Origin of the sequence: Leclercia sp. J807 (assembly GCF_009734465.1) — a bacterium.
GTDB lineage: Bacteria > Pseudomonadota > Gammaproteobacteria > Enterobacterales > Enterobacteriaceae > Enterobacter.
The window spans coordinates 690,053-805,395 of record NZ_CP046446.1; the positions used below are offsets into that span (position 1 = coordinate 690,053).

A 115,343-nucleotide genomic window follows, 5' to 3' on the forward strand; every position below is an offset into this window, starting at 1 on the left:
ACCTTCGTTTGCGACGACGAAACCCTTCAGGCGCAGGCGCGCCACTACAAACAACGTTTACTCGACTGGCAGGAGGCGCACCATGGATAGCCATACGCTGATTCAGGCGCTGATCTATTTGGGCGCCGCGGCGCTGATTGTGCCGGTTGCGGTACGTCTGGGGCTGGGGTCGGTGCTGGGCTATCTGATTGCCGGCTGCGTCATTGGCCCGTGGGGATTCCGGCTGGTCACCGATGCCGAGTCGATTCTGCACTTTGCGGAAATTGGCGTGGTGCTGATGCTCTTTGTCATCGGCCTCGAACTGGATCCGCGTCGCCTGTGGAAATTGCGCGCCTCGGTATTTGGCGGCGGGGCATTGCAGATGCTGGCCTGCGGTCTGCTGCTGGGCGGGTTCTGCATCCTGCTGGGCATGGACTGGAAAGTGGCGGAGCTGATCGGCATGACGCTGGCGCTCTCATCCACGGCGATCGCCATGCAGGCCATGAATGAACGCAACCTGACGGTTTCACAGATGGGACGCAGCGCCTTCTCGGTGCTGCTGTTTCAGGATATCGCTGCCATTCCGTTGGTGGCGATGATCCCGCTGCTGGCCGCTTCCGGAGCGTCAACTACCCTGGGCGCCTTTGCTCTTTCGGCCTTGAAAGTGGTCGGGGCGCTGGCGCTGGTAGTGCTGCTTGGGCGTTACGTCAGTCGACCGTTGCTGCGTTTTGTTGCCCGCTCCGGCCTGCGCGAAGTGTTCAGCGCCGTAGCCCTGTTTCTGGTTTTCGGCTTTGGCCTGATGCTGGAAGAGGCCGGGCTCTCCATGGCGATGGGGGCATTTCTGGCGGGTGTTCTGCTGGCGAGCTCTGAGTACCGCCACGCCCTGGAAAGCGATATCGAGCCCTTTAAGGGGCTGCTGCTGGGGCTGTTCTTTATTGGCGTAGGGATGTCCGTTGATTTCGGGACGTTAGTCACCCATCCGCTGCGTATCGCGATCCTGCTGGTGGGCTTCCTGGCCATTAAAATGCTCATGCTCTGGCTGGTGGCTCGCCCGCTGAAGGTTCCTGCGAAACAGCGGCGCTGGTTTGCAGTGCTGCTGGGGCAGGGGAGTGAGTTTGCGTTTGTGGTGTTTGGCGCGGCAAACATGGCGAACGTGCTCGATCCCGAATGGGCGAAGGCGCTGACGCTGGCTGTGGCGCTGTCAATGGCGGTGACTCCGTTGCTGCTGGTGGTGTTGACCCGTCTCGACGCTGCCAACAGTGGTCAACAGCACGAGGCTGATGAAATTGATGAAGAGCAACCGCGGGTCATTATCGCCGGGTTTGGTCGCTTCGGTCAGATTGCGGGCCGTTTGTTGCTCTCCAGTGGGGTAAAAATGGTCATCCTCGATCATGATCCCGATCATATTGAAACCTTGCGTAAGTTTGATATGAAGGTCTTTTACGGCGACGCCACTCGCGTGGACCTGCTGGAATCCGCCGGGGCGCACAAGGCCGAAGTGTTGATCAACGCGATAGACGATCCGAAGAACAGCCTGCAGCTGGTTGAGCTGGCTAAGACCCATTTCCCGCATCTGAAAATCATCTCCCGCGCACGCGATATCGATCACTACATCAAGCTGCGTCAGACGGGTGTCGATGCCCCGGAGCGTGAAACCTTTGAAGGGGCGCTCAAATCCGGACGGCTGGCGCTGGAGAGTCTCGGGCTCGGGGCATATGAAGCCCGGGAGCGGGCCGATCTGTTCCGTCGCTTTAATATTGAGATGCTGGAGGAGATGGCTGAAATGGCGGAAAACGATGCCACATCACGTGCGGCGGTCGTTAAACGCACCAGTGCCATGCTGACCGAGATCATCAATGAGGATCGTAATCACCTCTCGCTGACCCAGCGTCATGGCTGGCAGGGAACGGAAGAGGGTAAGCATACCGGCGATCCGCAGGATGAGCCGGAGAGTAAACCTGTGGCGTGAAGAGGGGTTGCCAGCAAATATAAAAAATTTCCTGTTCTTTACTCTGCCGCCAGTCGACGAAAGATTAAGCTTTCCGTATAGTGGCGGCAATTTTTTGCATCCGGGAAATAATCAATGATCAGTCTGATTGCGGCGCTTGCGGTAGATCGCGTGATTGGTATGGAAAATGCCATGCCGTGGAATCTGCCTGCCGATCTCGCGTGGTTTAAACGTACAACGTTGAACAAGCCGGTAGTAATGGGTCGCCTGACTTGGGAGTCAATCGGGCGCCCGTTGCCGGGCCGTAAAAACATCGTAATAAGCAGCCAGCCCGGCACGGACGATCGTGTTGAGTGGGTTAAATCCATTGACGAAGCCATTGCTGCCTGCGGCGATGCTGAAGAGATTATGGTGATTGGCGGGGGTCGTATCTATGAGCAATTCCTGCCGAAAGCGCAGAAATTATATCTGACCCACATTGATGCTGAAGTGGAAGGGGATACCCATTTCCCGGACTACGATCCTGACGAGTGGGAATCGGTGTTCAGCGAATTCCACGATGCGGATGCGCAAAACTCCCATAGCTACTGCTTCGAGATCCTTGAACGCCGCTAATGTGGTTACTGCACCTTTCCCGCCGGGAGAGGTGCAGTGCTCTTTTACGATGCGACTGCTTCGTTTTCATCTAAATCCAGGTGCCGGTTCGAAGGCTGCATAAACCAGGCTTTATCTTCCCAGCGCAAACAGGTGAGTTCTCCCCCCCAGCAGCACCCCGTATCCAGCCCATAAATGCCTTCAGGCGTGCCTTTCCCTTCCAGCGATGCCCAGTGGCCAAAGACGACACTGTACTGCTCCGTTACCGGGCCAGGGATCGCAAACCACGGCTTGAGCGGCGTCGGCGCGTTTTCTGGCACATCCTTGCAGTACATATCCAGCTGACCATTCGGGAAACAGTAGCGCATGCGGGTGAAGGCGTTCGTGATAAAACGCAGACGCGCAACGCCGCTGAGCTCCATGCTCCAGTTGTTGGGCATGTCGCCATACATCGCATCGAGGAAAAATGGGTAAGAGTCGCTGGCGAGCACCGCTTCGACGTCCCGGGCACACTCTTTGGCGGTTTGCAGATCCCACTGCGGGGTAATGCCCGCGTGCGCCATCACCAGTTTTTTCTCTTCGTCGATCTGCAGCAGCGGCTGGCGACGCAGCCAGTTAATCAGCTCATCGGCGTCGGGCGCATCCAGCAACGGGGTGATCCTGTCTTTCGGTTTATTGCGGCTGATCCCGGCGTAGACCGCCAGCAGATGCAGGTCGTGGTTGCCGAGGACGATCCGCACGCTGTCGCCCAGCGATTTGACATAGCGCAGGACTTCCAGCGAGCCAGGGCCGCGGGCAACGAGATCGCCCGTGAGCCACAGCGTGTCTGTACCTGGGGTAAAATCCACCTGCTTTAGCAAGGCGATCAGTTCATCGTAGCAACCGTGAACGTCGCCAATGAGATATGTAGACATGTTTAGTGAATGAGTGTTGGTACAGCCAGACGGAAAACAGGAATGGCAACGCGGAATGCATTGCCCTCGGTATCGACCATTTCATAATGGCCCTGCATGGTTCCCAGCGGCGTCTCGATCACCGCGCCGCTGGTATACTGATACTCTTCGCCGGGCGCAATGTGCGGCTGTTCACCCACCACACCTTCGCCCTGCACTTCAATTTCACGGCCATTGCCGTTAGTGATAAGCCAGTAACGCCCCAGCAGCTGGACAGGGGTTCGCCCGAGATTGCGAATGGTCACGGTGTAAGCAAAAACAAAACGTTCTTCATCCGGTGTGGATTGAGACTCGATGTAAAGGCTTTGCACCTGAACACATACGCGGGGCGAATTAATCATGGCTTAGCTCTCCTTCGGCGGCGCATTTTCGCTGATGTAGTTAGCCAGCTTGCAGTACTGCTCTACGGAAATGTTCTCCGCGCGCATCGCCGGGTCGATACCCAACTGAGCTAACACTTCAACAGTAAACAGATTGCCAAGGCTGTTACGAATCGTTTTACGACGCTGGTTAAAGGCTTCGGTGGTGATGCGGCTCAGCACGCGCAGATCGTTGACCGGATACGGCTTCGTTTTATGCGGCACCAGGCGCACAACCGCTGAGTCAACTTTTGGCGGCGGCGTAAACGCCGATGGCGGTACTTCGAGTACCGGGATCACGTTACAGTAGTACTGTGCCATCACGCTTAAACGACCATACGCTTTACTGTTCGGCCCTGCAACCAGTCGATTAACGACCTCTTTTTGCAACATGAAGTGCATGTCAGCAATGGCATCAGTATAGCTAAACAGGTGGAACATCAGCGGCGTGGAGATGTTATACGGCAGGTTGCCGAAGACGCGCAGCGGCTGGCCCATTTTCTCCGACAGTTCGCCAAAGTTCATGGTCATAGCATCCTGCTGATAAATAGTCAGTTTCGGCCCGAGGAACGGGTGCGTCTGCAGGCGTGCTGCCAGATCGCGATCCAGTTCGATAACGGTCAGTTGATCCAGACGCTCGCCAACCGGCTCGGTCAATGCAGCCAGACCCGGCCCGATCTCGACCATCGCCTGGCCTTTCTGTGGGTTGATAGCCGAAACAATACTTTCGATCACAAACTGATCGTTTAGGAAGTTTTGCCCGAAACGTTTACGGGCTAAATGGCCCTGGTGGACGCGATTATTCATTGAGTATTAACAATCATTTTGATGGCGAGATTAAGCGCCGTAATAAAACTGCCGACATCTGCTTTTCCCTGGCCTGCTAAATCGAGCGCAGTACCGTGGTCAACAGAAGTGCGAATAAAGGGTAAACCGAGGGTAATATTCACCCCGCGGCCAAATCCCTGGTATTTTAGCACGGGAAGGCCCTGATCGTGGTACATCGCCAGCACGGCGTCTGCATGATCGAGGTATTTCGGTTGAAACAGGGTATCGGCAGGCAGCGGCCCGCTGAGATTCATGCCTTTCGCGCGCATCTCTTCCAGCACCGGAATGATGGTGTCGATCTCTTCCATACCCATATGGCCGCCTTCACCCGCGTGGGGATTCAGGCCGCATACCAGCACGTGCGGATCGGCAATACCGAACTTGGTGCGTAAATCGTGGTGCAGGATGGTAATGACGTCGTGCAGCAGATCCGGCGTAATGGCGTCAGAAATGGCTTTGATGGGCAGGTGCGTGGTCGCCAGCGCAACGCGCAGCTCCTCGGTTGCCAGCATCATCACCACTTTTGCGCTGTGCGAGCGCTCTTCAAAAAACTCGGTATGACCGGTAAAGGCCACGCCGGCATCGTTGATCACCCCTTTATGGACCGGGCCGGTGATCAGCGCGGCAAACTCCCCGCTCAGACAGCCATCGCAGGCGCGCGCCAGCGTCTCCACCACGTAATGGCCATTTTCGGTGCTCAACTGGCTAGGGATAACCGGTGTGCGTAGCGGGACAGGTAGCAGCGTTAAGGTGCCTGCTTGCTGGGGAAGGGGAGCGTTTTCTGCCTGATACGGCAGAAGCGTGAGCGGGAGATTAAGCTGTTTCGCCCGCGCTTCGAGCACGCTGGCATCGGCGCAGATCACCAGTTCGACCGGCCAGCTACGCTGGGCAAGCTGAACGACCAGGTCGGGACCAATCCCGGCGGGTTCGCCGGGAGTGATGACAACACGATGTTGTTTCATTAGTTGCTCAGGACTTTGACGTAGGCGCTGGCGCGTTGTTCCTGCATCCAGGTCGCGGCTTCTTCAGAGAACTTACGGTTGAACAGCATACGGTACGCACGATCTTTTTGCGCCGCATCGGTTTTATCCACATTGCGGGTATCCAGCAGCTCAATGAGGTGCCAGCCGAAGGTGGAATGAACCGGTTCGCTCATCTGACCTTTGTTCATTCTCATCAGCGCATCGCGGAAGGCCGGATCGTAAATATCCGCAGCCGCCCAGCCCAGATCGCCGCCCTGATTCGCGGAACCTGGATCCTGAGAGAACTCTTTCGCGGCGTTGGCGAAGGAGGTTTTACCGCTGCGAATATCGGCGGCGATTTGCTCCAGTTTGGTCCGCGCCTGCGTATCAGACATGATCGGGGAGGTTTTCAGCAGAATGTGACGGGCATGAACTTCCGTCACGGAGATGCTCTTGCTCTGACCGCGCAGATCGTTCACTTTCAGAATATGGAAGCCCACGCCGGAACGGATTGGCCCCACAATATCGCCTTTCTTCGCCGTACTCAGCGCCTGGGCAAAGATAGAAGGCAGCTCCTGAATACGACCCCAGCCCATCTGGCCGCCTTTCAGCGCCTGCTGGTCAGCGGAATAGGTGATCGCCAGTTTACCGAAATCACCACCGTTACGTGCCTGATCGACGATGGAACGTGCCTGGCTTTCCGCCTCGGCCACCTGGTCAGAGGATGGGTTTTCTGACAGTGGGATCAGGATGTGGCTCAGGTTCAGTTCGGTGCTGGCATCGTTCTGATTGCCGACCTGTTTGGCCAGGGCGTCTACTTCCTGCGGCAGGATGGTGACACGGCGACGCACTTCGTTATTGCGCACTTCTGAAATCAGCATCTCTCTACGGATCTGATTACGGTAGGTCGAATAGTTGATGCCGTCATAGGCCAGACGGCTGCGCATCTGGTCCGGGGTCATATTGTTCTGCTTCGCAATGTTGGCGATAGCCTGATCGAGCTGCTCATCAGAGATCTTCACACCCATCTTCTGACCCATCTGCAGAACGATTTGATCCATGATCAAACGCTCCAGGATCTGATGACGCAGCGTGGAATCATCCGGAAGTTGCTGACCTGCCTGACCCGCGTTGAGCTTCACAGACTGCATTAAACCATCAACGTCGCTCTCAAGTACCACACCGTTGTTCACAACGGCAGCGACTTTGTCGACAACCTGTGGGGCCGCGAAGCTGGTATTCGCGACCATAGCGATACCGAGCAGCAGCGTTTTCCAGTTCTTCATACTTTTTCCATATCAATTAACCGCAAAGCGGATTACGTGTTAAATCAAGTACATCACAATGAACTACGGTACGGCAGAATCGGTGAGCGCAGCATCTGCTGAGTACCCAGACCATAGTTGGAACTCAGACCGCGCAGTTCGATGTTAAAGCCGATGACATTATCGTACTCGCTCTGATTTTTGTCTGGATCCCAGCCGTTAAGCTTACGTTCGTATCCAACGCGAATCGCGTAGCAGCAGGAGTTGTACTGCACACCCAGCATCTGATCTGCAGACTTATTCTGGTTGGTATCGAAGTAGTAGGCTCCCACCACCGACCAACGATCGGCAATTGGCCAGCTTGCGATGCCTCCCACCTGCGAAATGCCCTCTTTCGTTTGTTCGGACGTGGCAAAGTTAGGTAACGTCGCCTGGATATATTCCGGGCTGGCGTAACGATAGCTAAGCTGTACCATTCGGTCCGCATCACGACGGTATTCGATTGAACCGCTACCGGTGGCAACATTGTTCAGTCGCGTATCATATTGCACGCCGCTGCGCAGACCCCAACGATCGGTTATGCGCCAGTAAGTATCTCCGGCCCATACCAGCGATCCTTTTTTGTCGTCCTTTTCCCACTGGATATTGTCATCACCGGTACGTGCTTCGGTGAAGTAGTAGATTTGACCCACAGAAGCATTAAAACGTTCAACTGCAGCATCATCATAAATACGCGTTGTGACCCCAGTAGTCACCTGGTTGGCCGATGCAATACGGTCCAGGCCACCGTAAGTACGGTCGCGGAACAGGCCGCTGTAATCAGATTGCAGGAATGAAGAGTCATAGTTCTGGATATTGCTCTGATCGCGGTAAGGCACATAGAGATACTGGGCGCGCGGCTCCAGCGTCTGGGTATAGCCCTCGCTCCAGTTCATGTCGCGCTCGAAGACGAGCTTGCCGTCCACTTTAAACTGCGGCAGCACGCGGTTAACGGAATCTTCCAGACGCGTGCCATGGTTGGCATTGTACGTTTCCAGATTATCCTGCTGATAGTGGGTCGCCATCAGCTTCACTTCGGTATCGAGGCTGGCCCAGTCGTTTGAAACGGGCAGGTTAATCGTTGGCTCAAGGTGCAGACGCGTCGCTTCAGGCATGTCAGAGTCGGTATTGACGAAATGCACCGCCTGGGCGTAGACCCGGGTGTCAAAAGGACCCACATTATTCTGGTACCAGTTAACATCAAGCTGTGGCTCTGCAGCATAGGTGCTTTGCGTTTGGTCGCTAAAGACCTGGAACTGTTTGGTTGAAACGGTCGCGTCAAAATTCCGTACTACATAGCCTGCGCTGAATTTCTGCGTGGCGTAGCCATCGGTACTTGAGCCGTATTTAGACGTAAAGTCGTTAAAATAGCTCGAGTCGCTGACTTTGGTGTAGTCGACATTGAAACGCCACACCTGATCCATTACGCCCGAGTGCTGCCAGTAGTACAACCAGCGATGGCGATTATCCCCGGAGGTATTTCTTGGATCATCCTCATACACTTTATCCGATGGCAGATAGTCCAGCTCCATCAGACCCGAACCCGCCTGCGTCAGGTAGCGGAACTCGTTCTCCCACATGATGTTGCCGCGCTTGTGGATATAGTGCGGCGTGATCGTGGCGTCCATGTTGGGCGCGATGTTCCAGTAGTACGGCAGGTAAAACTCAAAGTAGTTTGAGGTGCTGTACTGGGCGTTCGGGATCAGGAAGCCGGAGCGACGTTTATCGCCCACGGGCAGTTGCAGATAGGGGCTATAGAAGACCGGCACCGGGCCGAGCTTAAAGCGGGCGTTCCAGATCTCCGCAACCTGCTCTTCGCGGTCGTGGATCACTTCGCTACCTACCACGCTCCAGGTATCCGAGCCTGGCAGACAGGAGGTAAAGGTCCCGTTTTCCAGAATGGTGTAGCGGTTTTCACCGCGCTGTTTCATCAGGTCCGCTTTACCGCGACCCTGGCGGCCAACCATCTGGTAATCACCTTCCCAGACGTTAGTGTCTTTGGTATTCAGGTTCGACCAGGCTTTCGGACCTTTCAGGATGACCTGATTATCGTCATAGTGCACATTACCCAGCGCATCGACCGTACGTACCGGTTCGGCTGCGCCTTCTGGCTGTTTCTGGTGCAACTGCACTTCATCGGCCTGCAAGCGGCTGTTGCCCTGGTTAATATCCACATTCCCGCTAAACAGGGCGTCGTCAGGATAATTCCCTTTTGCGTTGTCAGCGGTGATGGTAACCGGTAGCGTGTTCGTATCACCCTGTACCAGCGGGCGATCATAGCTGGGGATACCCAGCATACATTGCGAGGCGAGATCGGCTGCCAGACCCTGTTGACTGTACAGAGCCGTAGCTATCATCGTGGCCAGAAGGGTGGGGATACGTTTTTTCATACGTTTTATTTATTGTTCCGTCATCAGTGGCTTATCGCTGGCAAACGGTCAGAGACTATCTTACTCATCATCACAGTGCCAGCGTTAATCCTGCCCGTAAACGAGCCATGGTGATAGGCTCGTTATTGAATGACGAGTATGATAATGCAAATTATAGGCGATGTCCTTCACTTGACCGTGGCCAGGCCACCGGAATGATGGCGTTGCGCTGGATCAAATCGATCACCATTTGGGGAGTATATGCAGTATTGGGGAAAAATTATCGGCGTAGCGTTCGCTTTACTGATGGGCGCGGGCTTCTGGGGTATCGTTCTGGGGCTGCTTATCGGCCATATGTTTGATAAAGCGCGCAGTCGCAAGATGGCCTGGTTCGCTAACCAGCGTGAACGCCAGGCGCTTTTTTTTGCGACCACCTTCGAGGTAATGGGCCATCTGACCAAGTCGAAAGGGCGTGTCACCGAGGCCGACATCCATGTCGCCAGCCAGTTTATGGATCGCATGAACCTGCACGGTGACTCCCGGGCGGCCGCACAAAACGCATTTCGTATCGGTAAGGCGGATAACTATCCTCTGCGCGAAAAAATGCGTCAGTTTCGCAGCATCTGCTTCGGGCGCTTCGACTTAATTCGGATGTTTCTGGAGATTCAGATCCAGGCGGCGTTTGCCGATGGGTCGCTCCACCCGAACGAACGTGAGGTGCTGTATGTTATCGCCGAAGAGCTGGGCATTTCCCGCACTCAGTTCGATCAGTTCCTGCGCATGATGCAGGGCGGCGCACAGTTTGGCGGCGGCTATCAGCAACAGCAGGCGGGTGGAGGCGGCTGGCAGCAGGCGCAGCGCGGGCCAACCCTGGAAGATGCCTGTAACGTGCTGGGTGTGAAGCCAACCGATGAGCCGACAACCATTAAGCGCGCCTACCGTAAGCTGATGAGCGAGCATCACCCGGATAAGCTGGTGGCGAAAGGTTTACCGCCAGAGATGATGGAGATGGCGAAGCAAAAAGCGCAGGAGATTCAGAAAGCCTACGAGCTTATCAAAGAGCAGAAGGGCTTTAAGTAAGGAAGCGGTTGGCCCGGCGGCAAGGTGCTGCCGGGCAACGGATCAAAAGTCTGCCGGTGCCTTAAAGGTCATCGGCGTACCGTATTCCGGGTGGGTGATGGTGAGCATTTCCGCATGCAGTTGCAGACGCGGCGCCATCGCCCGGGCTTCCGGCGTGGCATAAAAGCGATCCCCCAGAATCGGGTGACCCAGCGCCAGCATATGCACACGCAGCTGGTGCGAGCGACCGGTAATCGGTTTTAACAGCACGCGGGCGCTGTTGTCCTCCGCGTACTCCAGCACTTCATACTCGGTTTGCGCCGCCTTGCCGGTCTCGTAGCAGACCTTCTGCTTCGGGCGGTTAGGCCAGTCGCAGATCAGCGGCAGGTCAACCAGCCCTTCAGCCGGTTGTGGATGTCCCCAGACGCGCGCCAGGTACTGCTTCTTCGGCTCACGCTCACGAAACTGACGTTTCAGCTCGCGCTCTGCCGCCTTGGTCAGCGCCACTACAATCACTCCGCTGGTGGCCATGTCCAGACGGTGGACGGACTCCGCCTGCGGATAATCGCGCTGAACGCGCGTCATCACACTGTCTTTGTGCTCATCCAGCCTGCCCGGCACGGACAACAGGCCGCTTGGCTTGTTGACCACCATAATATGCTCATCCTGATAGAGAATGACCAGCCACGGATCCTGCGGCGGATTGTAGGGTTCCATCAACATGTTTCGCTCCGCTTACTGATGCGTCACAACGATAAGGCGCAGCGCATCCAGACGCCATCCCGCCTGGTTCAGGCTCTCAAGCACCTGCTGACGATTGGTTTCAATCGCCGCCAGTTCATCGTCACGAATATTCGGGTTCACCGCACGCAGGGCCTCGAGACGAGAGAGCTCCGCAGACAGTTTTTCATCCGCCTCGCTGCGCGCCGCGTCAATCAGGGCGCGCGCTGCTTTCTCAACCTGAGACTCACCCTGCTGGAGGATGGCGTAGACATCCTGCTGCACCGCATTCACCAGCTTGCTGCCGGTATGGCGATTCACCGCGCTCAGCTGGCGGTTAAAGCTCTCAAACTCGACCTGCGCCGCCAGATTGGTGCCATTTTTATCCAGCAATAGACGCACCGGCGTGGCCGGCAGGAAGCGGTTGAGTTGCAGCTGTTTCGGTGCCTGGGCCTCCACCACGTAGATCAGCTCCAGCAGCAGGGTACCCACCGGCAGCGCCTTATTCTTCAGCAGCGAGATGGTGCTGCTGCCGGTGTCGCCGGAGAGGATCAGATCCAGACCGTTGCGGATCAGCGGGTGTTCCCAGGTGATGAACTGCGCATCCTCGCGGGACAGCGCCACATCACGCTCGAAGGTGATGGTGCAGCCATCTTCCGGCAGGCCCGGGAAGTCCGGCACCAGCATGTGATCGGACGGGGTCAGCACAATCAGGTTCTCGCCGCGATCGTCCTGATTGATACCGACGATATCAAACAGGTTCATGGCGAAGCTGATCAGGCTGGTATCGTCATCCTGCTCTTCAATGCTCTCTGCCAGCCGCTGGGCTTTCTCGCCGCCGTTGGAGTGGATCTCCAGCAGGCGGTCGCGGCCCTGCTCCAGCTGCGCTTTCAGGGCGTCATGCTGTTCACGGCAGGTTTTGATCAGCTCGTCAAAGCCCTCGGTGTTTTCCGGCGCCGCCAGATAGCCCGTCAGCTCGTTATGCACGCTATCGTAAATGGTACGACCGGTCGGGCAGGTATGTTCAAACGCATCCAGCCCTTCGTGGAACCAGCGCACCAGCACAGACTGGGCGGTTTTTTCCAGATACGGAACGTGGATCTGAATGTCGTGCGCCTGACCAATACGGTCCAGACGACCAATACGCTGCTCCAGCAGGTCCGGGTTGAACGGCAGATCGAACATCACCAGACGGCTGGCGAACTGGAAGTTACGCCCCTCGGAGCCGATCTCAGAGCAGAGCAGCACCTGGGCGCCGCTGTCCTCTTCGGAGAACCACGCCGCGGCGCGGTCGCGCTCGATAATGGACATGCCTTCATGAAACACCGCCGCGCGAATACCTTCCCGCTCGCGCAGAACCTGCTCAAGCTGCAGCGCGGTGGTGGCTTTGGCGCAGATGACCAGCACTTTCTGGGAACGGTTGGCGGTCAGATAACCCATCAGCCATTCAACGCGCGGGTCGAAGTTCCACCAGGTGCCAGTATCGCCTTCAAACTCCTGATAAATCTGTTCCGGATAGAGCATGTCCCGGGCGCGCTCTTCCGCTGTTTTGCGTGCGCCCATGATGCCGGAGACCTTGATCGCCGTCTGATACTGGGTGGGCAGCGGCAGACGAACGGTATGCAGCTCGCGTTTCGGGAAGCCTTTCACCCCGTTACGGGTGTTACGGAACAGCACGCGGCTGGTGCCGTGCCTGTCCATCAGCATGGAGACCAGCTCCTGGCGTGCGGCGTCGGCGCCTTCACGATCGCTGTTGGCCGCCTGGAGTAACGGCTCGATATCCTGTTCGCCAATCAGATCGCTCAGGGTGTTGAGCTCGTCGTTGGAGAGGTGCTTGCCCGCCAGCAGCAGGGCAACAGCATCCGCCACCGGGCGATAATTTTTCTGCTCTTCGACAAAGAGGTCAAAGTCATGGAAACGGTTTGGATCCAGCAGGCGCAGACGCGCAAAGTGGCTCTCCAGACCCAGCTGTTCCGGCGTAGCGGTGAGCAGCAGTACGCCAGGTACGCGCTCGGCCAGCTGTTCAATCGCCATATATTCACGGCTCGGCGCGTCGACATTCCACACCAGATGGTGCGCTTCATCAACCACCATGATGTCCCACTCGGCATCACAGAGGTGTTCAAGACGCTGCTTGCTGCGGCGCACGAAGTCCAGGGAGCAGATCACCAGCTGTTCGGTTTCGAACGGGTTATCGGCGTCGTGCTGGGCTTCGGCGTAGCGCTCGTCGTCAAACAGGGAGAAACGCAGGTTGAAGCGACGCAGCATCTCCACCAGCCACTGGTGCTGCAGGGTTTCTGGCACCACAATCAGCACGCGCTCGGCCGCGCCGGAGAGCAGCTGCTGGTGCAGGATCATGCCCGCTTCGATGGTTTTACCTAAACCGACTTCATCCGCCAGCAGGACGCGCGGCGCATGGCGGCGGCCAACGTCATGGGCGATGTTGAGCTGATGGGGAATCAGGCTGGTGCGCTGGCCGCGCAGACCGCTCCACGGCATGCGGTACTGCTCGCTCTGGAACTTGCGCGCACGGTAGCGCAGCGAGAAGCGATCCATGCGGTCGATCTGACCGGCGAACAGGCGATCCTGCGGCTTGCTGAAGACCAGTTTGCTGTCGAGCAGCACTTCGCGCAGCATGACGCCCGTCTCTTCGGTATCCAGTCGGGTTCCGATATAGGCGAGCAGTCCATTCTCTTCTTTTACGTCTTCAATCTTCAGCTGCCAGCCTTCATGGCTGGTAACGGTGTCGCCCGGGTTAAACATCACGCGGGTAACAGGGGAATCATTGCGAGCATACAGACGGTTTTCACCGGTGGCGGGGAAGAGGAGAGTGACCATACGCGCATCCAGCGCCACTACCGTTCCTAATCCAAGTTCGCTTTCTGTGTCGCTGATCCAGCGTTGACCAAGTGTAAAAGGCATATTTGTTCGGCTCTAATCTTTAATTGCAGGCAATAGTTCAACCACCGATCAGAAATGACGGTAATCGAATAATGGGTCCGGGAATGGAAAGGGCGCTATGGTACTGGATGGCAGCGATTTCGTCACCTGTCAAAATAGCCCCAACTGACCTGTCATCAGTGTAGCAAAGTCGTCGTCCATGAACGGTAAAATTCCCTCGGCGACGGGCTGTAGCTGGCGGGTGAGGTAGTGCTCATAGTCAAGGGGCGAACGCTGATAATCCACCGGCTCCGGGCCGCTGATGGTCCAGACATACTTGATGGTGCCTCGGTTCTGGTACTGCGGCGCGCGCCCAAGACGGACGTTCTCTTCATCGGCAAGCCGGGCGGCACGAACGTGGGGTGGCACGTTGCGCTGATACTCCGCCAGCGGGCGACGCAGGCGCTTGCGGTAGACCAGCTGATCATCCAGCTCGCCCGCCATCAGGCTGGCGATGGTCTCGCGCACAAATTCCTGATAGGGTTCGCGCCGAAAAATTTTCAGATAAAGCTCCTGCTGGAAACGCTGCGCCAGCGGGGTCCAGTCGGTACGGACGGTTTCCAGCCCTTTAAATACCATCCGCTGCTTTTCCCCCTCCTGGATAAGCCCGGCATAGCGTTTCTTGCTGCCCTGATCGGTTCCCCGGATGGTGGGCATTAAAAAGCGGCAGAAGTGGGTCTCATACTCCAGCTCCAGGGCGCTGGTTAAGCCAGCCTGTTGCAGATGCGTTCGCCACCAGTCGTTCACGTAAGCCACCAGCGCCTGGCCGATGGCGGTCGCCTCTGCTTCGCTTTTCGCCCCCCTGAGCCAGACGAAGGTCGAGTCGGTATCGCCATAGATCACGTCATAGCCCTGGGATTCCACCAGCACTTTGGTCTGGCGCATGATCTCGTGGCCGCGCATGGTAATGGACGAGGCCAGGCGCGGGTCGAAGAAACGGCAGGCGCTGGTGCCGAGTACGCCATAAAAGGCATTCATGATGATCTTCAGCGCCTGGGAAAGCGGCTTATTGCCGTGGCGCTTGGCCTCTTCGCGCCCGTACCAGATCTGGCTGACAATCTCCGGCAGGCAGTGTTTTTCCCGGGAGAAACGCGCCCCGAGGAAGCCCTCGGTGCTGTGCTGCTCATCCGGCTGGGCGAGCCCTTCCACCAGTCCAACCGGATCGATCAGAAAGGTGCGAATGATTGACGGATAGAGGCTTTTGTAATCCAGCACCAGCACCGAGTCGTACAGGCCGGGGCGGGAGTCCATCACATAGCCGCCGGGGCTGGCCTGGGGCGGCACGTCACCGAGATTGGGGGCTACATAGCCCGCCCGGTGCATGCGCGGAAAATAGAGATGGCTAAAGGCGGCCACGGAGCCGCCGTGCCGGTCGGCCGCCAGGCCATTGACCGTGGCGCGCTCCAGCAGAAACGGCATGATCTCGGTTTTGTGGAAAATCCGCGTCACCAGCTCGCAATCTTTCAGGTTATAGGTCGCCAGGGCCGGTTTATCTTCGGCGAAGCGGCGGTCAATTTCGTCCATCCTGTCCCAGGGATTGTCGATGGATTTACCTTCCCCGAGCAGCTCCTGCGACACCGATTCCAGCGAAAATGATGAGAAACTCCAGAAGGCGGATTTCAGCGCCTCGATGCCGTCGATGATTAAGCGCCCGTTCGCCTGGGCAAAGAAGACGCCGTTTTTAAAGCCGTGCTCGCGCCACTCCAGCTCGCTGTTGCCGCGGCCGAGCAGCAGGGGGATGCGGTAACGCTCGGCATGTTTTTGCAGAATGCGCAAATCAAACTGCACTACGTTCCAGCCGATGATGACGTCTGGGTCGTGCCGGGCGAACCAGGCATTCAGTTTCTCGATCAGCTGCGGGCGACTGTTCACATACTCCAGCTGGAAATCGAGCCCCGAGGCGTCGCCGTTGGCCGGGCCCAGCATATAGACAACTCGCTGGCCGCAGCCTTCGATGCCGATGCAGTACAGCTCCCCGTGACGGGTGGTTTCAATGTCCACCGACGCCCATTTCAGGGGCGGACGATAGTGCGGGTTAGGTTTGAGGCGGGCATTGATCAGCCGTTCGCCCTGGGGCGTACCGTCCACCCAGACCGGCGCGGTGATAAAGCGCTCCATCAGAAAGCGCTCCGGGGGGCGAACATCGGCCTCAAAGAGGGTCACGCCCGCCTCGCGCAACAGTTTTTCATAAAGCATCAGCTGACGGTGGGCACGGCAGTAAAGGCCGTAAACCGGACGACGGTGGAAATCTTTCAGCTCAAGGGGCGTCAGCCGCCAGCCATTTTCACCCTGCAGCAGCTGGCGGGCTTTTTCGACGTCAGGCTCGGGAATAAAGGCAACGGACTCCTGGACAGGCAGGGTGACGTTTAGCGGGCCGGTATCTGTCGCCAGCCAGAATTCAACTTCGGTACCCTGGGGCGTATCCCGCCAGTGCCGGGTGAGTAAAAAGCCTTGTTGCGCCTGCGCCACGCCGTTCTCTCATAAAACAAAACCAGGCCTGATTATAGCCTGGTTAAGGTTGTTTTGCTGGGGTTTTATACAGGTGTGCTTTGCCGGATGGCGCTGCGCTTATCCGGCCTGGGAGACCTGTAGGCCCGGTAAGCGTAGCGCCACCGGGCGGGTTTTACTGCCCGTAATAGGCTTTCGCGCCGTGCTTACGCAGATAGTGTTTATCCAGCAACGTCTGCTGCATATCCGGCAGCTGCGGCGCCAGCTGGCGGCAGAAGATGCCCATATAGGCCACCTCTTCCAGCACAATAGCGTTATGCACCGCATCTTCGGCATTTTTACCCCACGCAAACGGGCCGTGAGAGTGAACCAGCACCCCCGGCATCTGTGCGGCGTCGATACCCTGTTTCTCGAAGGTTTCAACAATCACGTTGCCGGTCTCCCACTCATACTCGCCGTTGATCTCGGCATCGGTCATCTTGCGGGTGCAGGGGATGGTGCCATAGAAATAGTCGGCGTGGGTGGTGCCGGTCGCCGGGATCGGCTGGCCTGCCTGCGCCCAGATAGTGGCGTGACGGGAGTGGGTGTGGACGATGCCGCCGATAGACGGGAAGGCCTGATAGAGCAGGCGATGCGTTGGCGTATCGGAAGAAGGCTTTTTCTTCCCTTCAACCACTTCACCGGTGGCGATGCTCACTACCACCATATCCTCGGCGGTCATCACCCGGTAGTCGACGCCGGACGGTTTAATGACGAACACGCCTGTTTCGCGGTCCACGGCACTGACGTTGCCCCAGGTCAGGGTAACGAGATTATGTTCCGGCAGGGCGAGGTTGGCTTCAAGCACCTGACGTTTGAGATCTTCCAGCATGTATCCTCCAGGAAAAAAGGCCCGCCCTGCGGCAGGCCAAAGGTTCCCCTGTTAACGTTTTGAACCGTAGTAGACTTCGTTCCAGCGCAGCGCATCTTTAAAGGCTGGCAGACGGGTGTCGTTATCAATGACCGTCAGTTCGATGTCGTGCAGTTCCGCGAACTGACGCATGTCGTTGAGATCCAGCGCATGGCTGAAGACGGTATGGTGCGCGCCACCTGCTACGATCCAGGCTTCGGAAGCAGTTGCCAGATCCGGCTGGGCTTTCCACAGGGCATTCGCCACCGGCAGTTTTGGCAGGGCGTGAGGCGTTTCAACGGCGTCGACGCAGTTCACCAGCAGGCGGAAACGATCGCCCAGATCGATCAGGCTGGCGTTAATGGCCGGGCCGGTACGGGTGTTGAAGATCAGACGCGCTGGATCGGCTTTGCCGCCGATGCCGAGATGCTGAACGTCGAGGATCGGTTTTTCATCCACGGCGATAGACGGGCAGACTTCCAGCATGTGCGAACCCAGCACCAGATCGTTACCGTTCTCGAAGTGGTAGGTGTAATCCTCCATAAAGGAGGTGCCGCCCTGCAGACCGGTCGACATCACTTTCATGATGCGTAGCAGAGCGGCAGTTTTCCAGTCGCCTTCACCGGCAAAGCCGTAGCCCTGCTGCATCAGACGTTGTACCGCCAGGCCCGGAAGCTGCTTCAGGCCGTGAAGATCTTCAAAGGTGGTGGTAAAGGCATGGAAGCCGCCCTGTTCCAGGAAGCGTTTCATGCCCAGCTCGATACGGGCTGCATCCAGCACGTTCTGGCGCTTATCACCATTCACCTGTGCCGCCGCCGTCAGGCGATAGCTGCTTTCGTACTCATCCACCAGCGCATTGACGTCGCCATCGCTGATTTCATTGACGACCTGCACCAGATCGCCCACCGCCCAGGTGTTGACGGAAAAACCAAACTTGATCTGCGCGGCCACTTTATCGCCGTCCGTTACCGCCACTTCACGCATGTTGTCACCGAAGCGCACCACTTTCAGCTGACGGGTATCCTGCTTCGATACGGCCTGGCGCATCCAGGAACCAATCCGCTGGTGCGCCTGCTTGTCCTGCCAGTGGCCAGTGACGACAGCATGCTGCTGGCGCATACGCGCGCCGATGAAGCCGAACTCACGGCCGCCGTGCGCGGTCTGGTTCAGGTTCATAAAGTCCATATCAATGCTGTCCCATGGCAGCGCCGCGTTGAACTGCGTATGGAACTGCAACAGCGGTTTGTTGAGGATGGAGAGGCCGTTGATCCACATCTTGGCCGGAGAGAAGGTGTGCAGCCACACCACCAGACCCGCGCATTTATCGTCGTAGTTAGCATCGCGACAGATATGGGTAATTTCATCCGGGGAGGTGCCCAGCGGCTTCAGCACCAGCTTGCACGGCAATTTTGCTTCCGCATTCAGGGCGTTTACGACATGTTCTGCGTGTTGAGTCACCTGGCGCAGGGCTTCCGGCCCATAAAGATGCTGGCTACCAATCACAAACCACACTTCATAATTATTAAAAATCGTCATTATCGTGTCCTTAATGTGTCAGGGTTGCCGTAGATTCCGGGATGTTCTTAACCGGGGCGGCGACAGGGAGATAGTGCTGCTCAGCGCTCTTCGCCCACTGCTGGTAGCGCTGATAAAGCTGTTCAAAACGTTGCGCCTGCTGCGTGCGCGGCTGCAGGGTGCTTTCCACCTTGCTCGCCATATGCTGCTGCGCTGTCGGGATGTCGGTGTGTACGCCCGCCGCCACCGCCGCGAAGATCGCCGCGCCCAGGGCACAGCACTGATCCGAGGCGACAATTTGCAGCGGACGGTTCAGCACGTCGCAGCAGGCCTGCATGATCACCGGGTTCTTACGGGCGATACCGCCCAGCGCCATCACCTCATTGACGGCGATCCCCTGTTCGGTAAAGCACTCCATAATGGCGCGCGCGCCAAAGGCGGTAGCCGCTACCAGCCCGCCAAACAGCGCCGGGGCGTCGGTGGCGAGATTCAGATCGGTAATCACCCCTTTCAGACGCTGGTTGGCATTTGGCGTACGGCGGCCGTTAAACCAGTCGAGAACGACCGGAAGATGATCGAGGGAAGGATTCTTCGCCCAGGCGTCGGTCAACTGCGGCAGCAGCTGTTTTTTGCTCTCTGTGATCTGGGTTTTCAGTTCCGGATGGGCGGCGGCCAGCTGATCCAGCGGCCAGCCCAGCACGCGGCCAAACCAGGCGTAGATGTCGCCAAAGGCGGACTGACCCGCTTCCAGCCCGATAAAGTCAGGTACCACGCTGCCGTCAACCTGGCCGCAGATGCCTTTCACGGCGCGATCGCCGACGCTGGCTTTATCCGCGGTCAGGATGTCGCAGGTGGAGGTGCCGATCACTTTCACCAGCGTGTTGGGCTGTGCGCCCGCGCCGACCGCGCCCATATGGCAGTCAAAAGCGCCGCCGGAAATGGCCACCGTCTGAGGCAGGCCCAGGCGTTCCGCCCACTCGGCGCAGAGCGTGCCGACCGGGATATCAGCGGTCCAGGTATCGGTAAAGAGCGGGTAGTCGAGGTTCTGGTTGATGATGGGGTCGAGTTCGTCAAAGAAGGCGGCAGGCGGCAGGCCACCCCAGCTTTCATGCCAGAGGGATTTGTGCCCGGCGCTACAGCGACCGCGACGGATATCCTGCGGACGAGTGGTGCCGGAGAGCAGGGCCGGAACCCAGTCACACAGCTCAATCCAGGAGACTGCCGCTTTTGCCACCTGCGGATCCTGACGGGTAACGTGCAGGATCTTCGCCCAGAACCACTCGCTGGAGTAAATGCCGCCGATGTAGCGGGAGTAGTCGTTTTTGCCTGGCTGATGGCACAAACGGGTGATGGCTTCGGCTTCTTCCACCGCGGTATGGTCTTTCCACAGCACAAACATGGCGTTCGGGTTATCGGCGAACGCCGGATGCAGCGCCAGAACGTGACCATCGGCGTCAATTGGCGCCGGGGTAGAGCCGGTGCTGTCCACGCCAATCCCGACGATCTGAGCGCGCTGCGCCTCGCTTAACTCCGCCAGTACGGTTTTGATTGCCGCTTCCATCGACTCGATATAGTCACGTGGATGATGGCGGAACTGATTGTTTGGCGCATCGCAATAGCGCCCCTCTTGCCAGCGCGGATACCACTCGACGCTGGTTGCTATCTCCTGACCCGTAGTGCATTCCACTGCCAGGGCGCGTACTGAGTCACTGCCAAAATCGAGGCCAATCGCAATTGCCATGGTGTTGCTCCATCAAAAAACAGATATGAATGAACATTAGAGAGTGAGGGGGAAAATCGTCAGGCGGGATCCGCTAATCTTATGGATGATTTTGCTGTGACATGGGAAAGTGTGACGCCGAGCAAATAATCCATGTGGACATTTCTGCCGTGGTTATAGACACTTTTGTTACCGCCGACCCGCTCGATGTTACGGATAAATCGCAACGGAAGCGTTATGATGGCGGATCTGAAAGCGGGCTGATACCTTTTCGATCTTTGTGTAGCCCGTTTTTATGCCGCTTTTGATGATATGGACAAATGGTTTCCTTCAGGACTGCCAGGAGGACTGAAAATATGGCTGAAACGCAAAGCGATCCGCTGCTGCCGGGCTACTCGTTTAACGCGCATCTGGTGGCGGGACTGACGCCCATTGAGGCTGACGGCTATCTCGATTTTTACGTTGATCGACCGCTGGGGATGAAGGGCTATATCCTCAACCTGACCGTGCGCGGAGAGGGGGTGATCAAGAATGGCGATCAGACCTTCGTCTGCCGTCCGGGCGATATTCTGCTCTTCCCGCCGGGTGAAATTCATCACTATGGCCGTCATCCCGATGCCCGGGAGTGGTATCACCAGTGGGTCTACTTCCGTCCGCGCGCTTACTGGCAGGAGTGGCTGGCCTGGCCGTCGATGTTTGCCCATACCGGCTTTTATCGCCCGGATGAAGCGCATCAGCCGCAGTTTCGGGAACTGTTTGCCCAGATCATCGAGGCCGGACAGGGCGGGGGACGCTATGCCGAGCTGCTGGCTATCAACCTGCTGGAACAGCTGCTGCTGCGCCGGATGGAGGCGATCAATGAATCGCTCAACCCGCCGCTGGATCACCGGGTGCGCGAAGCCTGTCAGTACATCAGCGACCATCTGGCGGACAGCCAGTTTGATATCGCCAGCGTCGCCCAGCATGTCTGCCTGTCGCCGTCGCGTCTGTCGCACCTGTTCCGCCAGCAGCTGGGGGTGAGCGTGCTGAGCTGGCGCGAGGATCAGCGCATCAGCCAGGCCAAGCTGCTGCTCAGCACCACCCGCATGCCGATTGCCACCGTCGGGCGCAACGTCGGCTTTGAGGATCAGCTCTACTTTTCCCGGGTCTTTAAAAAATGCACTGGCGCCAGCCCCAGCGAATTTCGCGCAGGGTGTGAATAGAAAGTAAATAAAACTAAACAAGTTCGCTGAATGTCGTTCACACCCGGTAAACTATTCAGACAATTGTTGTCTTGACGCAGCAGGGCGCTCTTCGCAGAATCCCTGCTTCGCCACCTGACCGGAACTGTTATGCAGGCATTGCTGGAACATTTTATTACCCAGTCCGTTACCTATTCGCTCGTCGCCGTCGCGCTCGTGGCCTTCCTGGAATCTCTGGCGCTGGTTGGACTGATCCTGCCCGGCACGGTGATGATGACCGGGCTCGGCGCGCTGATTGGCAGTGGCGAGGTTAACTTCTGGCAGGCGTGGCTGGCGGGGATCGTCGGCTGTCTGCTGGGCGACTGGATCTCATTCTGGCTGGGCTGGCGCTTTAAAAAGCCGCTGCACCGCTGGTCATTCATGAAAAAGAACAAAGCCCTGCTCGATAAAACCAAGCATGCCCTGCATCAACACAGCATGTTTACCATTCTGGTGGGACGCTTTGTTGGCCCGACGCGCCCGCTGGTGCCGATGGTGGCGGGGATGCTGGATCTGCCGGTGGCGAAATTTATCGTGCCGAACCTGATTGGCTGCCTGTTCTGGCCGCCCATCTACTTCCTGCCGGGTATCCTGGCCGGCGCGGCAATCGATATCCCTGCTGGTGTGCAGAGCGGCGGCTTCCGTTGGCTGCTGCTGGCGACCGCGCTGCTGCTGTGGCTGGCGGCCTGGCTCTGCTGGCGGCTGTGGCGCAGCGGGAAAGCCTCCTCGGATCGCCTCAGCCGCTATCTGCCGCGTGGACGCTTATTCTGGCTGGCCCCCGTCACCCTGGGCGTGGCGCTGGTGGCACTGGTGATGCTGGTACGTCACCCGCTGATGCCGGTGTATGGTGAGATCCTGCTTAAGGTTGTCAGCCGCTGATCGGCGTCAGTGGATCCCCAGCAGGCGCGACGCGCTCGCGTTTCCGCTTGCCAGCTGTTCCGTATCGCCATCCCAGGCGATACGGCCATCGGCAATTACCACCGACCGGGGGGCGATTCTGAGCGCATCTTCCACGCTGTGCGACACCATCAGCATCGTCAGGTTCTGACGTTCACATACCTCTTTAACCAGCAGCAACATCTCCTGACGTAAGGCGGGATCGAGTGCCGAAAAGGGCTCGTCCAGCAGCAGGACAGGCTGTTCACGCACCAGACAGCGCGCCAGCGCGACGCGCTGGCGCTGACCGCCCGACAGCTCACCCGGCAGCCGTTCCAGCAGATCGCCGATCCCCATCTGCAGCGCGATGTCGCTTAGCTTCTGCTGTTGCACAGCATTCAGTCTGAGACCGGGATGCATGCCCAGACCAATGTTCTGGCGCACGTTCAGGTGAGTGAAGAGATTGTTTTCCTGAAACAGCATCGACACCGGGCGCGCAGCAGGCGGCGTACGGGTGTGATCGTGACCGTTAAGGGTGATGCTGCCGTTTGCCGGTTGCAGAAAACCGGCGATCAGATTGAGAAGGGTGCTTTTCCCGGCGCCGCTGGGGCCGAGTACGGCGATAAGTTCGCCCCGGCGCACGGACAAGGTGAAGCGCATCGGCAGGTGCTGATAAAGCCAGGTTACATCAGTCAGTTTTAACATCACGCCCCGGTAGTTTTTCGATAACGGTAAATAACGCAAAGCAGAGCAGCAGCAGCAGCAGCGCCGTGACGGCCCCGTCCTGGCTGCGATACGAGCCGATCTGCTGATAGAGCCAGAACGGCAGGGTGCGGAAATCATCATTGCCAAACAGCGCCACCACCCCGAAATCGCCGATCGACAGTACGCAGGCAAAGGCCAGCGCCTGGGCCAGCGGGCGCTTCAGGGCGCGCAGCTCTACCACCTTCAGCCGCTGCCAGCCGTGCATTCCCAGCGAGTCGCAAAGCAGGGTATAGCGGGCGCTGAGGTCGCGCATCGGATTTTCCAGCACTTTCAGCGCATACGGAATCGCCATCAGGGCGTTGGTGAAGATGACAATGCCATCGGCCGATTCGGGCAGGCCAACGGTGCTGTTGAACAGCAGGAAAAAGCCGCTCGCCAGCACGATACCGGGCATCGCCAGGATCAGCATGCCGCTGAGATCCAGCGCCTGCGCGGCCACCGTCGCCTGCCGGGCATAGAGCTCCCGGCTGCTCCACAGCAGCATCATGGTCAGCAGAACGCAGAGCAGCCCGGCGCCCAGCGCAATGCGCAGCGAAGTGCCCAGCGCCTGCCACAGTACCGGCTGTTGCAGCACCGACAGCAAATTCAGGTTCAGGCCATCGACCACGACCGCCAGCAGCGGTGGGATCAACAGCAGCAGCGCCAGGGTAATAAGCAGGCCATCGGTCAGGCGGCTGCGCAGGCTATCCTGCGGATCGCGCCAGCCAGCAAGCTGGCTGGTGCCGACGGGGATAGCTTTCCCCAGCCGCTGGCTCAGCATCACCAGCCCCAGGCAGCAGACCATCTGCACCATCGCCAGCAGGGCTGCCCGGCCCGGATCGTAGTCGTAGCTCAGGGCCTGATAGATAGCGAGCTCGATGGTGGTGGCCTGCGGCCCGCCGCCGAGCGAGAGCACGGTGGCGAAGCTGGCAAAGCAGAGCATAAAGATCAGCGCGGCGACGGGCGGGATCTGGCGGCGCAGCCACGGCCACTCGACGAAGCGGAAAAATGACCCGCCGCGCATCCCGAGCTGGGCGGCAAGCTGACGCTGTTCGCCGGGGATATTCTCCAGCGCCTGTAAGAGCAGGCGCGTTGCCATCGGCATGTTGAAAAAAACGTGCGCCAGCAGGATCCCCTGCAGGCCATAGGGCGAGAAGCTCCACTCCAGCCCGAGCGCCTGGAATAGCGCGGCCAGCCACCCCTGACGCCCGTAAACGCTGAGAATGCCAAATACCGCCACCAGCACCGGCAGGATCAGGGTCATGGCGCACAGGCGCAGCAGCGCCTGCCTGCCCGGGAAGCGACGCCGGTAGAGCGCGCGGGCAAGAAATATCGCGGGCACGACGGAGAGCAGGGCGGAGAGAAACGCCTGCCAGAACGAGAAGCGGATGACGTGCCACAGATAGCTGTCGTGCAGCAGCGCCGCGACATCGGTGGCTGGCGCGTTAAACCACAGCGCCAGAAATGCGCCCAGGGCGACCGCCACCATCAGCGTGGCGGCCAGCAGCCCCGGCAGCAACCAGCCGGCGATTAACGGCTGACGGCGCGTTGCCATTCATTGATCCATGCTGCACGTTTCCCGGCCACTTCTTGCGGGGTAAATTCCAGCGTGGTTTGCGGTTTCACCAGAGTGTCAAAACCTGCCGGTAACGTCACATTGGTCACCGGGTACATCCAGTTGCCAGTCGGGATGGCATTCTGGAACGACGGCGAGACCATAAATTTCAGGAACTTCTCAGCCAGCTCCGGCTGTTTGCTGGCTGCGGTCCGGGCGGCGACCTCAACCTGCAGATAGTGGCCTTCAGCAAAGTCAGCGGCGGCGTAGTTCTCTTTTTTCTCGGCAATGATGTGGTACGCCGGGGAGGTGGTGTAGCTCAGCACCAGATCGCTCTCCCCTTTCAGGAACAGGCCATAGGCTTCGCTCCAGCCTTTGGTCACGGTGACCGTTTTGGCGGCCAGTTTCTGCCAGGCTTCCGGGGTCTTGTCGCCGTAGACCTTTTGCATCCACAGCAGCAGACCCAGCCCCGGGGTGCTGGTGCGCGGATCTTCGTAGATCACACGCCATTTCTGGTCGCTTTCAACCAGCTCTTTCAGGCTCTTTGGCGGATTTTTCAGCTTGTTTTTGTCGTAGACGAAGGCGAAATAGCCGTAATCGAAAGGCACAAAGGTGTCGTTCTTCCAGCCGCCTGGGACGTTAACCGCATCGGTCGGCACGCCGCTTTTAGCGAACAACCCGGTCTGGGTGGCCGCTTCCAGCAGATTGTTATCCAGCCCCAGCACCACGTCGGCTTTGCTGTTTTTGCCTTCCATGCGCAGGCGGTTCAGCAGCGAGACGCCATCCTCCAGCGCCACGAACTTCAGCTCGCACTTGCAGTCGGCTTCAAAGGCTTTTTTGACCGCCGGGCCCGGGCCCCAGTCGGCAGCGAAAGAGTCGTAGGTGTAGACCGTCAGGACAGGACTGGCCACGGCAGGCAGCGCAACCAGCGCCAACAGGGGAAGAACAGTTTTGAACACTTTGCACCTCATTGTTTGAGAGTGGCAAAGGATTTTGAGTAACAGCCTCAAATCCCTTCGCCGGCGTTATCCGGATCAGGTTCGACGGGTATTTTCTCAGCACACGCTTTCGCGCAGCACCCCGTTGAGAACGGCGGTATTGTAATGATTTGGTGAATATTACGAAAGTGTTATGGTTCCGGTGGCGCAAACCACGCCGATTTAAAATCAAACCACCCCAGCGTATTCATGCGCAAGCCGCGCATACTGCGCTGGCCCTGGATCATCAGCCAGTGGTGGATCAGCGGGACGATCGCCTGCTGGGCGAGCAACTGCTGGCACCAGACCGCAAGATTCATCTCACCCGCGCGCCACTCGGCGGCGTCCTGTTGCCAGTCGCGCTCAATACAGTTTTGCAGAAGCGGCACCTCATAGAGATGTGAGAACAGCGAGAAATCCAGCGGCAGGGTGAAGTTAACGCTGTTGAGCCAGATGTCGCTCACGATCTCTCCGCGATGCCACTCCTCATAGCTGACCTCCTGAATGTTCAGCGTTACCTGCTCGGCGGCCAGCAGTTCGCTCATCATCCTGGCGATCACCCGGTGTTCAATATGCTCGCGGTAGAAGGTCAGGGTGAGGCTCTCCAGCCCGGCTGGTTTATCGCCGCGTCCCGGACGGGCATGGTGCCAGCGCGGCAGCAGGCCATACGCCGGGAACCAGTAGGACTGATACACTTCCTCAGCCTGGTAGATCAGGTTCGCCGGGGAGAGGATCCGGCTTACCCACTGGCGGACCTCTGCGCTGGCCCCGCGGTGAGAGCGGGCGTCAAACAGCAGATAATAACAGCCCTCTTCAAGCCGACTTTCCACCGCCTTTTCTCCCTCGGTGGGCCCTTCCAGGGTCAGGCCGACGCTCAGCTCTTCGTTAATATCCGGCAACACCCAGACGTTCACCTCGTCAATCAGCGCCCGGTAGCCGAAGTAATCGTCGAAGGCGCGGATCTTCAGCTGGTTGTTGTTATTACGGGAAACGGCATATGGCCCGGTACCTACCGGCAGGCTGGCAAAGTTGTGCATCGTTTCCCACTCCCGCGGCAGGATCATCGACGGCACATACCCCAGCAGCCACGGCAGCCAGCGGTCGGGCTGCGTAAGCTGAATATCGAGCGTCCAGGCGGTGGGTGACTGGACCTGGCTGATGTGTGAATAGAGGGGCAATTCGCGGGCACGCTGCAGGGTGGCAATGACGTCGGCCATCTCCAGCTCGCGTCCATGGTGGAAATGGATGCCAGGCCGCAAGAAAAAGCGCCAGTGCAACGGGGAAAGTTGCTGCCAGTGGTGGGCAATGTCAGCTTCCAGTTCCCCATTTTCCTCATTTATGCGCGTCAGCCCGCTAAAGATCTGGCGCGCCATATGGGTTTCGGAGCGCCGTAATGCGCTGCCCGGCAACAGGTTTTTCATCGGGCGATAATAGAGTACCCGCAGGATGTGCTTGCCCTGGCGGAAGCTGCGGCCCAGGTGGGAAACCAGCATCTGACGCACCGCGGCTTTATCGCCGACCAGCTGCACCAGCTGTTCGATGCGGTCCTGTTCCAGCAGATCCTCCGCCCGCTGCTGCTGTAGCGCAAGGCCGGTATACAAAAAGGTGAGACGCGAGCGCTTGCCGCGCCCGGCCTCCGCTTCCCAGCTCAGCCAGCCCTGCTGCTGCATGGTATTAAGCAGGGTACGCATATGACGGCGCGAACAGTTGAGCAAGTCGGCCAGTTCGCTGAGCGTGGTCTCCCGGGTCTGGCCGTCACAGCACTGCCACAGGCGGATAAATTGTTGTTGCAGACGACCAGAGGGCATAAAAGGGGAACTCCTGACAAAAAATCAGCAATTTATTAATCCCTATATTAAGCCAATAATTCACTTCGATGAAGCGAGGAGGTAAATATGAAGAGGTCTGCCACAAATCAGTTTTACCAACAGTACTTCTCAGCGACAAAGGGAGTGTCCTGGCTGGCCCGCCGGTGTGCAGAGCAGCGGCTGAAAATACTGGAAGAGCTGATGCAGTGGGAGGTGACAACGTCGACCTCGGAACGCTGAATTGCTTCGATCATGTGTGACTGAGTATTGGTGCGAATCACCACGCCAGCAGGTATCATCTGCTGGCTTTTTTCGTTTTCTCGTGCGCTAAAGGAACAGTGAATGCTCTGGTTAATGACGATGGGACGCCGTCTAAACGGTGTGTATGCCGCTTTTTTGATGGTGGCTTTTATGATGGGCGTAGCCGGAGCACTGCAGGCGCCGACCCTGAGTCTGTTCCTGAGCCGCGAGGTGGGCGCCCAACCGTTCTGGGTGGGGCTGTTCTATACCGTCAACGCCGTCGCCGGGATCCTGGTCAGCCTGGGGCTGGCGAAGCGTTCGGACAGCCAGGGCGATCGCCGCAAGCTGATCCTTTTTTGCTGCGCGATGGCGATTGGCAACGCGCTGCTGTTTGCCTTTAACCGCCACTACCTGACCTTATTAACCTGCGGTGTGCTGTTGGCCTCAATTGCCAACACCGCCATGCCGCAGCTGTTTGCTCTGGCGCGGGAATATGCCGACAGCTCTGCGCGTGAGGTGGTGATGTTTAGCTCGGTGATGCGTGCGCAGCTTTCGCTGGCATGGGTCATCGGTCCGCCGCTGGCGTTTATGCTGGCGCTTAACTACGGCTTTACCACCATGTTCTCTATTGCGGCGGCCATTTTTGCCATCAGCCTGGCGCTGATCGCCTTCGCGCTGCCTTCTGTGGCCAGGGTGGAATCGGTGACCGCTGTTCCGGTGACGGAGGTAAGCGGCTGGAAAGACAAAAATGTCCGCAGGCTGTTTATCGCGTCCACGCTAATGTGGACCTGTAACACCATGTATATCATCGACATGCCGTTGTGGATCAGCAGCGATCTGGGGCTGCCAGACAAGCTGGCCGGGATCTTAATGGGGACTGCCGCCGGGCTGGAAATTCCGGCAATGATCCTTGCAGGTTATTACGTCAAACACGTCGGTAAACGGCGGATGATGGTGATCGCGGTGGCGGCGGGCGTGCTCTTTTATCTGGGCCTGATCCTCTTTCACAGCCGCGAGGCCTTGCTTGGCCTGCAACTCTTTAACGCGATCTTTATTGGCATCATCGCCGGGATTGGCATGCTCTGGTTCCAGGATCTGATGCCGGGCAGGGCGGGGTCGGCAACCACGCTGTTTACCAACAGTATCTCTACCGGCGTGATTCTGGCGGGGGTGATTCAGGGCGCGCTGGCGCAAAGCTACGGCCACTCTGTGGTTTACATGGTTATAGCAGGGATTTCGCTGGTGACGCTGGTGCTCACCTGGCGGGTAAAAGATGTCTGAATAAAAAAGAGTCCATTGACTGTGCAATGGACTCTTTAGCGTGAGGGCTAAGCGATTAGCCCATAAATGCTGGCTGCTTACTCTCGTAGGCAGCGATGGCCTCTTCGTGTTGCAGGGTCAGTCCGATGCTGTCCAGACCGTTAATCATGCAGTGACGGCGGAACGCGTCGATATTAAAGCTGTAGGTTTTATCCCCGGCTTTTACGACCTGCGCTTCCAGATCCACTTCAAAGGTCATGCCCGGGTTGCCCTGCACCAGCGTAAACAGTTCGTCGACCTGTTCATCACTCAACGTGACCGGCAGCAGCTGGTTGTTGAAGCTGTTGCCGTAGAAGATGTCGGCAAAGCTCGGGGCAATTACCACTTTGAAACCGTAATCGGTCAGCGCCCACGGCGCATGCTCGCGCGATGAGCCACAGCCGAAGTTTTCCCGCGCCAGCAGGATAGATGCGCCTTTGTACTCAGGAAAGTTCAGCACGAACTCCGGATTTGGCACTTCGCCTTTGTCGTCCAGAAAACGCCAGTCGTTAAACAGGTGCGCGCCAAAACCGGTGCGGGTTACCTTCTGCAAAAACTGCTTTGGAATGATGGCGTCGGTATCGACGTTAGCCGCGTCCAGAGGGACCACCAGGCCAGTATGTTGGGTAAATTTCTCTGCCATGATGGTCTCCTTATTTCAGGCTGCGAATATCGGCGAAGTGGCCAGTCACTGCGGCTGCCGCGGCCATCGCCGGGCTGACCAGATGCGTGCGCCCACCGCGCCCCTGACGACCTTCAAAGTTACGGTTGCTGGTGGAAGCGCAGCGCTCGCCAGGGTTCAGGCGGTCGTTATTCATCGCCAGACACATGGAGCAACCCGGCAGACGCCATTCAAAGCCTGCTTCAATGAAAATCTTATCCAGACCTTCAGCTTCCGCCTGCGCTTTGACCGGGCCGGAGCCTGGAACCACCAGCGCCTGCACGCCCGGCGCCACTTTACGGCCTTTCGCCACTTCTGCCGCGGCGCGCAGATCTTCGATGCGCGAGTTGGTGCAGGAGCCAATAAACACTTTATCAATGCTCACGTCGGTCAGCGGTACGCCCGGTTTCAGCCCCATATAGGCCAGCGCTTTCTCTGCGCTGGCGCGCTCAACCGGATCGGCGAACGAGGCCGGATCGGGAACGCTGTCGTTAACAGAGATAACCTGCCCCGGATTAGTGCCCCAGGTGACCTGCGGCGCAATCGCTTCGGCCTGCAGAGTGACCACGGTGTCGAATACCGCACCCTCGTCGGTTTTCAGGGTTTTCCAGTACGCGACCGCGTCGTCAAAATCCTGGCCTTTCGGCGCGTGCAAACGCCCCTTCACATAGTTAAAGGTCGTTTCGTCAGGCGCAACCAGACCGGCTTTCGCACCCATCTCAATGGCCATGTTGCACAGGGTCATACGGCCTTCCATGCTCAGGGCCTGGATTGCGCTGCCGCAGAACTCCACCACATGTCCGGTGCCGCCTGCGCTACCGGTTTTACCGATGATTGCCAGCACGATGTCTTTGGCAGTGATGCCCGGTGCGGCCTCGCCGGTGACCTCAATTTTCATGGTCTTCGCGCGACCCTGTTTCAGGGTCTGGGTCGCCAGCACATGTTCCACTTCGGAGGTGCCGATACCGAAGGCCAGCGCACCAAACGCGCCGTGGGTCGCGGTATGGGAGTCGCCGCAAACGATGGTCATGCCCGGCAGGGTGATACCTTGCTCAGGGCCCATCACGTGGACGATGCCCTGGTAAGGGTGGTTCAGATCGTACAGCTCAACGCCAAACTCGTTGCAGTTCTTGATCAGCTCCTGCATCTGAATGCGCGCCATCTCACCGGAGGCGTTGATGTCTTTAGTCTGGGTTGAAACGTTATGGTCCATCGTGGCGAAGGTTTTGCCCGGCTGACGCACCGGACGCTTGTGCGCGCGCAGGCCATCGAACGCCTGTGGCGAGGTCACTTCGTGCACCAGATGGCGATCGATATAGAGCAGCGGGGTTTCGTTCTGCGCTTCATAGACCACGTGAGCATCATAAATTTTTTCGTACAACGTCTTCGCCATGATTACACCCCTTCAGCGACATAGCGGGCAATGATATCGCCCATTTCTTCAGTACTGACCGCCGCGTTGCCGCGGGCTAAATCGCCGGTGCGCACACCCTCTTCCAGGGCGCGGTTGATGGCGTTTTCGATCGCGGTAGCCGCCTCGTTAGCATCCAGGCTGTAGCGCAAAAGCAGCGCCAGAGAGAGGATCTGCGCGATCGGGTTGGCGATGTTTTTACCCGCGATATCCGGTGCGGATCCGCCAGCCGGTTCGTACAGACCAAAACCTTCTTCGTTCAGGCTGGCGGATGGCAGCATTCCCATGGAGCCGGTGATCATCGCGCACTCGTCAGAGAGAATGTCCCCGAACAGGTTGGAACAGAGCAGGACGTCAAACTGGGACGGATCTTTAATCAGCTGCATGGTGGCATTGTCGATGTACATATGTGCCAGCTGAACGTCCGGGTACTCCTGAGCAATCTCGTTAACGATTTCGCGCCACAGGATGGAGGATTGCAGCACGTTAGCTTTATCAATAGAGGTCACTTTATGGCCGCGTTTGCGGGCAGATTCGAACGCGATACGGGCGATACGTTCGATCTCAAAACGGTGATACACCTCAGTATCAAACGCTTTTTCGTGCTGACCGCTGCCTTCGCGGCCTTTCGGCTGACCAAAGTAGATGCCGCCGGTCAACTCACGGACGCACAGAATGTCGAAGCCGTTGGCGGCGATATCGGCGCGCAGCGGGCAAAATTCTTCCAGCCCCTGGTACAGTTTGGCCGGGCGCAGGTTGCTGAAGAGCTTGAAATGTTTACGCAGTGGCAGCAGCGCCCCGCGCTCTGGCTGCTCGGCTGGTGGCAGGTGTTCCCATTTCGGGCCACCTACGGATCCGAACAGAACCGCGTCGGCATTCTCACAGCCGGTCACGGTTGCCTGCGGCAACGGCGTACCGTGGTTATCGATCGCGATACCGCCCACATCGTAGTGGCTGGTGGTAATTTTCATCGCAAAACGGGTGCGAACAGCGTCCAGCACCTTCAGCGCCTGTGCCATAACTTCGGGACCAATTCCGTCGCCCGGTAACACAGCAATATGGTAATTCTTCGACATTACACGGTTTCCTTATTGTTCTCTTTATTCTGAGCTTTGCGTTGCAACTCTTTTTCTACTTCTGCGGCGCGCCAGATATTGTTCAGGACGTGAACCATGGCTTTGGCGGAGGATTCGACGATATCGGTCGCCAGGCCCACGCCATGGAAGCGGCGGCCGTTATAGTTGACCACGATGTCTACCTGGCCCAGCGCGTTTTTGCCCTGGCCTTTCGCCGTCAGGTCATATTTGACCAGCTCAACGTCATATTCAGTGACGCGGTTAATGGCCTGGTAGATGGCATCGACCGGACCGTTGCCGTTGGCGGCTTCGGCTTTAACTTCTTCACCGCAGGCCAGCTTGACGGAGGCGGTCGCGATGTCGCTTGAACCCGACTGCACGCTGAAGTAGTCCAGACGGAAATGCTCTGGCTCTTCCTGCTGCTTGTTGATAAACGCCAGCGCTTCCAGGTCGTAGTCAAATACCTGGCCTTTTTTATCGGCCAGCTTCAGGAAGGCGTCGTACAGATGATCCATGTTGTAGTCGGTCTCTTTATAGCCCATCTCTTCCATGCGGTGTTTAACCGCCGCACGGCCAGAGCGGGAGGTCAGGTTCAGCTGCACCTGATTCAGACCGATCGATTCCGGCGTCATGATCTCGTAGTTTTCGCGGTTCTTCAGCACGCCGTCCTGGTGAATACCGGAGGAGTGAGCGAAGGCGCCAGTGCCCACAATCGCTTTGTTCGCCGGGATCGGCATGTTGCAGATCTGGCTGACGGTCTGGCTGGTGCGCCAGATCTCCTGGTGATTGATGCGGGTATGCACATTCATGATGTCCTTGCGCACCTTGATCGCCATGATCACCTCTTCCAGCGAACAGTTGCCCGCGCGCTCACCGATACCGTTCATGGCACCTTCAACCTGACGCGCCCCGGCGTGGACCGCGGCAATGGCATTGCCGACAGCCAGGCCTAAATCGTCGTGGGTGTGAACGGAGATAATCGCTTTATCAATATTCGGCACACGCTCATACAGCCCGGTAATGATATTGGAGAACTCAAACGGCATGGTGTAGCCGACGGTGTCCGGGATGTTGATGGTGGTGGCACCGGCACGGATGGCCGCTTCAACCACACGAGCCAAATCTTCAATTGGCGTACGGCCTGCGTCCTCACAGGAGAATTCAACGTCGTCGGTATAGTTGCGGGCGCGTTTCACCATATAGATGGAGCGCTCGATCACCTCATCCAGGGTGCTGCGCAGCTTGGTGGCGATATGCATCGGCGAGGTAGCAATAAAGGTGTGAATACGGAAGGCTTCGGCGACCTTCAGCGACTCGGCGGCCACGTCGATATCTTTCTCAACGCAGCGCGCCAGGGCGCACACACGGCTGTTTTTGACGGTGCGGGCGATAGTCTGAACAGATTCAAAATCACCTGGAGAAGAGACCGGGAAGCCCACTTCCATGACGTCTACGCCCATACGTTCAAGGGCCAGAGCAATCTGCAATTTCTCTTTAACGCTCAGGCTTGCCTGTAATGCCTGTTCACCGTCACGTAAGGTCGTATCGAAAATAATGACTTGCTGGCTCATGGGTTAGGTCCTTGTCTGAATTTGGGCGCCTTGCTACGAGCATAAAAAAACCCGCGCAGTGGCGCGGGTTTTTTGTCTTAACCAGAGAACGATTCAACGCTGAATTTCGCCCGCCAGTCTACCGCGCACAGTGGATGCGTTTAGTAGTAGTAGACCGGTGAAACGAATGCTGCGAATCATGAATCAGCTCCAGATAAATAAGATATGCTTTTAGTGGTACTGGATACGCGGATTGATGTCAACCCCTGCCAGGCGAAAACCCCCATTCACCCGCAAGACCCGGGTGGAAACAATTAGCTTATTGTGCTGGTTTTTCCCTTTTCTGCCATTTTCTTATTCTGAATTATGTGTGCGAATTTATCAGTTGAATCGTTTGCATATACTTTATTGCAATTGCTTAAAATCCAGGAACAATAAGTCATCATTTTGAATCCTTTAACTTTCATTAAGTTATCATGATAATTGCGTTGTTACAGGTTGTAAGGTGATTGGCCTGATAATGAATTGTTAAATAATTTAATTAAGTTGCTGTTAATATTTCATTAAAACTTAAATGAGCCTTAACGAGAAGCCATATTGTTTATTTGCGTGATCTATGGTTTCATTCGCAACATAAACTAATTAGTATGTTTTATTGTTTTTTAAACATGTTTTCTTATCTTATGTCTGAGTCCTGTCACGGCTGGCGGGTATTTATATATTCCTAATTTGTAACATTTCTCTTTAGCTTGTTTTATATGCGTGATAAATCATATTTTCAAAATTTATTGTTACACACGAGGAAAGGAGTTCAGCGTGACAATGGAGCAGGATATGTGTGAAGAAAGTAGCGAAAAATCGCCTGTATCAGAGGGGGCAAAACCACAGCTCCGTACGGTGGACCTGAATCTTTTAACGGTTTTCGATGCGGTCATGCAGGAACAAAATATTACGCGTGCCGCCCAGTCGCTGGGGATGTCTCAGCCGGCTGTCAGCAATGCCGTTGCAAGACTCAAGGTTATGTTTAATGACGAATTATTCGTTCGTTATGGCCGTGGCATTCAGCCTACAGCCCGTGCCTATCAGTTGTTTGCATCGGTACGGCAGGCGCTTCAGCTTGTGCAGAATGAACTACCGGGTTCCGGGTTCGACTCGCGCAGCAGCGAGCGTGTTTTCCATCTGTGCGTTTGCAGCCCTCTGGATAATTATCTGACCTCACTTATTTACAATAAGGTGGAGGAAGTTGCACCCAATATTCAGCTGGTTTTTAAGTCATCCCTTAACCAGAATACGGAACATCAGCTGCGGTATCAGGAAACGGAGTTTGTTATTGGCTACGAAGAATTTCGTCGCCCCGAATTTTCTTGCGTACCGTTATTCAAGGATGAAATGGTACTGGTTACCAGCAAAACGCATCCGCGCCTTAATGGTATGCTGCAGGAGAGCGATATTTATCGCGAACAGCATGCGGTTGTTGCGCTCGATCGCTACGCCTCTTTTAGCCAGCCATGGTATGACACGCCAGATAAGCAGGCCTGTGTAGCTTACCAGGGGATGGCGATGGTCAGCGTATTAAATATCGTCTCGCAAACTCACCTGGTTGCCATCGCCCCGCGCTGGCTGGCTGAAGAGTTTGCCGAGCCGCTGAGCCTGCGGATTATGCCGTTGCCGCTGAACCTTAACTCACGCACCTGCTATCTCTCATGGCATGAAGCGGCCGGTCGCGATAAAGGTCATCAGTGGATGGAAGAGCTGTTGGTTAGCGTCTGCCGTCGATAAATGTGGTCAGGATAAATTTCAGTATTATTGTTATTTATCCTGACTTTTTTTTCGTTTCTGAAATTTTATTCTGTTGAGGATATTTTCACTGCCCTTTGCTGGCCGTAAAAATGCATGAATTACTGTGCCGCCCCCATTTTAAATGATGAACGCTCACTCACCTTCGTTCTCGTAGTCGATTTATCCATAACAAATATTAATACCTCGTTTTTCTTCTTTTGTGATCCTGCGCCAGCCGGGGTTTGCTAATTGCCTGCCTTCCGGCGAGCGGTTATGGTAACTGTCACTCTGCACAATAAAAATCGCCAGGGGTAACCCTGACAAAAAAGACGGCGCAGTGCATATTTCTCCTGTCCGTCTGAAACGATAAGCCTGGAGGCAAATCATGGAGATGTTGTCTGGCGCCGAAATGGTCGTCCGATCGTTAATCGATCAGGGCGTGAAGCAAGTGTTCGGTTACCCTGGAGGCGCGGTCCTCGATATTTACGACGCACTACATACCGTTGGCGGTATCGATCACGTCCTGGTGCGTCATGAGCAAGCCGCCGTACATATGGCTGATGGACTGGCACGTGCGACAGGTGAAGTGGGGGTCGTGCTGGTGACATCGGGTCCTGGCGCGACGAACGCCATTACGGGTATCGCTACCGCCTATATGGATTCCATTCCGATGGTGGTGCTCTCCGGTCAGGTTGCAACCTCGCTGATTGGCTATGATGCCTTTCAGGAGTGCGACATGGTCGGCATCTCCCGTCCGGTGGTGAAACACAGTTTCCTGGTCAAGCAGACGGAAGATATTCCGGGCGTGCTGAAAAAGGCCTTCTGGCTGGCGGCCAGCGGGCGTCCGGGGCCGGTGGTGGTGGACCTTCCGAAAGATATTCTCAACCCGGCCAATAAATTGCCTTATGTCTGGCCGGAGTCGGTCAGCATGCGTTCGTATAACCCTACTACCCAGGGTCATAAGGGGCAGATTAAGCGTGCCCTGCAAACCCTGATAGCGGCCAAAAAGCCGGTGGTCTATGTTGGCGGCGGGGCGGTGAACGCCCAGTGCGAAACGCAGCTGCGTGCGCTTATCGAAAAGCTGAACCTGCCGGTGGCCTCCTCATTAATGGGGCTCGGGGCGTTCCCGGCTTCCCATCGTCAGGCGCTCGGCATGCTCGGTATGCACGGCACTTACGAAGCCAATATGACGATGCACAACTCCGACGTTATTTTTGCCGTTGGGGTGCGCTTTGACGATCGCACCACCAATAACCTGGCGAAATATTGTCCTGATGCCACGGTGCTGCACATTGACATCGATCCCACCTCGATTTCCAAAACCGTGCCGGCGGATGTGCCAATTGTGGGCGATGCGCGTCAGGTGCTGGATCAGATGCTGGAGCTGCTGGCGCAGGAAAATTATGCCCAGCCGCTCGACGATATTCGTGACTGGTGGCTGCAGATTGAGCAGTGGCGTGCGCGTCAGTGCCTGAAATACGATACCCAAAGCGAGAACATCAAGCCGCAGGCGGTGATTGAAACTATCTGGCGTCTGACCAAAGGCGACGCTTACGTGACCTCGGACGTCGGCCAGCACCAGATGTTTGCCGCCCTCTATTACCCGTTTGATAAGCCACGTCGTTGGATCAACTCCGGCGGTCTGGGCACCATGGGCTTTGGCCTGCCCGCCGCGCTGGGCGTAAAGCTGGCATTACCGGAAGAGACGGTGGTCTGCGTGACCGGTGATGGCAGTATCCAGATGAACATTCAGGAGCTCTCCACCGCGCTGCAGTACGAGCTGCCGGTGCTGGTGCTCAATCTGAACAACGGCTATCTGGGGATGGTGAAGCAGTGGCAGGATATGATCTATTCCGGTCGCCATTCGCAGTCCTATATGAATTCATTGCCGGATTTTGTTCGTCTGGCAGAGGCTTACGGCCACATTGGTATGCGTATCAGTCATCCGACAGAGCTGGAAGCGAAGCTCAGTGAAGCCCTTGAGCACGTTAAAAATAACCGTCTGGTCTTTGTCGATGTGGTTGTGGATGGCACCGAGCATGTTTATCCGATGCATATTCGCGGCGGCGGTATGGATGAAATGTGGTTAAGCAAAACGGAGAGAACCTGATGCGCCGGATATTATCTGTATTACTGGAAAACGAGTCCGGTGCGCTGTCGCGCGTGATTGGGCTCTTTGCACAGCGTGGCTACAATATTGAAAGCCTGACGGTAGCGCCGACAGACGATCCCACGCTTTCCCGCATGACCATCCAGACGGTGGGCGATGCCAAGGTGCTGGAGCAGATCGAAAAGCAGCTGCACAAACTGGTGGATGTGTTACGCGTCAGCGAGTTGGGGCAGGGGGCCTACGTTGAACGTGAAATCATGCTGGTGAAAATTCAGGCCACCGGTTACGGACGTGAAGAGGTGAAACGCAATGCGGATATCTTCCGCGGGCAGATCATCGATGTCACACCGTCTATCTACACCGTTCAGCTTGCCGGCACCAGCGATAAGCTGGATGCTTTTCTCGCTTCGGTGCGGGATGTGGCAAAAATTGTCGAAGTGGCGCGTTCAGGCGTTGTGGGACTTTCCCGCGGCGACAAAGTGATGCGTTAAGGATAAAAAGTTCGCCTCTCTATTGCCCGGTGCGATTAACCGGGCTTTTTTTTGCGCACCGATGCCGGTGTCGCGACAAAAGCGGTTGCCGCACAGACTATTCTGCGTTTAGATGTTACAAGATTTAGCCATAACCCTGACGAGGTCATGGACTCTTTTCTTTTTTTTAAGGGGTAATTGTGAAACTGGATGAAATCGCCAGGCTCGCCGGTGTGTCGCGAACGACGGCAAGCTATGTGATTAACGGTAAAGCGAAGCAGTATCGTGTCAGCGACAAGACCGTTGAGAAAGTCATGGCAGTGGTTCGTGAACATAACTACCATCCGAATGCTGTCGCAGCAGGTCTGCGTGCCGGGCGTACCCGTTCGATCGGCCTGGTGATCCCGGATCTGGAGAACACCAGTTACACCCGGATCGCCAACTATCTTGAGCGTCAGGCGCGTCAGCGCGGCTATCAACTGTTGATCGCCTGCTCAGAAGATCAGCCCGATAACGAAATGCGTTGCATCGAGCATCTCCTCCAGCGCCAGGTCGATGCCATTATCGTTTCAACCTCGTTACCTCCGGAGCATCCTTTCTATCAGCGTTGGGCTAATGATTCCTTCCCGATTGTCGCCCTCGACCGTGCATTAGATCGCGAACATTTCACCAGCGTGGTGGGTGCCGATCAGGACGATGCTGAAATGCTGGCGGCAGAGCTGCGTACCTTCCCGGCGGAAAATGTCCTCTACCTGGGGGCGTTGCCGGAACTCTCCGTGAGCTTTCTGCGCGAGCAGGGTTTCCGCACCGCCTGGAAAGACGATCCCCGTAAAGTGGATTTCCTCTATGCCAACAGTTACGAGCGCGAAGCCTCGGCGCAGCTGTTCGAGAAGTGGCTGGAAACCCATCCGATGCCACAGGCGCTGTTCACCACCTCTTTTGCCCTGTTGCAAGGGGTGATGGACGTGACGCTGCGCCGCGAAGGTAAGCTGCCGTCCGATCTGGCGATTGCGACCTTTGGCGATCACGAACTGCTCGATTTCCTGCAGTGCCCGGTGCTGGCAGTCGCCCAGCGTCATCGTGACGTGGCAGAACGGGTGCTGGAGATTGTGCTGGCGAGTCTCGATGAGCCGCGTAAGCCTAAACCGGGCCTGACGCGCATCCGTCGTAACCTCTATCGTCGCGGCATATTGAGCCGGTCATAAGAGATACAGGGCAGTGGAAACTGCCCTGAATTTATTGCTATTAATCCGTTCAGGAATGCCCTTATTCTTTTTAAGATAATTCTATAAAAAACATCGGCTCACAGCCTTTTTATTTCACTTTGCTATTTAAAACTTCTTTTCATGTTTATTTAAAAGCCATTAATGACATTATTTGTATTATTTTGTTACACAACCGATCATCATTGCTGAATTATCAACCGTTTTTGCCCCCTGAATTTTCCGCCATCCGCTTATCAGCGTTCGACGCGGCGGCAGCGTTGAATCTGGCGCTGTTCACCCCTGACGATATGGCTTAAAATGCCGCCCGCGTCGCAAACTGACACTTTATATTTGGTTGCGACGAAATGAGTGATTTTTAACGCTGCTCTGCATATTGGAGTTTTTTCTCACAAATATTCATCACGTTAATTTTGCCTCGCCAGTTGTACGGTTAATAGCCTGATTAACTTCCGTTCGTAAATCAGTAACATTTAGACTGATGTCGCGGAAGTCCTGGCTTGACAAGCTTTTCCATCGCTCCGTAAACTCCCTTAAGTGGGAATTTGTGGGTAAAAGTGGTGAGGAGGGGTGAGACTGGCATGTTCCGTGGAGCGACGTTAGTCAATCTCGACAGCAAAGGGCGTTTGTCGGTACCAACCCGATATCGCGACCAGCTGAACGAGAGCGCTTCTGGTCAAATGGTCTGCACCATTGACATCAACCACGCCTGCCTGTTGCTTTACCCCTTGCCTGAATGGGAAATCATTGAGCAAAAGCTGTCTCGACTGTCGAGCATGAACCCGCAGGAACGCCGCGTGCAGCGGTTGTTATTGGGTCATGCCAGTGAATGTCAGATGGATAGTGCGGGGCGTTTATTGATTGCGCCAGTGCTGCGGCAGCATGCGGGTCTGACAAAAGAAGTGATGCTGGTCGGACAGTTCAATAAGTTTGAACTGTGGGATGAAACGGCCTGGTATCAACGGGTCAAGGAAGATATCGACGCTGAGCAGTCTGATTCCGCGACATTGTCGGAACGATTGCAGGATTTGTCTCTATAAATATGATGGAAAATTATAAACATACGACGGTGCTACTGGATGAGGCCGTCAATGGCCTGAATATTCGTCCTGATGGCATCTATATTGATGGCACTTTTGGCCGGGGTGGCCACTCACGTTTAATCCTCTCCCAACTGGGCGCGGAAGGCCGTTTGCTGGCGATCGATCGCGATCCGCAGGCCATTGCCGTGGCAAAAACCATTGATGATCCACGCTTTTCTATTGTTCATGGTCCTTTCTCTGCGCTGGCTGATTACGTCAGCGAGCGCGATTTAACCGGCAAGATCGACGGCATTCTTCTCGATCTTGGCGTCTCCTCACCGCAGCTTGATGACGCTGAACGTGGCTTCTCCTTTATGCGCGACGGTCCGCTGGACATGCGTATGGATCCAACGCGCGGCCAGTCCGCCGCCGAGTGGCTGCAAACGGCTGATGAAGCGGATATCGCCTGGGTGATCAAAACCTTTGGCGAAGAGCGTTTTGGCAAGCGTATCGCACGCGCCATCGTTGAGCGCAACCGCATTGAGCCGATGACCCGCACCAAAGAGCTGGCAGAAGTCATTGCGGCGGCAACGCCAGTGAAGGATAAGTACAAACATCCCGCCACCCGTACTTTCCAGGCGATTCGCATCTGGGTGAACAGCGAGCTCGAGGAGATCGAGCAGGCGCTGAAAAGTTCGCTTGGCGTACTCGCGCCGGGTGGTCGCCTGTCGATTATCAGCTTCCACTCGCTGGAAGATCGCATCGTGAAGCGTTTTATGCGCGAGCAAAGCCGCGGTCCGCAGGTGCCAGCCGGTTTACCGATGACGGAAGAGCAGCTTAAAAAGCTGGGTGGCCGTCAGCTGCGCGCATTGGGCAAGTTAATGCCGGGCGAGGCAGAAGTGGAAGAGAATCCACGCGCCCGTAGTTCAGTGCTGCGTATTGCAGAAAGGACGAGTGCATGATCGGCAAAGTGGCAGGCACCTTAAGCAAGGTCAAAGAGACGTTAGGCAGCAACGAGCGTCATGCGTTGCCGGGCGTGATCTGGGACGATCTGTTGCGTTTCGGCAAGCTGCCACTGTGCCTGTTTATTTGCATCATTGTGTCGGCGATCACCGTCGTGACCACCGCGCACCATACCCGTTTGTTAACGGCGCAGCGCGAACAGCTGGTGCTGGAGCGTGATGCGCTGGATATCGAGTGGCGAAATCTGATCCTTGAAGAAAATGCGCTCGGCGATCACAGCCGGGTGGAACGGATCGCAACGGAAAAGCTGCAGATGCAGCATGTTGATCCCTCTCAGGAAAATATCGTAGTACAAAAATAAGGAAAAACGCGACGCATGAAATCCGCGGCGAAGGCGCTAAAACCAAAACGTCAGGAAGAACAGGCCAGCTTTATCAGCTGGCGTTTTGCGTTGCTGTGCGGCTGCATTTTACTGGCGCTGGGTTTCCTGCTGGGACGCGTGGCGTGGCTGCAGATCATTGCCCCCGACATGCTGGTGCGCCAGGGCGATATGCGCTCCCTGCGCGTTCAGGAAGTCTCGACATCGCGTGGCCTGATCACCGACCGTTCTGGCCGCCCGCTGGCGGTCAGCGTACCGGTGAAAGCGATCTGGGCGGATCCAAAAGAGCTGCATGACGCTGGCGGGATCTCCCTGGATAACCGCTGGAAGGCACTCTCTGACGCGCTGAAAATGCCACTCGATCAGCTGGCTGCTCGCGTCAATGCTAACCCGAAAGGGCGCTTTATCTATCTGGCACGTCAGGTAAACCCTGACATGGCCGACTACATCAAAAAATTGAAGCTGCCCGGCATTCACCTGCGTGAAGAGTCGCGTCGCTACTACCCGTCCGGAGAAGTGACCGCCCACCTGATTGGCTTTACCAACGTCGACAGTCAGGGGATTGAAGGCGTTGAGAAGAGTTTCGATAAGTGGCTGACCGGTCAGCCGGGCGAGCGCGTGGTGCGTAAAGACCGCTATGGTCGCGTGATTGAAGATATTTCTTCCACGGACAGCCAGGCGGCGCACAACCTGGCGTTGAGTATTGACGAGCGTTTACAGGCGCTGGTCTACCGTGAGCTGAATAACGCCGTTGCCTTTAACAAAGCGGAATCCGGCAGCGCCGTGCTGGTGGATGTCAGCACCGGTGAAGTGCTGGCGATGGCCAACAGCCCCTCTTACAACCCGAACAATTTTACCGGCACGGCCAAAGACGCCATGCGTAACCGCGCCATTACCGACGTCTTCGAGCCGGGTTCAACGGTGAAACCGATGGTGGTGATGACCGCCCTGCAGCGCGGTATCGTCAATGAAAACACCGTGTTGAATACCGTGCCTTACCGCATCAACGGTCACGAGATCAAAGACGTGGCGCGTTACAGCGAATTGACCCTCACCGGGGTTTTACAGAAGTCGAGTAACGTTGGCGTTTCTAAGCTGGCGTTAGCGATGCCGTCCTCAGCGTTGGTAGAAACTTACTCACGTTTTGGGCTGGGAAAGGCGACCAATTTGGGGTTGGTCGGAGAACGCAGTGGCTTATATCCTCAAAAACAACGGTGGTCTGACATAGAGAGGGCCACCTTCTCTTTCGGCTACGGGCTAATGGTAACGCCGTTACAGTTGGCGCGTGTCTATGCAACGATTGGCAGCTATGGCGTCTATCGCCCGCTCTCAATTACCAAAGTTGATCCCCCGGTTCCCGGTGAGCGTATCTTCCCGGAATCGATCGTCCGTACCGTCGTTCACATGATGGAAAGCGTGGCGCTGCCCGGCGGCGGCGGCGTGAAGGCGGCGATCAAAGGCTATCGCATCGCGATCAAAACCGGTACGGCGAAAAAAGTCGGGCCAGATGGCCGCTACATCAATAAATACATTGCATATACCGCAGGCGTTGCGCCTGCGAGTAATCCGCGTTTTGCGCTGGTGGTCGTCATCAACGATCCACAGGCGGGTAAATACTACGGTGGCGCCGTTTCCGCGCCGGTCTTCGGTGCCATCATGGGCGGCGTACTGCGCACCATGAACATCGAGCCGGATGCGCTGGCAACGGGCGAGAAAAGTGAATTTGTAATTAATCAAGGCGAGGGAACAGGTGGCAGATCGTAATTTGCGCGACCTTCTTGCTCCGTGGGTAACAGGCTTACCTGCGAGAGAACTGCGAGAGATGGTACTCGACAGCCGTGTGGCTGCCTCGGGCGATCTTTTTGTGGCAGTCGTAGGTCATCAGGCGGACGGGCGTCGGTATATCCCGCAGGCGATAGCGCAAGGTGTTGCTGCCATTATTGCTGAGGCAAAAGATGAGGCCACTGACGGTGAAGTCCGTGAAATGCATGGCGTGCCGGTCATCTATCTCAGCCAGCTGAATGAACGTCTCTCTGCGCTGGCGGGACGTTTTTATAACGAACCCTCAGACCGGTTGCGTCTGGTTGGCGTAACCGGCACCAACGGTAAAACCACCACCACGCAGCTGATGGCGCAGTGGGCGCAACTGCTGGGTGAAACCAGCGCGGTGATGGGGACCGTGGGTAATGGTCTGTTGGGCAAAGTGAACCCAACGGAAAATACCACCGGCTCTGCCGTTGACGTACAGCACGTGCTCGCCGGTCTGGCAGGGCAGGGCGCGACCTTCGCGGCGATGGAAGTCTCTTCTCACGGGCTGGTACAGCACCGTGTCGCGGCGCTGAAATTTGCCGCCTCTGTGTTCACTAACCTGAGCCGGGATCACCTCGATTACCATGGCGACATGGAAAACTACGAAGCGGCGAAATGGCAGCTGTATGCCACGCATCACTGCGGTCAGGCGATCATCAACGCCGATGACGACGTCGGCCGCCGCTGGCTGGCTAAACTGCCGGATGCCGTTGCGGTCTCCATGGCCGATCATATCAATCCGAACTGCCACGGCCGCTGGCTGAAGGCCACCGACGTGACCTATCACGATAGCGGTGCGACCATTCGCTTTGCTTCGAGCTGGGGTGAGGGGGAAATCGAGAGTCGCCTGATGGGGGCATTCAACGTCAGCAACCTGCTGCTGGCTCTCGCGACCCTGCTGGCGCTGGGTTATCCGCTGGCGGAACTGCTCCGTACCTCCGCGCGCCTGCAGCCGGTTTGCGGACGCATGGAAGTCTTCACCGCCCCAGGCAAACCGACGGTGGTGGTGGATTATGCCCACACGCCGGATGCGCTGGAGAAAGCGCTGGAAGCCGCGCGCCTGCACTGTGCCGGTAAACTGTGGTGCGTCTTTGGCTGCGGCGGCGATCGTGATAAAGGCAAACGTCCGCTGATGGGTGCCATTGCTGAACAATTCGCGGATATCGCGGTCGTGACCGATGACAACCCGCGCACCGAAGAGCCGCGCGCCATCATCAACGACATTCTGGCCGGTATGCTGGATGCGGGCCGTGCCCGCGTGGTGGAAGGCCGCGCAGAAGCGGTGACTAACGCCATCATGCAGGCTAACGAGAACGATGTGGTGCTGCTGGCCGGTAAAGGCCACGAAGATTATCAGATTGTCGGCACCAACCGTCTGGATTACTCCGACCGTGTAACCGCGGCGCGTCTGCTGGGAGTAATGGCATGATCAGCGTAACGCTAAGCCAGCTTGCGACGATCCTGCGCGCAGACGTCAGCGGCGATGAGATGAGTTTCGATGCGGTGACCACCGACACGCGTAAAATCACCCCCGGCTGCCTGTTTGTGGCGCTTAAGGGTGAGCGTTTCGATGCGCACGATTTTGCTGAGCAGGCGAAAGCCGCGGGCGCAGGTGCGCTGCTGGTCAGCCGTAAACTGGATATCGACCTGCCGCAGGCGGTGGTAAAAGATACCCGTCTGGCGTTTGGTGAACTGGCGGCATGGGTTCGCCAGCAGGTTCCGACGCACGTTGTGGCGCTGACCGGCTCCTCTGGTAAAACGTCCGTTAAAGAGATGACGGCCGCCATCCTCACCCAGTGTGGCAATACTCTCTATACCGCAGGCAATCTGAACAACGATATTGGCGTACCGATGACGCTGCTGCGTCTGACCCGCGAGCATGAGTTTGCGGTAATCGAACTCGGTGCCAATCACCAGGGTGAAATCGCCTGGACCGTTAGCCTGACGCAACCGGAAGCGGCGCTGGTGAATAACCTGGCGGCGGCACATCTGGAAGGCTTCGGCTCGCTCGAAGGCGTGGCAAAAGCGAAGGGCGAGATCTATACCGGCCTGCCAGCCAACGGCATCGCCATTATGAATGCCGACAACAACGACTGGCTGAACTGGCAAAGCGTTATCGGGGATCGCAAAACCTGGCGCTTCTCGCCTAATGCTGCGAACAGCGACTTCACCGCCAACAACATTCATGTGACCTCTCACGGCACCGAATTTACGTTGCAGACCCCAACGGGGAATGTGGACGTACTGCTGCCGCTGCCGGGCCGCCACAACATCGCCAACGCTCTGGCGGCGAGTGCGCTGGCGATGGCCGTCGGCGCGCCGCTGTCTGCTATCAAAAGCGGGCTGGCAAACCTCAAAGCCGTTCCCGGACGCCTGTTCCCGATCCCGCTGGCGGAAAACAAACTGCTGCTGGATGACTCCTACAACGCCAACGTCGGCTCCATGACTGCCGCCGTACAGGTGCTGTCTGAGATGCCTGGCTATCGCGTGATGGTCGTCGGCGATATGGCCGAGCTGGGCGATGAAAGCGAAACCTGCCATCAGCAAGTGGGCGAGGCGGCAAAAGCCTCCGGTATCGATCGCGTATTAAGCGCCGGTCATCTCAGCAAATTTATCAGCCAGGCCAGCGGCGTCGGTGAGCACTTTGCCGATAAAGCGGCGTTGATCGCTCGCCTTAAGGCACTGGTTGCAGAACAACAAATTGTGACAGTTTTAGTGAAAGGTTCACGCAGTGCTGCCATGGAAGAGGTTGTGCACGCTTTACAGGAGAATGGGACATGTTAGTTTGGCTGGCCGAGCATTTGGTCAAATATTATTCCGGCTTTAACGTCTTTTCCTATCTGACGTTTCGCGCCATCGTCAGCCTGCTGACTGCGCTGTTCATCTCATTGTGGATGGGTCCGCGCATGATTGCCCGTCTGCAAAAACTCTCTTTCGGCCAGGTAGTACGTAACGACGGCCCGGAATCACACTTCAGTAAACGCGGTACGCCGACCATGGGCGGCATTATGATCCTCACCGCGATTGTGGTGTCGGTGCTGCTGTGGGCTTACCCGTCAAACCCGTACGTCTGGTGCGTGCTGGTGGTGCTGATCGGATACGGGATTATCGGTTTTGTCGATGACTACCGCAAAGTAGTACGTAAAGACACCAAAGGTCTGATCGCCCGCTGGAAGTATTTCTGGATGTCGGTGATTGCCCTGGGCGTGGCCTTCGCGCTCTATCTGGCAGGAAAAGACACCCCCGCTACCGAGCTGGTGGTGCCGTTCTTTAAAGATGTGATGCCGCAGCTGGGCCTGTTCTACATTCTGCTGGCCTACTTTGTGATTGTCGGTACCGGCAACGCGGTAAACCTGACCGACGGTCTTGATGGCCTGGCCATTATGCCAACGGTCTTCGTCGCGGCGGGCTTTGCCCTGGTGGCGTGGGCGAGCGGCAACATGAACTTCGCCAGCTATCTGCATATTCCTTATCTGCGCCACGCCGGTGAGCTGGTGATCGTCTGCACGGCGATTGTCGGCGCAGGTTTAGGCTTCCTGTGGTTCAACACCTACCCGGCGCAGGTCTTTATGGGCGACGTCGGTTCTCTGGCACTGGGCGGCGCGCTGGGCATTATTGCCGTGCTGCTGCGCCAGGAGTTCCTGCTGGTGATCATGGGCGGTGTGTTCGTGGTTGAAACCCTGTCGGTGATCCTGCAGGTAGGCTCTTTCAAGCTGCGCGGTCAGCGCATCTTCCGGATGGCGCCTATCCATCACCACTATGAACTGAAAGGCTGGCCGGAACCGCGCGTCATTGTGCGCTTCTGGATTATTTCGCTGATGCTGGTGCTGATTGGCCTGGCAACGCTGAAGGTACGTTAATCATGGCAGATTACCAGGGTAAAAAAGTCGTTATCATCGGGTTAGGCTTAACCGGCCTCTCCTGCGTGGACTTTTTCCTCGCGCGGGGCGTCACGCCGCGCGTGATGGATACGCGTGTCTCTCCGCCTGGTCTGGATAAACTGCCGGAACAGGTTGAACGCCACCTTGGTGGTCTGAATGATGACTGGCTGCTGGCAGCCGATCTGATTGTGGCCAGCCCCGGTATGGCGCTGGCGCACCCTTCACTGAGCGCCGCGGCCGATGCAGGCGTTGAGATTGTCGGTGATATCGAGTTGTTCTGCCGCGAAGCGCAGGCGCCAGTTATCGCCATTACCGGTTCTAACGGAAAAAGCACCGTCACCACCCTGGTGGGGGAGATGGCGAAAGCGGCGGGCAAAAATGTCGGCGTTGGCGGCAATATTGGTTTGCCGGCGCTGATGCTGCTGGACAAAGGCTGTGACTTGTACGTGCTGGAACTCTCCAGCTTCCAGCTGGAAACCACCTCCAGCCTGCATGCGGCCGCGGCCACGATCCTGAACGTGACGGAAGATCATATGGACAGGTATCCGTTTGGTCTGCAGCAGTATCGCGCTGCCAAACTGCGTATTTATGAAAATGCGAAAGTCTGCGTCGTTAACGCCGATGATGCCCTGACCATGCCAGTACGCGGCGCTGATGACCGCTGCATCAGCTTTGGTATCACCATGGGTGATTATCATCTGAACCGTCAACTGGGTGAAACCTGGCTGCGGGTGAAAGGTGAGAAAGTGCTGAACGTGAAGGAGATGAAGCTTTCCGGTCAGCATAACTACACCAATGCGCTGGCGGCGCTGGCGCTGGCGGATGCCATCGGTCTTCCACGTTCCTCCAGCTTGCAGGCGTTAACCACCTTTACCGGACTGGCGCACCGTTTCCAGCTGGCGCTGGAGCATAACGGCGTGCGCTGGATCAATGATTCAAAAGCCACCAACGTCGGCAGCACCGAAGCGGCGCTGAACGGCCTGCACGTCGACGGCACTCTGCATCTGCTGCTGGGGGGTGACGGTAAATCCGCCGATTTCACCTCTCTGAAGCAGTATCTCTCCGGCGATAACATCCGTCTCTACTGCTTTGGTCGTGACGGCAGTGAACTGGCTGAACTGCGTCCTGAGATTGCCGAGCAGACCGAAACCATGGAACAGGCAATGCGCCTGATTGCCCCTCGCGTGAAGCCGGGCGATATGGTGCTGCTCTCTCCGGCCTGCGCCAGCCTCGATCAGTTTAAGAATTTCGAACAGCGGGGGGATCTCTTTACCCGCCTGGCGAAGGAGTTAGGCTGATGCGTTTCTCTCTCCCTCGCCCAAAAATGCCGCGCCTGCCAGGATTTGGCATCCTGGTCTGGATCTCGTCGGCATTAAAAGGCTGGGTCATGGGCTCCCGGGATAAAGACTCCGATAGCCTGGTGATGTACGACCGCATGCTGCTCTGGCTCACGCTGGGGCTGGCGGCGATTGGTTTTATTATGGTGACCTCGGCATCGATGCCTGTTGGGCAACGACTGGCGAACGATCCTTTCCTGTTTGCCAAGCGTGACGGGCTCTACATCATCCTGGCGTTCTGTCTGGCGATGGTGACGTTACGCCTGCCGATGGCATTCTGGCAGCGCCACAGTACCGCCATGCTCATCGCCTCGATCGTGATGCTGCTGATTGTGCTGGTGGTCGGGAGCTCGGTGAACGGGGCATCGCGCTGGATTGCTTTTGGCCCGCTGCGTATTCAGCCGGCGGAATTTACTAAGCTCTCGCTCTTCTGCTATCTCGCCAACTACCTGGTGCGTAAAGTGGATGAGGTGCGTAACAACCTGCGCGGTTTCTTAAAACCGATGGGCGTGATTCTGGTGCTGGCGGTACTGCTGCTGGCCCAGCCGGACCTCGGGACCGTGGTGGTACTGTTCGTCACCACGCTGGCGATGCTGTTCCTGGCGGGGGCGAAACTCTGGCAGTTCATCGCCATCATCGGGATGGGGATCTCCGCGGTCGTGCTGCTGATCCTCGCCGAGCCGTATCGTATCCGCCGCGTGACCTCTTTCTGGAATCCCTGGGAAGATCCGTTCGGCAGCGGTTATCAGCTGACCCAGTCGTTGATGGCCTTTGGCCGCGGTGAAATGTGGGGCCAGGGGCTGGGGAACTCGGTCCAGAAACTGGAATATTTACCCGAGGCGCATACCGACTTCATCTTCTCCATTATTGGGGAAGAACTGGGTTATATCGGTGTGGTATTGGCGCTATTAATGGTATTCTTCGTCGCTTTCCGTGCGATGTCGATTGGCCGAAAAGCGCTGGTTATCGATCACCGTTTTTCAGGCTTTTTAGCCTGCTCAATCGGGATCTGGTTTAGCTTCCAGGCGTTGGTTAACGTAGGTGCTGCAGCAGGTATGCTGCCAACCAAAGGTCTGACATTGCCGTTAATCAGTTATGGTGGTTCGAGTCTGTTGATCATGTCGACCGCCATTATGTTCTTGTTACGCATAGATTATGAAACGCGTCTGGAAAATGCCCAGGCGTTTACACGAGGTTCACGATGAATCAACCGAAGCGGTTAATGGTGATGGCGGGCGGTACTGGCGGACATGTGTTCCCCGGGCTCGCGGTTGCGCACCATTTAATGGATCAGGGCTGGCAGGTACGCTGGCTGGGAACCGCCGACCGCATGGAGGCCGATCTGGTGCCGAAGCACGGGATTGAGATCGACTTTATTCGTATCTCCGGGCTGCGCGGCAAGGGGATCAAAGCGTTGCTGCTGGCGCCTGTGCGTATTTTCAACGCCTGGCGTCAGGCGCGGGCGATCATGAAGCGTTTTAAGCCGGACGTAGTGCTGGGGATGGGCGGTTATGTCTCCGGTCCTGGCGGACTGGCGGCGTGGTCGCTGGGTATTCCGGTTGTGCTCCACGAGCAGAACGGTATCGCGGGCCTCACCAATAAATGGCTGGCGAAAATTGCCAGCAAAGTGATGCAGGCTTTTCCAGGGGCATTCCCGAAAGCCGACGTGGTAGGCAACCCGGTGCGTGTTGACGTGCTGGCCCTGCCGTTGCCGCAGGAGCGACTCGTTGGCCGTGAAGGGCCGGTGCGGGTGCTGGTTGTGGGCGGCTCTCAGGGCGCGCGGGTGCTGAACCAGACGCTGCCGCAGGTGGCGGCGAAGCTCGGCAGCGCTGTGACCATCTGGCATCAAAGCGGAAAAGGCGCGCAGCAAACGGTAGAGCAAGCCTATGCCGAAGCCGGACAGCCGCAGCATAAAGTGACTGAATTTATCGACGACATGGCGGCGGCATATGCCTGGGCCGATGTCGTGGTCTGCCGCTCCGGCGCGCTGACGGTGAGCGAGATCGCCGCCGCTGGTCTGCCGGCGCTGTTTGTGCCGTTCCAGCACAAAGACCGTCAGCAGTACTGGAATGCGCTGCCGCTTGAGAAAGCCGGCGCCGCGAAAATTTTTGAACAGCCGCAGTTTACCGCCGACGCGGTCGCCACCACCCTGGCGGGCTGGGACCGGGAGACATTACTGGCGATGGCGCAGCACGCACGTGCCGCCGCGATCCCGGATGCAACGGAGCGGGTGGCGAAAGAAGTGAGCCTGGCAGCCCAGGCGTAACCCTCGCAGCGCGTGTTGCGCTGCACGATTTTTTTGAAGTAGTCGATGGCGTTTAGAGAATGAATACACAACAACTGGCGAAACTGCGTTCAATCGTGCCCGAGATGCGTCGCGTCCGGCACATTCACTTTGTTGGCATCGGCGGCGCCGGTATGGGCGGTATTGCCGAGGTGCTGGCAAATGAAGGCTACCAGATCAGCGGGTCCGATCTGGCGCCGAACCCTGTTACGCAACAGTTGGCGTCGCTGGGTGCGACCATCTATTTTAATCACCGCCCGGAAAACGTGCTTGATGCGAGCGTGGTCGTGGTCTCCAGCGCCATTCCCGCCGATAACCCGGAAATCGTTGCCGCACATGAAGCGCGTATCCCGGTGATCCGCCGCGCGGAAATGCTGGCCGAGCTGATGCGTTTTCGTCACGGCATCGCCATTGCCGGTACGCACGGTAAAACCACCACTACGGCGATGGTCTCCAGTATTTATGCCGAAGCGGGTCTCGATCCGACCTTCGTTAACGGCGGCCTGGTCAAAGCGGCGGGCGTACATGCTCGCTTGGGGCACAGCCGTTATCTCATCGCGGAAGCGGATGAGAGCGACGCCTCGTTCCTGCATTTGCAGCCGATGGTGGCGATTGTGACCAACATCGAAGCCGACCATATGGATACCTACCAGGGCGACTTCGAAAATTTAAAGCAAACCTTTATAAACTTTTTGCACAACCTGCCGTTTTATGGACGTGCGGTCATGTGCGTTGATGATCCGGTGATCCGCGAGCTGCTTCCGCGTGTCGGACGTCAGATCACCACATACGGTTTCAGCGAAGATGCTGATGTCCGCATAGAGAGTTTCAAACAGATTGGTGCGCAGGGGCATTTCACCCTGGCGCGTCAGGATAAAGAGCTGCTGCAGGTGACGCTTAACGCGCCAGGGCGCCATAACGCCCTTAACGCTGCGGCAGCCGTTGCGGTCGCCACAGAGGAAGGCATTGACGACGAGGCGATTCTGCGGGCGCTGGAAAGCTTCCAGGGAACCGGGCGCCGTTTTGATTTCCTCGGCGAGTTTCCGCTGGATGGGGTTAACGGCAAAAGCGGCACCGCAATGCTGGTGGATGACTACGGACACCACCCGACAGAAGTGGATGCCACGATCAAAGCGGCGCGCGCGGGCTGGCCGGACAAAAATCTGGTTATGCTGTTCCAGCCACACCGTTACACCCGTACCCGTGACTTATACGACGATTTCGCTAATGTGCTCTCACAGGTTGATACGTTGCTGATGCTGGAAGTGTACTCAGCGGGTGAGACGGCCATTCCGGGTGCCGACAGCCGTTCGCTGTGCCGTACCATTCGTGGGCGCGGCAAGGTCGACCCGATTCTGGTCTCCGATCATGCCCAGGCGGCAGCCATGCTTGCCCCGGTATTGACCGGCAATGATTTGATTCTGGTGCAGGGGGCAGGAAATATCGGCAAAATCGCCCGTACACTGGCCGAAATCAAACTTAAGCCGCAAATTTCGGAGGAAGAGCGCCATGGCTGATAAGATTGCGGTCCTCGCTGGCGGCACCTCGGCTGAGCGCGAGGTCTCCCTGAATTCTGGTGCCGCGGTGCTGGCAGGGCTGCGGGAAGGTGACGTTGATGCGCACCTGGTCGATCCGAAAGAGACTGACGTGACGCGCCTGAAAGAGATGGGTTTTGACAAAGTGTTTATCGCGCTGCACGGTCGCGGCGGGGAAGATGGCACGTTGCAGGGCTTGCTGGATATCATCGGCCTGCCTTATACCGGCAGCGGCGTGATGGCGTCGGCCATCTCTATGGACAAACTGCGCAGCAAACTGCTCTGGCAGGGCGCTGGCTTACCGGTTGCGCCGTGGGTGGCATTGACCCGTCGTGAATTTGAGCAGGGCCTTGCCGAAAGCGTGAGCGAGCGTATTGCTGCCTTGGGTTTACCGGTGATCGTTAAGCCCAGCCGTGAAGGCTCAAGCGTAGGAATGTCTAAAGTAGACAAAGCTGACGATATATCATCTGCATTAGCGCTGGCATTTCAACATGATGAAGAAGTTCTGGTGGAAAAATGGCTAAGCGGACCGGAATTTACCGTTGCGATGCTTGGTGAAGAAATTTTACCGTCAATTCGTATCCAACCTGCCGGAACCTTCTATGATTATGAGGCGAAGTATCTCTCTGATGAGACGCAATATTTCTGCCCAAGTGGTCTGGAAGCGGAGCGTGAAGCCATTTTAAATGCTCTGGTGCTGAAAGCCTGGCATGTACTTGGCTGTCGTGGCTGGGGACGAATTGACGTGATGCAGGATAGCGACGGGCAGTTTTATCTGCTGGAAGCCAATACCTCACCGGGTATGACAAGCCACAGTCTGGTGCCGATGGCGGCTCGCCAGGCGGGAATGAGCTTCTCGCAGCTGGTGGTTCGCATTCTGGATCAGGCGGGCTGATATGTCTCAGGCTGCGCTGAACACGCGAAACCGCGACGAGGAAGAAGAATATACTTCCCGGCGGAGTAATGGAACGCGTCTTGCAGGGATCACCTTCCTGCTCGCCGTGCTGTGTACTGTGTTTGTTAGCGGCTGGATGGTGCTCGGCTGGATGGAGGATGCACAACGTCTGCCTCTGTCGAAACTGGTAGTAACGGGTGACCGTCACTACACGCGTAATGATGATATTCGTCAGTCGATCCTGGCATTAGGATCGCCCGGCACCTTCATGACGCAGGATGTAAACATTATTCAGAGTCAGATTGAGCGCCTGCCATGGATTAAACAGGCAAGCGTCAGAAAGCAATGGCCTGATGAATTGAAGATTCATCTGGTTGAATATGTACCCATTGCGCGTTGGAATGATCAGCATATGGTTGACGTAGAGGGAGTTTCTTTCAGCGTCCCGGCCGATCGTGTCAGCAAGCAAAATTTACCTATGTTGTATGGGCCGGAAGGCAGCGAAAATGAAGTGCTGGAAGGTTTTCGTAGCATGGGGAAAGTGCTGGCTAAGGATCGTTTTACCCTGAAACAGGCTGCAATGACAGCGCGTCGTTCCTGGCAGTTGACGCTGACGAACGATATTAAGCTGAACCTGGGGCGGGGTGACACGATGAAGCGTCTGGAACGTTTTGTAGAACTCTATCCCGTTCTGCAGCAGCAGGCGCAGGCTGAAGGCAAAAGGATTAGCTACGTTGATTTGCGCTATGACTCAGGCGCATCGGTCGGGTGGACCCCGGCCCCGGTTGAGGAACCTAATCAGCAACAGAATCAGGCTCAGGTACAGGCAGAATAACAATGATCAAGGCGACGGACAGAAAACTGGTAGTAGGACTGGAGATTGGCACTGCGAAGGTTGCTGCTTTAGTAGGGGAAGTTCTGCCCGACGGTATGGTCAATATCATTGGCGTGGGCAGCTGCCCCTCCCGTGGTATGGATAAAGGTGGGGTAAACGACCTCGAGTCGGTGGTGAAATGCGTACAGCGCGCTATCGATCAGGCCGAACTGATGGCAGATTGCCAGATTTCCTCCGTGTATCTGGCACTCTCTGGCAAACATATCAGCTGCCAGAACGAGATCGGTATGGTGCCGATCTCAGAAGAAGAAGTCTCGCAGGAAGACGTCGAGAACGTAGTGCATACTGCGAAGTCGGTGCGTGTCCGCGATGAGCATCGCGTACTGCATGTGATCCCGCAGGAATACGCCATCGACTATCAGGAAGGCATTAAAAATCCGGTAGGACTTTCAGGCGTGCGTATGCAGGCAAAAGTGCACTTGATCACATGTCACAACGATATGGCGAAGAACATTGTTAAAGCCGTGGAACGTTGTGGCCTGAAAGTTGACCAACTTATTTTCGCCGGTCTGGCGGCAAGTTATTCGGTGCTGACCGAAGACGAACGTGAGCTGGGCGTCTGTGTCGTCGATATCGGCGGTGGTACTATGGACATGGCCGTCTATACCGGCGGTGCGCTGCGCCACACTAAAGTTATCCCTTATGCAGGGAATGTGGTCACCAGCGATATCGCGTATGCCTTTGGTACGCCACCGAGCGATGCTGAGGCGATTAAAGTGCGCCACGGGTGTGCGCTGGGCTCTATCGTTGGCAAAGATGAGAGCGTCGAAGTGCCGAGCGTCGGTGGTCGTCCGCCGCGCAGCCTGCAGCGCCAGACGTTGGCCGAGGTCATTGAGCCGCGTTATACCGAGCTGCTCAACCTCGTGAACGAAGAGATTTTGCAATTACAGGAACAGCTTCGCCAGCAGGGGGTTAAACATCATCTTGCGGCGGGGATTGTATTAACCGGCGGCGCGGCGCAAATTGAAGGTCTTGCGGCTTGCGCTCAGCGCGTGTTCCATACGCAGGTGCGCATTGGGGCACCGCTGAACATCACCGGTCTGACGGATTATGCTCAGGAGCCGTATTACTCAACGGCAGTGGGCTTGCTTCATTACGGGAAGGAAACCCATCTTAGTGGCGAAGCAGAAGTAGAAAAACGCACGTCGGTGGGTTCGTGGTTTAAACGAATCAACACCTGGCTGCGAAAAGAGTTTTAATTTTTGTAAGAGACCGGAGAGAATTAACGGTTTCAGGCGACAGGCACAAAACGGAGAGAAACTATGTTTGAACCTATGGAACTGACCAACGACGCGGTGATTAAAGTCATCGGCGTCGGTGGTGGCGGCGGTAATGCTGTAGAGCACATGGTGCGCGAGCGCATCGAAGGTGTTGAATTCTTCGCGGTGAACACCGATGCGCAGGCACTGCGTAAAACGGCTGTTGGCCAGACAATTCAGATCGGCGGCGGCATCACCAAAGGGCTGGGCGCTGGGGCAAACCCGGAAGTCGGCCGTAACGCTGCAGAAGAAGATCGTGAAGCACTGCGTGCGGCACTGGATGGTGCAGACATGGTGTTTATTGCCGCAGGCATGGGCGGTGGTACCGGAACCGGTGCTGCGCCAGTTGTTGCGGAAGTGGCTAAAGATTTAGGTATCCTGACTGTTGCCGTTGTGACCAAGCCTTTTAACTTTGAAGGCAAGAAGCGTATGGCGTTTGCAGAGCAGGGTATCACCGAGCTGTCCAAGCATGTGGACTCGCTGATCACTATTCCAAACGACAAACTGCTGAAAGTGCTGGGTCGTGGCATCTCTCTGCTGGACGCTTTTGGCGCGGCGAACGATGTCCTGAAAGGCGCAGTCCAGGGTATTGCCGAGCTGATCACCCGTCCAGGCCTGATGAACGTCGACTTTGCTGACGTGCGCACCGTGATGTCCGAAATGGGCTACGCGATGATGGGCTCCGGCGTGGCGAAAGGTGAAGACCGTGCAGAAGAAGCCGCTGAAATGGCGATCTCTTCTCCGCTGCTGGAAGATATCGATCTCTCTGGCGCGCGCGGCGTGCTGGTTAACATCACTGCGGGCTTCGACCTGCGTCTGGATGAGTTCGAAACCGTGGGTAACACCATCCGTGCGTTCGCGTCTGACAACGCAACCGTGGTAATCGGTACTTCCCTTGATCCGGAAATGAACGATGAGCTGCGCGTAACGGTTGTTGCGACCGGTATCGGCATGGACAAACGTCCTGAGATCACTCTGGTGACCAACAAAACTGCACAGCAGCCGGTGATGGATCGCTACCAGCCGCACGGCATGGCACCATTGACCCAGGAGCAGAAACCTGCCGCTAAGGTGGTGAATGACAATACGCCACAAACGCAGAAAGAGCCGGATTATCTGGACATTCCAGCATTCCTGCGTAAACAAGCTGATTAAGAATTAGCTGGAATTAGGGAATTTACGCTCTTTGTGCTAAACTGGCCGCCCGATAGTGATGTACACTCTCGGTTGGATAAGTAACTTGGCGAGATTATACGATGATCAAACAAAGGACATTAAAACGTATCGTTCAGGCGACAGGTGTCGGTTTACATACCGGCAAGAAAGTCACCCTGACGTTGCGCCCTGCGCCGGCCAATACCGGGGTCATCTATCGTCGCACCGACTTGAATCCACCGGTAGATTTCCCGGCTGATGCCAAATCTGTGCGTGATACCATGCTCTGTACTTGCCTGGTGAATGAGCATGACGTGCGGATCTCTACCGTAGAGCACCTGAATGCCGCCCTGGCGGGTCTGGGTATCGACAACATTATTGTTGAAGTCGATGCGCCGGAAATCCCGATTATGGATGGCAGTGCTGCACCGTTCGTCTACCTGTTGTTGGACGCCGGCATCGAAGAATTGAACAGTGCGAAGAAATTCGTACGTATCAAAGAGACCGTTCGTGTCCAGGATGGCGACAAATGGGCTGAATTCAAGCCGTTTAATGGTTTTTCGTTGGATTTCACCATCGACTTCAACCATCCGGCGATTGATTCCAGCACCCAGCGCTATGCGATGAACTTCTCTGCTGATGCGTTTATGCGTCAGATCAGTCGAGCGCGTACGTTTGGTTTCATGCGTGATATCGAATATCTGCAGTCCCGCGGCCTGTGCCTGGGCGGCAGCTTCGATTGTGCCATCGTTGTTGACGATTATCGCGTACTGAACGAAGACGGCCTGCGTTTTGAAGACGAATTCGTTCGTCACAAAATGCTGGATGCAATCGGCGACCTGTTCATGTGTGGTCACAACATCATTGGTGCGTTTACCGCGTATAAATCCGGTCACGCGCTGAACAACAAATTGTTGCAGGCTGTTCTGGCAAAACAGGAAGCCTGGGAATATGTGACCTTCGAAGACGAAGCTGAACTGCCATTGGCATTCAAAGCACCGAGCACGGTTCTGGCGTAACGGTAAATTCCGTTATGTAAATTCGACTGGTTGACCTGGCACTCTCTCCGGCCAGGGAGACCAGTCGTTTTTGTTTTTATCTTCCCCGTATCGCTGTAGTCAATGGCGCGTTTGCTGATTTCATCACCATTTTTAACCTCCTCTGTGGCGCAATACTGCTGCTGCAACCCGGCTTTAGTGTTACTATCTTTGCGCGAAAATATAAAAATCATACGGTGAGCCGAAGGTTCATTTACTTGTGGTGGGGCAATTGAGCGGAATTCTGACGCGCTGGCGACAATTTGGCAGACGTTACTTCTGGCCGCATCTCCTTCTGGGGATGGTCGCGGCGAGTCTTGGCCTGCCCGCGCTCAGCAGTAACACCGAAACCGCAAATCCGGCAAAGACCACTACCACCCGCCACGATCTGAGCTCGCGGGTCAATTTCACGAATCTCGCCCTGCTGGAAGCGAACCGCCGACCCAACTTCACGGTAGATTACTGGCATCAGCATGCGATTCGTACCGTCATCCGGCATCTCTCCTTTGCCATGGCGCCACAGGCGTTACCCGTAGTTGATGAGCCTCTCCCGGTACAGGCGCATCATCTGGCGCTGCTCGATACACTCACAACGCTGCTTACGCAGCAAAGCAAGCCGCCGGTTATTGTCCGTCAGGTCGCGCTTGCCGCATTTTATCCACAGACCGCTTTCTCCGTCTCCGCCTGGATTAGCCAGGTGCAGGGCATCCGCGCCGGACCTCAACGCCTCAGCTAAATTAACCCTTGTTCACTATCTTAATTTAACTGCCCATCATGGGGTGTTTGAGAATTTATTATGTTAATCAAATTACTAACTAAAGTTTTCGGTAGTCGTAACGATCGTACCCTGCGCCGCATGCGCAAAGCCGTCGGTGTTATCAATGGCCTTGAGCCAGCGATGGAAAAACTCTCTGATGAAGAGCTGAAAGCCAAAACCGCTGAATTCCGTGCCCGCCTTGCAAAAGGTGAAACCGTTGAAAGCCTGATCCCGGAAGCGTTCGCCGTTGTGCGTGAAGCGAGTAAGCGCGTGTTTGGCATGCGTCATTTCGACGTGCAGCTGCTGGGCGGGATGGTGCTGAACGACCGCTGCATCGCCGAGATGCGTACCGGTGAAGGTAAAACCCTGACCGCGACACTGCCTGCCTACGTCAACGCCCTGTCGGGTAAAGGCGTGCACGTGGTGACCGTCAACGACTATCTGGCGCAGCGTGACGCCGAAAACAACCGTCCACTGTTCGAATTCCTCGGTATGACCGTCGGGATCAACATGTCTGGTTTGCCGGCGCCTGCGAAACGCGAAGCCTATAACGCCGACATCACCTACGGTACCAACAACGAATACGGCTTTGACTACCTGCGTGACAACATGGCCTTCAGCCCGGAAGAGCGCGTCCAGCGTAAGCTGCACTATGCGCTGGTGGATGAGGTGGACTCCATTCTGATCGACGAAGCGCGTACGCCGCTGATCATCTCTGGCCCGGCTGAAGACAGCTCCGAGATGTATCGTAAAGTCGATAAAATCATTCCGCACCTGATCCGTCAGGAGAAAGAGGACTCCGACACCTTCCAGGGTGAAGGTCACTTCTCCGTTGACGAAAAAGCCCGTCAGGTGAACCTGACCGAGCGCGGTCTGGTGCAGATCGAAGAGTTGCTGGTTGCCCAGGGCATTATGGAAGAGGGCGAGTCACTCTACTCCCCAGGCAACATCATGCTGATGCACCACGTGACCGCGGCGCTGCGTGCGCACGTGCTCTTTACCCGTGACGTGGACTACATCGTTAAAGATGGCGAAGTCATTATCGTCGATGAACACACCGGTCGTACCATGCAGGGTCGCCGCTGGTCCGACGGTCTGCATCAGGCCGTTGAAGCCAAAGAAGGTGTCGATATCCAGAACGAAAACCAGACCCTGGCATCCATTACCTTCCAGAACTACTTCCGTCTGTACGAGAAGCTGGCAGGGATGACCGGTACGGCGGATACCGAAGCCTTTGAATTCAGCTCCATCTATAAGCTGGATACCGTAGTCGTTCCAACCAACCGTCCAATGATCCGTAAGGATATGCCGGACCTGGTCTACATGACCGAAGCGGAAAAAATTCAGGCCATCATTGAAGATATCCGCGATCGCACCGCTGCAGGCCAGCCGGTGCTGGTGGGGACTATCTCCATTGAAAAATCGGAAGTGGTCTCCAATGAGCTGACCAAAGCCGGTATCAAACACAACGTGCTGAACGCCAAGTTCCACGCTAAAGAGGCCGATATCGTTGCCCAGGCGGGCTATCCGGCAGCTGTGACCATCGCCACCAACATGGCGGGTCGTGGTACCGACATTATGCTGGGCGGTAGCTGGCAGGCTGAAGTGGCTGCGCTGGAAAACCCAACCCCGGAACAGATTGCGCAGATCAAAGCCGACTGGCAGGTTCGTCACGATGCGGTTCTGGCTGCGGGCGGTCTGCACATCATCGGTACTGAGCGTCACGAATCTCGTCGTATTGACAACCAGCTGCGTGGCCGTGCGGGTCGTCAGGGTGATGCCGGTTCTTCACGCTTCTATCTGTCGATGGAAGATGCGTTGATGCGTATCTTCGCCTCTGACCGTGTGTCGGGCATGATGCGTAAACTGGGTATGAAGCCGGGCGAAGCGATTGAACACCCGTGGGTGACCAAAGCCATCGCCAACGCCCAGCGTAAAGTGGAAAGCCGTAACTTCGATATTCGTAAGCAGCTGCTTGAGTACGATGATGTGGCCAACGACCAGCGTCGCGCTATCTACACCCAGCGTAACGAACTGCTGGACGTTTCCGACGTGAGTGAAACCATCAACAGCATTCGCGAAGATGTCTTCAAAGCGACTATCGATAACCATATTCCACCGCAATCTCTGGAAGAGATGTGGGATGTTGAAGGTCTGCAGGCGCGTCTGAAAAACGACTTCGACCTGGATCTGCCGATTCAGGAGTGGCTGGATAAAGAGCCGGAGCTGCATGAAGAGACCCTGCGCGAGCGTATTTTCGCTAACGCCCTGGAAGTCTATAAGCGTAAAGAAGAAGTGGTTGGCGCCGAGATGATGCGTCATTTCGAAAAAGGCGTGATGCTGCAAACCCTGGACTCCCTGTGGAAAGAGCACCTGGCGGCGATGGATTATCTGCGTCAGGGTATTCACCTGCGTGGCTATGCGCAAAAAGATCCGAAGCAGGAGTACAAGCGCGAATCCTTTGCCATGTTTGCCTCTATGCTTGAATCCCTGAAGTACGAAGTGATCAGCACCCTGAGCAAGGTCCAGGTGCGCATGCCGGAAGAAGTGGAAGAGATGGAACAGCAGCGTCGTGAAGAAGCCGAACGTCTGGCTCAGATGCAGCAGCTCAGCCATCAGGACGACGAAGAAGCCGCCGCTGCCGCGATTGCCGCGCAGTCCGGTGAGCGTAAGGTCGGTCGTAACGATCCGTGCCCGTGCGGTTCCGGTAAAAAATACAAACAGTGCCATGGCCGTCTGAGCTAAGCATTAAACCAACTGAAAAGGCGCAGATATCTGCGCCTTTTTTATGGATGTAAGCCAATGAAAATACTGCAAATCGCTGTCGGGATCATTCGTAATTCCGATAACCAAATTTTTATTACCCAGCGTGCGGCCGATGCGCATATGGCGAATAAGTGGGAGTTTCCTGGCGGTAAGATTGAGTCCGGCGAGACCCCCGAACAGGCGCTGATCCGCGAACTTCAGGAAGAGGTGGGCATCACGCCGCGCGGTGCGACCCTGTTCGACAAACTGGAATATACCTTTCCCGATCGCCATATCACGCTGTGGTTCTGGCTGGTGGAAAACTGGGAAGGCGAACCCTGGGGCAAAGAGGGACAGCCTGGAAACTGGGTGACGCTGAACGCGCTGGATGCCGATAAATTCCCACCGGCAAATGCGCCTGTCATCGCGCGTTTAGTGGCGGACTGACTGGCCTGCGAGCGAGGTGCCGGCAGGCCATGGTGATGTTACTGCTGCTCTTCGCTCCAGTCATCGCTGTCAGACATATCGCCTGAGCTGGGAATACGTTTCTCTTCCGCAGCCCACTCGCCCAGATCGATTAGCTGGCAGCGCTTGCTGCAAAAAGGGCGGAACGGACTCTGTTCGCCCCAGACAACGGGCTTGCCACAGGTGGGGCAGTTCACGGTGGTGACATCAGACATCTTAACTCCTTAGCAGCACGCCAGTTCAAAGTCGAGGCGTTCCGGCACCAGACCATGTTCACTGTCGAGCGGCATGAAACGGATCGCAAAGCGGCTCTTATGGCCTGAAATTTGCGGGTAAAGCTGATCGGCAAGGGAGAGCTGCAGGCGCAGGAGATCCGCATCTTCCCCGTTATCCTGATAAAAACCATTCAGGCTGGTTTGCTTGCGGAATGGCGCTGAATTGCGGATCAAATCCAGGATCAGCGACAGCGCCTGGTTTAACGGCTCAAGGCTGTTCAGCCAGCTTTGCACCTGGATGTCGCGCTGCTCCTGGGGCATATGCAGCCAGATGTGCAAGGTCGGTAAATCGAAACTGCAGCAGCCGCCGGGAATGCTCAGACGCTGACGCACCAGTGCGACCAGGCGGTCTTCACGCAAAAACTGGCCGATACGCGGCGCTGCCATTAATATGCCGCTGCTGTTTTTCAGCTGCTGGCGCAGGCTGTCGATACGGCTGTTATCCACCCCCGGCACTTCCGCCCAGGCCTGCAGTTTACGCTGCTGACGTTCCAGCTCTTTCAGCAATTCTGTGCGGACTTCGCCACGCTCTAACACGTCCAGCAGATCGCTCACGTTGCGGAAAAAGTGCAGTGCCGAGGTGTGGTCATGAATCGGAAGCAGGCCAGAAAGCTGCTGGATCAAAAATTCGATACGCAACCAGGTGCGCATTTTTTCGTTGAGGGGATGCTCGAAAAGAACATGGGTGTGCATTAGGCTTTTTCCTGTAAAACGGCCTGCGCCAGATATTGCTGATGCAGGCGAGCCACATCCGATGCAATGGCATCCGGTGAGCCGTTATTATCAATCACATCATCCGCGACGGCCAGGCGCGCTTCACGCGTGGCCTGCGCGGCAAGAATTTTTTCCGCATGTTCACGCCCGACGTTATCACGGGCGATGGTGCGCTGAATTTGTGTTGCCGGAGAGACGTCAACAACCAGTACCCGATCCGCTTTGTCATGGAGATTATTTTCCACAAGAAGCGGGACAACCCAGAGCACGTAGGGGGAAGTGGCGCGTGCTATCTGTTTCTGCGTCTCCTGCTGGATAAGCGGATGAAGCAGGGCGTTAAGCCAGGCTTTCTCTTCAGGATGCGTGAAAATGCGTTCGCGCAGCATTCGACGATTAAGGGTGCCGTCAGGCTCGATAATGTCGCTGCCAAAATGGTCTGCAATAGCGCGTAGTGCGGGTGTACCTGGCTCTACCACCTGGCGGGCAAGAATGTCGGCATCAATTATCGTGATACCCAGACGAGAGAAGGCTTCAGCCACAGTGCTTTTGCCACTGCCAATGCCTCCCGTTAATGCAACGATGTACCCCATTAAATAAAATCCTGGGAAATATTCATTATTGATATCAATTGCTTAAGATTTAATCTTTTATCAGCAAAGAGTAAGCTCTGCTTACGTACTTTTTACCAGGTAAATTTATAGGATTGTAGCGTAAAAAAAGTGATTTTCGCAGTCTTGCGCAACAGGTATTAGTGCGTATGATAGCGTCACTGGAGTTGTGTGTTACGTTTTTCGACATTTACCCCAGTACCCCAGGAATCCGCAAATGCGTATCGAAGAAGATTTGAAGTTAGGTTTCAAAGACGTTCTTATCCGCCCTAAACGTTCTACTCTGAAAAGTCGCTCCGACGTTGAACTTGAACGTCAATTCACCTTTAAGCATTCCGGTCAGACCTGGTCTGGCGTACCCGTTATCGCCGCTAACATGGATACCGTTGGGACGTTTGCGATGGCAAAAGCGCTGGCTTCCTTCGATATTCTGACCGCTGTACACAAGCACTACAGCGTGGAAGAGTGGAATGCGTTTGCAGGCTCCGTATCTGAAAACGTGCTGAAGCATGTGATGGTATCTACCGGCACCTCTGATGCCGATTTCGAAAAAACGAAACAGATCCTGATTGCTAACCCAAACCTGAACTTCGTCTGTATTGATGTTGCGAATGGCTATTCTGAGCACTTCGTTCAGTTCGTCAGCAAGGCGCGCCAGGCCTGGCCGACCAAAACCATTATCGCGGGTAACGTGGTTACCGGTGAAATGTGTGAAGAGCTGATCCTCTCCGGGGCAGATATCGTGAAAGTGGGCATTGGCCCCGGTTCTGTCTGCACAACCCGTGTGAAAACCGGCGTTGGCTATCCGCAGCTGTCAGCAGTCATCGAGTGTGCTGACGCAGCCCACGGTCTGGGTGGCCAGATCATCAGTGACGGTGGATGCACCATGCCGGGCGACGTGGCAAAAGCATTCGGCGGCGGCGCAGACTTCGTGATGCTGGGCGGTATGCTGGCGGGCCACGACGAGAGCGGCGGTACCGTTGTTGAAGAAAACGGTGAAAAGTTCATGCTGTTCTACGGCATGAGCTCAGAATCGGCCATGAACCGCCACGTAGGTGGTGTTGCGCAGTATCGTGCCGCGGAAGGTAAAACCGTTAAGCTGCCTCTGCGCGGCCCGGTTGAGAATACCGCGCGTGATATCCTGGGTGGCCTGCGTTCAGCATGTACCTACGTGGGGGCATCCCGCCTGAAAGAGCTGACCAAGCGCACGACCTTTATCCGCGTTCAGGAGCAGGAAAACCGCGTTTTCAACAGCCTGTAATGCTTCTCGCTGGCGCGTTTTCGCGCCAGCGTTATCCCGCACTCATCGCATCCCCCAGATGGAAAATCGGCAGATACATCGCGACCACCAGCATGCCGATAATCAACCCCGTCACAATTAACAGTACTGGCTCCAGCAGTGAGGCTAAATTGTCCGCCTGCTGAAAGGTCTGCTCATTATGATGCTGCGCCAGATTGCTCAGCATGGTATCCAGCGCGCCCGATGCTTCGCCTGTGCGTACCAATTGAATGCAGAGTGGCGTAAAAATTTCTGCCTCATTCAGGGCTGACCAGATGGGCATCCCCTGCATGATGCGATGCCGTATCGCCTGTAATTTCTCCTGCCAGAAGGGGCACTCCAGCGTCTCCTCCGTACTTTCCAGCCCTTGTATAAAGGCGATGCCCGCCTGCTGCGTGAGCGAGAGAACGGTGAATATCTGGCTGAGCTTTTGCCCCCGTACCAGCGGGCCAATTACCGGGCTGTTCAGCAGCAGACGCTGGGTGACGTATCGCCACCGTCGTTTGCGGCGAAGAAACAGCAGGCCGGATGTTATCGCCAACAGGCTGCACAGCAGCGCCACCCCCTGTCGCTGGAGCACGTTTGCCAGCCCCATCACTGCCCGGGTCAGGGCAGGTAATGGGGTGTTAAAGGTTTTATAGATAGCGGCAAACTCCGGCAGCACCAGCGTGACCATCGCCAGCACTACGGCGAAAGCCAGGCCGAGAATGATCACCGGATAACGCAGCGCTTTTTTTACCTTTGCGCTGAGTTGCTGCTGGGTTTTTTGCTGCTGCGCGAGCTGGCGACAACATTCATCCAGCTTGCCGGTCAGCTCCCCGGTTTTGATCATCGAAACATAAAGCGGCGGAAAAACATGCGGCCATTTTTTCAGGGCGTCAGAGAAGGCGCACCCGGCACTGAGGTCGTCGGCGACGCTTTGCAACAACGCCTGCCATTGCCTGGCCGGGTGCTGCTGCGCCAGAAGCGCCAGCCCTGCCGACAGGGTTAACCCCGCCTGCAGCAGTGTCGCCAGCTGGTGGATAATGTCGTAGCGATGCTGCGCCTGCCACCGTGTCTGTTGCGCGCATCGCCTGAGTTCCAGGGGAACGAGCGCTTTGCCATGCAGGATAGCCCATGCCGTTTGTTTGTCGGGTGCCCAAAGCGCGCCCGCCTGCTGCTCCCCCTGCGGGCTGAGTGCCCGCCAGCGCCAGAGCTGATTACCTGCCATCCGGCGCACCCAGCATCTGCACCAGCTCTTCGAGGGTGGTGTGCCCCTGTTCTACCGCCATGCAGCCATGCTCAAACAGCGTGGTCATGCCCGTCTGGCGGGCCAGCTTTTCGATCTCTTCCACCGGCGCTCCGTTGGCAATGGCGGTGCGCAGCTCGCGGGTGATCACCATCACCTCGAAGATTGCCACCCGGCCATAAAAACCGTGGTAGCAGCGGTCGCAACCCACCGGCTGCCAGTGTGGCAACGGGCGAGGCCACAACGCCTGGGGCAGAGGGGTATCCCGGCGGGCCTCCTGACGACAGTGCGGGCACAGCCGACGTACCAGCCGCTGGGCGATCACCAGAGACAATGCCGAAGAGATCATCCAGCGCGCCACCCCCATTTGCTGCAGGCGAACCAGCGTTTCGGCGGTAGAGTTGGTATGCAGCGTCGACAGCACCAGATGGCCGGTCTGGGCGGCATTGATGGCGATCTCGGCCGTTTCGCCATCGCGTATTTCGCCCACCATGATGATGTCTGGATCCTGGCGTAAAAATGCGCGCAATACGCTCTGGAAGGTTAACCCCGCCCGGGGGTTTATGGGGGTCTGGTTTAGCCCCTCGAGCGGGATTTCAACAGGATCTTCTACGCTGCAGATGTTCACAGCGGGCGTGTTCCGGGCCTGTAAGGCGCTGTAAAGGGTAACGGTTTTACCACTGCCGGTGGGGCCGGTCACCAGAATCAGCCCCTGGGATTTATGCAGCGCTTCGGCGAATAATCGCTGCTGGATGGTGCTCATGCCCAGCTGATCCAGCAGGAGCGCCTGTTGCTCCTGCTGCAAAAGCCGCAGCACGATTTTTTCCCCGTTGCGACAGGGGAGGGTGGCAATACGAAACGAGACGGGGGCGCCGGATAGCTCAACCGTAAATTGTCCATCCTGGGGTAAGCGCCGCTCGGCGATATCCAGATTGCCCAGCACCTTCAGCCTGGCGATAAGCGTAGTGCCCAACTCGGACGAAAGAGGCTGTTGCGGATACAACACGCCGTCGATGCGTAACCGGATCTGCCAGCTCTCGTCGGCGGGCTCGATGTGAATATCCGATGCCCGCTGGCTCATCGCCTGCATCAGGGTGCGGTTAAGGATCTCAATGGCGGAGCGGGTGGAGATGGCGGCCACAGGCAGATGCGAGTCTGACGCGGTTTGCCGGTGCTTTTCCATTCTCTCGCTGGTCCAGCATTCGATATCTATCCTTTTCTGCGTCGCGAAACGTAACGCCTCCAGCAGCTCAGCAGGCGGGTTACCGACCACTGCAATCGTGACTCTGTCCGGGGCGCTGGTCAGCAACAAGGCGTTGTGACGCTGACACAGCGCGGTGAGCTGGTCAGAATTCATTGCACGTTCTCCTCGCCAGCCGTAAACCGGAACACCTCTTCACAGGCCTGCTTCAGCGCGCTGTCGTTGGCAATGGTGCAAACGCGCGTCCAGCCGGTGATGCCGTTGCCATTATTCCATTGCGGCGTCATCACGACCTCCAGACCGTTCAGGCTCTCCTGACCCGTCAGGGTAACGGTACCCTTGGCAATGCTCATGGCTGAGACATAGCGGGAGGTGGCAGGGGAGGGAACGCCGTTGACGCCCGCGTCGCAGCTTTCTGTCCCGCCATGATCGAGCGCGCAAAGTTCAACGGCGGTACGGTAGGGCAGGAAGGTTTGCAGCATATCGGTGAGAGCGGCTTTTCGCAGGTAGTTCTGATAGGCCGGAATGCCGATGGCGCTGAGTATGGCGACAATGCCGATGACGACCATTAGCTCGATGAGGGTAAATCCTTTTTGTCTTTCCATGAGTCTCTCCTTATGTGAACTAGCACTACTGTGGCAGTACGGCAAAACAGGAGCGAGCGGCAAAAATCATTTCGGGAAGCAGGATTCAGCGAGGAGTGTTGACGTTACAGCGTGGTGCAGCGGGTTTGCGAGAGGGGTCGTAAATCGGGCGAGCCCGGCCCTGGCAGACCGGGCAGAAGTCAGCTAGCGAAAGCGCATCGACAGATCGAGGGCGCGAATGTGTTTAGTCAGTGCGCCAACGGAGATGAAGTCGACGCCGGTTTCGGCAAATTCACGTAAGGTTTCACGCGTCACGTTGCCAGAGACCTCCAGGCGGGCCTGACCATTGGTACGCTTCACGGCTTCACGCATCTGCTCAGTTTCGAAGTTATCCAGCATGATGATGTCGGCACCCGCTTTCAGCGCGTCTTCCAGCTCCTGCAGGCTTTCCACTTCCACTTCGACCGGCACATCCGGATGCAGCCAGAAGGCTTTTTCCACCGCCTGGCGAACGGAGCCGGAGGCGATAATGTGGTTCTCTTTAATCAGGAAGGCATCGGACAACCCCAGGCGGTGGTTGGCGCCGCCGCCGCACAGCACGGCATATTTCAGCGCGGTACGCAGGCCGGGCAGGGTTTTGCGCGTATCCAGCAGTTGGGTATTTGTGCCTTCCAGCAGGTTGACGTAGCTGCGCACTTCGCTTGCCACGCCCGAGAGCGTCTGGACAAAGTTCAGCGCGGTGCGTTCACCGGTGAGCAGGACGCGCGACGGCCCTTCAAGTTCAAAGAGCGGCTGGTTAGCCACAATGCTGTCGCCATCTTCGACATGCCACGTCACCTGAACGCCGTCCCCGGCCAGTTGCGTAAAGACCTCTTCCACCCAACGTTTGCCACAGAAAACGCCATCTTCACGGGTGATGACAACCGCATGGGAACGGGCATCTTCCGCCAGCAGCTGGGCGGTAATGTCGTTGTCAGCATTGACGTCTCCACCCAGATCTTCGCGCAGCGCATTGGCGACGCTTGCTGGAATATCCATATTTATACGTTCCAGCAGTACGTTACGTCTGTGGTCGGGGTTGTAGCGGCGTGGCGGCATGTTAAAACTCCAAATTGGTAACGAATCATAAGATTGAAACATGCTACTCTGAACCGGGAATCAGCACCATATATAAGGAGATCCTGCATGCACTCAGAACATGGCTGGCTGGTGGAGGCTCGGCGTGTTCCTTCGCCACACCACGATTGCCGCCCAGAGGATGAAATTCCGTCGCTGCTGGTTGTACATAACATCAGCCTGCCGCCCGGCGAGTTCGGCGGCCCGTGGATTGACGCGTTATTCACCGGGACAATCGATCCCGATGCTCACCCCTTTTTCGCAGAAATTGCCCACCTGCGCGTTTCTGCCCATTGTCTGATTCGTCGTGACGGCGAGATCGTCCAGTATGTTCCTTTCGATAAACGCGCCTGGCATGCGGGCGTTTCTCAGTATCAGGGGCGTGAACGCTGCAACGATTTTTCCATCGGTATTGAGCTCGAAGGGACAGATACGCTGCCCTACACCGATGTCCAATATCAGCAACTGGCTGCGGTAACGCGCACGCTGATTTCACTCTACCCGGCTATCGCCCACAACGTGACCGGACACAGCGATATTGCGCCGCAGCGCAAGACCGATCCCGGCCCGGCGTTTGACTGGGAACGATTCAAAACCCTGCTTACCGCCCTGTCAGAAAAGGAGATGACATGACGTTATTTACCATGCTGCTGGTGTTGATTGCCGAGCGTTTGTTTAAGCTGGGCGAGCACTGGCATCTGGACCATCGGATGGAAGTGCTGTTTCGTCGCATCCGCCACTTTTCCATGCTTCGCACACTGCTGATGACGGCGGGCGTGATGGTGGTGGTATTCCTGCTGCTGCGGTCGCTATATGGCCTCTTCTTCAACGTGCCGCTGCTGGTGATGTGGATCCTGCTCGGCGTGCTCTGTATTGGCGCAGGTAAGGTTCGTCTGCACTACCATGCCTACCTGAAGGCGGCCACTAACGGTGACGTGCATGCTCGTGGGGCGATGGCCAGCGAGCTGACCTTAATCCACGGCGTACCGCCGGAGTGCGATGAGCGCGAGTTTTTACGCGAACTGCAGAATGCGCTGCTGTGGATTAACTTCCGCTTCTATCTGGCGCCATTGTTCTGGTTTGTGGTGGGCGGCGCGTGGGGCCCGGTTCTGCTGATGGGCTATGCGTTTTTACGCGCCTGGCAGAGCTGGCTGGCACGTTATCTGACCCCGCACGAGCGGTTGCAGTCCGGTATCGATGCGATCCTTCACGTGGTGGACTGGCTGCCGGTGCGGCTGTTCGGCGTGGTGTATGCCCTGATCGGCCACGGCGAGAAAGCCCTGCCGGCATGGTTCGCCTCGCTGGGCGATCGCCACACCTCGCAATATCTGGTGTTAACACGTCTGGCTCAGTTCTCCCTGGCCCGCGAGCCGCACACGGATAAGATCGCAACGCCGAAAGCGGCCGTTTCGATGGCCAAGAAAACCTCTTTTGTGGTGGTGGTGATTGTGGCGCTGCTGACCATTTACGGCACGCTGATCTAAACCAGCGCGCCGCAGGCTTCAGACTGTATCAGCTGACGGGATGCCGAAATCGGGCATCCCGTTTTCGTTCCAGCGTACGGTTTTCAGGCGGGTGTGGCGGTTTGGATCGTACAGCGGATCGCCTTCGATTTCGGTGTAGTTGCGTGCATGGTAAACCAGCACGTCTTCCCCCTCCGGCGTTTGGGTAAAGCTGTTGTGTCCCGGTCCATACTGGCGATTCTCGTAGCTGGTGGTGAACACCGGCTGCGGGGATTTATGCCAGTTCGCCGGGTTACGTGGGTCAGCATTGAGGTCGATCCAGAGCAGTCCCATGCAGTAGTTTTCATCGGTGGCGCTGGCGGAGTAGCTGATAAACAGCCGATCGCCGTGGAACAGCACCGCCGGACCTTCGTTGACCCAAAAACCGCGGCACTCCCAGTCATATTCCGGTTTGCTGAGCATCACCGGATCGCCTTTGAGCGTCCATGGGTTTTCCATTTCGCACAGATAAAGGTTCGAGTTACCGGTGATATCCGGGGCTTTTTGCGCCCAGAGATACCAGCGTTTACCCTGATGGACAAAGGTGGTGGCATCCAGCGCAAAAGTGTCAAAGTGCGTTTTGATCTGCCCCTTCTCTACCCACTTGCCGGTGAGCGGGTCGCTGTCGGTGCACTCCAGGGCATACATCCGGTGCTGGAACATGCCCAGCTCGTCCAGCGCCTGGGTGTGGGCAGCCGCGAAGTAGATGTACCATTTGCCGTCGATAGCGTGCAGTTCCGGTGCCCAGATCAGATTACCCATCGGGCCGCTGTCGGGTTTGCGCCAGACCACGACCTCTTCCGCGCTGCGCAGGCCTTCCAGCGAGTCGGCGCGGCGGATCGCCAGCCTGTCATACTCCGGAACCGAGGCGATAAAGTAGTACTGTCCTTCATGATGAAGAATGTACGGGTCAGCGCGTTGTTCAATAAACGGGTTTGGCCAGGTTTGCATTCGGCTTTCCTTATTCAGCGGCTTTGAGTTCCTGATAGTCATTCAGCTCGCGGTAGTTATTGCGACGCTTCTCCAAATCTTCCTGGATCCGCTTCATCGTCTCACGGTCAACTTTCAGCAGACGCACCACGCCTGCGGTAATGAGGTATCCGATGCCAGGGATAACGGTGAAGAGCAGGACGATACCATTGATGGCGTCAGCGCTTTGCGCTTTTGCGCCGGCATCATAACCGTACCAGGAGAGCAGGAAGCCCACCATGGCACCGGCAATGGCCAGCCCCAGCTTGAGGAAGAAGATGTTGCCGGAGAAGCTGATCCCGGTGATGCGTTTACCGGTTTTCCATTCGCCGTAGTCATCCACGTCGGCCATCAGGGACCAGTGCAGCGGGGACGGGATCTGGTGCAGGATGTTCAGCAGGAAGTAGAGCACCACAATGGTCACGGTGGCTTTTGGATCGAAGAAATAGAAGGCGCAGGAGAAGATCGCCAGCGCGATGTTGGTCCAGAAGAAGACCTTCAGTTTACACCAGCGGTCGGTCAGCACTTTTGCCATAACGCTGCCAAGCATCATGCCCACCACACCCAGGCTGATAAACAGGGTCGCGAAGTGGGTGCTTTGGCCCATCACCCAGGTGACGTAATACATGGTGGCCGCCATGCGGATAAAGCCAGGGCAGACGTTACATAGGGTCAGCAGCAGGATGCGCACCCACTGGTCGTTCTTCCAGACATCTTTCAGATCGTTTTTCAGTTCGTCATGGGTCTGTACCGCCGGGCGCACACGCTCGCGCACCGTGGCGAAGCAGAACAGGAACATGCAGGTGCCAATCAGCGCCAGCACGGTCATGGCCATCTGATAACCTTTGGCTTTGTCCTCGCCGCCGAACCAGTCGGCCATCGGCAGCAGCGTCAGCGACAGCAGCAGCGTGGCAATACCTACCAGCACAAAGCGGTAGGACTGGCAGGCAACACGCTCTTTAGGATCGTTGGTGATCACCCCGCCCAACGAGCAGTAGGGAATATTAATCGCCGTATAGGTCAGAGAGAGCAGGAAGTAGGTAACGAAGGCATAGATAACTTTGCTGTTGTAGGTCCAGTCCGGGGTGGTGAACATCAGGATGCTGAAGAGCGCATAGGGGAAGGCGATCCACAGCAGCCATGGACGAAATCGCCCATACTTACTGCGGGTACGGTCGGCAATAGCACCCATAATCGGGTCGGTAACGGCATCAATGACGCGTACCGAGAGCAGCAGTACGCCCACCAGGGCGGGTGCCAGGCCAAAGATATCCGTATAAAAATAATTCACAAACAACATGATGGCGCCAAAGATGATGTTGCACCCGGCATCACCCATCCCATAGCCGATCTTTTCTTTCACTGATAATTTATTGTTATCCATCGACGTTTCTCCGAGTAGCGGTATGGAGAGAATTATTCGCTGGCAAAGGAAAATATGCGTTGCAGTATAACGTCGCTGATATGGATAAAATTGCTGTTGACGGGAAAGTGTGAGGAAGGTAACAACCCTCTGCGTCCGGGAGGACACAGAAGGAAGAGGATTAGTGCGCTTTTACCGTTTTAGCATTTTTCTGCTTACACATGTAGCCCACCCCGAGGATCACAATCCATACCGGGATTAGGTAGACCGAAATGGCCATGCCTGGGGTCATCAGCATGATAACCAGTACGGCGGCCATGAACAGCAGGCAAATCCAGTTACCCAGCGGGTAGAGCAGGGCAGGGAAACGCGTTTTCACGCCTTGCTGCTGCTTGGTACGACGGAACTTCATGTGCGCCAGGCTAATCATCGCCCAGTTGATCACCAGGGCAGAGACCACCAGCGCCATCAGCAGGCCGAAGGCCGATTCCGGTGCCAGGTAGTTAATCAGCACACACAGGGCCGTCACAATAGCCGACACGATAATGGTGTTTACCGGTACGCCACGTTTATCAACAGAAAGCAGCGCTTTCGGAGCGTTACCCTGCTGGGCCAGGCCGAACAGCATACGGCTGTTGCAGTAGACGCAGCTGTTGTAAACCGACAGCGCCGCGGTCAGTACTACTACGTTCAGCGCGTTCGCCACGAAAGTGTCGCCCAGCTCGTGGAAGATGAGGACAAACGGGCTGGTATCTGCGGTGACGCGGGTCCATGGCAGCAGGGAGAGCAGTACGGCCAGCGAGCCCACATAGAAGATCAGGATACGGTAGATAACCTGGTTGGTCGCTTTCGGGATGCTCTGCTCCGGGTTGTCTGCTTCCGCGGCGGTGATACCCACCAGCTCCAGCCCCCCGAAGGAGAACATGATGATCGCCATCATCATCACCAGCCCGGTCATGCCGTGCGGCAGGAAGCCGCCCTGATCCCACAGGTTGCTGACGCTTGCCTGCGGGCCGCCATTGCCGCTGAAGAGCAGCCAGCCGCCGAACAGAATCATCGCCACAACGGCGATAACTTTAATAATGGCGAACCAGAACTCCATCTCGCCGAACACTTTCACGTTGGTCAGGTTAATGGCGTTGATCACCACAAAGAAGACCGCCGCTGAGGCCCAGGTTGGGATTTCAGGCCACCAGAACTGGATATATTTACCGACCGCAGTCAGTTCCGCCATCGCGACAAGAACATAGAGTACCCAGTAGTTCCAGCCGGAGGCGAAGCCGGCAAAACTGCCCCAGTATTTGTAGGCAAAATGGCTGAAGGAACCGGCTACCGGCTCTTCGACCACCATCTCACCTAACTGACGCATAATAAGGAATGCGATAAAACCGGCAATGGCGTAGCCCAGAATAATACCCGGCCCGGCAGACTGAATAACCGATGCGCTACCCAGAAACAGGCCGGTACCGATCGCACCACCGAGGGCAATAAGCTGGATATGGCGGTTTTTAAGGCCGCGCTTTAGCTGATCGCCGTGCTGTTGACCTTCCATTATAAAACCTCGTGTGTGGTTGTTATGTTCACGCTCTGGCGTGTGTAATTATGAAATTCCATTTCATGTATTTATTAGTTTACGGTTCAATTGGCTGAAATAACCGGCTGTGTCTTCCGTATTCGGAAGAATAGTGGTAAGCGACGGCGAATGCACCTGCTTTATGCGAGGAGAAAGCGAGTTCGAATAAAAAGAAAGCATTTGTAAATCGTCCCGTTTAAGTCCCTTTATCAACCTATAGAATAAAAATGCGCCATAAGCGGGCAGATTTTCATTTTTTACTCCGCTAAATCGGTTCAGATCGCACTTTTCACCGTTTCAATAAAGTTAAAACTGCCTCTTTCGGGGTAATCAATTCATTTGTGCAGAGTTACACTTTTGAAACGTTATTTCTGTAAGGTTGTTAAAATAAGCAGGGTTTAATGATTTCAATCAAAACCAATATGGACACAAGGTGAATACTTTGTTACTTTAGCGATACGAACATGAAATTGGTAAGACCAATTGACTCCGGGCAAAAAGGCGTAAGACAGGGAATATGGCCTACAGCAAAATTCGCCAACCAAAATTATCCGATGTGATTGAGCAGCAGCTGGAGTTTTTGATCCTTGAGGGGACCCTGCGCCCCGGTGAAAAACTACCACCTGAACGCGAACTGGCTAAACAGTTCGACGTTTCCCGTCCCTCGCTGCGTGAGGCGATCCAACGCCTTGAAGCCAAGGGCCTGCTGCTTCGTCGCCAGGGTGGCGGAACCTTTGTGCAAAACAGCCTGTGGCAGAGTTTCAGCGACCCGTTAGTGGAGCTGCTCTCCGACCACCCAGAATCCCAGTTTGATCTGCTTGAGACCCGTCACGCGCTTGAAGGCATCGCGGCTTATTACGCGGCGCTGCGCAGCAATGATGCCGATCGCGAGCGCATCCGCGAACTGCATCAGGCCATCGAACGGGCTCAGGAATCCGGCGATCTCGACGCCGAGTCCGACGCCGTCGTCCAGTATCAAATCGCCGTCACTGAAGCGGCCCACAACGTGGTGCTCCTCCATCTGCTACGCTGCATGGAGCCAATGCTTGCCCAGAACGTTCGTCAGAATTTTGAATTGTTGTATGCCCGCCGGGAGATGCTTCCGCTGGTCAGCAACCATCGCACCCGAATATTCGAGGCGATAATGGCCGGGGAGCCGGAGCAGGCGCGTGAAGCGTCGCACCGTCACCTGGCTTTCATTGAGGAAATCTTGCTGGACCGCAGCCGTGAACAGTCGCGTCGCGAACGTTCATTACGCCGCATACAGCAACGAAAGGATTAAGCGCCAGTTTTTTAGAGCGCGGCAACTAAACGCAGAACCTGTCTTATTGCGTTTTCTGGCGAAAATGCAATGGGACAGGTTCCAGACAAATCAACGTATTAGATAGATAAGGAATACCCCCATGTCAGAACGTCTCCAAAATGACGTGGATCCGATCGAAACCCGCGACTGGCAACAGGCGATCGAATCGGTCATCCGTGAAGAAGGTGTTGAGCGCGCTCAGTATCTGATTGAACAGATGCTTTCTGAAGCCCGCAAAGGCGGCGTGAAAGTAGCTGCAGGTGCAGGGGCTAACAACTACGTAAACACGATTGCCGTTGAAGACGAACCGGAATACCCGGGCAATCTGGATCTGGAACGCCGTATCCGTTCTGCAATCCGCTGGAACGCCATCATGACCGTTCTGCGCGCATCCAAAAAAGATCTGGAGCTGGGTGGCCACATGGCATCCTTCCAGTCCTCTGCAACCGTTTATGAAGTGTGCTTTAACCACTTCTTCCGCGCGCGCACTGAAAAAGATGGCGGCGACCTGGTTTACTTCCAGGGTCACATCTCTCCGGGCGTCTACGCACGTGCGTTCCTGGAAGGTCGTCTGACTGAAGAGCAGATGAACAACTTCCGTCAGGAAGTTCACGGTAAAGGTCTCTCTTCTTATCCGCACCCGAAACTGATGCCAGAATTCTGGCAGTTCCCGACCGTTTCCATGGGTCTGGGCCCAATCGGTGCGATCTACCAGGCTAAATTCCTGAAATATCTGGAACACCGTGGCCTGAAAGATACCTCTCAGCAGACCGTTTACGCCTTCCTGGGCGACGGCGAGATGGATGAGCCAGAATCCAAAGGCGCGATCACCATCGCGACCCGTGAGAAGCTGGACAACCTCTGCTTCATCATCAACTGTAACCTGCAGCGTCTGGATGGTCCGGTAACCGGTAACGGCAAGATCATCAACGAACTGGAAGGCATCTTCGCAGGTGCTGGCTGGAACGTTATCAAAGTGATGTGGGGCGGTCGTTGGGACGAGCTGCTGCGTAAAGATACCAGCGGTAAGCTGATCCAGCTGATGAACGAAACCGTTGACGGTGACTACCAGACCTTCAAATCCAAAGATGGTGCCTATGTTCGTGAGCACTTCTTCGGTAAATATCCTGAGACCGCGGCTCTGGTTGCAGACTGGACTGACGAGCAGATCTGGGCCCTGAACCGTGGTGGTCACGATCCGAAGAAAGTCTACGCTGCACTGAAAAAAGCGCAGGAAACCAAAGGCAAAGCAACCGTAATCCTGGCTCATACCGTTAAAGGTTATGGCATGGGTGACACTGCCGAAGGTAAAAACATCGCGCACCAGGTTAAGAAAATGAACATGGACGGCGTGCGTTATATCCGCGACCGTTTCAACGTTCCAGTGACCGACGAGCAGGTTGAAAACCTCTCCTACATCACCTTCCCGGAAGGTTCTGAAGAGCACACCTATCTGCACGCGCAGCGTCAGAAACTGAACGGCTACCTGCCGTCCCGTCAGGTGAACTTCACTGAGAAACTGGAACTGCCAGCGCTGGAAGACTTCTCTCAGCTGCTGGAAGAGCAGAACAAAGAGATCTCTACCACTATCGCCTTCGTGCGTGCCCTGAACGTGATGCTGAAGAACAAGTCGATCAAAGATCGTCTGGTGCCAATCATCGCGGACGAAGCGCGTACCTTCGGTATGGAAGGTCTGTTCCGTCAGATCGGTATCTACAGCCCGAACGGCCAGCAGTACACCCCGCAGGACCGTGAGCAGGTTGCATACTACAAAGAAGACGAGAAAGGCCAGATCCTGCAGGAAGGTATCAACGAGCTGGGCGCAGGCGCATCCTGGCTGGCTGCTGCGACCTCTTACAGCACCAACAACCTGCCGATGATCCCGTTCTACATCTACTACTCCATGTTCGGGTTCCAGCGTATCGGCGACCTGTGCTGGCAGGCAGGCGACCAGCAGGCTCGCGGCTTCCTGATCGGTGGTACTTCCGGTCGTACGACCCTGAACGGCGAAGGTCTGCAGCACGAAGATGGTCACAGCCACATTCAGTCTCTGACTATCCCGAACTGTATCTCTTACGATCCGTCTTACGCGTACGAAGTGGCAGTCATCATGCATGACGGTCTGCAGCGCATGTACGGTGAAGCGCAAGAGAACATTTACTACTACATCACCACCCTGAACGAAAACTACCACATGCCGGCCATGCCGGAAGGCGCCGAGGAAGGTATCCGTAAAGGTATCTACAAACTCGAAACCGTTGAAGGTAGCAAAGGTAAAGTTCAGCTGCTGGGCTCCGGTTCTATCCTGCGTCACGTTCGTGAAGCAGCGCAGATCCTGGCGAAAGACTACGGTGTGGGCTCCGACGTGTACAGCGTGACCTCCTTCACTGAACTGGCGCGTGATGGCCAGGATTGTGAGCGCTGGAACATGCTGCACCCGCTGGAAACTCCGCGCGTTCCGTACATCGCTCAGGTGATGAACGACGCTCCGGCCGTAGCATCTACTGACTACATGAAACTGTTCGCAGAGCAGGTTCGTACTTACGTACCAGCTGATGATTATCGCGTTCTGGGTACTGACGGCTTCGGTCGTTCTGACAGCCGCGAAAACCTGCGCCACCACTTCGAAGTTGATGCTTCTTACGTGGTTGTAGCAGCCCTGGGCGAACTGGCTAAACGTGGCGAAATCGATAAGAAAGTGGTTGCGGACGCAATCACCAAATTCAACATCGATGCAGAAAAAGTTAACCCGCGTCTGGCGTAAGAGGTAAAAGAATAATGGCTATCGAAATCAATGTACCGGACATCGGGGCTGATGAAGTTGAAATCACCGAGATCCTGGTCAAAGTGGGCGACAAAGTTGAAGCTGAACAGTCGCTGATCACCGTAGAAGGCGACAAAGCCTCTATGGAAGTTCCGTCTCCTCAGGCTGGCATCGTTAAAGAGATCAAAGTCTCTGTTGGCGATAAAACCGAGACGGGCAAACTGATCATGATTTTCGATTCCGCCGACGGTGCAGCAGCAGCTGCACCTGCGCAGGAAGAGAAGAAAGAAGCCGCTCCGGCCGCCGCTGCTCCAGCAGCTGCCGCGGCAGCGAAAGAAGTGAACGTGCCTGACATCGGCGGTGACGAAGTTGAAGTCACTGAGATCCTGGTGAAAGTGGGCGATACCGTTGCGGCTGAGCAGTCCCTGATCACCGTAGAAGGCGACAAAGCCTCTATGGAAGTTCCGGCGCCGTTCGCCGGTACCGTTAAAGAAATCAAGATCAACACCGGTGACAAAGTCTCTACTGGCTCCCTGATCATGGTCTTCGAAGTGGCAGGCGCCGCGCCTGCTGCCGCACCAGCTCAGGCTGCTGCTCCGGCACCTGCGGCTGCTCCAGCTGCGGCTGGCGGTGCGAAAGAGGTTAACGTACCGGACATCGGTGGTGACGAAGTTGAAGTCACCGAAGTGATGGTGAAAGTGGGCGACAAAGTTGCCGCTGAACAGTCACTGATCACCGTTGAAGGCGACAAGGCTTCTATGGAAGTGCCTGCGCCGTTCGCCGGTACCGTTAAAGAGATCAAAATCAGCACCGGCGACAAAGTTTCTACCGGTTCCCTGATCATGGTCTTCGAAGTGGAAGGCGCTGCGCCTGCTGCTGCTCCGGCTGCCGCTGCTGCGCCAGTACCTGCTGCTGCTCCGGCTCAGGCGGCTAAACCGGCTGCGGCTCCGGCTGCTAAAGCGGAAGGCAAATCTGAGTTCGCTGAGAACGACGCTTATGTCCACGCGACTCCGCTGATTCGTCGCCTGGCGCGCGAATTCGGTGTGAACCTGGCGAAAGTGAAAGGAACTGGCCGTAAAGGTCGTATCCTGCGCGAAGACGTTCAGGCTTACGTGAAAGAGGCGGTTAAACGCGCTGAAGCGGCACCTGCTGCTGCCACCGGTGGCGGTATCCCGGGCATGCTGCCTTGGCCGAAAGTGGACTTCAGCAAGTTCGGCGAAATCGAAGAAGTGGAACTGGGCCGTATCCAGAAAATCTCTGGTGCTAACCTGAGCCGTAACTGGGTGATGATCCCGCACGTTACCCACTTCGACAAAACCGATATCACCGATCTGGAAGCGTTCCGTAAACAGCAGAACGCCGAAGCTGAGAAGCGTAAACTGGACGTGAAATTCACCCCAGTGGTCTTCATCATGAAGGCGGTTGCTGCGGCTCTGGAACAGATGCCACGCTTCAACAGCTCCCTGTCCGAAGATGGCCAGAAGCTGACGCTGAAGAAATACATCAACATCGGTGTTGCGGTTGATACGCCAAACGGCCTGGTTGTTCCGGTCTTTAAAGACGTGAACAAGAAGAGCGTTACCGAGCTGTCCCGTGAACTGACCACCATCTCCAAGAAAGCGCGTGATGGTAAGCTGACTGCTGGCGAAATGCAGGGCGGCTGCTTCACCATCTCCAGCATCGGCGGCCTGGGTACCACCCACTTCGCGCCGATCGTGAACGCGCCGGAAGTGGCGATCCTGGGTGTCTCCAAGTCCGCAATGGAGCCGGTGTGGAATGGCAAAGAGTTTGTGCCGCGTCTGATGATGCCAATCTCTCTCTCCTTCGACCACCGCGTGATCGACGGTGCTGATGGTGCGCGCTTTATCACCATCATCAACAACATGCTGAGCGACATTCGCCGCCTGGTGATGTAAGTAAAAAAGCCGGCCTGACGGCCGGCTTTTTTCTGTTAATCTCATGCAGTTCGTGAGGTTATTGGCGAAAGCGGAAATTCGTGAGCCGTTTGTTGTTTCAAAATTGTTAACAATTTTGTAAACTGCGGGCGGATAGAACGTCCCGGTGGATGAAGGGCGACAAAGTACCTGGACCGCCGGAAATCAATAAGAGGTCATGATGAGTACTGAAATCAAAACTCAGGTCGTGGTACTTGGGGCAGGCCCGGCAGGTTATTCTGCTGCCTTCCGTTGCGCTGATTTAGGTCTGGAAACCGTCATCGTAGAACGCTACAACACCCTGGGTGGTGTTTGTCTGAACGTCGGCTGTATCCCTTCTAAAGCGCTGCTGCACGTAGCGAAAGTTATCGAAGAAGCTAAAGCGCTGGCTGAACACGGTATCGTCTTCGGCGAGCCGAAAACCGATATCGACAAAATCCGTACCTGGAAAGAGAAAGTCATCAATCAGCTGACCGGCGGTCTGGCGGGTATGGCTAAAGGCCGTAAAGTGAAAGTGGTTAACGGTCTGGGTAAATTCACCGGGGCCAACACCCTGGAAGTGGAAGGCGAGAACGGCAAAACCGTGATCAACTTCGACAACGCGATCATCGCGGCGGGCTCCCGTCCGATCGAACTGCCATTCATTCCACATGAAGATCCGCGCGTGTGGGACTCCACCGATGCGCTGGAGCTGAAAGAAGTACCAAAACGCCTGCTGGTTATGGGCGGTGGTATCATCGGTCTGGAAATGGGTACCGTTTACCATGCGCTGGGTTCAGATATTGACGTGGTTGAAATGTTCGACCAGGTTATCCCGGCTGCTGACAAAGACATCGTTAAAGTCTTCACCAAACGCATCAGCAAGAAATTCAACCTGATGCTGGAAACCAAAGTGACTGCCGTTGAAGCGAAAGAAGACGGTATTTACGTTTCCATGGAAGGCAAAAAAGCCCCTGCTGAAGCGCAGCGTTACGACGCGGTGCTGGTGGCGATCGGTCGTGTGCCGAACGGTAAAAACCTCAATGCAGGTGCAGCGGGCGTAGAAGTTGACGACCGTGGTTTCATCCGCGTTGACAAGCAGCTGCGCACTAACGTGCCGCACATCTTTGCTATCGGCGATATCGTCGGTCAGCCAATGCTGGCGCACAAAGGTGTTCACGAAGGTCACGTTGCCGCAGAAGTTATCGCCGGTATGAAGCACTACTTCGACCCGAAAGTGATCCCATCTATCGCCTACACCGAGCCAGAAGTGGCATGGGTCGGTCTGACCGAGAAAGAAGCGAAAGAGAAAGGCATCAGCTACGAAACCGCCACCTTCCCGTGGGCTGCTTCTGGCCGTGCTATCGCTTCCGACTGCGCAGACGGTATGACCAAACTGATCTTCGACAAAGAGACTCACCGTGTGATCGGTGGTGCGATTGTTGGCACCAACGGCGGCGAGCTGCTGGGTGAGATCGGTCTGGCGATCGAGATGGGCTGTGACGCTGAAGACATCGCGCTGACCATCCACGCTCACCCGACTCTGCACGAGTCTGTTGGCCTGGCGGCAGAAGTGTTTGAAGGCAGCATCACCGACCTGCCAAACGCGAAAGCGAAGAAGAAATAATTTTCTTCCGGCATGAAAAAAGCGGCTCCTGAGCCGCTTTTTTTTATTCTGAAAACTTACTGCGCGATCTGCTGCCAGCGATCGTCCGGGTTATACGTCGGGATCGCTTTCGCTTCCTCCGCTGACTTCTCGCCCAGATTCGCCTGCCAGACCCGATCGTCGCCGTTGATCATAAAGCTCATTACCCCGGTCTCGCCGTAGCTCACTGGCCAGGCGATCATCGCAAAGCCTGATTGACTGTCCGGCAGAATGCGGAAGCGATAGCCGTGATACCCCTGACCAGGCTCTTTCGGGCTGAAGGCCGGGCCGAGCGGGCTGGGCGCTTCGCCAGGCTGCACAGGCCAGTAGAGGCCATCTTTTTTGCCCTCGCTGCTGGCAATCTTCTGCGCATAGTGCGTGGTAAGGGCGTAATAGCGCTCCTGCGCATCCACATAGGCATGCAGCGCTTCGATGGCGGCCAACTCGTTGCGTCCAATCTCACGGGTCAGGATCGCTTCGGCCCCCTCCTTGATGTCGAATTGCCAGCCAGCAGCGGTTTTGACAACCGGGATCGGCAGCTGCCAGTCGCTGTTTCCGACCACAAGATGTGCCGTATCGCCCTCGATGATCGTATTGTGCCGGACTTTCCAGTCACGCAGGAAGCGATCGACGGCATCAGGCTCGACCCCTTCAGGTGGCAGAAAATCGCGCCAGTTATCCCCCAGCAGATTATTCATTGCGCTTTCATTTTGCTCCCGGATGGCGCTTGCCAGGGCATCGGTCGCCAGGTCTGGCGTGTTGAAGGATTGCTGCGCCATCGTTGTGGCTGAAACCATGAACAACACCATTCCACAGAGTAGTTTGCTTTTCATGTCGGCTCCCTTAACGATGACGGAATTCACGGTGTTCAACCCGCCCGGCAGGCATCTGCCGTAGCTGCTGATGTTGGGCTGCTATCTGTCTGCTCTGCGCCCCGCGCTGCTGTTGCGCTTGCCAGCTGGCGGAACGGCTGTCGTTGCCGCTTAGCGCATTTGCGCGGGTGGGCAGGGCATGTACGCTGCGCTGTTGCGCAGGGTGCGTTACCCGTTTCTCTTGTCCCTGGGTTGTTATCTGATGCCGCATGGTTGCTCTGTGTGTGGTGTGCGGCTGGGTATCGTAGCCACGGAAATTGTTGCGTTGAGATAGCTGTTTTAACTGTTGATTCGAGACCTGACGCTGCGTATCTCTGTTTCCGGAATGGACTGTCTGTGGGAAGGTTTTGCCCGTCGACTTCTCCATTTGGCTCAGGGCAGCCTGACGCTGGCTATCGCGATTGACCGGTTTTTGTTGTGTGGAACTGAGCCCCGTTACCGTATTTGTGGCGTGAAAACGGTTGTTAAGCGGGTTCGTCGGATAGGGCACGTTCTCACGGTAGGCCGGGTTATGCTGCCAGGTGCGGTTAGCGTCAGTCAGATGCTCGCCACTTATCTTATTGAAATTATTTACATTGATATTGATATTATTATCACCGTTACGGTTATAGCCGCCGTGATGATCCCAGTCATCATCGTGGTGATGGTGATCCCAGTCGTCGTCGTCCCAGTCAATATTGCTGAAGATGGCGTAGGTTGTTGCTACCCCCAGGCTAAAGCCTAACCCTTTAACCAGGCTGTTGGTAAATTGCTCGCCGGGAGAAGGAGGCAAATAGACTGGCGGATAGGCGGTGTTCGGCCAGGTGCCGTACACGGTATTAGGGTTATAGGTGGGGACGTAAACCACCTGCGGATCGGCCGATTCTATCTTGATCACCGTTGGGTTTGCCGGGGGTGTATATGTGTCCGACTCGCGGCTGGTGGTTTTAGCGGGCGCAGGTTTTGTCACGGTGGTGACAGTCTGCTGGGGCGTCGATTGTAATGCCCCGGTTTGCTGCGCCAGCAAGCGCAGACGTTGAACGGAGTCCATCACATCCTTCGGCTGAGCGAGGAACGCATCGCCCAGGTTTTGTACCCACGGCGGATTTTCGCCCATCAGCGACATCAACTGCGGGAAGGCGACCAGCGATTTTACGCTGGGATCCCAGGGTTGCCCTGCAACGGCCTGTATCGCGGCATCTCCCTGCATACGTGGGTTGTCACGGGACCACTGGGCCGCCTGTATCACGTTCGTCGGATAGGTCGCCGCCATTAGAATCTGCGACAGCAGGGTGTCGGGATAGAGGGCGATGGGCGCCACCCACTGGTCGATTTGCGCGGCGGTATAGACCACCGGGGCTGGCTGCGCGGAAGCAGGCACCGGTGCAGCTTGCGCTGTCGGCGCGGGCTGTGGTGGCTGAGTGACAGTCTCCGGCGCGCGGCTATTTACGTAGACGACGCCAGATGCGGCTAACAGCCCGGCGCTACACAGGAGAACAAGCAGATGTGGCTTAAAGGGCAACTTCATAATAAGACTCCGACGAAAGCGAGGCCGTGAGGCATTTACGTTGTCGCGAGTATATGCACCCGGGGATGACTTTTTTGACTTAAACTGGGAACCGCGCCGAATGACCGGATAAAGAGTGTGAGCAGTTATTACACAGATTATACCGGATAGCGAAAAACGCGCCGGGGTTTCAAATGGCCGCTCTTGCGAGCGGCCAGCAGCTAGTTGCCGAGGTTAATGACAAACAGCACTGTGATGTCGGATATGCTCCAGCCACCGTGCAGCGCGGTAAGCAGTAAACCGGTCACAACGATCAGCGCATAGATTCGCATCTCCATTGCGTGCGTTCCTTTGCAGGCTACGCGGGTTCATTCTCCACCGGGAAAGGCAGAACCAGGCAAATTGAGGTTTTGCCGCGTAGGTTATGGAACTGCTCCCGGGCCCGGTGACTGGTTGCTACACCAGCGAAGCAGGCCAGTGAAAAGATTAATAAAATCAGGTCAAATAAATAAGTGAAAAGACGGGCTTACATAGGTTTTCATCCGAAACAGGAAAACGCTACGCAAAATCAGAATATTGGCTTGCAAGGCAGAGGGGCGTGATGCAAAATTCGACTCGTTGGGGTTTTGCCGCAAATCTGCCAACCCGGTGTGCTACCACCGCAAGGCAACAAACTAACCGCCTCAGGGCGGTTTTTTTGTGCCCGAAATTCGTCCCGCCTCGCTGCTATACCATGCTTAACGATTCAGCAAACAATTTAATGTTGCTTTTTTGTAAACAGATTAACACTGTCTGAAAATCCTGCTATGCTGCCCGACGCGGTATCGGGCATATACCCTACAAACTGCTGTCTCACAGGAGCGTGAAGAGAACGCCCGCCGCATATGACAATGAGAGCGAGGAGAACCGTCGTGCTAGAAGAATACCGTAAGCACGTAGCAGAACGTGCCGCCGAGGGGATTGTACCCAAACCGTTAGATGCAACCCAAATGGCCGCGCTCGTCGAGCTGCTGAAGAATCCGCCAAAAGGCGAAGAAGAATTCCTGTTAGATCTGTTGATCAACCGCGTACCGCCAGGCGTAGATGAAGCTGCCTACGTAAAAGCCGGTTTCCTTGCTGCGATTGCCAAAGGCGAAGCAACGTCCCCACTGGTTACTCCTGAAAAAGCCATTGAACTGCTCGGCACCATGCAGGGTGGTTATAACATTCATCCGCTGATTGATGCCCTGGACAGCGACACGCTGGCGCCTGGCGCCGCCAAAGCCCTGTCCCACACGCTGCTGATGTTCGATAACTTCTACGACGTAGAAGAGAAAGCCAAAGCGGGCAACAGCTACGCGAAGCAGGTGATGCAGTCCTGGGCCGATGCCGAGTGGTTCCTGAGCCGCCCTGCGCTGGCGGAAAAAATGACCGTTACCGTCTTCAAGGTGACTGGCGAAACCAACACCGATGACCTCTCTCCGGCGCCGGATGCGTGGTCACGCCCGGATATCCCACTGCACGCTTTGGCGATGCTGAAAAACGCCCGCGAAGGCATTGAGCCGGATCAGCCAGGCGTTGTCGGCCCGATCAAACAGATCGAAGCCCTGCAGAAAAAAGGCTTCCCGCTGGCGTACGTGGGTGACGTAGTCGGTACCGGCTCTTCCCGTAAGTCCGCGACCAACTCCGTGCTGTGGTTCATGGGTGATGATATCCCACACGTGCCGAACAAGCGCGGTGGTGGCCTGTGTCTCGGCGGCAAAATTGCGCCAATCTTCTTCAACACCATGGAAGATGCGGGCGCACTGCCAATTGAAGTGGATGTCTCTAACCTGAACATGGGCGACGTGATTGACGTTTACCCGTTCAAAGGCGAAGTGCGTAACCACGAAACCAACGAGCTGCTGGCGAGCTTCGAGCTGAAAACCGACGTGCTGATCGACGAAGTGCGTGCTGGTGGCCGTATCCCGCTGATCATCGGTCGTGGCCTGACCACCAAAGCGCGTGAAGCGCTGGGTCTGCCGCACTCAGACGTGTTCCGTCAGGCGAAAGACGTGGCGGAAAGCAACCGTGGTTACTCTCTGGCGCAGAAAATGGTTGGTCGCGCGTGCGGCGTAGCCGGTATCCGTCCGGGTGCGTACTGCGAGCCGAAGATGACCTCCGTGGGCTCTCAGGACACCACCGGTCCAATGACCCGTGACGAACTGAAAGACCTGGCGTGCCTGGGCTTCTCGTCTGACCTGGTGATGCAGTCCTTCTGCCACACCGCGGCCTATCCGAAGCCGGTTGACGTGACCACCCACCACACGCTGCCAGACTTCATCATGAACCGTGGCGGTGTCTCCCTGCGTCCGGGTGACGGCGTGATCCACTCCTGGCTGAACCGTATGCTGCTGCCGGATACCGTCGGTACCGGTGGTGACTCCCACACCCGCTTCCCGATTGGGATCTCCTTCCCGGCGGGCTCCGGTCTGGTGGCCTTTGCTGCCGCGACCGGCGTGATGCCGCTGGATATGCCGGAATCCGTTCTGGTGCGTTTCAAAGGCAAAATGCAGCCGGGCATCACCCTGCGCGACCTGGTGCATGCGATCCCGCTGTACGCCATCAAACAGGGCCTGCTGACCGTTGAGAAGAAAGGCAAAAAGAACATCTTCTCTGGCCGCATTCTGGAGATCGAAGGTCTGCCGGATCTGAAAGTGGAGCAGGCGTTCGAGCTGACCGATGCTTCCGCCGAGCGTTCCGCTGCGGGCTGTACCATCAAGCTCAACAAAGAGCCGATTATCGAGTACCTGACCTCCAACATCGTGCTGCTCAAGTGGATGATTGCTGAAGGCTACGGTGACCGCCGTACCCTGGAGCGTCGTATTCAGGGCATGGAGAAATGGCTGGCAGATCCACAGCTGCTGGAAGCCGACGCCGATGCAGAATATGCCGCGGTGATCGAGATCGACCTGGCTGACATCAAAGAGCCAATCCTCTGTGCGCCGAACGACCCGGACGATGCACGTCTGCTCTCTGACGTTCAGGGCGACAAGATCGACGAAGTGTTCATCGGCTCCTGCATGACCAACATCGGTCACTTCCGTGCTGCCGGTAAACTGCTGGATACCCATAAAGGCCAGCTGCCAACCCGTCTGTGGGTGGCGCCGCCAACCCGTATGGATGCGGCTCAGCTGACGGAAGAGGGCTACTACAGCGTGTTTGGTAAGAGCGGGGCGCGTATCGAAATCCCTGGCTGTTCCCTCTGTATGGGTAACCAGGCGCGTGTGGCTGACGGCGCGACGGTGGTTTCCACCTCTACCCGTAACTTCCCGAACCGTTTAGGTACCGGTGCAAACGTCTACCTGGCCTCTGCGGAGCTGGCGGCGGTTGCAGCGCTGATTGGTAAACTGCCAACGCCGGAAGAGTACCAGACCTTCGTGTCGCAGGTAGATAAGACCGCGGTGGATACCTATCGCTATCTGAACTTCGACCAGCTCTCTCAGTACACCGAGAAAGCGGACGGGGTGATCTTCCAGACGGCGGTGTAATCAACGCCTCATTGCCCGGTGGCTCGACGCTTACCGGGCCTGTCAAACCCATCGCCCACGCGGTGGGTTTTTTATTTTCATTCCTTCCACCCGTTCGGCTTTTTTTCTTCCCCGCTGCTGCGATAATTACTGCAAGAGCTTTGCAGAGGAAAATACTATGGATTACGAATTTCTGCGTGATATCACCGGCGTGGTGAAAGTGCGGATGTCGATGGGCCACGAGGTGGTCGGTCACTGGTTCAACGAAGAAGTGAAAGAGAATCTGGGCCTGCTCGATGAAGTCGAACAGGCTGCGCGCACGGTCAAAGGCAGTGAACGATCCTGGCAACGCGCCGGGCATGAATACACGCTGTGGATGGATGGCGAAGAGGTCATGGTTCGCGCCAATCAGCTGGAGTTTTCCGGTGACGAGATGGAAGAGGGGATGAGCTACTACGATGAAGAGAGTCTGTCGCTGTGCGGCGTAGAGGATTTCTTGCAGGTGGTGGCGGCCTACCGCGAGTTTGTGAAGCAGAAATAGTATCAGGAGCATCCCTGCTCCTGACGCATCTTATACGGTCGCGATATTGCGGCCGTAGTAAATTTCGCGCATCTCTTTCCACAGCAGGTCAGTAATGACCTTGCGCTCATCTTCGCTTAAATCTTCCGGCCGGGTATGGAACATGTAGTGCTTCAGGTCGAACTCCTTCAGCAGCATCTTGGTATGGAAGATATTCTCCTGATAAACATTCACATCCATCATGTCATACAGCGCTTTCATGTCTTCGGACATGAAGTTCTGTATGGAATTAATTTCATGGTCGATAAAGTGCTTCATGCCGTTGATATCACGGGTAAAACCGCGCACGCGGTAGTCAATGGTCACGATATCGGACTCAAGCTGATGAATTAAATAATTCAGCGCGTTAAGCGGGGAGATCACGCCGCAGGTCGACACTTCAATATCGGCGCGGAAAGTACACAGCCCGCCTTCAGGGTGGCTCTCCGGGTAGGTATGTACGCAGATATGGCTTTTATCGAGATGGGCAACCACCGCTTCCGGCAGCGGACCGGGATGCTCCGTATGGTCGATAAGGGTGGGATCGACAGGCTCCTCGCTGACCAGAATGGTGACGCTGGCGCCCTGGGGTTCATAATCCTGACGCGCAATGTTCAGGATATTGGCGCCAATGATAGAGCAGGTTTCTGACAGGATCTCGGTCAGTCGGTTGGCGTTATAGAGTTCATCGATATAGGCGATATAACCATCGCGCTCTTCCGCCGTTTTTACATAGCAGATATCGTAAATACAAAAACTCAGGCTTTTGGTCAGGTTGTTAAAGCCATGCAGTTTCAGCTTTTTCAATTCGTTCACCCCCTCAGAGCATCGTGCAAATATTGCGGTAAGGCAAAGGCTGCGGTATGGACGGCCGGATTGTAATAGCGGCAGGTCAGATTCGCCTGCTGGAAGCGCGCCTGAATGATGCCGGTGGAGAGATGGCGCAGGGCATCGTTGTCCGTCGCCCAGGCAAAGGTCATGACACCGCCGTAATAGGTCGGGATCGCCGCCTGGTAGAAGCTGACGTCGGTAAAGTAGTGGCTCAGCTTGCGGTGGCTGTCGATGGCCTCGTCCTGCTGCAGGAAGCAGACGCCGTTCTGGGCAACGAAGATACCGCCAGGGTTCAGGCAGCGTTTGCAGCCTTCATAGAACGCCGAGGTAAAGAGGCTCTCGCCGGGACCAATCGGATCGGTGCAATCGGAGATGATCACATCGAAGGTCTGCGTCGTCTGGTTAACAAAATTGACGCCGTCGTCGATCACAAGCGTAAAGCGCGGATCGTCGTAGCTGCCAGCATTGTGGTTCGGCAGGTACTGGCGGCAGAAACTGACCACGCCCGCGTCAATCTCGACCATGGTGATGCTTTCAATGGATTTATGGCGGGAGACTTCGCGCAGCATAGCGCCGTCGCCGCCGCCGATGATCAGCACATGTTTCGCATTGCCGTGTGCCAGCAGCGGGACGTGGGTCATCATTTCATGATAGATAAACTCGTCACGCTCGGTGGTTTGCACCACGCCATCCAGCGCCATCACCCGGCCAAAGGCCGCGTTTTCGAAAATGATCAGATCCTGATGATCGGTTTTCTCATGATAGAGCACGTTATCAATGGCAAAGTACTGTCCAAAATGGTCATGCAGCGTTTCATGCCACATATTTTTTTCGGCCATGGGATGATACCTCCTTTGTTAACACCCGCATAAAACGGGGGCAACATCATAGCTAACTATGACCGTGGTTGCACGGTCATAAATTCAGCAAAGGGGCATCGGGTAGGGATTTACTTAACGTAGGCAAGGAGGCTCAGCGAGTCGCGAGCCAGGGCTTTACATTTCTTTGCTGTGGGAATGCCGATGCCGCTGAGATCGCGGTAGCTGTCTTCACCGAGGGTTTTCATGTCAAAACTGTCGTAGTTGCTCAGATCCCACTGGTTCTGTTGAGCAAAAAAGACCAGGGCGCGGCGAATCTGACCGTTGGGTAAATTCTGGTAGCCGCAGTCGTTTTTCAGGAATACGAACACCGCCGTTAAATCCGCCATATCTTCGGCTTCATTTTCACTCAGCGCATAGCTGTTTGCGCAACTAATCATCAGGGTGCTGAACAGAATTGTTCGGAAAAACGTCTTCATTGCTTCTACCAATACGTCACGGAAATTCAACGTTAGCACACTTCCCGTCGGCACGACGATCTTTATTATTGCGGCTTTTCTTGACCTTCCGGCAAGGGGAGGGTTTATGCTCAGGCGATTGACTGCTGCGAATAAGGAGATGAACATGCAACGCCGTGATTTTTTAAAATATTCTGCCGCACTGGGCGTCGCCAGTGCGCTGCCCCTCTGGAGCCGCGCGGCCTTTGCCGCCGAGCGGCCCGTTTTGCCGATCCCGAATTTACTCGCTCCCGATGCACGCAATCAGGTGAATCTGGTGGTGCAGGCGGGGAAAACCGCCTTTGGTGGGCACAACGCCACCACCTGGGGTTACAACGGCAACCTGCTCGGCCCGGCCATTCAGCTACGCAAGGGAAAAGCGCTGACCGTTAACATCCACAATACCCTGAACGAAGAGACCACCGTCCACTGGCACGGTCTGGAAGTGCCGGGCGAGGTAGACGGCGGACCGCACGGCATCATTAAGCCCGGCGGCCAGCGGACGGTGACCTTTACTCCGGATCAGCGAGCGGCGACCTGCTGGTTTCATCCCCATCAGCACGGCAAAACCGGCCATCAGGTGGCGATGGGGTTAGCCGGTCTGGTACTGATTGAGGATGATGAGAGTCGTCTGCTGCGCCTGCCAAAGCAGTGGGGCATCGACGATGTTCCGGTGATTGTGCAGGACAAGAAATTTACCGCCGACGGGCAAATTGATTATCAGCTGGATGTGATGAGCGCCGCGGTGGGCTGGTTTGGCGACACGCTGCTGACCAACGGGGCCATCTACCCGCAGCACAATGCCCCGAAAGGGTGGCTACGCCTGCGCCTGCTCAACGGCTGTAACGCCCGCTCGCTCAATTTCGCCGCCAGCGATAAGCGTCCACTCTATGTCGTCGCCAGCGACGGCGGGCTGCTGGCTGAACCGGTAAAAGTGACCGAGCTGCCAATGCTGATGGGGGAGCGTTTTGAGGTGCTGGTGGACATCAGCGACGGCAAGCCCTTTGACCTGATAACCCTGCCGGTAAGCCAGATGGGGATGGCGGTGGCGCCGTTCGATAAACCGCAGCCGGTGCTGCGCATTCAGCCGCTGCTGGTGACCGCGTCGGGCGTATTGCCGGACACCCTGACCACGCTGCCCGCTCTGCCGTCGCTGGAGGGGCTGACCCAGCGCAAACTCCAGCTCTCCATGGACCCGATGCTCGACATGATGGGCATGCAGGCGTTAATGAAGAAGTATGGCGACCAGGCGATGGCGGGGATGCATCACGGCCAGATGAAGGGCCATATGAATCATGGTCAGATGGGGGGAATGGATCACGGCATGCATGGGTTCGATTTCCATAACGGCAACCGGATCAACGGCAAAGCCTTCGATATGCACACGCCACAGTTTGCCGCCGCGAAAGGGCAGTATGAACGTTGGACGATCTCCGGGGAAGGGGACATGATGCTGCATCCGTTCCATATTCACGGCACCCAGTTCCGCATCCTCACGGAAAACGGCAAAGCGCCAGCGGTGCATCGCGCGGGCTGGAAGGATACGGTGCGCGTCGAGGGCGGGGTAAGCGAGGTGCTAGTGAAGTTCGATCATGACGCGCCGAAAGAGTATGCCTATATGGCGCACTGCCATCTGTTAGAGCATGAAGATACCGGGATGATGCTCGGATTCACGGTATAAAAAAGCCGGGTGGCGGCGTCGCCTTACCCGGCCTGGATAGCGTACCCATAGGCCCGGTAAGCGCAGCGCCACCGGGCTTTTTAGTTACTTACTTTCGTCAGGTAACGCATACGCGACAATATAGTCGCCCATCTTCGTCCCAAACGAACCATGACCCCCCGCAGAGATGACAACGTACTGCTTGCCATTCACTTCATAGGTCATCGGTGTGGCCTGTCCACCCGCAGGCAGACGGCCCTGCCACAGTTTTTCACCGTTGCTCATGTTGTAAGCGCGCAGATAGTTATCGGCGGTGGCCGCGATAAAGAGCACGTTACCGGCGGTGGAGATTGGACCACCCAGCATCGGCATACCCATATTGAACGGCACCGGGATCGGCATCGGGAACGGCATGCTGTCCTGTGGCGTACCAATACGTTTTTTCCAGACGACCTGGTTGGTTTTCAGATCCAGCGCAGAGATATAACCCCATGCAGGCTGTTTACACGGCAGGCCAAACGGAGAGAGGAACGGATTCAGCGTCACGCCATACGGCACGCCGTACTGCGGCTGAATACCGGATTCCGTACCGGTGCCCTGGGCATCTTTCGGCTGCTCCATCGGGTTGCCCGGGCCGCGTGGGATCAGTTTAGAGACAAACGGCAGCGCCATCGGGTTGGCAATCGCCACCTGACGGTTCGGGTCAACGGAGATACCGCCCCATTCGAACATCCCCAGGTTACCCGGGAACACCAGCGTGCCCTGCTCGGATGGTGGGGTAAAGATGCCTTCATAGCGCAGCTGGTGGAACATCACGCGGCACACCAGCTGGTCGAACATGGTGGCGCCCCACATGTCCGCGCCGCTGAGATCTTTCTTCGGACGGAAGCTCAGATCGGAGAACGGCTGGGTTTTGGTGACATAATCGCCTTTCGCCGCGCCCTGCGGAACCGGTTTTTCCGGTGCCGGCACGACCAGCTCGCCGTTACGACGATCCAGCACAAAGATATTACCTGTCTTCGCCGGGGCGTAGATCACCGGTACGGTTTTACCGTTGACGGTAATGTCTGCCAGCGTCGGCTGGGACGGCATGTCCATATCCCACAGATCGTGGTGGACGGTCTGGTAGCTCCAGGCCAGTTTACCGGTGGTCGCATTCAGCGCCAGGACAGAGCTGGCATAACGCTCCTGCTCTGGCGTGCGGTTGCCACCCCAGATATCTGGCGTGGTCACGCCCATCGGCAGGTAAACCAGGTCCAGCTTCGCGTCATAGGCGGCTGGCGCCCAGGAGTTTGGTGAGTTAAAGGTAAAGGTGTGTTCATCCGACGGGATAGCGTTTGGATCTTTCGCACCCGGATCGAAGGCCCACAGCAGTTTACCGGTGTTAACGTCAAAACCGCGGATCACGCCGGAGGTTTCGCGAACGGAGAAGTTATCCGTTACCGAACCGGCAATCACGATGGTTTTATCGGTGATGATTGGCGGTGAAGTAGGTTCATACAGACCCGGAGTCTGATCCGGCATGTTGGTCTGCAGGTTCAGCACACCTTTGTTGGCAAAGGTTTCGCACAGCTTGCCGGTTTCGGCGTTAATGGCGAACAGACGACCGTCGTTTACTGGCAGCATGATGCGGCGCGGACAGTCGGCAATCACCTCCGGGCTGGCGTTATCGGCACGCGCTTCGTGGTAAGAGACGCCACGGCAGGTCACGTGCTGGAACTGGTTGTTGGTTTTAAGCTGCGGATCGAAGTGCCATTTCTCTTTACCGGTGGCCGCGTCAAGCGCGAACAGACGCTGGTGCGCCGTACACAGGTAGAGCATGTTGCCCACTTTAATTGGGGTCACTTCGTTGGTCAGTTCACCCGGATCGTTCGGCATCTTGAGATCGCCGGTACGGAATACCCAGGCTTCTTTCAGGTTTTTCACGTTGTCCGCGTTGATCTGCTTCAGCGGGGAGTAACGCTGACCTTCCTGGTTACGGCCATAGGCAGGCCAGTCACCATCTGCCACGTCGGAGATCGCCGCCACAGGCGTAGATTCCGCATTCAGGGTACCTTTCACCTCCTGCGGATCGTTAAAGCCAGCCCAGGTCAGAATGCCACCGCTAATCAGCAGCGCCACGACCAGAGCGGCAACCGCACCGCTGGAGCGCACAAGCAGGCGACGCCAGACGAAAGGCAGGATCAGCCAGATACCGAAGAAGACCAGGATATCGCTACGCGGGGTCAGGGCCCAGAAGTCGAAGCCGACCTCCCATACGCCCCAGATCATCGTAGCCAGCAGCAGGGCCGCGTAGAGCCACAGTGCCGATTGTTTACTGCGCCAGAGAAGCAGGGTGACGCCGAGCATAACCACACCTGCTACCGGGTAGTACCAGGAGCCGCCAATGGCTACCAGCCAGACCCCGCCGATTAACAGATACAGTCCGCAAAATGCAGCGAACAGGGCTGTTAGCCTCACGAGTAAACGTGAATGTTGATTTTTTGTTTCCGCCATAAAAGACACTCGATAAGTTTGTTAATTATTTAGTAGCAATTAATTATAGGACTTAACAAGTGTGATCGGAATCACAAATATGGCTTTTGTGAACTCATGCGCCAGGAGGATCCATTTGCTGGTATACTTCAGGGCTTATGAAGCGATGCCGGACGCGAATCCAAAGGCATTGAGAAATTCGTTATAAAAACATACGGTTAGTAAAATGAAACATACTGTTGAAGTGATGATCCCTGAAGCGGAGATCAAAACGCGTATCGCCGAACTTGGTCGTCAGATCACCGAACATTATAAAGACAGCGGCAGTGAGATGGTGCTGGTGGGTCTGTTACGCGGTTCCTTCATGTTTATGGCCGATCTCTGCCGCGAAGTGCAGGTCTCCCATGAAGTCGATTTTATGACCGCCTCCAGCTATGGCAGCGGCATGTCGACCACCCGTGATGTTAAAATTCTCAAAGATCTGGATGAAGACATTCGCGGCAAAGATGTTCTGATTGTGGAAGACATCATCGATTCCGGTAACACCCTGTCAAAAGTACGCGAAATTCTCAGCCTGCGCGGCCCTAAATCGCTGGCGATTTGTACCCTGCTGGATAAACCGACCCGCCGCGAAGTGGATGTTCCCGTAGAGTTTGTCGGTTTCTCGATCCCGGACGAATTTGTGGTGGGCTACGGGATTGACTACGCGCAGCGCTATCGCCATCTGCCGTATGTCGGCAAAGTGGTGCTGCTGGACGAGTAAGGCGGGTATTGCCCGGTGGCGCTACGCTTAACGGGCCTACGGACTAAAAACGGCAACTTGCGTTGCCGTTTTGCGTTTACTTGTGGTTAACGTGCTTCTGGGTCAGGTTAGAGACACCCTGACGGTAGCGTTGCTCCAGAGTTTCCCGGTTGGTGGCGGTCACTTCCAGATCGCGCAGCAGGCCATCATGAATGCCATACGCCCAGCCGTGGATCGTCACTTTTTGCCCGCGTTTCCACGCCGACTGCATAATGGTGGAGTGGCCGAGGTTGTAGACCTGTTCCATCACGTTCAGCTCGCACAGGGTGTCCAGGCGGCGCTCCTGCGGCATTTGCCCCAGCAGTGAGCTATGTTTGAACCAGATATCACGAATGTGCAGTAGCCAGTTGTCGATAAGGCCTAGCTCCGGATTTTCAACCGCCGCCTGCACGCCGCCGCAGCCGTAGTGACCACAAATGATGATGTGTTCGACTTCCAGAACATCCACCGCATACTGCACCACGGAGAGACAGTTCAGGTCGGTGTGGATCACCAGGTTCGCAACGTTGCGGTGAACGAAGAGTTCGCCAGGTTCAAGGCCGGTAAGACGTTCAGCCGGAACGCGGCTGTCGGAGCATCCAATCCAGAGAAAGCGTGGTTTCTGCGACTGAGACAGTTTCTCAAAAAATCCGGAATCTTCTTCCAGCAGCATCTTTGACCATAGTGCGTTATTGCTGATGAGTGTATCTATGTCATTCATGGAGGCTAACGGCCTGTAACCGAGTGATTGCGTTGCGCTACTATAGGGTAACCCGACTTTTAATGAAACCACACAACGTGTGTCAGAACTATAGGTAAGTTTATTTCATGGCGATTGCACTTGAGCTTGAGCAACTTAAAAAAACCTATCCGGGCGGCGTCCAGGCGCTGCGCGGGATAGATCTCAAAGTAGAAGCCGGTGATTTTTATGCGCTTCTGGGGCCTAACGGGGCAGGTAAATCCACCACCATTGGTATCATCAGCTCGCTGGTGAACAAATCCTCCGGCCGGGTGAGCGTGTTTGGCTATGACCTGGAGAAAGATGTGGTCAACGCCAAACGCCAGCTGGGGCTGGTGCCGCAGGAGTTTAACTTCAATCCGTTTGAGACCGTACAACAGATTGTGGTGAACCAGGCGGGTTACTATGGCGTGGAGCGCAAAGAGGCGGTCGCGCGCAGCGAAAAGTATCTTAAGCAGCTCGATCTGTGGGAGAAACGCAACGAACGTGCGCGGATGTTGTCTGGCGGCATGAAGCGTCGTCTGATGATTGCCCGCGCCCTGATGCACGAGCCAAAGCTGCTGATCCTCGATGAGCCCACCGCCGGGGTGGATATCGAGCTTCGCCGCTCAATGTGGAGCTTTTTGAAGGATTTAAACGACAAAGGCACCACCATTATCCTCACCACCCACTATCTGGAAGAGGCTGAGATGCTCTGTCGCAATATCGGCATCATTCAGCACGGCGAGCTGGTGGAAAACACCTCAATGAAAGATCTGCTCTCCAAGCTGAAATCAGAGACGTTCATTCTCGACCTGGCGGCAAAAAGTCCGCTGCCGAAGCTGGTAGGCTATCAGTACCGTCTGGTGGATACCTCCACGCTTGAAGTGGAAGTGCTGCGCGAGCAGGGGATCAACAGCGTCTTCAGCCAGCTGAGCGAGCAGGGGATTCAGGTATTAAGTATGCGTAACAAAGCAAACCGACTGGAAGAGCTGTTCGTCTCGCTGGTCCATGAGAAACAAGGAGATCGCGCATGATGCAGCTTTACTGGGTGGCGCTGAAAAGTATCTGGGCCAAAGAGATCAACCGTTTCATGCGTATCTGGATCCAGACCCTGGTTCCGCCGGTGATCACCATGACCCTCTACTTTATTATCTTCGGCAACCTGATTGGCTCGCGCATCGGCGAGATGCACGGCTTTACCTATATGCAGTTTATCGTGCCGGGCCTGATCATGATGGCGGTCATCACCAACGCCTACGCCAACGTGGCGTCGTCGTTCTTCAGCGCCAAGTTCCAGCGCAACATTGAAGAGCTGCTGGTGGCGCCGGTGCCTACCCACGTCATCATCGCCGGTTACGTCGGGGGCGGGGTAGCGCGCGGCCTGTGCGTGGGCATTCTGGTCACCGCCGTTTCGCTGTTCTTTGTGCCGTTCCAGGTGCACTCCTGGCTGTTTGTCGGCCTGACGTTGCTGCTGACGGCGATACTGTTCTCCCTGGCGGGGCTGCTGAACGCGGTATTCGCCAAAACCTTTGACGATATCAGCCTGATCCCGACCTTCGTCCTGACGCCGCTCACCTACCTCGGCGGGGTCTTCTACTCCCTGACGCTGCTGCCGCCGTTCTGGCAGGGGCTGTCACACCTGAACCCCATCGTCTATATGATCAGCGGCTTCCGCTTTGGTTTCCTCGGCATTTCCGACGTGCCGCTGGTGACCACCGTTGGCGTGCTGGTGATCTTTATCGTTGCCTTCTATCTGCTGTGCTGGAACTTGATCCAGCGTGGACGCGGGCTGCGTAGCTAACCATCAGGCCCGGCGGCGTTCTGCTGCCGGGCCGCTTTATTGACCACCGTCACCCCCATACCTTATCTCTCCCGCTACACTACCCCTTTCTGATGAGAGGTGACGATGCTGGGTTGGGTAATCACGTGCCATGACGAACATGCACAGGAGATAGCGGAGAAGCTCGCCGTCCGGTTTGGGCCGCTGGTGCAGTGCCAGGTGGTCAATTTCTGGCGCGGCTTAAGCTGCAATATGCTCAGCCGTATGTTATGTGATGCCCAGCACCATGCCGACAGCGGTGATGGGGTGATCTTCCTGACCGACATCTCCGGCGCTGCGCCCTATCGCGCAGCAGCGCTGCTCAGCCATAAGCATGAGAATTGCGAAGTGATCTCCGGGATAAGCTATCCGCTGCTGGAGATGATGTACCCCCTGCGTGAAACGACCGACAGCGCCAGCTTTCGTAACACCATCGTGGCCCACGGCGCGCCGGACGTCAGCAGCCTTTGGCACCAGCAGCAGAAAAACCCGCCCTTCGTTCTGCTGCATGGATCGGAGAAATATTAAGCATTGGTATTGCTGGCGCTTTTGCTACAATGTCGTCCGATTTTCGTACTGAATAACTCTCTATGTTCTCGCGTATTTTTCTTCTGCTTCTGCTGCTGGTTTCCGGCGGCGCTTCTGCCAGTCTGCTAAGCCAGCAAGGGGCTCCGGCCCGTTATATGCAAACCACCGAAGATGCCACCATCTGGGCGCAGGTAGGTAACCGCGTCGTGACCGTCGGCAATGTGCGCGCCGGGCAGATCATCGCCGTTTCTCCCACCCCGGCCGATTACTATGAATTCCGGTTTGGCTTTGGCACCGGTTTTATCGACAAAGGGCATCTGGGCGAAGTGCAGGGCAAACAGCGGGTGGAGGATAGCCTGGGCGATCTGAACAAGCCGCTCAGCAACCAGAATTTAATTACGTGGAAGGATACGCCGGTCTACAACGCCCCCAGCGCCGGTAGCGCCCCGTTCGGTACGCTGGCAGATAATCTGCGCTATCCGATCCTCAATAAACTCAAGGATCGCCTGAATCAGACGTGGTATCAGATCCGCATCGCTAACCGCCTGGCCTGGGTCAGCAGCCTGGATGCGCAGGAGGATAATGGCCTGCCGGTGTTAACCTATCACCATATCCTGCGCGATGAAGAGAACACCCGTTTCCGCCATACCTCAACCACCACCAGCGTACGCGCCTTCAATAACCAGATGACCTGGCTGCGCGACCAGGGCTACACCACGCTGACGATGTATCAGCTCGAAGGTTATGTGCGTAACAAAATGAACCTGCCCGCCAGGGCAGTGGTGATCACCTTTGACGACGGCCTGAAATCGGTCAGCCGCTACGCCTGGCCAATCCTCAGGCAGTACGGCTTTCACGCCACGGCGTTTATCATCTCCTCGCGGATCAAAGCGCATCCGCTGAAGTGGGATCCAAAGACGCTGCAGTTTATGAGCATTTCCGAGCTGCGGGAGATACAGGATGTTTTTGACGTGCAGTCGCATACCCATTTCCTGCACCGGGTGGACAATAACCGCCATCCGATCCTGCTCAGCCGCAGTTACCATAATATCCTGATGGATTTCAAACACTCCCGCCGCGCGCTGGCGCAGTTTAACCCGCACGTACTGTATCTCTCCTACCCGTTTGGCGGTTACAACGATAACGCGGTGAAAGCGGCGAATGATGCAGGATTTCACCTGGCGGTGACAACGGTGAAAGGGAAGGTAAAACCGGGGGATAATCCATTCCTGCTGAAGCGTTTATACGTTCTCAGAACGGACTCTTTAGAGACCATGTCGCGGCTGATCAGTAATCAGCCGCAAGGATAACGATCAGGCGACCTGAACCGGGATCGCTTTCGCGGTGCGTTTCATGTCGTTGTCGCCCTCGAAGTAGGCCACTTTTGGCTGCCAGCGGCGGGCTTCCTCGTCGGACATCATAACGAAGCTGGCGATAATGACGATATCACCCACGTTGGCACAGTGCGCGGCCGCACCGTTCACGGAGATGATTTTAGAACCCCGTTCAGCCGCGATAGCATAGGTTGAGAAACGATTGCCGTTACTCACGTTCCAGATATCAATGGCTTCGTTTTCAAGAATACCCGCCGCGTCGAGAAAATCCTGATCGATCGCGCAGGAGCCTTCATAGTGCAGATCGGCCTGAGTGACCTTCACACGGTGAAGCTTACCTTGCAACATTTTGCGAATCATGGTGTTACCTTTACTCTTCTTCGTAACCCACTTGCCTGCAAGTGGGAAGGGAAACTAATCCATTAGCTATCTATCAGCCCAGTCATTACTGAGCCAGTTCAACGACACTGTTGTCAATGAGGCGTGCCTGACCGAGCCATGCAGCAACCAGGATCACCGCGCGTTTGCTGGTGGCAGAGAGTTCCAGCAGCGTATCGGCATCGCGGATCTGAATATCATCAGCCCGGAAACCTTTGTCATTCAGCTCCTGTTCGGCAATGGCGATAATCTCTTCGCTGCTCAGCGCTTTCTGCTGCAGCTTTTCAACCATCGCGCTCATCACCTTATACAGGCCCGGCGCGATTTTGCGCTGGTCAGCAGTGAGGTAGCCGTTGCGGGAACTCAGCGCCAGGCCATCTTTGGCACGCACAATCGGCACGCCAACGATGTCGATATCGTAGCCCATGTCGTCCACCATCTTGCGGATCAGTGCCAGCTGCTGGAAATCTTTCTCGCCGAAGCAGGCGATATCTGGCTGCACAAGGTTAAAGAGCTTGCTGACGATGGTGGAGACGCCGCGGAAATGACCCGGACGGCTGGCGCCCTCCAGCATGGTGGAGATGCCCGGTACGTCCACATAGGTCGTCTCTTCCGTACCCTTCGGATAGACATCATTCGGTGCCGGGGCGAAGACGAAATCGACCTGATGCTTTTTCAGCTTCTCGCAGTCTTCCTGCAGCGTGCGCGGGTAGCGGGCCAGGTCGTCGGCGCGGTCAAACTGCATCGGGTTAACGAAAATGCTCACCACCACCACATCGGCGCGGGCTTTGGCTTCGTCCACCAGCTTCATGTGGCCTTCATGCAGATTGCCCATGGTGGGAACCAGCGCGATACGTTTACCTTCCTGGCGCAGGCGACGAATGTGCTGGCGCAGCAGCGGCAGAGTTTCAATGATTAGCACAACAAGACTCCTTACTGGAAACTGTGTTCTTCACCCGGGTAAACACCCGATTCAACGTCGGCAATATACTGCCTGACTGCGCCGCGCATGTCGCCTGCGTCGATAAGGAAATTCTTCGCAAATTTCGGGATATGCCCGCCGGTAATGCCAAAGGCATCGTGCATTACCAGGATCTGGCCGTCGGTGACATTACCGGCACCAATGCCAATCACCGGAATAGAGAGCGCCTCGGTAATACGTTTCGCCAGTGCAACCGGCATGCACTCCAGCACCAACAGCTGTGCGCCCGCTGCTTCAATTGCCAGCGCATCATCAAACAGCGTCTGGGCGGCGTCACCGCGCCCTTGCACCTTATAGCCGCCAAAGATATTGACCGACTGCGGGGTTAATCCCAGATGGCCGCAGACCGGTACCGCGCGCTCGGTGAGCATACGCACGGTCTCAACCAGCCAGGCACCGCCTTCTACTTTGACCATGTTGGCGCCGGCGCGCATCACCGTGGCGGCACTTTCAAACGCCTGCTCAGGCGTGGCGTAGGCCATAAACGGCAGATCGGCGAGCAGCAGACAGGCTGGCGCACCGCGGCGAACTGCCCGGGTATGATAAGCAATATCCTCGACCGTTACCGGCAGAGTGGAGTCATGTCCCTGGACCGTCATCCCTAACGAGTCGCCGACCAGCATGACGTTAATGCCCTCTTCGGCAAAGAGTTTGGCGAAGCTGTAGTCATAGGCGGTAATGGTGGCGAAGCGCTGCTTGTCCTGTTTGCATTTCTGCAGGGTGGCGATGGTGGTTGGTTTCATACTGTTTCCTGATAGCCCAAAGCGAATCTTTGCGCATTCTAACAGTAACATTCGGGGGAACAATGATTTTAGGCAACCGATTAACCACAAATATTTCGTGGTTAATCAACTAAAATTTGCTGTTACCAGTTGGCCGGTTTTTCGGCGTTAAGCTGCGTCAGCAGGGCGCTGAGACTTTCGCCGTCAGGGAAGATCAGATCGGGGGCGATTTCGAACAGTGGCCAGAGCATAAAGCCGCGGCGTTTCATGTCGTAATGCGGCACGGTCAGGCGTTCGGTGTTAATCACCGCATCACCAAACAGCATGATATCTAAATCGAGGGTGCGCGGTCCCCAGCGCTCTTCTTTACGCACGCGCCCCTGCTGCAACTCAATACGCTGGGTGTTGTCCAACAGCGCCTCAGCGCTAAGGGCGGTTTCCAGCGCAATGGCGGCGTTAAGGTAGTCGGGCTGATCCTGCGGGCCCAGGGGAGGCGTACGATAGAAAGAGGAGAGGGCGACAACGCGGGTCTGCGGAATGTCGCCCAGCGCCTGGACGGCAGCATTGACCTGCTCCAGCGGAGAGGCCAGATTACTGCCGATGGCGATATAGGCCAGCGTCATGCGGCGCCTTCGCGGCGTGGAGCACGCTTACGTGGACGACGATGGCGGCGACGCGGCGCCGGCTCTTCATCGAGACCGGTCAGCATGTCCTTCTGTGCCGGTGGCGCAGAAACCTGGAACTCACCCCACCACTGCACCAGCGCCTGCAGCTCGCGGTTGTTCTCCGCTTCGGCACGCAGGGCCATCAGATCGTAAGCCGCACGGAATTTTGGATGCTCCATTAGCTTCCATGCGCGTTTACCCTGACGACGGGACATCCGTAGCTGAAGCTGCCAGATATCACGCACCAGCGTGGTGATGCGTTTCGGGATCGCCAGCGAACGGCAGGCTTCATCCAGCACATCGTTGGCAGCCAGGGCGAAGGCATCGTAGTAGGCCAGACCGCTCTCCTGAGCAATCTTCTGCGCCGTCTCCAGCAGCGGATACCAGAACATTGCCGCAAAGAGGAATGCCGGGTTAACGCGCATATCGTTCTGAATGCGGTTATCGGTATTCTTCAGCACCTGGTCGATGATACGTTCCATCGCGCTGTCACCTTTTTCGGTGAAGTTGCGCGTAATGGTTGGGAACAGGGGCTGGAACAGGCTGTATTCACGCAGCAGCTGATAGGTGGCAAAACCGTGACCAGCCTGCAGCAGCTTCAGCGCCTCTTCAAACAGACGCGCCGGGGGCACATCGTTGATCAGCGTCGCCAGGCGCGGGATCGGCTCGGCGGTTTCCGGGCTGATGCGCATACCCAGCTTGGCGGCAAAACGCACGGCACGCAGCATCCGCACCGGATCTTCGCGGTATCGGGTTTCCGGGTTGCCGATCAGGCGAATCAGACCCGCTTTCAGGTCCGGCACCCCACCCACAAAATCGCGGACGGTAAAGTCAGCCACGCTGTAATAAAGGCTGTTAATCGTGAAATCGCGACGCTGGGCATCTTCTTCGATAGAGCCGAAGATATTGTCACGCAGCAGCATACCGTTCTGGCCGCGCTGGGACGTGGTGCGATCGGTTGGCGTGCCTTCGTGATGACCACGGAAGGTGGCCACTTCGATGATCTCCGGCCCAAACATCACGTGAGCAAGACGGAAGCGGCGGCCAACCAGACGGCAGTTGCGGAATAATTTACGCACCTGCTCAGGCGTGGCGCTGGTGGTCACGTCAAAATCTTTCGGCTTTTTGCCCAGCAACAGGTCACGCACCCCGCCACCAACGAGATACGCCTCATAGCCAGCTTTATTCAGGCGATAAAGCACCTTAAGGGCGTTTTCACTGATATCTTTGCGGGAAATAGCATGCTGTTCGCGCGGAATAACCGACATCGTATTTTGAACAATGACGTCATCCGCCATGCTCTCATCGCGGCTCAGCACCTTACGGCAAAAATTAGCGACTCGGGTAAAAATAGTACACCTCGGTAGTGTGTGTTTCAGAATTCAGGACAAAAAATAGCGGCTAATCATAGCTCAGCGAGACGCATTTGAGAATGCTGGATTTTCGGCACGCGAATGAGCGACCAGTTGGCCACCGCTTTTTCCAGCAATTCTTCGGTGCGCAGATCCTGCCATTCATTTGTTACATCCTGGTTTAGAAATTGTAAAGCATTGATAAGAACAGGGCGAGGATCGCCGGTTGGTAATGCGGGGGCATGATTCTGTTTCGAGAGTTTCATCCCTTTTTCATTCACCACCAGCGGCAGGTGAATGTAGTCCGGAACCGGCCAGCCAAACAGCCGGTAGAGCGAAATCTGCCGGACGGTAGGTTCAATCAGGTCGGCCCCGCGCACAATTTCGCTCACGCCCTGGAAATGGTCATCCACCACCACCGCCAGGTTATAAGCAAACAGTCCGTCCCGCCGATGGATAATGAAATCCTCGCCCGCCAGGCGCGCATCGGCGTGGAGCTCTCCCTGTAACCGGTCGGTAAAGCAGGTGACGGGATGCTGTTGCATCACGCGCACCGCCGCATTTTCCGGGCCGTGATGCAGGGTGCGGCAGTGGCCGTCATAGACGCCGCCGACGCTCTGAATGCGGGCGCGGGTGCAGGTGCAGTAATAGGAAAGGCCCTGGGCGTGCAGCCAGGCCAGGCGTTCGCGGTAGGCCTCGTGGCGTTGGGATTGCCAGAGAACGTCGCCGTCCCAGTGCAGGCCGTAATGTTCCAGCTGTCGCAGAATGGACTCTGCTGCACCGGGAACTTCACGCGGAGGGTCGATATCTTCAATCCGCACGCGCCAGATACCCTGTCGGGCACGGGCTTGCAGATAGCTGCCAAGGGCGGCAATAAGCGAGCCGAAATGCAGTTCGCCAGAGGGGGATGGCGCGAAGCGCCCAATATAGTCAGCAGGCATAATTACACGGCGCAGAAAGTAATCAGGCGGGAGAGAACTCCCGCCTGTGGTAGCGTCATAACAGGGCTGGCATTAACCGGCCATCTGTTTTTCGCGGATTTCTGCCAGCGTTTTACAGTCGATGCACAGGTCGGCTGTCGGACGGGCTTCCAGACGACGAATGCCGATTTCGACACCGCAGGACTCGCAGAAGCCGAAATCTTCGTCTTCGACTTTTTTCAGCGTTTTCTCAATCTTTTTGATCAGCTTACGCTCGCGGTCACGGTTACGCAGTTCGAGGCTGAACTCTTCTTCCTGGGCGGCACGGTCTACCGGATCCGGGAAGTTAGCCGCTTCGTCCTGCATATGTGTAACGGTGCGATCCACTTCATCCCGGAGTTGATTACGCCATGCTTCAAGGATTCGCTTGAAGTGTGATAGCTGGGCTTCATTCATATACTCTTCGCCCGGCTTCTCTTGATACGGCTCCACCCCAGCGATGGCGAGAATACTCAGGGACGATGTTTTACGGTTTTGCCCTTCTTGCATGTTGCTTCTCCTTAACACGCACTATCGATCCCCGTGTTGGGGGAAAAATCAGGCCGCTATAAATAGCAGATGCTTTTCCGTATGGCAATTATCTAAACGTAACACTTGACAAGCCTGTGAGGAAAAGCGTATTTGCGCACACGACCAGAATACTTATTAGCCAACGCTCAACCCTTTCATAACGTGGCGGGGAGAGCGGATCTCAGAGTGATATTATCGGCAGAAAGTTCAGCTTTATACACCAAAACCTCTACCCCCTGCTTTTGTGCCTCATTCAACAGTTGCGCGTACTTAAGGTCAATATGGCGAGCAGGTGAAAATCGCCCAATTGCGCTGTGCAATACCGCAAATAACAGCACGGCGCGTTTGCCCGCCGCCGCTACACTCATGAGCTCCCGGAGGTGCTTCTGCCCTCGCAGCGTCACCGCATCCGGGAAATAACCGTTATCTTTCTCAGCTAACGTCACTGATTTCACTTCAATATAGCACTCAGGGCGATCATCTGCCTGCAACATAAAGTCGATTCTGCTGCTTTCGCTGCCATATTTTACTTCGCTTTTTAAGAGGTTATAGCCGCGCAGTTCCGGAATAAAATCCAGACTAATCGCCTCTTTGACCAGCTGGTTCGCTCGCAGCGTATTGACGCAAATATATTCTCCGTCCGCGGTCTGGGTTATTTCCCAGGTGTGAGGATATTTACGTTTGATATTACTGGAGGTGGAGTACCAGACGGTATCCCCCGGCGTGGCGCAGCCGGTCATCGCCCCGGTATTGGGGCAGTGCAGGGTCAGGGTTTCACCGTTGGGCGTTACCACGTCGGCAAGAAAACGTTTATAGCGTTGTATCAGCGTGGCGGGCTGTAGGGGAGGGGTAAACTGCATGCAAATTCCTTGTTATTCGGTAAGCGTCCAGCGCTGGAGCGGCGTGTAGCGCGTGCGCCCGTCTGCGAAACGGCTCTCGTAGAGGACAAAATCTTTCACCGCAAACGACCAGTGAAAACCCGGTGGCGGAATGGCGACGGCGTGGCTGGCATCGCGCAGTAGGGTGATATGCGGATGAAACGGCTGTGGGCTTTGATAGCAGCCGCTGCGCGCTGCCTGGGCCCGCAACATATTGGCTAGCTGTAATAACCCCCGCGGCGGCTGACGGGTACCCAGCCAGACCACGCGAGAGCGCAGCCACTGTCCGGCATCGTCCAGCGTCAGGGTAAACTCCGGCTGGCGGATGCGTCCGGCCATTGCCGCCAGCGCCTGCTGCTTCTCGGGGCTGACATCCCCTAAAAACGCCAGCGTCAGGTGCAGGTTGCCGCCCGCCACCGGACGGCCCGCTTCCGGCGCAAAGTGGTCGGCGCGCCAGCGGACGATCTGCCGCTGGAGCGGGGCAGGCATTTCAATGGCAAAAAACAACCTTTTTGACTCGGACATACGGCGCACTCGGTAATGAATTGTGGCGATGCTACAATGTACGCCGTCTAAAGTTAACCCTCTGGAGCCATTCGTGTCCTTGTTGCCGGTCGCCGCTGTCCTTCCCGATCTCCTTCTCGCCTTACAACACGCCCCCCAGGTGCTGCTGAACGCGCCAACCGGTGCGGGTAAATCGACCTGGCTGCCGCTGCAGATCCTGGCGCAGGGGGCGATCAACGGCAAAATCATCCTGCTCGAACCGCGCAGGCTCGCTGCCCGCAACGTGGCGCAGCGCCTGGCGGAGCTGCTGGGGGAAAAGCCCGGCGAGACGGTCGGCTACCGGATGCGCGCCGAAACCTGCGTGGGGGCCAACACCCGGCTGGAGGTGGTCACCGAGGGGATCCTCACCCGGATGCTGCAGCAGGATCCCGAGCTTAACGGCGTAGGGCTGGTGATCCTCGATGAGTTCCACGAGCGCAGTTTGCAGGCGGATCTGGCGCTGGCGCTGCTGCTGGATGTCCAGCAGGGGCTGCGGGACGATCTCAAACTGCTGATCATGTCTGCGACGCTGGATAACGAGCGGCTCCAGCGCCTGCTGCCGGAGGCACCCACCATTGTGTCTGAGGGCCGGACGTTTCCGGTGGAGCGGCGCTATCAGTCGCTCTCCGCCCAGCTGCGTTTCGACGAAGCGGTGGCGGTGGCAACCGCCGAACTGTTGCGCCAGGAGCCGGGCTCGCTGCTGCTGTTCTTACCCGGCGTGATTGAGATCCAGCGGGTACAGGAGCAGCTGTCACGTCGCGTAAGTGATGACGTGGTGCTCTGCCCGCTGTATGGCGCGCTGCCGCTGGCCGAGCAGCGTAAAGCGATCCTGCCAGCCCCGCCGGGGCAGCGCAAAGTGGTGCTGGCGACCAATATTGCCGAAACCAGCCTGACCATCGAGGGCATCCGGCTGGTGGTGGACTCCGCCCAGGAGCGGGTGGCGAATTTCGACCCGCGCACCGGCCTGACCCGTCTGTTGACCCAGCGCGTGAGCCAGGCCTCCATGACCCAGCGCGCCGGGCGCGCCGGGCGACTGGAGCCGGGTATCTGCCTGCATCTTACGCCGTTTGAGCAGGCAGAACGCGCCGCGGCGCAGGGCACGCCCGAAATTATGCAAAGCGATCTCAGCGGCCTGCTGATGGAGCTGTTGCAGTGGGGCTGCCGGGAGCCCTCGCAATTAAACTGGCTGGATCTGCCGCCTGCGACTAACCTTGCGGCGGCCCGGCGCTTATTAACGCAGCTTGGGGCGCTGGCGGGAGAGCAGCTCACCGCCTTTGGTCAGAAGATGGCGACGCTTGGCAACGATCCGCGGCTAGCGGCCATGCTGGCCAGCGCGACGGATGACGACGATATTGCGACGGCGGCAAAGCTGGCCGCTATTCTTGAACAGCCGCCGCGTGGCGCCAGTAGCGATCTGGCTCAGGCCTTCTCCCGCAATCAGCCGGAGTGGCAGCAGCGCGCCCGACAGCTGAGTGCGCGCCTGAACAGCCGGGGCGGGGCGCCGGAGAGCGACCGGGTGCCCGCGCTGCTGGCGAAGGCGTTTCCTGACCGGATCGCCCGCCGCCGTGGGCTTGATGGACGCTATCAACTGGCGAACGGCATGGGCGCGATGCTACAGAGCGACGACGCCATGACCCGCCACGAGTGGCTGATTGCCCCGCTGCTGTTGCAGGGCAGCCAGTCGCCAGATGCCCGTATTCTGCAGGCCATAGCAGTGGATATTGATACTCTGATCGCCGCTTCTCCGGGCCTGGTGGCACAGTCTGACACCGTAGAGTGGGATGAAGCGCAAGGCACGCTGAAGGCGCTGCGGCGTTCCCAGATTGGCCGCCTGACGGTGAGCATTAAGCCGCTGGCAAAGCCCTCGGAAGAGGAGCTGCATCAGGCGATGCTTAACGGCATCCGCGATAAAGGGCTCAGCGTACTGAACTGGACCCCGGAGGCGGAGCAGTACCGGCTCCGCCTGCACTGCGCGGCCCAGTGGTTGCCGGAGTATGCGTGGCCCGCGGTAGATGAAGCCTCGCTGCTGGCAAATCTGGAAAACTGGTTACTGCCGCAAATGAGTGGCGTACACTCCCTGCGCGCGTTGAAAGCGCTGGATGTTAAGGCGGCGTTACAGAACTTAACCGACTGGTCGTTACGCCAACGTCTGGATACCGAGCTTCCGGGGCATTACACTGTGCCCACCGGCAGCCGGATAGCCATTCGTTATCATGAAGATAATCCTCCGGCGCTGGCAGTACGCATGCAGGAGATGTTTGGCGAGGCGAACACGCCTGCCATTGCGCAGGGGCGGGTGCCGCTGGTGCTGGAGCTGTTGTCACCGGCCCAGCGTCCGCTACAGATCACCCGGGATTTGGGTGCATTCTGGGCTGGCAGCTACCGCGAGGTGCAAAAAGAGATGAAAGGGCGTTATCCCAAACATGTCTGGCCGGACGACCCGGCAAATACCGCGCCGACCCGGCGTACGAAGAAGTATTCGTAGCGCCACCCGGCAATACCCTCTGAGAGGGTAAATTTGAGAGATTTCTTCTTCCTCCATCAGGGGGAAGACCAGAGAATCGGGCCTTTGCGCCTGATAGTTGCGGAGAGAAAGCATGGCGGGGAATGACCGCGAGCCAATTGGACGTAAAGGAAGACCTGCCCGTCCGGCAAAAGAAAAGGCAGGCCGTCGACGCCTCAGAGATGAAGAGTACGACGATGTTGATAATGAGTATGACGATGACGCACCTGCGCCACGTAAAGGAAAAGGCAAAAAAGGTAAACCTCGTGGCAAGCGCGGCTGGTTCTGGCTGCTGCTGAAGCTGTTTATTGTTTTCCTCATCCTGCTGGCGATCTATGGCGTCTATCTGGATCAGAAGATCCGCAGCCGTATTGACGGCAAAGTCTGGCAGCTGCCGGCGGCGGTCTATGGCCGGATGGTTAACCTTGAGCCGGATATGTCCATCAGCAAGAACGAGATGGTCAAGCTGCTGGAGGCGACCCAGTACCGCCAGGTGACGAAGATGACCCGTCCCGGCGAGTTTACGGTGCAGGCGAAGAGCATTGAGATGATCCGCCGTCCGTTTGACTTCCCGGATAGCAAAGAGGGGCAGGTGCGCGCGCGTCTGACCTTCGACGGCGATCATCTGGAAGCCATTGAGAACATGGAGAACAACCGCCAGTTCGGTTTCTTCCGTCTCGATCCGCGGCTGATCACCATGCTCTCCTCGCCAAACGGCGAGCAGCGCCTCTTTGTTGCGCGTAATGGCTTCCCGGATCTGCTGGTGGATACCCTGCTGGCGACCGAGGACCGTCACTTCTATGAGCACGATGGCGTCAGCCTCTACTCCATTGGTCGTGCGGTGCTGGCGAACCTGACCGCAGGACGCACGGTGCAGGGGGCAAGTACTCTGACCCAGCAGCTGGTGAAGAACCTGTTCCTCTCCAGCGAACGCTCCTACTGGCGTAAGGCCAACGAAGCCTACATGGCCGTGCTGATGGATGCGCGCTACAGCAAAGACCGCATTCTTGAGCTCTATATGAACGAGGTCTATCTCGGTCAGAGCGGCGACAATGAAATTCGCGGCTTCCCGCTGGCGAGTCTTTATTACTTTGGCCGTCCGGTGGAAGAGCTGAGCCTCGACCAGCAGGCGTTGCTGGTGGGCATGGTTAAGGGTGCCTCCATCTACAACCCGTGGCGTAACCCGAAACTGGCCCTGGAGCGGCGTAATCTGGTGCTGCGTCTGCTGCAACAGCAGCAGGTGATCGACCAGGAGCTGTATGACATGCTCAGCGCGCGTCCGTTAGGCGTACAGCCGCGCGGCGGCGTCATCTCCCCGCAGCCTGCATTTATGCAGATGGTGCGTCAGGAGCTGCAGGCCAAACTGGGCGATAAGGTTAAAGATCTCTCCGGCGTGAAGATCTTCACCACCTTTGACTCCGTGGCGCAGGATGCCGCAGAGAAAGCGGCGGTAGAAGGCATTCCGGCGCTGAAAAAACAGCGTAAGCTGAGCGATCTGGAGACCGCGATGGTGGTGGTCGATCGCACCACCGGCGAAGTGCGGGCGATGGTCGGCGGGGCAGAGCCGCAGTTTGCGGGCTATAACCGCGCCATGCAGGCACGCCGTTCGATCGGCTCTCTGGCTAAACCGGCGACCTATCTCACCGCTTTGAGCCAGCCGAACCAGTATCGTCTCAACACCTGGATCGCCGATGCCCCGATTGCCCTGCGCCAGCCAAATGGCCAGGTCTGGTCGCCGCAGAACGACGATAAGCAGTACAGCGGCCAGGTGATGCTGGTGGATGCCCTGACGCGTTCCATGAACGTGCCGACGGTTAACCTCGGGATGGCGCTTGGCCTGCCAGCAGTCACCGATACCTGGTTGAAGCTGGGCGTGCCGAAAGATCAGCTGCATCCGGTTCCGGCCATGCTGCTGGGGGCCCTGAACCTGACGCCAATTGAAGTGGCGCAGGCGTTCCAGACCATCGCCAGCGGCGGGAACCGTGCTCCGCTCTCTGCGCTACGTTCAGTGATTGCCGAAGACGGCACTCCGCTGTACCAGAGCTTCCCGCAGGCGGAGCGTGCCGTACCGGCGCAGGCTGCCTATATGACCCTCTGGACCATGCAGCAGGTTGTGCAGCGCGGTACCGGGCGTCAGCTGGGAGCGAAGTACCCTGGCCTGCATCTGGCGGGTAAAACCGGGACCACCAATAACAACGTCGACACCTGGTTTGCGGGTATCGACGGACGTGAAGTGGTAATCACCTGGGTTGGCCGCGATAACAACCAGCCGACGAAGCTGTACGGCGCCAGCGGGGCGATGTCTATCTACCAGCGCTATCTGGCTAACCAGTCGCCGGTGCCGTTAACCCTGACGCCACCGGAAGATATCGTCGATATGGGCGTGGATGAGTCGGGCAACTTTGTGTGTGGCGGCGGTATGCGCCGTGTGCCGGTCTGGACCAGCAACCCGGACTCCCTGTGTCAGCAGGCTGCCCCGGAACCATCGGGTAACCCGTTTGACCAGTCTTCTCAGCCGCAGTCGCAGCCGCAACAACAGCAGCCGCAGCAGCAGCCTGAGAAGAAGGAGAGCGACGGTGTCGCGGGCTGGATCAAGGATATGTTCGGCGGTTAACTCACCACTATTCCCTCTCCTGCGGGAGAGGGAATTTTCACCTTAATTAAACATCCCTCCAACACTCAAATCTCCATTTATTAACCCTCTATTTTCCATTGTTTAATTCTTATACCCTCATTTCCTGTAGGGGCGCATATCACTTGCTATGCCGTGAATGTTTCGCATAATATGCTGCGGTCATAATAATAATTCTCGTTTACGTTATCATTCACGCTTTCATCAGAGATATACCAATGGCGCTTTCAAAAACTGCTCAGCCAATGCAATCTTCACTGCGTAAAATCGCAGTTGTTGTAGCCACAGCGGTTAGCGGCATGTCTGCTTACGCTCACGCTGCCGAAACCCCTAAAAAAGAAGAAACGATCACCGTCACCGCAGCGCCTGCTCCGCAGGAGAGTGCCTGGGGACCGGCGGCGACCATTGCGGCACGCCAGTCCGCTACCGGCACCAAGACGGATACCTCCATTGAGAAGGTGCCGCAGTCGATTTCCGTCGTGACCGCGGAAGAGATGGCGCTGCACCAGCCGCGCTCGGTGAAAGAAGCACTGAGCTACACGCCAGGGGTGGCCGTCGGTACGCGTGGCGCGTCAAATACATACGACTACCTGATTATTCGTGGCTTTGCTGCCGATGGCCAAAGCCAGAACAACTACCTCGACGGCATGAAGATGCAGGGCAACTTCTATAACGACGCGGTAATTGACCCTTATATGATTGAGCGCGCGGAAGTGATGCGCGGCCCAACCTCCGTTCTCTACGGCAAAAGCAGCCCGGGTGGTTTGCTGAACATGGTCAGCAAACGTCCACTGACCGAGCCGCTGAAAGAGGTTCAGTTTAAGGTCGGGACGGACAGCCTGTTCCAGACCGGGTTTGACTTCAGCGATGCGCTGGACGACGACGACGTGTACTCTTATCGCCTGACCGGTCTGGCGCGTTCTAACAACGCTCAGCAGGAGCGCGCGGAAGAGCAGCGTTACACCATTGCGCCATCCTTCTCCTGGCGTCCGTCTGATAAAACTAACTTCACCTTCCTCTCCTATTTCCAGAACGAACCGGAGACCGGTTACTACGGTTGGTTGCCGAAAGAGGGCACGGTTGATCCGCTGCCAAACGGCGATCGCCTGCCGACCGACTTCAACGAAGGGGCGAAAAACAATACCTACTCCCGTAACCAGAAGATGGTCGGGTATAGCTTCGATCACGAATTCAACGACACCTTCACCGTGCGTCAGAACCTGCGTTTTGCCGAGAATAAAACCTCGCAGAACAGCGTCTATGGTTACGGCGTCTGCTCCGATGCGGCGAACAGTGGCAACGCTCTCTGTAACGCCTTATCCCCTGCGGACAAAGGCCATTACCTGGCGCGTAAATATGTGGTTGACGATGAGAAGCTGCAAAACTTCACCGTTGATACCCAGCTGCAGAGCAAATTCGCCACCGGCGATGTTGACCATATCCTGCTGACCGGCGTTGACTATATGCGCATGCGTAACGACATCAACGCCTGGTTCGGCTATGACGGTTCCGTCCCGCTGCTGGATCTCTACAACCCGGTGTATAGCAATTTCGATTTCGGCTCGAAAAACCCGGACAACTCCGGCCCGTATCAGCTCCTGAACAAACAGCAGCAGACCGGTCTCTACGTGCAGGATCAGGCGCAGTGGAATAAGGTGCTGGTCACTCTGGGTGGCCGTTACGACTGGGCAGAGCAGGATTCGTTTAACCGCGTCACAGGCACGACGGCATCACGTGATGACAATCAGTTCACCTGGCGTGGCGGCGTGAACTACCTGTTTGATAATGGCGTCACCCCGTACTTCAGCTACAGCGAATCCTTCGAGCCGTCTTCCCAGTCCGACGCACAAGGTAAGCCGTTTGCGCCTTCTAAAGGCAAGCAGTACGAAGTGGGCGTGAAGTACGTGCCGAGCGATCGTCCGATCGTTCTGACCGGTGCCCTGTATCAGCTGACCAAAACCAACAATTTGATGGCCGATCCTGCGGGTTCGTTCTTCTCAGTTGAAGGCGGCGAGATCCGCGCCCGCGGCGTGGAGATCGAAGCCAAAGCGGCGCTGTCTGCCAGCGTGAACGTGGTGGGGTCTTACACCTACACCGACGTGGAGTACACCACCGACACCAACTACAAAGGCAACACCCCGGCGCAGGTGCCTGAGCATATGGCTTCCCTGTGGGGGGATTACACCTTCTATGATGGCGCACTCTCTGGCCTGACCCTGGGCACCGGCGGTCGCTTCTCTAGCTCCAGCTATGGCGATCCGGCAAACTCCTTCAAGGTGGGCAGTTACGCGGTGATGGATGCGCTGGTGCGCTACGATCTGGCGCGCTTTGGCATGGCGGGCTCGAACGTTGCGCTGCACGTGAACAACCTGCTGGATCGTGAATACGTCGCCAGCTGCTTCAACACCTATGGCTGCTTCTGGGGAGCAGAACGCCAGGTTGTTGCGACTGCGACCTTCCGCTTCTAACCTTTAAATTTGGGCACGTTTTTCGTGCCCTTTTCTTTACTTAAGTTGGCTGACATGCAGGAAAACAACCCGCAATCCGATACCACTTTTGCGCTCGATGGCGTCTCCTTTCGTGTTCCCGGACGCACGCTGCTGCATCCCCTTTCGCTGACCTTCCCCGCAGGCCAGGTGACCGGCCTTATCGGCCATAACGGCTCCGGCAAATCCACCTTACTGAAAATGCTTGGCCGCCATCAGCCGCCGTCTGAGGGCGATATCCTGCTGGATGGACAGCCGCTGGAGAGCTGGAACAGCAAAGCCTTTGCCCGCAAGGTGGCCTATCTGCCGCAGCAACTGCCGCAGGCGGAGGGTATGACCGTTCGCGAACTGGTGGCGATCGGCCGTTATCCGTGGCATGGCGCGCTGGGGCGTTTTGGCGTGGCCGACCGAGAGAAAGTGGAAGAGGCGATTGCGCTGGTGGGGTTAAAACCGTTGGCCCATCGTCTGGTGGATAGCCTCTCCGGCGGCGAGCGCCAGCGCGCCTGGATCGCCATGCTGGTGGCTCAGGATAGCCGTTGTTTACTGCTGGATGAGCCGACATCGGCCCTCGATATCGCCCATCAGGTGGATGTGCTGGCACTGGTGCATCGCTTAAGCCAGCAGCGCGGGCTGACGGTGATTGCGGTGCTGCACGACATCAACATGGCGGCGCGTTACTGCGATTACCTGGTGGCGCTGCGCTGCGGGGAGATGATCGCCCAGGGCACGCCTGCCGAGCTGATGCGCAGCGAGACGCTGGAAAACATTTACGGCATTCCTATGGGTATTCTGCCGCATCCTG

Annotated in this window: 97 protein-coding genes and 1 riboswitch (2 of these 98 running past the window's edge); of the genes, 50 read left to right on the forward strand and 47 right to left on the reverse strand. The window is 56.6% G+C overall.

Going from position 1 to position 115,343, the window contains the following annotated elements; genetic code table 11:
• From kefF to folA, 3 genes are all read left to right on the forward strand, one after another.
• Positions 1-90 carry the 3' end of a glutathione-regulated potassium-efflux system oxidoreductase KefF gene (gene kefF, locus GNG26_RS03235; RefSeq protein WP_156237789.1) on the forward strand. 441 nt of this gene lie to the left of the window's left edge, so 90 of the gene's 531 nt are visible here — the last part of the coding sequence; the start codon falls outside the window, past its left edge; the stop codon is at positions 88-90.
• The gene (gene kefC, locus GNG26_RS03240; protein WP_103823216.1) at positions 83-1,948 is read left to right on the forward strand and encodes a glutathione-regulated potassium-efflux system protein KefC; all 1,866 of its coding nucleotides are present in this window, start codon (positions 83-85) and stop codon (positions 1,946-1,948) included. Before kefF ends, kefC begins: the two co-directional genes overlap by 8 nt.
• Positions 1,949-2,062: 114 nt before the next feature.
• Positions 2,063-2,542: a type 3 dihydrofolate reductase gene (gene folA, locus GNG26_RS03245; protein WP_103178233.1), complete on the forward strand. Its 480-nt coding sequence runs from the start codon at positions 2,063-2,065 to the stop codon at positions 2,540-2,542.
• A gap of 44 nt (positions 2,543-2,586) precedes the next feature.
• On the opposite strand, the gene apaH is transcribed toward folA, so the two are convergent.
• The 6 genes from apaH to lptD are packed head-to-tail and all read right to left on the reverse strand — an operon-like array spanning position 2,587 to position 9,317.
• Positions 2,587-3,435, reverse strand: a complete 849-nt coding sequence (gene apaH, locus GNG26_RS03250; protein WP_103823218.1) for a bis(5'-nucleosyl)-tetraphosphatase (symmetrical) ApaH — start codon at positions 3,433-3,435, stop codon at positions 2,587-2,589.
• Positions 3,436-3,437: 2 nt separating this feature from the next.
• The gene (gene apaG / locus GNG26_RS03255; RefSeq protein ID WP_103178235.1) at positions 3,438-3,815 is read right to left on the reverse strand and encodes a Co2+/Mg2+ efflux protein ApaG; all 378 of its coding nucleotides are present in this window, start codon (positions 3,813-3,815) and stop codon (positions 3,438-3,440) included.
• A 3-nt stretch (positions 3,816-3,818) separates the two neighbouring features.
• The gene (gene rsmA / locus GNG26_RS03260; protein ID WP_103823219.1) at positions 3,819-4,640 is read right to left on the reverse strand and encodes a 16S rRNA (adenine(1518)-N(6)/adenine(1519)-N(6))-dimethyltransferase RsmA; all 822 of its coding nucleotides are present in this window, start codon (positions 4,638-4,640) and stop codon (positions 3,819-3,821) included.
• Positions 4,637-5,623 carry a 4-hydroxythreonine-4-phosphate dehydrogenase PdxA gene (gene pdxA, locus GNG26_RS03265; RefSeq protein ID WP_156237791.1) on the reverse strand — a complete coding sequence of 329 codons (987 nt, stop codon included), beginning with the start codon at positions 5,621-5,623 and terminating at the stop codon, positions 4,637-4,639. The genes rsmA and pdxA overlap by 4 nt, the downstream gene beginning before the upstream one ends.
• Positions 5,623-6,909, reverse strand: coding sequence for a peptidylprolyl isomerase SurA (surA, locus tag GNG26_RS03270; protein ID WP_103823220.1), 1,287 nt, complete (start codon positions 6,907-6,909; stop codon positions 5,623-5,625). The genes pdxA and surA overlap by 1 nt, the downstream gene beginning before the upstream one ends.
• A 53-nt stretch (positions 6,910-6,962) precedes the next feature.
• Complete coding sequence (lptD, locus tag GNG26_RS03275) at positions 6,963-9,317, reverse strand: LPS assembly protein LptD (RefSeq protein ID WP_156237793.1); 2,355 nt, start codon at positions 9,315-9,317, stop codon at positions 6,963-6,965.
• Between the two features lie 240 nt (positions 9,318-9,557).
• Here lptD and djlA point away from each other — a divergent pair, with 240 nt between their 5' ends.
• Positions 9,558-10,376 (forward strand): co-chaperone DjlA, encoded by an 819-nt coding sequence (gene djlA / locus GNG26_RS03280; RefSeq protein ID WP_103178240.1) that lies wholly within the window; start codon positions 9,558-9,560, stop codon positions 10,374-10,376.
• Between the two features lie 42 nt (positions 10,377-10,418).
• Here the strand turns inward: djlA and rluA are convergent, their stop codons facing one another.
• The 6 genes from rluA to araB form a co-directional block, all read right to left on the reverse strand.
• Positions 10,419-11,078, reverse strand: coding sequence for a bifunctional tRNA pseudouridine(32) synthase/23S rRNA pseudouridine(746) synthase RluA (gene rluA / locus GNG26_RS03285; protein WP_114387962.1), 660 nt, complete (start codon positions 11,076-11,078; stop codon positions 10,419-10,421).
• Positions 11,079-11,090: 12 nt separating this feature from the next.
• On the reverse strand, positions 11,091-13,997 hold the full coding sequence (rapA, locus tag GNG26_RS03290) for an RNA polymerase-associated protein RapA (protein WP_114387961.1): 2,907 nt from the start codon (positions 13,995-13,997) through the stop codon (positions 11,091-11,093).
• Positions 13,998-14,126: 129 nt separating this feature from the next.
• On the reverse strand, positions 14,127-16,484 hold the full coding sequence (gene polB / locus GNG26_RS03295; protein WP_156237795.1) for a DNA polymerase II: 2,358 nt from the start codon (positions 16,482-16,484) through the stop codon (positions 14,127-14,129).
• 154 nt (positions 16,485-16,638) lie between these two features.
• Entirely contained in the window at positions 16,639-17,334 is a 696-nt protein-coding gene (gene araD, locus GNG26_RS03300; protein WP_156237796.1) for an L-ribulose-5-phosphate 4-epimerase, read from the reverse strand.
• A gap of 51 nt (positions 17,335-17,385) precedes the next feature.
• A complete protein-coding gene (gene araA, locus GNG26_RS03305; protein ID WP_103823226.1) occupies positions 17,386-18,888 on the reverse strand; it encodes an L-arabinose isomerase in 1,503 nt (500 codons plus the stop codon).
• Between the two features lie 10 nt (positions 18,889-18,898).
• A complete protein-coding gene (araB, locus tag GNG26_RS03310; protein WP_103823227.1) occupies positions 18,899-20,608 on the reverse strand; it encodes a ribulokinase in 1,710 nt (569 codons plus the stop codon).
• Positions 20,609-20,943: 335 nt separating this feature from the next.
• On the opposite strand from araB, the gene araC reads away from it, so the two are divergent.
• Positions 20,944-21,789 (forward strand): arabinose operon transcriptional regulator AraC, encoded by an 846-nt coding sequence (gene araC / locus GNG26_RS03315; protein ID WP_103823228.1) that lies wholly within the window; start codon positions 20,944-20,946, stop codon positions 21,787-21,789.
• Between the two features lie 129 nt (positions 21,790-21,918).
• The gene (locus GNG26_RS03320; protein ID WP_156237798.1) at positions 21,919-22,686 is read left to right on the forward strand and encodes a DedA family protein; all 768 of its coding nucleotides are present in this window, start codon (positions 21,919-21,921) and stop codon (positions 22,684-22,686) included.
• A gap of 6 nt (positions 22,687-22,692) precedes the next feature.
• On the opposite strand, the gene thiQ is transcribed toward GNG26_RS03320, so the two are convergent.
• The 4 genes from thiQ to sgrR form a co-directional block, all read right to left on the reverse strand.
• Positions 22,693-23,388 (reverse strand): thiamine ABC transporter ATP-binding protein ThiQ, encoded by a 696-nt coding sequence (gene thiQ, locus GNG26_RS03325; protein WP_103823230.1) that lies wholly within the window; start codon positions 23,386-23,388, stop codon positions 22,693-22,695.
• Positions 23,372-24,982, reverse strand: a complete 1,611-nt coding sequence (gene thiP / locus GNG26_RS03330) for a thiamine/thiamine pyrophosphate ABC transporter permease ThiP (protein WP_103823231.1) — start codon at positions 24,980-24,982, stop codon at positions 23,372-23,374. Before thiP ends, thiQ begins: the two co-directional genes overlap by 17 nt.
• Positions 24,958-25,941: a thiamine ABC transporter substrate binding subunit gene (thiB, locus tag GNG26_RS03335; RefSeq protein WP_156237800.1), complete on the reverse strand. Its 984-nt coding sequence runs from the start codon at positions 25,939-25,941 to the stop codon at positions 24,958-24,960. The genes thiP and thiB overlap by 25 nt, the downstream gene beginning before the upstream one ends.
• Positions 25,942-25,975: 34 nt before the next feature.
• A riboswitch (TPP riboswitch) is annotated at positions 25,976-26,075 on the reverse strand.
• 36 nt (positions 26,076-26,111) lie between these two features.
• Positions 26,112-27,767 carry an HTH-type transcriptional regulator SgrR gene (sgrR, locus tag GNG26_RS03340; RefSeq protein WP_156237802.1) on the reverse strand — a complete coding sequence of 552 codons (1,656 nt, stop codon included), beginning with the start codon at positions 27,765-27,767 and terminating at the stop codon, positions 26,112-26,114.
• 87 nt (positions 27,768-27,854) lie between these two features.
• On the opposite strand from sgrR, the gene sgrT reads away from it, so the two are divergent.
• Positions 27,855-28,007 carry a glucose uptake inhibitor SgrT gene (gene sgrT / locus GNG26_RS03345; RefSeq protein ID WP_103178252.1) on the forward strand — a complete coding sequence of 51 codons (153 nt, stop codon included), beginning with the start codon at positions 27,855-27,857 and terminating at the stop codon, positions 28,005-28,007.
• A gap of 102 nt (positions 28,008-28,109) precedes the next feature.
• Positions 28,110-29,288, forward strand: coding sequence for a sugar efflux transporter (locus tag GNG26_RS03350; RefSeq protein ID WP_156237804.1), 1,179 nt, complete (start codon positions 28,110-28,112; stop codon positions 29,286-29,288).
• Positions 29,289-29,343: 55 nt separating this feature from the next.
• Here the strand turns inward: GNG26_RS03350 and leuD are convergent, their stop codons facing one another.
• The 5 genes from leuD to leuL all read right to left on the reverse strand — a co-directional run bounded on the left by leuD (position 29,344) and on the right by leuL (position 34,205).
• Positions 29,344-29,949 carry a 3-isopropylmalate dehydratase small subunit gene (leuD, locus tag GNG26_RS03355; protein ID WP_114315903.1) on the reverse strand — a complete coding sequence of 202 codons (606 nt, stop codon included), beginning with the start codon at positions 29,947-29,949 and terminating at the stop codon, positions 29,344-29,346.
• A 10-nt stretch (positions 29,950-29,959) separates the two neighbouring features.
• On the reverse strand, positions 29,960-31,360 hold the full coding sequence (gene leuC, locus GNG26_RS03360; protein WP_103823236.1) for a 3-isopropylmalate dehydratase large subunit: 1,401 nt from the start codon (positions 31,358-31,360) through the stop codon (positions 29,960-29,962).
• Positions 31,361-31,362: 2 nt separating this feature from the next.
• Entirely contained in the window at positions 31,363-32,454 is a 1,092-nt protein-coding gene (leuB, locus tag GNG26_RS03365) for a 3-isopropylmalate dehydrogenase (RefSeq protein WP_103823237.1), read from the reverse strand.
• On the reverse strand, positions 32,454-34,025 hold the full coding sequence (leuA, locus tag GNG26_RS03370; RefSeq protein WP_103823238.1) for a 2-isopropylmalate synthase: 1,572 nt from the start codon (positions 34,023-34,025) through the stop codon (positions 32,454-32,456). The genes leuB and leuA overlap by 1 nt, the downstream gene beginning before the upstream one ends.
• 93 nt (positions 34,026-34,118) lie before the next feature.
• Entirely contained in the window at positions 34,119-34,205 is an 87-nt protein-coding gene (gene leuL / locus GNG26_RS22780) for a leu operon leader peptide (protein WP_103178258.1), read from the reverse strand.
• Between the two features lie 633 nt (positions 34,206-34,838).
• Here leuL and leuO point away from each other — a divergent pair.
• The 23 genes from leuO (at position 34,839) to mutT (ending at position 61,986) form a co-directional block, all read left to right on the forward strand.
• Positions 34,839-35,783, forward strand: coding sequence for a transcriptional regulator LeuO (leuO, locus tag GNG26_RS03380; RefSeq protein ID WP_139157125.1), 945 nt, complete (start codon positions 34,839-34,841; stop codon positions 35,781-35,783).
• Positions 35,784-36,168: 385 nt separating this feature from the next.
• Positions 36,169-37,893, forward strand: a complete 1,725-nt coding sequence (gene ilvI / locus GNG26_RS03385) for an acetolactate synthase 3 large subunit (RefSeq protein ID WP_156237806.1) — start codon at positions 36,169-36,171, stop codon at positions 37,891-37,893.
• Entirely contained in the window at positions 37,893-38,384 is a 492-nt protein-coding gene (gene ilvN / locus GNG26_RS03390) for an acetolactate synthase small subunit (RefSeq protein ID WP_032616525.1), read from the forward strand. The genes ilvI and ilvN overlap by 1 nt, the downstream gene beginning before the upstream one ends.
• A 179-nt stretch (positions 38,385-38,563) precedes the next feature.
• Positions 38,564-39,568: a catabolite repressor/activator gene (cra, locus tag GNG26_RS03395; RefSeq protein ID WP_103823241.1), complete on the forward strand. Its 1,005-nt coding sequence runs from the start codon at positions 38,564-38,566 to the stop codon at positions 39,566-39,568.
• Positions 39,569-40,167: 599 nt separating this feature from the next.
• Complete coding sequence (mraZ, locus tag GNG26_RS03400) at positions 40,168-40,626, forward strand: division/cell wall cluster transcriptional repressor MraZ (protein ID WP_103178262.1); 459 nt, start codon at positions 40,168-40,170, stop codon at positions 40,624-40,626.
• 2 nt (positions 40,627-40,628) lie between these two features.
• On the forward strand, positions 40,629-41,570 hold the full coding sequence (gene rsmH / locus GNG26_RS03405; protein ID WP_103178263.1) for a 16S rRNA (cytosine(1402)-N(4))-methyltransferase RsmH: 942 nt from the start codon (positions 40,629-40,631) through the stop codon (positions 41,568-41,570).
• The gene (gene ftsL / locus GNG26_RS03410; protein ID WP_103823242.1) at positions 41,567-41,932 is read left to right on the forward strand and encodes a cell division protein FtsL; all 366 of its coding nucleotides are present in this window, start codon (positions 41,567-41,569) and stop codon (positions 41,930-41,932) included. Before rsmH ends, ftsL begins: the two co-directional genes overlap by 4 nt.
• A gap of 15 nt (positions 41,933-41,947) precedes the next feature.
• Complete coding sequence (locus tag GNG26_RS03415) at positions 41,948-43,714, forward strand: peptidoglycan glycosyltransferase FtsI (protein ID WP_114315899.1); 1,767 nt, start codon at positions 41,948-41,950, stop codon at positions 43,712-43,714.
• On the forward strand, positions 43,701-45,188 hold the full coding sequence (gene murE / locus GNG26_RS03420) for a UDP-N-acetylmuramoyl-L-alanyl-D-glutamate--2,6-diaminopimelate ligase (RefSeq protein ID WP_156237808.1): 1,488 nt from the start codon (positions 43,701-43,703) through the stop codon (positions 45,186-45,188). The genes GNG26_RS03415 and murE overlap by 14 nt, the downstream gene beginning before the upstream one ends.
• Positions 45,185-46,543 carry a UDP-N-acetylmuramoyl-tripeptide--D-alanyl-D-alanine ligase gene (gene murF, locus GNG26_RS03425; protein ID WP_156237810.1) on the forward strand — a complete coding sequence of 453 codons (1,359 nt, stop codon included), beginning with the start codon at positions 45,185-45,187 and terminating at the stop codon, positions 46,541-46,543. Before murE ends, murF begins: the two co-directional genes overlap by 4 nt.
• The gene (gene mraY / locus GNG26_RS03430; RefSeq protein WP_103823246.1) at positions 46,537-47,619 is read left to right on the forward strand and encodes a phospho-N-acetylmuramoyl-pentapeptide-transferase; all 1,083 of its coding nucleotides are present in this window, start codon (positions 46,537-46,539) and stop codon (positions 47,617-47,619) included. The genes murF and mraY overlap by 7 nt, the downstream gene beginning before the upstream one ends.
• A 2-nt stretch (positions 47,620-47,621) precedes the next feature.
• The gene (gene murD / locus GNG26_RS03435; RefSeq protein WP_156237812.1) at positions 47,622-48,938 is read left to right on the forward strand and encodes a UDP-N-acetylmuramoyl-L-alanine--D-glutamate ligase; all 1,317 of its coding nucleotides are present in this window, start codon (positions 47,622-47,624) and stop codon (positions 48,936-48,938) included.
• Complete coding sequence (gene ftsW, locus GNG26_RS03440) at positions 48,938-50,182, forward strand: cell division protein FtsW (RefSeq protein ID WP_039030375.1); 1,245 nt, start codon at positions 48,938-48,940, stop codon at positions 50,180-50,182. Before murD ends, ftsW begins: the two co-directional genes overlap by 1 nt.
• On the forward strand, positions 50,179-51,243 hold the full coding sequence (murG, locus tag GNG26_RS03445) for an undecaprenyldiphospho-muramoylpentapeptide beta-N-acetylglucosaminyltransferase (protein ID WP_103823248.1): 1,065 nt from the start codon (positions 50,179-50,181) through the stop codon (positions 51,241-51,243). Before ftsW ends, murG begins: the two co-directional genes overlap by 4 nt.
• Before the next feature lie 59 nt (positions 51,244-51,302).
• Entirely contained in the window at positions 51,303-52,778 is a 1,476-nt protein-coding gene (gene murC, locus GNG26_RS03450; RefSeq protein WP_156237814.1) for a UDP-N-acetylmuramate--L-alanine ligase, read from the forward strand.
• Positions 52,771-53,691 (forward strand): D-alanine--D-alanine ligase, encoded by a 921-nt coding sequence (locus GNG26_RS03455; RefSeq protein ID WP_156237816.1) that lies wholly within the window; start codon positions 52,771-52,773, stop codon positions 53,689-53,691. Before murC ends, GNG26_RS03455 begins: the two co-directional genes overlap by 8 nt.
• A gap of 1 nt (position 53,692) precedes the next feature.
• Positions 53,693-54,526 (forward strand): cell division protein FtsQ, encoded by an 834-nt coding sequence (gene ftsQ, locus GNG26_RS03460; protein WP_103178273.1) that lies wholly within the window; start codon positions 53,693-53,695, stop codon positions 54,524-54,526.
• Between the two features lie 2 nt (positions 54,527-54,528).
• Positions 54,529-55,785, forward strand: a complete 1,257-nt coding sequence (ftsA, locus tag GNG26_RS03465) for a cell division protein FtsA (protein WP_103178274.1) — start codon at positions 54,529-54,531, stop codon at positions 55,783-55,785.
• 63 nt (positions 55,786-55,848) lie between these two features.
• A complete protein-coding gene (ftsZ, locus tag GNG26_RS03470) occupies positions 55,849-57,000 on the forward strand; it encodes a cell division protein FtsZ (RefSeq protein WP_103178275.1) in 1,152 nt (383 codons plus the stop codon).
• 101 nt (positions 57,001-57,101) lie between these two features.
• Complete coding sequence (lpxC, locus tag GNG26_RS03475) at positions 57,102-58,019, forward strand: UDP-3-O-acyl-N-acetylglucosamine deacetylase (protein WP_103178276.1); 918 nt, start codon at positions 57,102-57,104, stop codon at positions 58,017-58,019.
• A 250-nt stretch (positions 58,020-58,269) separates the two neighbouring features.
• The gene (gene secM, locus GNG26_RS03480; RefSeq protein WP_156237818.1) at positions 58,270-58,773 is read left to right on the forward strand and encodes a secA translation cis-regulator SecM; all 504 of its coding nucleotides are present in this window, start codon (positions 58,270-58,272) and stop codon (positions 58,771-58,773) included.
• A gap of 60 nt (positions 58,774-58,833) precedes the next feature.
• Positions 58,834-61,539 (forward strand): preprotein translocase subunit SecA, encoded by a 2,706-nt coding sequence (secA, locus tag GNG26_RS03485; protein ID WP_103823254.1) that lies wholly within the window; start codon positions 58,834-58,836, stop codon positions 61,537-61,539.
• A gap of 57 nt (positions 61,540-61,596) precedes the next feature.
• The gene (mutT, locus tag GNG26_RS03490) at positions 61,597-61,986 is read left to right on the forward strand and encodes an 8-oxo-dGTP diphosphatase MutT (RefSeq protein WP_103178278.1); all 390 of its coding nucleotides are present in this window, start codon (positions 61,597-61,599) and stop codon (positions 61,984-61,986) included.
• A 38-nt stretch (positions 61,987-62,024) separates the two neighbouring features.
• On the opposite strand, the gene yacG is transcribed toward mutT, so the two are convergent.
• Genes yacG through coaE form a run of 3 tightly spaced genes read right to left on the reverse strand, consistent with a single transcriptional unit; the run spans position 62,025 to position 63,583 of the window.
• Positions 62,025-62,219, reverse strand: a complete 195-nt coding sequence (yacG, locus tag GNG26_RS03495) for a DNA gyrase inhibitor YacG (protein ID WP_103823255.1) — start codon at positions 62,217-62,219, stop codon at positions 62,025-62,027.
• A 9-nt stretch (positions 62,220-62,228) separates the two neighbouring features.
• Entirely contained in the window at positions 62,229-62,972 is a 744-nt protein-coding gene (gene zapD, locus GNG26_RS03500) for a cell division protein ZapD (RefSeq protein WP_156237819.1), read from the reverse strand.
• Positions 62,972-63,583, reverse strand: a complete 612-nt coding sequence (coaE, locus tag GNG26_RS03505) for a dephospho-CoA kinase (protein WP_103823257.1) — start codon at positions 63,581-63,583, stop codon at positions 62,972-62,974. Before coaE ends, zapD begins: the two co-directional genes overlap by 1 nt.
• A 235-nt stretch (positions 63,584-63,818) precedes the next feature.
• On the opposite strand from coaE, the gene GNG26_RS03510 reads away from it, so the two are divergent.
• Positions 63,819-64,862: a GMP reductase gene (locus GNG26_RS03510; RefSeq protein ID WP_103823258.1), complete on the forward strand. Its 1,044-nt coding sequence runs from the start codon at positions 63,819-63,821 to the stop codon at positions 64,860-64,862.
• 31 nt (positions 64,863-64,893) lie between these two features.
• Here the strand turns inward: GNG26_RS03510 and hofC are convergent, their stop codons facing one another.
• From hofC to nadC, 4 genes are all read right to left on the reverse strand, one after another.
• Complete coding sequence (gene hofC, locus GNG26_RS03515) at positions 64,894-66,090, reverse strand: protein transport protein HofC (protein WP_156237820.1); 1,197 nt, start codon at positions 66,088-66,090, stop codon at positions 64,894-64,896.
• The gene (gene gspE / locus GNG26_RS03520; protein ID WP_156237821.1) at positions 66,080-67,465 is read right to left on the reverse strand and encodes a type II secretion system protein GspE; all 1,386 of its coding nucleotides are present in this window, start codon (positions 67,463-67,465) and stop codon (positions 66,080-66,082) included. Before gspE ends, hofC begins: the two co-directional genes overlap by 11 nt.
• Positions 67,462-67,914, reverse strand: a complete 453-nt coding sequence (gene ppdD, locus GNG26_RS03525; RefSeq protein ID WP_114315886.1) for a prepilin peptidase-dependent pilin — start codon at positions 67,912-67,914, stop codon at positions 67,462-67,464. The genes gspE and ppdD overlap by 4 nt, the downstream gene beginning before the upstream one ends.
• A 183-nt stretch (positions 67,915-68,097) precedes the next feature.
• Positions 68,098-68,991 (reverse strand): carboxylating nicotinate-nucleotide diphosphorylase, encoded by an 894-nt coding sequence (nadC, locus tag GNG26_RS03530; RefSeq protein ID WP_114315885.1) that lies wholly within the window; start codon positions 68,989-68,991, stop codon positions 68,098-68,100.
• Between the two features lie 87 nt (positions 68,992-69,078).
• Here nadC and ampD point away from each other — a divergent pair, with 87 nt between their 5' ends.
• A complete protein-coding gene (gene ampD / locus GNG26_RS03535; RefSeq protein ID WP_103823263.1) occupies positions 69,079-69,642 on the forward strand; it encodes a 1,6-anhydro-N-acetylmuramyl-L-alanine amidase AmpD in 564 nt (187 codons plus the stop codon).
• Positions 69,639-70,493 (forward strand): beta-lactamase regulator AmpE, encoded by an 855-nt coding sequence (gene ampE / locus GNG26_RS03540; protein ID WP_156237822.1) that lies wholly within the window; start codon positions 69,639-69,641, stop codon positions 70,491-70,493. Before ampD ends, ampE begins: the two co-directional genes overlap by 4 nt.
• A gap of 18 nt (positions 70,494-70,511) precedes the next feature.
• Here ampE and GNG26_RS03545 read toward each other — a convergent pair whose 3' ends face one another.
• From GNG26_RS03545 to aroP, 3 genes are all read right to left on the reverse strand, one after another.
• Positions 70,512-71,462 (reverse strand): family 43 glycosylhydrolase, encoded by a 951-nt coding sequence (locus tag GNG26_RS03545; RefSeq protein WP_156237823.1) that lies wholly within the window; start codon positions 71,460-71,462, stop codon positions 70,512-70,514.
• Positions 71,463-71,472: 10 nt separating this feature from the next.
• Positions 71,473-72,864, reverse strand: coding sequence for a glycoside-pentoside-hexuronide (GPH):cation symporter (locus tag GNG26_RS03550; protein WP_103823266.1), 1,392 nt, complete (start codon positions 72,862-72,864; stop codon positions 71,473-71,475).
• 160 nt (positions 72,865-73,024) lie between these two features.
• Positions 73,025-74,395, reverse strand: coding sequence for an aromatic amino acid transporter AroP (gene aroP, locus GNG26_RS03555; RefSeq protein ID WP_146052349.1), 1,371 nt, complete (start codon positions 74,393-74,395; stop codon positions 73,025-73,027).
• 538 nt (positions 74,396-74,933) lie between these two features.
• On the opposite strand from aroP, the gene pdhR reads away from it, so the two are divergent.
• The 4 genes from pdhR to lpdA all read left to right on the forward strand — a co-directional run bounded on the left by pdhR (position 74,934) and on the right by lpdA (position 82,023).
• Entirely contained in the window at positions 74,934-75,698 is a 765-nt protein-coding gene (gene pdhR, locus GNG26_RS03560) for a pyruvate dehydrogenase complex transcriptional repressor PdhR (protein WP_039030352.1), read from the forward strand.
• A 121-nt stretch (positions 75,699-75,819) separates the two neighbouring features.
• Positions 75,820-78,483, forward strand: coding sequence for a pyruvate dehydrogenase (acetyl-transferring), homodimeric type (gene aceE / locus GNG26_RS03565; RefSeq protein WP_103178292.1), 2,664 nt, complete (start codon positions 75,820-75,822; stop codon positions 78,481-78,483).
• A gap of 14 nt (positions 78,484-78,497) precedes the next feature.
• Entirely contained in the window at positions 78,498-80,399 is a 1,902-nt protein-coding gene (gene aceF / locus GNG26_RS03570; RefSeq protein WP_156237824.1) for a pyruvate dehydrogenase complex dihydrolipoyllysine-residue acetyltransferase, read from the forward strand.
• Positions 80,400-80,598: 199 nt separating this feature from the next.
• Positions 80,599-82,023, forward strand: coding sequence for a dihydrolipoyl dehydrogenase (gene lpdA / locus GNG26_RS03575; protein WP_103178294.1), 1,425 nt, complete (start codon positions 80,599-80,601; stop codon positions 82,021-82,023).
• 56 nt (positions 82,024-82,079) lie between these two features.
• Here lpdA and GNG26_RS03580 read toward each other — a convergent pair whose 3' ends face one another.
• The gene (locus GNG26_RS03580; RefSeq protein WP_156237825.1) at positions 82,080-82,874 is read right to left on the reverse strand and encodes a DUF2950 family protein; all 795 of its coding nucleotides are present in this window, start codon (positions 82,872-82,874) and stop codon (positions 82,080-82,082) included.
• Between the two features lie 10 nt (positions 82,875-82,884).
• A complete protein-coding gene (locus tag GNG26_RS03585; protein WP_156237826.1) occupies positions 82,885-84,420 on the reverse strand; it encodes a DUF3300 domain-containing protein in 1,536 nt (511 codons plus the stop codon).
• 890 nt (positions 84,421-85,310) lie between these two features.
• Between GNG26_RS03585 and acnB the strand changes: the two genes are divergently transcribed.
• Positions 85,311-87,908 (forward strand): bifunctional aconitate hydratase 2/2-methylisocitrate dehydratase, encoded by a 2,598-nt coding sequence (gene acnB, locus GNG26_RS03590; protein ID WP_156237827.1) that lies wholly within the window; start codon positions 85,311-85,313, stop codon positions 87,906-87,908.
• Positions 87,909-88,065: 157 nt separating this feature from the next.
• Positions 88,066-88,428 carry a protein YacL gene (gene yacL / locus GNG26_RS03595; RefSeq protein ID WP_103178299.1) on the forward strand — a complete coding sequence of 121 codons (363 nt, stop codon included), beginning with the start codon at positions 88,066-88,068 and terminating at the stop codon, positions 88,426-88,428.
• 30 nt (positions 88,429-88,458) lie between these two features.
• Here the strand turns inward: yacL and speD are convergent, their stop codons facing one another.
• The 3 genes from speD to GNG26_RS03610 form a co-directional block, all read right to left on the reverse strand.
• Positions 88,459-89,253, reverse strand: coding sequence for an adenosylmethionine decarboxylase (gene speD / locus GNG26_RS03600; RefSeq protein WP_103181029.1), 795 nt, complete (start codon positions 89,251-89,253; stop codon positions 88,459-88,461).
• Positions 89,254-89,258: 5 nt separating this feature from the next.
• A complete protein-coding gene (gene speE, locus GNG26_RS03605; RefSeq protein WP_103178300.1) occupies positions 89,259-90,116 on the reverse strand; it encodes a polyamine aminopropyltransferase in 858 nt (285 codons plus the stop codon).
• A 110-nt stretch (positions 90,117-90,226) separates the two neighbouring features.
• The gene (locus tag GNG26_RS03610; RefSeq protein WP_103178301.1) at positions 90,227-90,574 is read right to left on the reverse strand and encodes a YacC family pilotin-like protein; all 348 of its coding nucleotides are present in this window, start codon (positions 90,572-90,574) and stop codon (positions 90,227-90,229) included.
• A gap of 145 nt (positions 90,575-90,719) precedes the next feature.
• Between GNG26_RS03610 and cueO the strand changes: the two genes are divergently transcribed.
• Complete coding sequence (gene cueO, locus GNG26_RS03615; protein ID WP_156237828.1) at positions 90,720-92,273, forward strand: multicopper oxidase CueO; 1,554 nt, start codon at positions 90,720-90,722, stop codon at positions 92,271-92,273.
• A gap of 84 nt (positions 92,274-92,357) precedes the next feature.
• Here the strand turns inward: cueO and GNG26_RS03620 are convergent, their stop codons facing one another.
• On the reverse strand, positions 92,358-94,748 hold the full coding sequence (locus tag GNG26_RS03620; protein WP_156237829.1) for a glucose/quinate/shikimate family membrane-bound PQQ-dependent dehydrogenase: 2,391 nt from the start codon (positions 94,746-94,748) through the stop codon (positions 92,358-92,360).
• Positions 94,749-94,953: 205 nt separating this feature from the next.
• Between GNG26_RS03620 and hpt the strand changes: the two genes are divergently transcribed.
• Positions 94,954-95,490, forward strand: a complete 537-nt coding sequence (gene hpt, locus GNG26_RS03625; RefSeq protein ID WP_103178304.1) for a hypoxanthine phosphoribosyltransferase — start codon at positions 94,954-94,956, stop codon at positions 95,488-95,490.
• A gap of 76 nt (positions 95,491-95,566) precedes the next feature.
• Here the strand turns inward: hpt and can are convergent, their stop codons facing one another.
• Positions 95,567-96,229 carry a carbonate dehydratase gene (can, locus tag GNG26_RS03630; RefSeq protein ID WP_103178305.1) on the reverse strand — a complete coding sequence of 221 codons (663 nt, stop codon included), beginning with the start codon at positions 96,227-96,229 and terminating at the stop codon, positions 95,567-95,569.
• 107 nt (positions 96,230-96,336) lie between these two features.
• Here can and GNG26_RS03635 point away from each other — a divergent pair, with 107 nt between their 5' ends.
• The 4 genes from GNG26_RS03635 (at position 96,337) to GNG26_RS03650 (ending at position 99,886) form a co-directional block, all read left to right on the forward strand.
• Entirely contained in the window at positions 96,337-97,263 is a 927-nt protein-coding gene (locus GNG26_RS03635) for an ABC transporter ATP-binding protein (RefSeq protein ID WP_103178306.1), read from the forward strand.
• A complete protein-coding gene (locus tag GNG26_RS03640) occupies positions 97,260-98,030 on the forward strand; it encodes an ABC transporter permease (protein WP_103178307.1) in 771 nt (256 codons plus the stop codon). The genes GNG26_RS03635 and GNG26_RS03640 overlap by 4 nt, the downstream gene beginning before the upstream one ends.
• 105 nt (positions 98,031-98,135) lie before the next feature.
• On the forward strand, positions 98,136-98,576 hold the full coding sequence (locus GNG26_RS03645; protein WP_156237830.1) for a PTS sugar transporter subunit IIA: 441 nt from the start codon (positions 98,136-98,138) through the stop codon (positions 98,574-98,576).
• 62 nt (positions 98,577-98,638) lie between these two features.
• Positions 98,639-99,886, forward strand: coding sequence for a polysaccharide deacetylase family protein (locus tag GNG26_RS03650; protein ID WP_156237831.1), 1,248 nt, complete (start codon positions 98,639-98,641; stop codon positions 99,884-99,886).
• A 3-nt stretch (positions 99,887-99,889) separates the two neighbouring features.
• On the opposite strand, the gene panD is transcribed toward GNG26_RS03650, so the two are convergent.
• The 9 genes from panD to thpR all read right to left on the reverse strand — a co-directional run bounded on the left by panD (position 99,890) and on the right by thpR (position 106,902).
• Positions 99,890-100,270 (reverse strand): aspartate 1-decarboxylase, encoded by a 381-nt coding sequence (gene panD / locus GNG26_RS03655; RefSeq protein ID WP_032616579.1) that lies wholly within the window; start codon positions 100,268-100,270, stop codon positions 99,890-99,892.
• A gap of 85 nt (positions 100,271-100,355) precedes the next feature.
• Positions 100,356-101,210 carry a pantoate--beta-alanine ligase gene (gene panC, locus GNG26_RS03660; RefSeq protein ID WP_156237832.1) on the reverse strand — a complete coding sequence of 285 codons (855 nt, stop codon included), beginning with the start codon at positions 101,208-101,210 and terminating at the stop codon, positions 100,356-100,358.
• Positions 101,211-101,221: 11 nt separating this feature from the next.
• Positions 101,222-102,013, reverse strand: coding sequence for a 3-methyl-2-oxobutanoate hydroxymethyltransferase (gene panB, locus GNG26_RS03665; protein ID WP_156237833.1), 792 nt, complete (start codon positions 102,011-102,013; stop codon positions 101,222-101,224).
• Between the two features lie 122 nt (positions 102,014-102,135).
• Entirely contained in the window at positions 102,136-102,615 is a 480-nt protein-coding gene (folK, locus tag GNG26_RS03670; protein WP_103823280.1) for a 2-amino-4-hydroxy-6-hydroxymethyldihydropteridine diphosphokinase, read from the reverse strand.
• On the reverse strand, positions 102,612-104,009 hold the full coding sequence (pcnB, locus tag GNG26_RS03675) for a polynucleotide adenylyltransferase PcnB (protein ID WP_231604294.1): 1,398 nt from the start codon (positions 104,007-104,009) through the stop codon (positions 102,612-102,614). The genes folK and pcnB overlap by 4 nt, the downstream gene beginning before the upstream one ends.
• 53 nt (positions 104,010-104,062) lie before the next feature.
• Positions 104,063-104,950 carry a tRNA glutamyl-Q(34) synthetase GluQRS gene (gene gluQRS / locus GNG26_RS03680; RefSeq protein ID WP_103823282.1) on the reverse strand — a complete coding sequence of 296 codons (888 nt, stop codon included), beginning with the start codon at positions 104,948-104,950 and terminating at the stop codon, positions 104,063-104,065.
• Between the two features lie 72 nt (positions 104,951-105,022).
• Entirely contained in the window at positions 105,023-105,478 is a 456-nt protein-coding gene (gene dksA, locus GNG26_RS03685) for an RNA polymerase-binding protein DksA (protein WP_012016093.1), read from the reverse strand.
• Positions 105,479-105,654: 176 nt separating this feature from the next.
• Complete coding sequence (sfsA, locus tag GNG26_RS03690) at positions 105,655-106,359, reverse strand: DNA/RNA nuclease SfsA (protein ID WP_114387924.1); 705 nt, start codon at positions 106,357-106,359, stop codon at positions 105,655-105,657.
• Positions 106,360-106,371: 12 nt separating this feature from the next.
• On the reverse strand, positions 106,372-106,902 hold the full coding sequence (gene thpR, locus GNG26_RS03695; protein WP_156237834.1) for an RNA 2',3'-cyclic phosphodiesterase: 531 nt from the start codon (positions 106,900-106,902) through the stop codon (positions 106,372-106,374).
• A 73-nt stretch (positions 106,903-106,975) separates the two neighbouring features.
• Here thpR and hrpB point away from each other — a divergent pair, with 73 nt between their 5' ends.
• From hrpB to fhuC, 4 genes are all read left to right on the forward strand, one after another.
• Positions 106,976-109,405: an ATP-dependent helicase HrpB gene (gene hrpB, locus GNG26_RS03700; RefSeq protein WP_156237835.1), complete on the forward strand. Its 2,430-nt coding sequence runs from the start codon at positions 106,976-106,978 to the stop codon at positions 109,403-109,405.
• A 112-nt stretch (positions 109,406-109,517) separates the two neighbouring features.
• A complete protein-coding gene (gene mrcB, locus GNG26_RS03705; protein ID WP_156237836.1) occupies positions 109,518-112,037 on the forward strand; it encodes a bifunctional glycosyl transferase/transpeptidase in 2,520 nt (839 codons plus the stop codon).
• Positions 112,038-112,273: 236 nt separating this feature from the next.
• On the forward strand, positions 112,274-114,523 hold the full coding sequence (fhuA, locus tag GNG26_RS03710; RefSeq protein ID WP_156237837.1) for a ferrichrome porin FhuA: 2,250 nt from the start codon (positions 112,274-112,276) through the stop codon (positions 114,521-114,523).
• Between the two features lie 54 nt (positions 114,524-114,577).
• A protein-coding gene (gene fhuC / locus GNG26_RS03715) for a Fe3+-hydroxamate ABC transporter ATP-binding protein FhuC (RefSeq protein ID WP_156237838.1) crosses the window boundary here: on the forward strand, positions 114,578-115,343 show its 5' portion. Its footprint extends 32 nt past the window's final position; the window shows 766 of its 798 coding nt (coding positions 1-766); it begins with the start codon at positions 114,578-114,580; its stop codon lies beyond the right edge, outside the window.

Excerpts from the sequence above, each read along its gene's own strand:
- kefC (WP_103823216.1), top strand. The coding sequence starts at position 83 with ATGGATAGCCATACGCTGATTCAGGCGCTGATCTATTTGGGCGCCGCG.
- folA (WP_103178233.1), top strand. The coding sequence starts at position 2,063 with ATGATCAGTCTGATTGCGGCGCTTGCGGTAGATCGCGTGATTGGTATG.
- apaH (WP_103823218.1), bottom strand. The coding sequence starts at position 3,435 with ATGTCTACATATCTCATTGGCGACGTTCACGGTTGCTACGATGAACTG.
- apaG (WP_103178235.1), bottom strand. The coding sequence starts at position 3,815 with ATGATTAATTCGCCCCGCGTATGTGTTCAGGTGCAAAGCCTTTACATC.
- rsmA (WP_103823219.1), bottom strand. The coding sequence starts at position 4,640 with ATGAATAATCGCGTCCACCAGGGCCATTTAGCCCGTAAACGTTTCGGG.
- pdxA (WP_156237791.1), bottom strand. The coding sequence starts at position 5,623 with ATGAAACAACATCGTGTTGTCATCACTCCCGGCGAACCCGCCGGGATT.
- surA (WP_103823220.1), bottom strand. The coding sequence starts at position 6,909 with ATGAAGAACTGGAAAACGCTGCTGCTCGGTATCGCTATGGTCGCGAAT.
- lptD (WP_156237793.1), bottom strand. The coding sequence starts at position 9,317 with ATGAAAAAACGTATCCCCACCCTTCTGGCCACGATGATAGCTACGGCT.
- djlA (WP_103178240.1), top strand. The coding sequence starts at position 9,558 with ATGCAGTATTGGGGAAAAATTATCGGCGTAGCGTTCGCTTTACTGATG.
- rluA (WP_114387962.1), bottom strand. The coding sequence starts at position 11,078 with ATGTTGATGGAACCCTACAATCCGCCGCAGGATCCGTGGCTGGTCATT.
- rapA (WP_114387961.1), bottom strand. The coding sequence starts at position 13,997 with ATGCCTTTTACACTTGGTCAACGCTGGATCAGCGACACAGAAAGCGAA.
- araD (WP_156237796.1), bottom strand. The coding sequence starts at position 17,334 with ATGCTGGAAGATCTCAAACGTCAGGTGCTTGAAGCCAACCTCGCCCTG.
- araA (WP_103823226.1), bottom strand. The coding sequence starts at position 18,888 with ATGACGATTTTTAATAATTATGAAGTGTGGTTTGTGATTGGTAGCCAG.
- araB (WP_103823227.1), bottom strand. The coding sequence starts at position 20,608 with ATGGCAATTGCGATTGGCCTCGATTTTGGCAGTGACTCAGTACGCGCC.
- araC (WP_103823228.1), top strand. The coding sequence starts at position 20,944 with ATGGCTGAAACGCAAAGCGATCCGCTGCTGCCGGGCTACTCGTTTAAC.
- GNG26_RS03320 (WP_156237798.1), top strand. The coding sequence starts at position 21,919 with ATGCAGGCATTGCTGGAACATTTTATTACCCAGTCCGTTACCTATTCG.
- thiQ (WP_103823230.1), bottom strand. The coding sequence starts at position 23,388 with ATGTTAAAACTGACTGATGTAACCTGGCTTTATCAGCACCTGCCGATG.
- thiP (WP_103823231.1), bottom strand. The coding sequence starts at position 24,982 with ATGGCAACGCGCCGTCAGCCGTTAATCGCCGGCTGGTTGCTGCCGGGG.
- sgrR (WP_156237802.1), bottom strand. The coding sequence starts at position 27,767 with ATGCCCTCTGGTCGTCTGCAACAACAATTTATCCGCCTGTGGCAGTGC.
- sgrT (WP_103178252.1), top strand. The coding sequence starts at position 27,855 with ATGAAGAGGTCTGCCACAAATCAGTTTTACCAACAGTACTTCTCAGCG.
- GNG26_RS03350 (WP_156237804.1), top strand. The coding sequence starts at position 28,110 with ATGCTCTGGTTAATGACGATGGGACGCCGTCTAAACGGTGTGTATGCC.
- leuD (WP_114315903.1), bottom strand. The coding sequence starts at position 29,949 with ATGGCAGAGAAATTTACCCAACATACTGGCCTGGTGGTCCCTCTGGAC.
- leuC (WP_103823236.1), bottom strand. The coding sequence starts at position 31,360 with ATGGCGAAGACGTTGTACGAAAAAATTTATGATGCTCACGTGGTCTAT.
- leuB (WP_103823237.1), bottom strand. The coding sequence starts at position 32,454 with ATGTCGAAGAATTACCATATTGCTGTGTTACCGGGCGACGGAATTGGT.
- leuA (WP_103823238.1), bottom strand. The coding sequence starts at position 34,025 with ATGAGCCAGCAAGTCATTATTTTCGATACGACCTTACGTGACGGTGAA.
- leuL (WP_103178258.1), bottom strand. The coding sequence starts at position 34,205 with ATGATTCGCAGCATTCGTTTCACCGGTCTACTACTACTAAACGCATCC.
- leuO (WP_139157125.1), top strand. The coding sequence starts at position 34,839 with ATGTGTGAAGAAAGTAGCGAAAAATCGCCTGTATCAGAGGGGGCAAAA.
- ilvI (WP_156237806.1), top strand. The coding sequence starts at position 36,169 with ATGGAGATGTTGTCTGGCGCCGAAATGGTCGTCCGATCGTTAATCGAT.
- ilvN (WP_032616525.1), top strand. The coding sequence starts at position 37,893 with ATGCGCCGGATATTATCTGTATTACTGGAAAACGAGTCCGGTGCGCTG.
- mraZ (WP_103178262.1), top strand. The coding sequence starts at position 40,168 with ATGTTCCGTGGAGCGACGTTAGTCAATCTCGACAGCAAAGGGCGTTTG.
- rsmH (WP_103178263.1), top strand. The coding sequence starts at position 40,629 with ATGATGGAAAATTATAAACATACGACGGTGCTACTGGATGAGGCCGTC.
- ftsL (WP_103823242.1), top strand. The coding sequence starts at position 41,567 with ATGATCGGCAAAGTGGCAGGCACCTTAAGCAAGGTCAAAGAGACGTTA.
- GNG26_RS03415 (WP_114315899.1), top strand. The coding sequence starts at position 41,948 with ATGAAATCCGCGGCGAAGGCGCTAAAACCAAAACGTCAGGAAGAACAG.
- murF (WP_156237810.1), top strand. The coding sequence starts at position 45,185 with ATGATCAGCGTAACGCTAAGCCAGCTTGCGACGATCCTGCGCGCAGAC.
- mraY (WP_103823246.1), top strand. The coding sequence starts at position 46,537 with ATGTTAGTTTGGCTGGCCGAGCATTTGGTCAAATATTATTCCGGCTTT.
- murD (WP_156237812.1), top strand. The coding sequence starts at position 47,622 with ATGGCAGATTACCAGGGTAAAAAAGTCGTTATCATCGGGTTAGGCTTA.
- ftsW (WP_039030375.1), top strand. The coding sequence starts at position 48,938 with ATGCGTTTCTCTCTCCCTCGCCCAAAAATGCCGCGCCTGCCAGGATTT.
- murG (WP_103823248.1), top strand. The coding sequence starts at position 50,179 with ATGAATCAACCGAAGCGGTTAATGGTGATGGCGGGCGGTACTGGCGGA.
- murC (WP_156237814.1), top strand. The coding sequence starts at position 51,303 with ATGAATACACAACAACTGGCGAAACTGCGTTCAATCGTGCCCGAGATG.
- GNG26_RS03455 (WP_156237816.1), top strand. The coding sequence starts at position 52,771 with ATGGCTGATAAGATTGCGGTCCTCGCTGGCGGCACCTCGGCTGAGCGC.
- ftsQ (WP_103178273.1), top strand. The coding sequence starts at position 53,693 with ATGTCTCAGGCTGCGCTGAACACGCGAAACCGCGACGAGGAAGAAGAA.
- ftsA (WP_103178274.1), top strand. The coding sequence starts at position 54,529 with ATGATCAAGGCGACGGACAGAAAACTGGTAGTAGGACTGGAGATTGGC.
- ftsZ (WP_103178275.1), top strand. The coding sequence starts at position 55,849 with ATGTTTGAACCTATGGAACTGACCAACGACGCGGTGATTAAAGTCATC.
- lpxC (WP_103178276.1), top strand. The coding sequence starts at position 57,102 with ATGATCAAACAAAGGACATTAAAACGTATCGTTCAGGCGACAGGTGTC.
- secA (WP_103823254.1), top strand. The coding sequence starts at position 58,834 with ATGTTAATCAAATTACTAACTAAAGTTTTCGGTAGTCGTAACGATCGT.
- mutT (WP_103178278.1), top strand. The coding sequence starts at position 61,597 with ATGAAAATACTGCAAATCGCTGTCGGGATCATTCGTAATTCCGATAAC.
- yacG (WP_103823255.1), bottom strand. The coding sequence starts at position 62,219 with ATGTCTGATGTCACCACCGTGAACTGCCCCACCTGTGGCAAGCCCGTT.
- zapD (WP_156237819.1), bottom strand. The coding sequence starts at position 62,972 with ATGCACACCCATGTTCTTTTCGAGCATCCCCTCAACGAAAAAATGCGC.
- coaE (WP_103823257.1), bottom strand. The coding sequence starts at position 63,583 with ATGGGGTACATCGTTGCATTAACGGGAGGCATTGGCAGTGGCAAAAGC.
- GNG26_RS03510 (WP_103823258.1), top strand. The coding sequence starts at position 63,819 with ATGCGTATCGAAGAAGATTTGAAGTTAGGTTTCAAAGACGTTCTTATC.
- hofC (WP_156237820.1), bottom strand. The coding sequence starts at position 66,090 with ATGGCAGGTAATCAGCTCTGGCGCTGGCGGGCACTCAGCCCGCAGGGG.
- gspE (WP_156237821.1), bottom strand. The coding sequence starts at position 67,465 with ATGAATTCTGACCAGCTCACCGCGCTGTGTCAGCGTCACAACGCCTTG.
- ppdD (WP_114315886.1), bottom strand. The coding sequence starts at position 67,914 with ATGGAAAGACAAAAAGGATTTACCCTCATCGAGCTAATGGTCGTCATC.
- nadC (WP_114315885.1), bottom strand. The coding sequence starts at position 68,991 with ATGCCGCCACGCCGCTACAACCCCGACCACAGACGTAACGTACTGCTG.
- ampD (WP_103823263.1), top strand. The coding sequence starts at position 69,079 with ATGCACTCAGAACATGGCTGGCTGGTGGAGGCTCGGCGTGTTCCTTCG.
- ampE (WP_156237822.1), top strand. The coding sequence starts at position 69,639 with ATGACGTTATTTACCATGCTGCTGGTGTTGATTGCCGAGCGTTTGTTT.
- GNG26_RS03545 (WP_156237823.1), bottom strand. The coding sequence starts at position 71,462 with ATGCAAACCTGGCCAAACCCGTTTATTGAACAACGCGCTGACCCGTAC.
- GNG26_RS03550 (WP_103823266.1), bottom strand. The coding sequence starts at position 72,864 with ATGGATAACAATAAATTATCAGTGAAAGAAAAGATCGGCTATGGGATG.
- aroP (WP_146052349.1), bottom strand. The coding sequence starts at position 74,395 with ATGGAAGGTCAACAGCACGGCGATCAGCTAAAGCGCGGCCTTAAAAAC.
- pdhR (WP_039030352.1), top strand. The coding sequence starts at position 74,934 with ATGGCCTACAGCAAAATTCGCCAACCAAAATTATCCGATGTGATTGAG.
- aceE (WP_103178292.1), top strand. The coding sequence starts at position 75,820 with ATGTCAGAACGTCTCCAAAATGACGTGGATCCGATCGAAACCCGCGAC.
- aceF (WP_156237824.1), top strand. The coding sequence starts at position 78,498 with ATGGCTATCGAAATCAATGTACCGGACATCGGGGCTGATGAAGTTGAA.
- lpdA (WP_103178294.1), top strand. The coding sequence starts at position 80,599 with ATGAGTACTGAAATCAAAACTCAGGTCGTGGTACTTGGGGCAGGCCCG.
- GNG26_RS03580 (WP_156237825.1), bottom strand. The coding sequence starts at position 82,874 with ATGAAAAGCAAACTACTCTGTGGAATGGTGTTGTTCATGGTTTCAGCC.
- GNG26_RS03585 (WP_156237826.1), bottom strand. The coding sequence starts at position 84,420 with ATGAAGTTGCCCTTTAAGCCACATCTGCTTGTTCTCCTGTGTAGCGCC.
- yacL (WP_103178299.1), top strand. The coding sequence starts at position 88,066 with ATGGATTACGAATTTCTGCGTGATATCACCGGCGTGGTGAAAGTGCGG.
- speE (WP_103178300.1), bottom strand. The coding sequence starts at position 90,116 with ATGGCCGAAAAAAATATGTGGCATGAAACGCTGCATGACCATTTTGGA.
- GNG26_RS03610 (WP_103178301.1), bottom strand. The coding sequence starts at position 90,574 with ATGAAGACGTTTTTCCGAACAATTCTGTTCAGCACCCTGATGATTAGT.
- cueO (WP_156237828.1), top strand. The coding sequence starts at position 90,720 with ATGCAACGCCGTGATTTTTTAAAATATTCTGCCGCACTGGGCGTCGCC.
- GNG26_RS03620 (WP_156237829.1), bottom strand. The coding sequence starts at position 94,748 with ATGGCGGAAACAAAAAATCAACATTCACGTTTACTCGTGAGGCTAACA.
- hpt (WP_103178304.1), top strand. The coding sequence starts at position 94,954 with ATGAAACATACTGTTGAAGTGATGATCCCTGAAGCGGAGATCAAAACG.
- can (WP_103178305.1), bottom strand. The coding sequence starts at position 96,229 with ATGAATGACATAGATACACTCATCAGCAATAACGCACTATGGTCAAAG.
- GNG26_RS03635 (WP_103178306.1), top strand. The coding sequence starts at position 96,337 with ATGGCGATTGCACTTGAGCTTGAGCAACTTAAAAAAACCTATCCGGGC.
- GNG26_RS03640 (WP_103178307.1), top strand. The coding sequence starts at position 97,260 with ATGATGCAGCTTTACTGGGTGGCGCTGAAAAGTATCTGGGCCAAAGAG.
- GNG26_RS03645 (WP_156237830.1), top strand. The coding sequence starts at position 98,136 with ATGCTGGGTTGGGTAATCACGTGCCATGACGAACATGCACAGGAGATA.
- GNG26_RS03650 (WP_156237831.1), top strand. The coding sequence starts at position 98,639 with ATGTTCTCGCGTATTTTTCTTCTGCTTCTGCTGCTGGTTTCCGGCGGC.
- panD (WP_032616579.1), bottom strand. The coding sequence starts at position 100,270 with ATGATTCGCAAAATGTTGCAAGGTAAGCTTCACCGTGTGAAGGTCACT.
- panB (WP_156237833.1), bottom strand. The coding sequence starts at position 102,013 with ATGAAACCAACCACCATCGCCACCCTGCAGAAATGCAAACAGGACAAG.
- folK (WP_103823280.1), bottom strand. The coding sequence starts at position 102,615 with ATGACGCTGGCCTATATCGCCATCGGCAGTAATCTGGCCTCTCCGCTG.
- gluQRS (WP_103823282.1), bottom strand. The coding sequence starts at position 104,950 with ATGCCTGCTGACTATATTGGGCGCTTCGCGCCATCCCCCTCTGGCGAA.
- dksA (WP_012016093.1), bottom strand. The coding sequence starts at position 105,478 with ATGCAAGAAGGGCAAAACCGTAAAACATCGTCCCTGAGTATTCTCGCC.
- sfsA (WP_114387924.1), bottom strand. The coding sequence starts at position 106,359 with ATGCAGTTTACCCCTCCCCTACAGCCCGCCACGCTGATACAACGCTAT.
- thpR (WP_156237834.1), bottom strand. The coding sequence starts at position 106,902 with ATGTCCGAGTCAAAAAGGTTGTTTTTTGCCATTGAAATGCCTGCCCCG.
- mrcB (WP_156237836.1), top strand. The coding sequence starts at position 109,518 with ATGGCGGGGAATGACCGCGAGCCAATTGGACGTAAAGGAAGACCTGCC.
- fhuA (WP_156237837.1), top strand. The coding sequence starts at position 112,274 with ATGGCGCTTTCAAAAACTGCTCAGCCAATGCAATCTTCACTGCGTAAA.